This is a genomic window from Aneurinibacillus sp. Ricciae_BoGa-3, assembly GCF_028421645.1.
Classification (GTDB): domain Bacteria; phylum Bacillota; class Bacilli; order Aneurinibacillales; family Aneurinibacillaceae; genus Aneurinibacillus_B.
In genome coordinates this window covers 4,625,857-4,741,199 of sequence record NZ_CP116887.1, presented here as the reverse complement: position 1 = coordinate 4,741,199, position 115,343 = coordinate 4,625,857, and the positions used below count along the sequence as shown (strand labels likewise).

Sequence of the window (115,343 nt, the reverse complement as noted above, 5' to 3'; positions counted from 1 at the left end):
GACGCCAACGTCATGATTATTGGGGAAAGGGCGATAGGGGAAGAGCTCAGCGGGTTTCCTGTAAAGCAAACGCAAAACCCGTCGGAAGCGACACATCTGCTTGTTGGGATGGACCGCGCGTTTACCTACCATAAGCTGTATACAGGAATGAAAGCTGTGCGCAATGGTGCGCGGCTGATAGCGATGAACCCGGATCCTTACTGTCCGGTTGACGGCGATGTCATCCCGGATACGTGGTCGATTGCAAAGGCAATTGAAGCCGCGGGCACGACCCCTATCCATGCTATCATGGGTAAGCCGTCCACCTATTATGCAGAGAAGGTACTAGAGAGGTTAAATCTTCACAGTCAACGATGCTTAATGGTGGGAGATCGGTTAGAAACAGATATTCTTTTTGGCATTAACAGCGGTGTAAAAACAGCCCTTGTGCTTACTGGAGTCGCCGGGCCTGATGATGTTAAGAAACTAAGCATTATCCCCGACTATATCATTTCTACGATGGGCGATTTGTGCCCGGAAATCAAAGCTTAATAGGCGCATTACAAGAGTACCTCGAGCTCATAGCTTGCGGCATTCCGATATCAAGGGCTTCCTCCTAGGTGGGGAGCCCTTGTTTTTGTTCTCGTATAAGAAAGTGCTCTAGAGTATTAAACTTATTTTCTGTTGGGACCGATAGGTCCCTTTCTCTTTGTTATTATATAAAACTTATGTGCTTCACCGTGTTGAACTACCTTGAGCGTTTTTTAAATGGGACCTCCGGTCCCGAAACACTCAAGAAAAACATCGTGAGGCGCATGTCCGCACCTTTCTTTCCCCCTGGGGAGCGTGTGGAACAGAGGGCGAAAAGACCGGCAACCTGTCTCCATCACCCCGATACCCAGATGTTGCACCTAAACGGTATAAAGGAATCTAAGGCCATCGCCTGCGCTTACGCTTGCCGCTAGCCAAGATTCCCTACTGCCGGTCCGCCCGTCGTTCCACAAAGCGGCTGTAAAAACTTTAATAAGGGGAAAGGAGAGAGCGGCAGGGCCCACGATGTTTTTCTCAGCAGTCATATTTTTTTGTCCCGTTCATATGCTTAATTATGGGTTTGTCCATAGCAGCCAGAAGGGGGAAGAGATTTTGAAACAGAACAAGCATTCGCTCCAGTTGATCGTATATGGCATCCTTGCTATTGTTGTCGTCCTGCTCGCCGTTCCGTCCGTACTCGTTTCCCTCTCAGGAGGTCCGGCCCAAATACCGGTCACTTCTCCGGACATTCATCCGGACTCCCATTCCGTGCCCGCTGACACCGGGCAGCAAAAAACAACGGTAAAGACGGACTATCCAGTCCGGATTTTTCGTGTAGAATTCGGAAGAGTGGACACGGTTAACATGGAGAATTATGTGACGGGAGTAGTATCCGCCGAGATGCCCGCAGAATTCGAACCGGAAGCGTTGAAAGCGCAGGCTTTGGCCGCCAGAACCTTTATTGTTGGCCGAATGCTTGAAGGCAAATATAGCGATGTTCCCAAAGGCGCATATGTAACCGATACAGTCAAGCACCAGGTTTACTATGACGATGCCCAGCTTCACCAGAAGTGGGGGGCTTCCTATAGCTGGCGGATCCAGAAAATCCGCCAGGCGGTCACTGAGACAGCAGGTCAAGTCATCGCCTATCAGAACAAGCCGATTGACGCGACCTTCTTCTCAACGAGCAACGGTTACACCGAGAATTCCGAAGATTACTGGGGCAGCAAAATTCCTTACCTGAGGAGTGTGCCTGTCCCCTGGGACAAAAACGCGCCCCGTTTTGACGCAACGGTTACCCTTTCTATGACAGAGTTTGAAAAAAAGCTCGGCACGAAAATCACCATGACCGCTTCGACAGGCAATGGCGGATGGGCGCATGTGGATTCGCTCACTGCGGGAAAAAGAGTGAACAAGATACGCATTGGCGATAAAGAATATACCGGGCGGGAAGTAAGAGAGAAGCTTGGCCTCAATTCCTCTCAGTTCTCTTTTCAGACGGATCACGGCTCTGTCATCATCCACACGAAGGGATATGGCCATGGTGTGGGCATGAGCCAGTGGGGGGCCAATGGCATGGCGCAACAGGGGAAAAAAGCGGAGGAAATCGTGAAGTATTTTTATCAGGGGGTATCGATAGAGACTGAAGAGAAATGGTTGAAAAAAACTTCTTAACATATGCTAATTTCGTATGTTTATAACCTTACTATCCTGTCAACAATGGGATGTGAGGTGATAAATAATGAGTGACAATAAGAAACAAACAGCCCCGGGCCCCGTCCAAAAAATCAAGGTTGGCGGCTGGCGGCGTATATTTGGAAAGAAATGGGCTTTCCCTGCAATCTACATGGGCATCGCTGCTATTATTCTCGCATCTATCATGTGGTATCAGGGTAGCAAACAGTTTTCAATGAATAGGCAGGATGCCGGCATTCCGGCCAAGCAGCAGGATCAGACCGCACAGGTTGCGCATGATCAGCCTGCGGTTCCAGTAGTTTCCCAGGATAAACCTTTCATTTGGCCAGCTAAGAAAGAAGCGGACACCAAGACGGTGATGAACTTCTTTGACGAAACAGCCGATAAGCAAGCGCAGCAGGCTGCCCTCGTGAAGTATGATAACTCCTACTGGCCGAACACAGGCATTGATATTGCGGCAGGCGGCAAGAAATCTTTTGACGTTCTCGCCTGCGCCGACGGCAAAGTAACGAAAGCTGAACGCAACCCCATGATGGGCTTCCAGGTTGAGATTGAACATCCAGGCGGCTTGAAAACAGTGTATGCAAGCCTGGATGACGCCAAGGTAGCTGTAGGAGATACGGTATCTCAGGGTTCCGTTATCGGAACGGCAGGCCGCAACGTATTTGAGAAGGGCCTTGGCATTCACCTTCACTTCGAAGTGCAGAAGAACGGGGAGCCGGTACAGCCGGATAAATATGTTGAACCCGTATCTACCGCTTCTGCCGCCAAGTAAAAAGAATCGAAATTAGAAGAAAAACAAAGAAAAAAGGCTGATAGCATGTACCTATCAGCCTTTTTTCGCATATATGGACTTCTCCCTCAATATAATGTATCAGACTAATGAGCATTAGGGAGGCGAGGGGCGTGCACGATTACATCAAAGAGCGAACCATTAAGATAGGCCGCTATATTGTAGAAACCCGCAACACGGTTCGTAAGATTGCCAAAGAATTTGGCGTGTCCAAGAGTACGGTGCACAAGGATCTGACAGAGCGATTGCCTGAAATTAACCCGGAGCTAGCAAATGAAGTAAAAGAGATCCTCGAGTACCATAAGTCCGTCCGTCACCTGCGCGGCGGCGAAGCAACGAAAATCAAGTATAAAAGTAAGGGCGATGAACTGGCGGAAAAGGGCGTGGAGGAACTGGCATAGAGGAAAAAACTCCTTGTACCATGACAAAATGCATAGTAAAATATTCTGATGAATCATCTGTTGCAGGGAGGCTCTTAAATGTTAGGCAAAGATATCGGAATTGACTTAGGAACGGCCAACGTACTTATATTTATTAGGGGACAGGGTGTTGTACTGGATGAACCATCTGTTGTAGCGATCGACAACTACACGAACAAGGTGCTGGCTGTAGGGGAAGAAGCGCGCCGCATGGTTGGTCGCACGCCTGGTCACATTATCGCAATTCGTCCGATGCGTGACGGGGTTATCGCTGACTTTGATATAACAGAGGCTATGCTTACCTATTTTATAAAAAAATTAAATGTAAAAGGATTTATGTCCCGGCCGCGTATCTTGATCTGTACTCCGACAGGCATTACTTCCGTAGAGCAAAAAGCAATCCGGGAAGCTGCGATCCGATGCGGTGCGAAAGAAGTGTTCCTCGAAGAAGAACCGAAAGTGGCTGCTGTTGGCGCCGGTATGGACATTTTCCAGCCGTACGGCAACATGGTGGTCGATATGGGCGGTGGGACAACAGATGTAGCCGTGCTTTCCATGGGAGACATCGTCACCGCCTCTTCTATTAAAATGGCAGGGGACAAGTGTGATGCAGCGATTATGAAATATATTAAAGAAAAATACAAGCTGCTGATCGGAGAGCGCACCGCAGAAGATATCAAAATTCAAATTGGAACCGTATTTCCCGGATCCCGCAAAGACGAGATCAATATCCGCGGCCGTGACATGGTAACGGGACTTCCGCAAACCATTACGGTCACCTCCGCTGAAGTACAGGAAGCGCTGGAAGAAGTCGCGCAATCTATCGTGCTTGCTGCCAAGAGCGTACTTGAACGCACGCCGCCGGAGTTATCAGCCGATATTATTGATAGAGGCATAATGCTCACTGGAGGAGGCGCGCTAATGCATGGCATTGACAGGCTGCTGGCTGAGGAACTGAAGGTGCCCGTAATGGTAGCGGACAGCCCGATGGCATGTGTAGCAGTGGGAACCGGCATCATGCTGGAGAATTTGGACAAGTCACCGCAGAACCGCAACCGTAAAAAGTCCTTTACTTAGGACGTCCCTCCCAATCATTAATTTCCCAAGTCTGCTATACTTGAGTCAACTCTTATTCCGATAGCTTTGTGTACCATTTAAGAAAGATGGGTGAAAGAATATGCTGCGTGGAATCGATACAGCGGCTGCCGGCATGATAGCCAACCAGGCACGCCAGGAGGCCCTAACGAACAATCTGGCGAATGTGAACACGCCTGGTTATAAGGCGGACAATTCAGTTTATCGAACATTTCCGGAAGTTCTTCTTGATAGAATAAATGATACATCAACTGTGCAGGGCCGGCCTGCGATCCCTGGCCAGCCGCAGCGAGTCGGCGCCCTTGCGCAGGGGGTATATACCCAGGAACTCGTGCCGAGCTTTACGCAGGGAGACATCGTGGAAACGAACAAACCGCTGGATTTTTCACTGGCGGATCAAGGCCTGGCGCCGGCTTATGTGAATGCGGACGGAACGCCTGCGCAGGCGGTTAACGGACAACCGCCGCAGGGAGCCCATGCTGTCCAGCCGAAAGTTTTCTTTGCGGTTCGAAAACAGGGAGACAACGGGCAGGCTGAGATCTCCTACACCCGCAACGGGAACTTCACCATGAGCCCGAATGGACTGCTTACAACACCTGAAGGATACCCGGTGCTTGCCGCCAACGGCCAGCCGGTGAACATTCAGCAGCTGCTCGGTGGCCGCCCGCTTGACAGCCGAAATCTGCAGATGAGTGATACAGGCCAACTGTATGTACAGGGAAGCCCGGCAGCGCCGGTCCAACTGGCGCTCGTGCAGGTCACCAATCCTGATCAGTCCCTTGCCAAAGAGGCGGATACTACGTTTCGTTTTACCGGGCAAGGCCAGCCGCCGGCCCTCACTTCCGGGATTGTTCCGGGAATCTCGGTAAAGCAGGGATATATCGAGAAATCCAATGTCGATGCGGGGCGCACGATGATTGATATGATGTCCGTCATGCGCAGCTATGAAGCGAACCAGAAGGTACTTGCCGCGTATGATTCTACCCTGCAGAAGCTCAATGATGTCGGGCGCGTATAGGATGGAGTGAATAGATGAACAGTTCAATCATTAATGCATTAACCGGTATGCAGGCGATGCATGCCAAAGTCGATACGATCGCCAACAACATTGCGAATGCCGCCACCGATGGTTTTAAAAGCCGGGAGACGCAATTTACAACGCTATTAACAAGAGAGATCAATAACCAACCCAATCCCGCATTTGAACAGGGGCGCCTGACGCCTTATAATGTCCGGCCTGGTGTCGGGGTTAAAGACACGGCGCAGCAGATCGACTTTACGCAGGGAACTTTAAAGCAGACAGACGTTCCCACGGATCTAGCTCTGGAAGGCAGCGGATTCTTCCGGGTACAGCGGGCGGGGGAAACACAGCCGTCATACACACGGGACGGTAATTTTAAACTTATGCCGGCGGCCGGGGCTGCCGGGCAGGTAGAACTCGTTACAGCAACCGGTGACCCGGTAATGAGCGCGGCCGGGCAGCCTATTCGCATCGCCGCACCCTATACCGATCTGAAAATTGTAGCCGATGGGCAGATCACTTACAAAGACTCCATCGGCCGGCAGCGTAATGGCCCTAAAATTGGCGTATATACCATTCAGAATCCTAACATACTGGAGAATACGGGCAGCAATTATTACCGCATTCCCGCGACGGTACCGCCGCAGAATGGCGCGTTGTTAGTGAATGGCGGCGCAGCAAGAACAATGCCGGCTGGCATAGCCGTACACCAGGGAGCACTGGAGATGTCCAACGTGGACCTGCAGAAGGAAATGACCTCCCTCATTGAAGCGCAGCGGGCCCTGCAGTTCAACTCTAGGGCGCTTACGTATTCGGATCAAATGATGAGTGTCACCAATCAAATCTATAAGGGCTGATACAATGGCTGAACAGCGAAAAACGTCAGAAGCCGCAGCGGAGTCAGAGCTCGCGGATAACAGCCGCAACAAACCTGAAAAAAGAAAAAAACATACGCGGGATCCGCTTCCGCTCGTTCTCAAGCTGCTGCTTGTGCCGTTTCTTTTATTTGTATCCCTGCTTATCGGGATGCTGGTGGGCTATAGTTTGCTGGGCAAGGGAGCTGCGATTGACGTGTTCGATCTCCACACATGGACGCATATGTATGACCTGGTGTTCAAATAACCTTGAACATCTCTTTTTACAATACGAAGGCAGAATGCCCTATACTTTAGTGAGTGGATGAATGCTATTTTTGATCATCGAACATATGTTCGGTTTCTGGTAAAATAATGCACAAGGAGGTGAAATATTGGCAACCGTAACACACCTTGTGAAAATAAAGAAACCAACCAAAGCCAAACATAAAGAATGGATTCATGCCCAACAGAAATATGCAGCTTGTATTAATTTGTGTATTGCTCGTATTTTAAATGGAGATTCACTTTCTTCTTCCAATGTTGAAGCTGAACTCAATTCCTCTATTAAAAACGAAGCGATTCGCAAAGCGAAAAGGGCTGTGGCAGATTATAAACAAGGACCTGCTAAAAAGGTTCCAACCTTTAAATCGCGCGTCCCGATTAGCATCAATAACCAAAACTGGGACACGAAGTGTGTTAAAGGTAGATGGTATGTTGGTTTTGTGGTGGACAAAAAGAAAAAATACCTTCCTGTTGAAGAGAATGCGTTTGTTACTCGGTATTTTTCTTTTTTCCAACAAAACATTACATACGAGATGAAACAAGTTAAAAACAAAGCCACAAAAAAGTTGGTAAAAAAAGAAGTTCGGGTAGACAAGAATCGAGAAAATCGTTCAACTATTCAGCTTTTGCGAAAAGGATCCGATTGGTATTTTGCCATCCCTATTGAAATTTCTTGCGAAATTCGCACTTTCTCAATTGTTCCCCAAACTTTTATTGGGGTGGATGTTGGGCTACGTCATCTTGCGGTTATATCTGAACCAAAAAGTGGCAAAAGACAATATTTTTCAGGAAAAGAAGTGGGGTACATTCGTCGACATTTTCGTTCCCTACGGCGTTCTTTAGGTAAAAAGAAGGCACTGCGTGCCATTAAACGCCTGGGTCATAAAGAAAATAGATGGATGCAAGATTACAACCGAAAACTAGCCAAGAAAATTGTTGATTTTGCCCTGCAGTTTGATCGGCCTGTTATTAAAATGGAGAAATTGTATAACATTCGTCAAACATGTAAAACAATGAAAAAAGCAGATCGCACCATTCACTCGTGGGCATTTTATCAGCTACAGCGATTTATTATACAGAGAGCTGAAAAGTGCAATGTTCGGGTGATCTTTGTTAATCCAAAGTACACCTCTCAAGAATGCCCTAAATGCCATCATATTGAAAAGGCAAATCGCAACAAAGATGTATTCCACTGTATGAAATGTGGGCATCGCGATCATGCCGATCATAATGCTTCAAAAAATATCGCCTTGAGCACGAGCATAGCGGTGTAGAAAATTCCGAAAGGCATTTTTGATAGACTATGTGCCCGCAGAGCAAAGCCTTTGCAGGAGGGTAAGCGTGACATTACCTATGGTGTCTGCGATGAAGGCAGGTCAGAAATGGAACAACGGATCATGTCGTGAGATATTATCTCTGCCAGAGCAAGTCACTACCGAGCCTCCACAAGGAAGCCCATCACTTTAGTGTGGGGAGGAAGTCACCTATAATTGTCTGAAGATTATAAGAAATAGAATTATACTGGAGAGGTAGGAGAATTCCATGGAGAAAAGCAAAATCAAAGAGCTGCTGCATCTGCTGGAGGAGAACAGCAGAAGAACGACAGAAACGATGGCTACCATGCTGGATGTTCCGGTTAAGGAAGTCGAAGAGACAATCAACCGCCTGGAGAAAGAGAAGGTTATCATTAAATACCCGGCAATTGTGAACTGGGAAAAGGTCCAGGAGAATGATCTGGTCACCGCGATGATCGATGTCAAGGTAACGCCAAAAAGAGATGTTGGGTTTGATGATGTGGCGGAGCGCATCTACCGTTTCCCGGAAGTTCAATCCGTTTACCTGATGTCGGGCGCATATGATCTCTCGGTTGTCATCGAAGGAAAGACGATGCGCCAGGTTGCCCGCTTCGTATCCGAGAAGCTCTCGGCACTGGATTCTGTCATTTCGACAACGACTCACTTCATTTTAAAGAAATATAAACACGACGGTGTTATTCTGGAGCAGCCTGAAGACGACAAAAGGATGGTCGTATCACCATGAGCCCAATTTCCCAGCGCAAAGGCAGGCTGTCGCAGACGATACAGACGATTCCGCCGTCAGGCATACGCCGCTTTTTTGAACTGGCTTCCTCGATGGAAGGCGTTATTTCCCTCGGGGTCGGCGAGCCGGATTTTGTTACGCCGTGGGGCGTGAGGGAAGCGGCCATTAATTCATTGGAGCGGGGCTACACCTCGTATACTTCTAACAGTGGGCTTTACGAACTGCGCGAAGAGATCTGCCAGTACCTGGCTTCTTCGTTTCAGGCCGTGTATGAACCTGCAAAAGAGATACTCGTGACAGTAGGCGCCAGCGAAGGAATTGACCTGGCACTGCGGGCCATTCTCGACCCGGGCGATGAAGTGCTTGTGGTTGAACCGTGCTATGTTTCGTATGACCCGGTCATCCGGCTAGCCGGCGGGGTGCCTGTCCCGGTGGAGACCGAGCTTGAGCAGAATTTTAAAGTAACACCGCAGCAGCTAGAGGCAAAAATCACGGACAGGACGAAAGCAATTATTTTCTGCTTCCCGAATAACCCGACCGGATCCATTATGACGCGGGAAGAGCTGGCCGGCATCGCTTCGGTGATCGAGAAGCATGACCTGATCGCGATCTCGGATGAAATTTATGCCGAATTGACGTATGACACGCGTCACAGCAGCTTTGCAGCGCTTCCGGGAATGAAGGATCGCACCCTTCTCCTCTCCGGATTTTCGAAGGCGTTCGCCATGACGGGTTGGCGGCTTGGGTATGCAGCCGGGCCAGAGGACATTATCGCGGCCATGACGAAGATTCACCAGTATACGATGCTGTGCGCCCCCATTACCGCCCAGATCGCGGCGCTTGAAGCACTGCGCAGCGGGATGGAAGCGAAGGACCGCATGGTAGAAAGCTATCGCCAGCGCCGCAACTATATCGTGAAAGCATTCGAGCAGATAGGGCTTGCCTGCCACAAACCGGAGGGCGCGTTCTACGCATTCCCGCAGATCGATGCGACGGGCATGAGCGCGGACGAATTTGCGGAGCAGCTCATCCTCGAACAGAAGGTCGCCGTCGTACCGGGCCATGTGTTCGGGCCGGGATGCACTGGGCATATCCGCTGCTCCTATGCAACGTCGATGGAGAACCTCGAAATGGCGATAGAACGAATTGACGCCTTTCTACAAAATAGAAAATAGAAGATAGCAGTAGGATAATGCCAGTAGATCGTCATATCTGCTGGCATTTTTTATTATGTGGAAAGCGTATGTGCTTCACACTGTTGAAGTGCGTTGAATGATTTTTTAAATGGGACCTCCGGTCCCAAACACAGAAGAAAACATCGTGAGGCACATGTCCGCACCTTTCTTTCCCCCTGTGGAGCGTGTGGAACAAAGGGCGAAAAAGACCGGCAACTGTCTCCATCATTGAGATACCCAGATGTTGCACCTAAACGGTATAAAGGAATCTAAGGACATTGCCTGCGCTTACGCTTGCCACTGACCAAGATTCCCTAATGCCGGTCCGCCAGTTGTTACACAAAGCGGCCGTAAAAACTTCTATGAGGGGAGAGAAGAGAGCGGCATGGCCCACGATGTTTTAATTGCCCGGATGTTATAATGGATCCAGATAATTTTTAAGGGGGCATGCGGCATGAGTGAGGAAAGATTCAACCGCATCGAAGATATGCTTGGAACGTTAGCTGAAATGTTTGAGCAAATTGATGCGACGAGGGATCTGATACGAAAGTTCAAGAACCCGCAAATGATCTAAGGGATTATCGTGAAGAAGTAAACGGACGGCTTGATGAAATGGAACACAAGCTACGGAGATGGAAGTGGATGAAGCTGTATGTTGACTTCGCCTTTAAGAAACTGTTCGGTTCACGGGGAAATGAACGCATTCTAATAGCCTTCCTCAATGCAATGATCAAGCCGCCACCTGACAAACGAATAATGGGAATCACCTTGCTGGATAAGGAGATGGGCAGGGAATACCAGGATGACAAGAATGCGATTCTAGACATTCACGCTCAGCTTGATGATGGAAGCAAAGTCAACGTAAAGATTCAGCTTGCAAACGAACATAACCTGCCAAAGCGTACTTTGTATTACTGGAGCCGAATGTACATCGAGGACATTCAGAAAAATGAAAATAATAATACGCTTCCGCGAACGATTTGTATCATCATAACGGGTTTTTCACTGTTCAATGAGACTGAAGAACGCTATCATCTCATATTCGATGTAAAAGAACGTCAAGAAGGATTTCGCTGGGATGATACGCTTGAGATTCATTTGGTGGAGTTGCCAAAACTGGTCAAGCTATGGAGAGAAAAACGAATTGGTTTTGGCGATGACGAGCTGGTAGAATGGTTACTGCTACTTGAAGCAGGAGATAATGAGGGAATACGGAAAGAACTGGAGGTACGCGCCATGGATAATCCAGCGTTGCATGAGGCAATGGAGAAATGGGAGAACTTAAGCCGTGATCCGGACGCAAGACGGGAATATGAAGCGCGCCATAAGGCGATGATGGATAGATTATCTATCATCGCAGAGAATGAGCGAAGGCAGCAGGAGTACGATCGCATAAAACAGGAGTACGCGCGTAAAACGCAGGAAATGTATGAGGAAGGATTTCATGAGGGGCGAATAGAAGAGAAGCGGGCAATGGCCCGAACCTTGTTAGCTAAAGGTCTGGATGAAAAAATGCTAGCAGAAGTCACAAAGCTTACGCTTGAGCAGATTCAACAGTTGCATAGGGGGTAAAGGATCAATCTACAAATAACTACACAGCATGTCATGGATCATCTGACGTTAGATGGAGCGATGTAGAAGTAACAAACTTGACAAAAGGATTATCGATTGAAAAAGGTCTGTCAGGCATAAACCCGGCAGGCCTTTTTTGTATGCACCCGGCATGCGGCAGAACGAACAAAGGTGCAACGGAATTGAAACGATGCTTTACATGTTGATTCAAATGGTTGGCAATGTGAAGAAATGACTCGACTTTTGTACAGCTACCACAACAAATTGCGGAGCCAGTCTAACGGTTATTACTTGTCTAATCGTAGGAATAATAAGGATAGATTAGCATGATTCCGTGGATAGGAATCCCTTTCCAGCTTGCAGGTAGTAACCGGAAGGAGTCTTTAAAATGAGTGTAGCTGAAATAACAGTACGGGTTGTGTGCTCATTTTTTGCCCTGTTGATCCTGACAAGGCTCATGGGGAAAAAAGAAATCGGGCAGCTCACTTTTTTTAATTTTATATCCGCGATTGCGATTGGTGATATTGCTGCTGTTGTCACGCTAGAAAAGAGCATCGACCTCAAAGGAGGCCTCCTGGCATTATTGGGATGGGCACTGCTTACGCTTATCACGGGATTCATCAGCATCAAATCCAAAAACGCTCGGCGTTTGCTTAATGGACAGCCTATCATTTTAATTAAGCAGGGAAAAATTCTGGAGAAGCATTTGCGGGATGCACGGTTAGAAATCAATACGCTGCTTGCGATGCTGCGCCAAAAGGATGTGTTCTCCATTGAAGATGTCGAATATGCCATCTTTGAAATCGACGGCAAACTATCCGTCCTAAAGAAGGAAAGTGAGCAACCAGCGACCCGAAGCGATTTGAATATCCAGCAGAGTAAAATCAACCTTTTTCCCATTCCAACTGAACTCATTTCAGACGGAAAAATCAACCGGGAAAATTTGGCGAAGCTGCACCTCGATGAGAATTGGCTGCAGGAACAGATCAAACGGGCAGGAGCCAGTTCCACACTGGATGTGTTTTATGCTGAAATCCAGAGAGATGGCACCTTGTACGTTGATAAAAGAGAAGATAATTTGCATTGAGGGTAAGATTTTGCTGCAATAAGGATCAACCTTAAGTTGTCGATTGAGGTCTGCCAGGAATTTACCGGCAGGCCTTTTTGCTACGATTCTGCACGACAAAAAATCATTAAGTTTCATTTTGCGGTAGTAAAGACAATTGTTCTGTGTGCTTAAAGGTCTGTATAAAAGTTCTTGACGTACTTCTGACACATTTTGGGCTTATTATTTTTCATTAAGCATTTACACCTTTTTGAAGAGGAGTCTAAAAGTATGTCAATGGAACCTACATCAACACAAAATGAAGTGATTTTCACCCCCACAATAAAATTACAAAAGGAAATTTCGGACGTTATCTTTTTAGATGTAGAATTAGCTGGTGATGTGACCGGTAACGGTGTCTACCAGCACGAAGAAGTAGTAGGGCGAGCCAATTTGCAAATTTTTAATGAAAAATGGATTTCAGGGTCATTAACAGATTATGTAGAGTACGCTTTAAAAAACGCATCTGCTTTACGGTATAATGAACTTCAAATTCTAAAGAATTTATTAACTTCTGAAATGATTCATTTAGTTAAAGATAAAGGAACGATTGCTTATCTCCATCATTTTGAATTATTCCCGCAATACAGAGGAAGGGGGTTAACTAAACCATATTTGTGGTTATTATTAAAATGTCTCAAAGAAGAAATTCGCGCTGATTATGTGATGTTAATGGTGCATCCTGAAGGTGAATTTTATGCAGATGAAATAGCGAATGAGCAAAAGAGATTAATACAACTATATTCGCGTAATGGATTCAGTAAAATTAAAACGAAAAAACCAGTAATGAATAATTCAGGAATTCCTACTGTATATATGTGGAGTAATTTAGCCAATAAATCATTTGATAAGTTTAGTTAAATTAAAAGACATTTACTTCGTGTCGTTATAGCGTTAAACAACGCAAAAAACTCCTCGGTGATCACTTTCCGAGGAGTTTTTTTATGCTTAATAGAAAGGGATTTATTTATGATTTTGGATGCTGTTGATGAGCAGTGTGCCTTTATTGTTAGTTACCGTCATCTCCTCATCGATGTTTGAGCTTCCAAGATCTTTGTTTTGTTTGTCGCTGTGATAGGTCGTATGGGCAGTAACTTCAAAAACATACGCCCCATTCTTTTCTGCAAGAGGGGTAATCTTGACGTTTTCTTGTTTTACTGAGAGTTTATTGGCGGTAATAAACTTAAATTTTCCGCTCTCACTCTGCTGCTGGGACTTCGCCAGATTGGGCGTCAAATACTTATCGCCGGCATGGTAAGAAGACGGGTCCTTATAACTGATGTTGCCCTGGGCAGCCATGTATTGTTTCACAACTTCAGCTGCTTTCGTTTTATCGTTTCCATTAGAAGCTTGCTGCCCTGTGGCAGAAGCAGAAGATTGGCTGGCAGATAGGCTATCAGCAGACGAAGCCTGTGAAGCTGTATTTTTGCTGCTGCAGCCTACCGCCAGTGCGCCGGCTATGAACGTCGTTAATCCCAGGTACACAAATTTCTTGTCCACGTGAATACCTCCAGAATGATTTCATGCAGACATCATCTAGGATGTCTCCTACTCACTTTACCACAAAATAATGAACGAAATAGAAGCTAGAAATGGACACGAAGGAATTTAAAGGGCCTGAAATACAATGGAAAATCATCACCTGGGAGGGCGCACTTAGTGTTTGTCTTATAGGAAAAAGTTGGTGAAATATGAGCAATTTTCTCGACTTCTGTGATAATATTGAATAATGTGTAAGCACTTTGTTATAGGGAGAAGGAGGAGTAAAACAGTAAATAAAACATAATCAAATATTATGAAATGGGATATAATGCAATCATGGAAAAGATATACAAGCCAAAAGAGTTTGCTTCGATGCTTGGTGTCACGGTTTTAACGCTTCAACGATGAGATAACTAAGGTAAAATAATTGCTCACCGAAACACTTAAGGAAGGAGGATATTACACAGAAACGCAGTACCGAGAATACATGGGGATTTCGGAAGAAAATAAAGTAGGTCAAAACAATTATTTGCGCTAGAGTATCTAATCGAGGTCAAAAAGATTATTTAACCAATCAAATTGAGTTTTTAACACAGCATGCAAACGCAAAAGGAATCATCGTAGATGAAGTTTTTACTGATGTTGGCAGTGGGCTTAACTACAAACGTAAAAAATGGAATTAAGATTTAGCTCAAAAAAGAGAAATAAAGACAATCATCATTTCTCATAAAGATCGCTTTGTCGTTTTGGATATAAAACATTTGCAGAAGTTTTTACGCAAATGTGGGGTAGAAATTTTAATTGTGAATAATGAATCTCTCTCACCAGAAGAAGAACTCGTTCAAGACTTAATTTCAATCATTCATGTTTTTTCTTGTCGCATTTACGGTCTAAGAAAATATAAGAAAAAACTGAAAGAAGATGCTGATCTATGAAGAAAGCATACAAAACCGAAATCATCTTGAATGAAAAACAGTGTCAAAAAGCCCATCAAACTCTCGGTGTTTGTAGATACGTTTACAATTTATACCTTTCCACGAACAAAGCGTATTACGAAAAAGAAAAGAAATTCCTTAGCGGTATGGATTTCTCCAAGTGGTTAAACAATGAGTACACCAAAGAAAAGGACCAATGGATAAAACTTGTATCTAGTAAAGCAGTTAAGCAAGCTGTCATGAATGGTGAAAAAGCTTTTATTAGATTTTTTAAAGGCTGGAGCAAGTTTCCTAAATTTAAGAAAAAGAAAAATCAGGATGTAAAAGCCTACTTTCCGAAGAATAATCCTACGGATTGGACAGTGGAAAGGCATCGCATTAAAATACCCACACTAGGTTGGGTTCGTTTAAAAGAGTATGGATATATTCCAGACAATGCGAAGGTAAGCAGTGGAACAATTTCATATAAAGCAGGCAGGTTTTTCGTGTCCGTGCTATGTGAGGTTGAATTCGTTAACTCGCAAATTAATCCCCATGTTGGTGTAGGTGTGGATGTAGGAGTTAAACATTTTGCTGTGTGCAGTAATCATACCGTATTCAAAAATATCAACTACACTACCAAAATTAAAAAGGTAGAAAAATCATTAAAACGACAACAACGAAAACTTAGTCGAAAATACGAATATAAAAAGAAACGAGGTGAACCCTGCTATAAAAACATACAAAAACAGATAGCGATGATTCAAAAACTTCACGTTCGATTAGCTAATATTCGTGAAGAATATGTTAGATACGTCGTTAATGCCTTGGTAAAAGCCAAACCGAAGTATATAACGATTGAGGATTTGAATGTTAAAGGTCTGATGAAAAATCGCCACTTAGCTGATTCTATTCGCAAGCAAAAATTCTATCGTTTTAAAGAGTGGTTGACGTCCAAGTGTAATGAATATGGGATTGAACTACGCATGGTTAGTCGTTTTTATCCGAGTTCAAAAGCATGTTCATGTTGTGGGTACAAGAAAAACAAGCTAAGTTTATCTGAGCGAATTTTCAAGTGTGATTCTTGTGGAGTAGAATTAGACCGAGATTTTAACGCAAGTCTCAATCTAAAAAATGCAACAGAATATACATTTATCACCAGACGATAATGTATATATGTACGGTGGGCTACATCGGAATTAACGCCTGTGGAGTGCTATATCAACCAAAGTAGCGAGTAAGTGGTGAAATGGAGTACGAAGAAGCAGGAAACCGTCTAGCATAAACGGATTATATTTGTTTATGTTTTTAGTAGCAGTGACACGATAATGAAGCGGGTAAAACGTTCGATAATTCCGTTCACCTTTGCAGGACTTATGTCCGTAACCAGTTTAGGGTGGACGACAACAGCTTTTGGTGCAGTGAACTTTTCAGACGTACCGGACAACCACTGGGCCTCCCAATATATCACGAAAATGGGTTTGCGCGGCGTAGCGTCCGGGTATGAGGATGGAACCTTCCACCCCAACTTTACCGTTACACAGGCAGAGGCACTGTCGCTGGCCATGCGAAATATGGGATTGAAAAGTGCGGCTGAAAGCTACAAGGGAACATCAGGAAAGTCATACAACGCTCCAGCGTGGGCGAAAGGCTATATCGGCCTCGCCATTGATAAGGGGCTGATCAAACCGACGGAGAACCGTTTCACACCAGGCCAGCCTGCCACAAGAGCGTGGGTGGCACAGTTGATGGTCAGAATGATAAACAAAGACAGTGAAGCGGCAGCGAACACCGGGGCGAGCAATTTTCTCGACAGCAGTTCAATCCCTTCCTGGGCAAGCCGTTACGTAAAGACGGCTGTCGACTACGGCATTTTATCCGGTTACGCCGACAACGGAGGCTATGTGTTTAAACCGAATCAGGCCATTACCCGGGCGGAAATGCTGACGCTGTTAAGCAACGGGGAGAAGTATCTCGATATTGAATCGAACCAGACGCAGGTAGGTACACTGCAGGCGATTAATCATACAGCTTTAGCTATCAAAAGCAGCAACAACAATACCGTTCATACATATGCCATCACCGACCAAACCATTTTTTACGATCATAAGAAAAAGGTAACGGTGGATGACATTAAGCCGGCAAGCGAGGCCATTGTCATTGGCGATGGGACGAACGCTTCTTATGTAGAGCTTACAGGCGATACTGGAAATTCAGCGGGCACCGGGGGAGCGGGCAATACCGGCAGCAACGGAGACACTTCATCTGCCAACACAGTAATGAAGGTAACGGTGGAGAAAGTATATCCGGAAGCCAACACGTTGATTGTCAAAGACGACAATTCCAAGCTTACGACGTATGCGGTGGACAGTCAGGTTAAGCTGAACGGAAATGGCGGTACATTGACCAACATCAGCCAGCTTATGAGCGGAGATGTGATCCAGGCAACGGTTTCCCCGGATGGCAAGATTATTGAAATTGCCCGTACAGGTGAAAGCCAGGCCAGCCCGCTGCAAGGGACAGTGTATGATGTTGACGCATCCAGCAAGCTGATTACGATCAAAAGCGCTTCAGGCAAGCTGGCGGCATATCAATATAGTGATTCGACCACCGTAGACTATAAAAACCATCGTTTTCCGACCGTCGGTGACCTCAAGCAGGGGGACAGTGTCAAGCTTGTAGTGGATGGCCAGAACATTGTCTCATCCATCACGCTTCAGGCAGCACAAGATGCACCGGGTGTTACGGGCACAGTCAAGACGATTCTGCCGGACCAGAATTTTATCACCGTACAAAAGGATGATGGAACCCTCCAGGCTTATAAAGTAGATCCGAATGTAACGGTTACACTTAATGGGACGAGCAGTGCTGCCATCTCTGATGTCCAGAGCGGCGATCAGATTTCCTTAACAGCGGACAATGGTACGGTAACAGCCATTGCGGTAACAAACCGGACAAGCACCGACCAGCCAGGAATGATTAACGGAACGGTGTATGCCGTTGACCAGACGAACCGGATTGTTTCCCTTAAGATGGCAAGCGGCGATTTAAAAGCGTATGAGCTGGCAGCAACCGCTCCGCAAATTGTTGTGAACGGGATAACAAATCCAGCTCTTTCCGACTTAAAGAAGGATATGAACGTATCTGTCCAGCTGGATTCGGATAATAAAATTATTTATATTAATGCGGACAACCGGGTTAAAGCCCAGATTTCACGCATTGATATGGATAACCGCCTGCTGACCGTTAAGCTTACAACGGGTGAGTTAAAAGTCTACATAGTCAGCAACAATGTCACTATTGTCGCCCATGACCTGCGCACCATTGATATCGGCGATCTGCGTGTCGGTGATAATGTATCGATGACCTTGAGCGGCTCACAAGTTGGCAAGATTGAAGTGGAGCGTGCGATTGTTTACCGCATAACCAATGTCAACACGTCTGTGAACCTGTTAACCGGACAGGACGATGCCGGCAATATCCGAAACTTTGATCTCAGCAGCGGCATTACATTCACGGCACCTGGCAACCCGTACCCTAAAGCATCCGATGTCAAAGTAGGAGATGTTATAAAAGGCACGTACCTGGGTGACACCCTGAAATCTATTGCGCTCCTCCCAAGCATAACGGGTACCGTTGTCTCCGTAGATACCGACAACAACAAGTTCAGCGTAAGGGACTATAATGGCGTATTAACAGATGTTCCATTCAACACAGGAAGCATCATTAATTCCGGTGACCTGCAGTATGCGTCACTCAATGCCCTGCATAAAGGTGACCGCGTACAGGTAGCGGATGCAACCAATAACACCAAAACGGTTTCGGTGATGAAGGCGATTCAAACCACCTTTACATCCCTCGATCCGCTGGGAGACAGGGTTTATACCACAGTGGGCAGTTACTATCTGCCACAGTCGCTTTTCAACCGCCTGCCTAACCTGGACACCACACTCAGAGGGATCAATAAAAACGACAAAATCGTCATTTACCAATTCAATAACGAGGTTTATGACATCTCAACCGGCAATTAACAGAAAAGAGGCCTGCTTCCGTAATCGGACAGCAGGCTTTTTGTTTGTGAGAACGCTCAGTTTAAAGTGTTTGGATTGGAAAGGGTGGAAGGGGGCCTTAGGGTCCCAAAAATATCATAGGAAGACATCGTGAGACACATGCAAGCTCCTTACTTTCCCCATTTAACATTTTCATCGTTTTTTCATCTTTCTTGGTTAAAGTTACAGACATGGCGGAAACGTATAGAAAAGTACGCAATGTCAAACGATTAGGCTGTGGAATACTTCTTCTGGATCAGTTGGAAAAAATGCGTAACTTACTTTCTTTTGATTGTGATTTCCTAATGCTTGGTATAAAATGAATTCGGTATAGATTTACGGATAGAACAAAGCGTGAAGCTGGAATGGATGAAAAGGATTATGAATACATATAAGCGGGTAGAAATCCTCCAGGTTCCTTTTTTGCAAGCTGGCTTCAATGAGACCGTTGAGCTGCTCACCCGGAGCGTTACCAGCAATGCCAAGATTCAGGTGGTGACAGCGAACCCTGAGATTGTTATGATGGGCAGGCAGGATCCGGAGTATATGAAACTTCTTCAACAAGCTGGTATCATCACACCGGACGGGATTGGAATTGTACTGGCCTCCCGCTGGATAGGCCAGCCGGTGTCGGAACGCGTCTCCGGCTATGACCTGCTGCATGGACTGATGAAACAGGCCAACCGCTACGGTTGGAAATACATGCTTGTTGGGGCTTCCCCTTCTTCATCAGATGGAGCAGCCTTGAAGCTTAAGGAACTGTACCCGAATGCTGTTTATGCAGGGCATTACAGCGGGTATTTTACAGAGGAAGAAGAGCCCGACATAGTGAAACACATACAGCAAGAGAAGCCGCAGCTTTTATTTGTGGCGCTGGGTGCACCCAGACAGGAAAAGTGGATTGCCAGACATCTCCCGGATTTACCGGTTAATATAGTGATGGGTGTAGGAGGAAGCTTCGATGTGCTGTCCGGCACCGTGAAGCGGGCACCCGAGTTGTTCCAGAAACTCAATCTGGAATGGTTTTATCGGCTGGTGAGCCAGCCGAAGCGCTGGAAGCGGCAACTGTTGCTGCCTAAGTTTGCGATAAGCGTGCTATGGAACCAGGTATTGCTCCGCAGAAATTAGACCACAACCACTAAGGAGAGAAAACATGAACAGTTATATATACGGGTTTATCCTCTCACTTGTCGTAACCGTACTGGCTACACCTCTTGTGAAACGGTTGGCCATTGCCATTGGCGCCGTGGATAAGCCTAATCATAGAAAAGTACACCAGCGCGTTATGCCGCGTCTCGGCGGCCTTGCGATCTACATCGGTTTTTCTCTAGCGTATCTTCTGTTCTTTCCATCATCGAAGGAAGCAATGGGAATATTTCTGGGCGGAAGCATCATTGTACTGGTTGGTGCGCTTGATGACCGTTTTGAACTATCTCCAAAACTTAAACTGTTAGGCCAGATTGCAGCTGCGCTTGTCGTCGTCTTCAACGGCCTCCAAATAGAATTGATTAACCTTCCGTTTGAAGGGGTGCTCAGCCTGAACTGGGGTTGGGTAACGATTCCGGTTACGGTATTTTGGATTATCGGAATCACCAATGCCGTTAACCTGATTGACGGATTGGACGGACTGGCTGCTGGCGTATCCGGCATTGCGACAGCTGCCATGATGATCATCGCCCTTATTATGGGCAACATGGTTGTTGCCCTTTACTGTGTGATCCTGCTCGGCGGAATTATCGGATTCTTATTTTATAATTTTCACCCTGCGAAGATCTTCATGGGGGACACAGGTGCACTGTTCCTTGGGTTTAACCTGGCCGCACTGTCGGTTATGGGTTTTAAATTTGCAACGTTAATTATGTTCGTTATTCCGATTTTGATTCTCGGCGTTCCACTCTCTGATACAGTGTTTGCCATGCTGCGTCGCTTCTTAAACAAGCGGCCGATCTCTGTAGCGGATAAGGAACACCTGCATCACTGCCTGCTTACGATGGGTCTTTCCCACCGTGGTGCGGTGCTCGTGATTTACGGCATTAGTGCTGTGTTTGCCACAGCCGCTATTATTTTCTCGCAATCTACCCTGTGGGGTGCACTTGTGATTGTAGGACTTGTGATTATCATGCTTGAAGTTGTGGCCGAGTTGATTGGCTGGGTCGGCCAGAAGAAACCGCTATTGAATGCACTCCGGAGAATTAGACGGTTATCCCGGCAGGGAACGAAGTAAATATAGTTAAGTAGGAAAGAACCTCTGATTATTTCAGAGGTTCTGACTGTAGACAAAATCCAAAAGAAAACGGATTTGTCTGCAGTTTTTTTGTATAATTTAAGATACAAACTATTTATTGGGTGATGAAAATGCTAACGCAACATACTGGGACGAATCGTGAACAATTAGAGATGATTACATTAGAACAACTGGTACCTAAAAACCACCTTGTCCGAAAAGTCGAGGCTTCTATAGATTTTTCATTTATTTATCCACTTGAATCAATTTCATAACTCATAGTCCTTGAACCGTAAGGTTCAATAAGGATGAAAAAAAAGGAGTACCTCCCTAAATCTCGAATAGAGTAGTTGCTACCACAACTCAATGAGAAAGGTTTGTCTCCTCGTGTACTCTATTCGTCAAGGACATTTGTTTTCCCTGCAAGATTTGTTAGATTTAGAACCTACCGAACGTTACAAGGCGATTTTTGAAGGCATTAATATTATGCCGCTGCTTAAAATTACGTCTAAGAAAACATCTGCAGGTGCCCCTCAGTCACTTAATTATCCCGCGATGATTTATGCCATGTTGGCTCGTATTTTAGAGGGGGTCCCAACGATGGCACTTCTTGTTCGCCGTTTAAAACAGAATGTTCTTTTCCGTCTGGATTGTGGTTTTTCCTTTTCCGATCGGGTGCCATCTGAATCTTCTTTCTCACGTTTGATTCGAAAGATCAAAACCTCAAATGTGTTGGCTGAAATGAATGATCAACTTCTATCACAAGCGATGGAAGAAGGTTTTATTGATGGTATCCATATTGCCATTGACGCAACGCACATCGAAGCGCGAGATCAAGCTCCACAAAAAGATGAAGTGGAAGGGGAAACCGCTGTCAAAGAACCGAAAAAACGAGGCCGCAAAAAGAAAGAAGACTATGAGGCCTGGAAAAAAGAACAGGAAGAAATCCAAAACAACCTGCCTATTTTTGAGCAGAAAATCGAAAAACAATTGGATTACACCTTCGGTGAGCTTCAAAAAGAAATGACAAACGCTCCCAGGTGGGGAATTAAGAAGAACTCCGAAAATAAAACCTTTTTTGGTATGGCTACAAACTTCACTTAGCTGTAGAAACGAAAAGTCAGTACATTTTAGGACATTTGCTTTCGTCAGGAAACATGAACGATGCCAAAGCTGCGATTCCGCTATTAAAAGGTATAGCTGAACGTTTTCCTATTCTGAACATCACGAAAGTGATGGCGGACGCCGGATATGATTACAAACCGATTTATGAGCAGATTTACCGTATGAAAGCAGTTGGGATCATCGCTTATAATAAGCGGAATGAAGCGCCACCTATCGGTGTTGATAAGTATTTCGCACCGACCTGTGTCCGTGAGTATTCCTATCGTTATGATAGCTATGATAAAAAATACGAAACGCTCAAGTATACAAGACCGAAGGAATGTAAGGATTGTCCGCTCGCTCACGACACGCTCTGTCAAAGGAGCATGAAAATCAAAAAAACAGTGGATTTGCGCCGGTATCCAGCTCCCGCCCGTGGAAGCGAGTCGTGGAAAGAGCTTTATAAGGAACGTACTTCTGTTGAACGAGTGAACGCGTACTTAAAAGAATATTTCCAGTTGAACAATATCCGGTATCGTTCCGGAGAATTAGCGAAAGTCCATGTTGATTTACTGTGCCTATTGTTTAATGCTTCTAAATTAGCTGTTGATCGTATCAACACCAAATTGAGCGTTAAAGCCGCTTAACAGAACGCGACCTCCGGTCGTTTTTTAAATGAATACAAAAATTCTGTAGGTATTGAGATTTTTAAAAAGCAATTATGAAATTGATTCACTTGTAAAAGATATGTATTCTACGGAACGCGGTCGTCCAAGTATCGATCCTGTCATTCTAATTAAAATGACCTTCATTCAATATATGTTTGGTATTCGTTCAATGCGTAAAACAATCGAAGAAATCGAAACGAACTTAGCTTACAGATGGTTCCTCGGCTTTGGATTCCATGATAAAGTTCCGCATTTCTCTACCTTCGGTAAGAATTATGAACGTCGCTTCAAGGATACGGATTTATTTGAAAGGATTTTCCATCGGATTTTAAAGGAAGCGTCAGAGAAGAAATTGATCAGTAGCGAGCACGTTTTTATCGATTCAACGCATGTTAAAGCAAGTGCAAATAAGCGTAAATTTGAGAAGAAAGTGGTTCGAAAAGAAACGAAAGCCTATCAGTCCCGGTTAATAGAAGAAATCAATGGCGACCGTGAAGAACATTGTAAAAAGCCCTTCCCACCGGATAAATTTAAGAAGGATGAATATAAGGAGATTAAAGAAAGCACTACTGACCCAGAGAGTGGCTACTATGTAAAGGATGAACGAACGAAGCAGTTTGCCTATTCTTTTCATATAGCTGCTGATGAAAATGGCTTTATCTTAGGGACCATTGTGACGCCTGGTAATACTCATGATAGTACAATGTTTGAACCTTTACTTGAAAAAGTGATTGAGAAGTGCGGGAAACCTATTGCCGTCGCTGCGGACGCTGGATATAAAACACCTGCCATCGCTGAATACCTAATCACAAATGAAATTCAACCGGCATTGCCTTATACTCGCCTTCGTACGAAGGAAGGGTATTTGAAGAAACACGATTATGTTTATGATGAGCACTATGATTGTTATCTTTGTCCGCAAGGACAAGTTTTATCATACAGCACAACCACAATGGAAGGTTATCGACAGTACTTCTCCAATCCTAGTCAGTGTAAGGATTGTCCTCTGTTGTTAAAGTGTACTCAGAGCAAAAATCATCAAAAGCTTATTCAACGACATGTCTGGGAAAGTTATCTTGAAGAAGCTGATCACCTTCGCCATACAGAAGAGATAAAGAGCATCTATGCACGGCGCAAAGAAACGATTGAGCGTGTATTTGCAGATGCAAAATAAAAACATGGTATGCGCTGGACAACCCTTAGGGGGCTTAAAAAATTGTCCATGCAGGCGATGCTTACTTATGCTGCAATGAATTTAAAGAAGATGGCTAATTGGACATGGGTGAGTCCCAAAATGGCATAAACATAGACCTCTTCGAGGTCCATATAAAGAAAAATAAAGCTTGAAAATGAGCAAAGGCATCCGAATAGGGTTATTCGGATGCCTTTTGTCGACAAACTGAGAACCTCTGATTATTTCAGAGGTTCTTTTTGTTTTGCGCGAATGACTATTTAAAGTTCCACACTCTATTATCGGTTGCGGGAATAACATGATACATAAAGATATTTCTAACAGAAGGTCTATGTAATTCTATTAAAATGGTAAACATCACATATCGTATTAATTAATCACTACTAATTTACCGAGACCTTTAACTCATAAAAAAACGATTAATCCGACAAAAGTTATACACAAACAGCGCGAATGGTGGTAAAATTTAGATGCGACTTGATTTTTGTCCTAAATCTTGTAGATATATGTAAGCAAGATAGGGTCAAAAAGAGTTAGTGTCATTTAGTAGACTATCATGGTAGGAGGGGTAAGATGAAGTTTCGAAAGGGAGTTTATAAGGGACTATCTTCAGTTTTAATTAGTGGTTCTATGGTAATGGCTATCGCAGGCTCTGCATTAGCCGATGTTAAGGATGTTAGCGGGCATTGGGCACAGGCCCAGATTACAAAGTGGGTAGACAAAGGATACATAAGCGGGTATGCGGATGGAACGTTCAAACCGAACAACAGCATCACTCGTGCAGAATTTATGACGCTTGTTAATAAGTCCTTTGGGTTACTGAAGAAGCCTCAATAAACTACAAAGATGTATCGAGCAGCCAATGGTTTTATAAAGAAGTTGCTAAAGCCAAGGCAGCTGGTTATATTTCCGGTTATGCAGATGGCACAATAAAGCCAAACAATAAAATCACACGTCAAGAGGCAGCTGTAATAATTTCAAAATTGTTGAAATTAAGCCCAGTTTCGGAAGATAAACTAAGCAGTTTTGTAGATGCTAGTTCCATCGCGCCTTGGGGCAAGGAGTTTGTTGGGGAAGTTATGGGACAGGGAATCATGCACGGATACCCGGATAAAACGTTCAAGCCAAACAACAACATTACCCGGGCTGAATCCGTATTTACACTTGATGAAGCGTTAAATTCACAGTCCACAGACAATGGAAATACTTCCACGACCGGAGACAGCATTAGCACGACTACACCTTCAACGGGCTCCACAGGTGGTGGCGGTGGCTCCAGCAGCGGTGGATCCACTAGCGGTAGCTCCAGCAGCGGTAGCCTTATCCTAAATAATTCCTCTTCTTCGACTATAACCTACAATTCAGGTTCAATTAACCGAACTAGCTTTGCAGGTATAACAACTGTTCAGATCACAGGCCCTGTTAGCTTTGGTTCAACATCACTTATACCTTCGAATGTGACAGTTGTTATTAGAAAAGGTGCATCGTTAACAGGACCTGGCACCATTGCAGGTACTTTAAATATGGTAGATGATCCGACTACGTCGCTCAATAACGTTACTGTAACTGGACAAACAAATATTATTGCTCAATAGGGGAAGGAGACTTTAAATGGGGAAGCAAATAATTAATTTAAAAGCGGTTGCTGTCTTATCAACAGTTGCGTTAAGTACGATGTGTACATCGGCTTTTGCAACTACTATAACTAATTCGCAATTGTCCGGCGGCTTGACTATCAAAGCTTCTAATGCCACATTATCACTTGGGGACAATACTGCAGTAAATAATATTACGGTAGATTCTACGGCAACAGGGTCGCAAATTACTGCTACTGCTAGTGCGAGAGTCACTGGGAATGTCGTACTGAATGCTCCTGTAACAATCGGTGGTAACAGCAGTGCGTTTAATAGTGCCAATGTTACAGTGAATGCTTCACAAGTTACTGTTAATGTTCCTTTGAATAACGTTAAATTTAATAATAATAATACGACGATCGCTGGTACAAGTGCGCAGCAGGTAATAGACAATGCGGATCGCTCAGGCTATACTCCAACACGGACCAGTAGTAATCCACCATCAGCGACATCTATCACCGTAAATAATACAACATCAGTGGATACGGTAGTCGTAACAGGCTCGTCAACCGGAGACACGATCAAAGTTTATGCTACCGCAACCGATCAAACTCCAATTGGAACGGGTACGGCTGGAAGTAACGGTACAGCCAACGTGGTACTAACAGGTTTACTTGCCAACAGCGGTGAACTATATGTAACCCGTACAGAGGCAGGTAAAACTGAAAGTGCAAGAACAGCAGTGACATATGGTCAAGTAACAACAGCTCCAGCTGCACCAACAAGCGCAGCATTAACAACAGGAACTAATGCTGGTACAACCAAACTAACAGGTGTTAACAACACAATGGAGTATACAGTGAACTCTGGCTCTTACCAACCGATCATCAGTACTTCTGCAGATAATATCACAGTTAGTTCAGGTGATGTAATCTCTGTACGTGTTACAGCAAACGGGGCAACGCCGGCATCGAATGCTCAACAGCTGACAGTAGCTCTAGCCAACATTACCCCAGCGGCTGCACCAACAACAGGGACACTAACACAGGGAACTACCTCTGGTACAACCCAACTAACAGGTGTTGACAACACAATGGAGTATGTGGTGAACACTGGGTCTTACTTACCCATCACCGGTACGACAGTAGATAACATACAAGTAACTTCAACCGACACAATTTATGTACGTATAGCAGCGACCGCACAGAAACCAGCATCTAACGCACAAGTGATTCCTGTTCAACAAGCATATATTAAGCCTTTTGCAACACCAGCTGCACCAACAAACGGAGCATTAACAACAGGAACTAATGCTGGAACAACCAAACTAACAGGTGTTGACAATACAATGGAGTACACAGTGAACTCTGGCTCTTACCTACCGATCACCGGTACTTCTGTAGATAGCATACAAGTAAGTTCAGGTGATGTAATTTCTGTACGTGTAGCAGCAAATGGAGCAACACCAGCATCGAATGCTGAACAGCTGACAGTAGCTCTAGCCAACATTACTCCAGCGGCTGCACCCACAGCGACACTAACACAGGGAACTACCTCTGGTACAACCCAATTAACAGGCGTTGACAATACAATGGAGTATGTGGTGAACACTGGGTCTTACTTACCGATCACCGGTACTACTGTAGATAACATACAAGTAACTTCAACCGACACAATCTATGTACGTATAGCAGCGACTGCACAGAAACCCGCATCTAATGCACAAGCGATTCCTGTTCAACAAGCATATATTAAGCCTTAGGTTAAATGACTAAACGGTCCGGAGATTGCTTTCACTCGTCATCAAACAAGGCGACTGAACTCTGATGCGTTAAAATGATAAAATTAATGAAAAAGTCTTCCAGGAAAACTGAACTGCCCCCTGTCAAGTAGACAACGGGAATAAATAAACGAAGCTAGGCGGCTTTAACCCTGTATTCCAAGGGGCTAAGGCCGTTTAGTCTCTTTTGTAATCGTTCATGATTATAAAACTGTATGTATTCCTCAATGTCTTTCTTTAATTCTTCAAACGTGGTGTACTTGTTTAGATAATACTTCTCACACTTCAATGTTCCCCAAAATGCTTCCATCGGTCCATTATCAATGCACCTTCCCACCCTCGACATACTTTGCGCCATTTTTGCCTTTTCTATTTTCCTTTTAAATGCTGGGGAAGTATATTGAAATCCCCTGTCACTATGGAGAAGAGGAGTGGCTCCTGGATTGGCTTGTACTGCTAAATCTAGGGTTTTAAACACCAATGCATTATTATTGGAAGTACCTAATACATAGCTTACAATTGACCCATCGTGTAAATCTAATATCGCAGAGGAGATAAAGCAACTATATGAGAAGGTGGGCGGCATATATGGATACCGTAGAATGACAATGAACCTCAATCGTACCTTGTCCAAGCCTATTAACCATAAACGTGTGTATAGATTGATGAGGATCGTTGGAATCCAGTCGGTGATTCGACGCAAGCGCAAGAATTATAAGCGCAGCAACCCACAACATGTGGCCGAAAACGTATTGAACAGGGATTTCAACGCAGCAAAGCCAAATGAGAAATGGCTAACAGATGTGACCGAAATGAAGTACGGAGCCTCACAGAAGGCTTATTTAAGCTCCTCTAGAATTTCCTTATTCCACTCTTCATTCCCGGAGGGAATGTGATGAAGCCACTTATAATAGGCAGAACGTGCAATTTTAGCAACCTTGCACAATAGTACAATAGAGAAATTCTCTTCCTTATGAACTTCTTGAACGGCTACATATTTATCCGTTAATCGAATCTGGCTTAAAGACGCCTTTTGAAACGCCTCCTCTCCAATTCCTCCAACTTTTTTAAGAATGCATTTTCCGCTCGAAGACGCTCATTTTCTCGCTCCAATCGCTTTATTTCGCGCTGGGCCCTCTCTTCGGGGGTCAACTCTGGCTCCACCTTACGGTGGCCACGCTGATCTTTTAGACCGTCTTCTCCTTCTTTCTCATACTTCTTCACCCATTGATACACCTGTTGATAGGAGACATTGAATTGTTCAGATGCTTGATGATAATCTTTCCCGTTCTGTAAACAGTACCTAACGATTTCCAAACGTTCTTCTAGTGTGGTGGACCGCCCTTTAGTCATAGAGTTCTTCATCCTTTTTGTCTCTTTTAAATCTCTATGACCATTATAATTCTTTATCCACCTCCTCAACACAGATCTGCTGGATATTTCATACTTGCGTACAATCTCATACTGAGAATAGTTCTCTGAAAGGTAATCAAGAACGGCAGACATTTTTAGTTCTTTGGAGTACCCTTTCCACCCACTGGAACCATGAAGTCCATTCATTCCATACGCCTCAAATTGATAGACCCATTCTGTGATTGTTAGTTTGGATATATTATATTCAAGACAGAAGTCTGCAACCGTGGTTTGTCTGTTCTCATACGCGACAATTAATGCGTACTTTTCTTGAGCAGAATAAGCACTTTTTGCCATAGAAAAAGCCCCCAAACAAGCAAACAGATTTTTGTTATTTCATCTGTCTACTTTATTGGGAGCATATAAACCCTGGAGGGCTTTTTTTGCTACATAACCATTGCCGAACATACGATGGTAGACATCCATTATATACGACAGAAGGAACCAAAAAGATTAGGGCATGCCATTTTTGTCCGCGAGGAACTTTATCGAGGATGAATAGTTTGCTATTTACTGGGTGATGATATTGTCCAGGCTGAAAAAACATGCATGCGGCAGATGATAGAGTGCTATGAGCGCTATCGTTCCTCCATTTTCGGTGCGTTGAAGGTGCGGGATGATGAGGTCTCAGACTATGGAACCGTTAAAGCTAGAAAAATTATGAACGATTCTACACGGTTCAAGACTTAGTTGAAAAGCCTTCTAAAAAAACCGCTCCATCTAAGATAGCGATTGTGAGGAGTTACATTCTTATGCCGCGAATCTTTGAAATACTGGAGAATCAACAACCAGGGGCAGGCGGAGAAATTCAGTTGACAGATGCCATTGGTGTTACCCTGAATAAGTGGACTGTTTCTTAGACACTTCGTATAATCATCAATGAAGTGTGAAAGAGGGAGATTACCATGGCAAGAAAACAGTATGATATGAACTTTAAACAAATGATTGTGGAGCTAAATCAGAACGGGCAGACAACGGCTTCACTTTCCCGCGAATATGGCATAACCGAGTCTATGATTTACAAGTGGAAGAAGCAATTGACACCTACGGTGCAAGCAGACGGTTCAACGATGAATCCTACTGACGTTAAACGACTTCAAAAGCGAATTGATGAGTTGAAAATGGAAAATGAAATCTTAAAAAAGGCAGTCGCCATATTCGCCAGTCCACCCAATTCCATCAAGTAAAGCTGATTGTTGATTCTTTCAGGGGGACGTACTCTATTACACAAGTACTTCGCGTCCTGGGGATAGCTAAATCGAGCTATTATGCGGCGTTTAAACGCTCAGAGAGCAAACGATCCCAACAAAATAAAGAACTCTTGACCATGATTAGACAAATCTGGTTCGACTCAAGAAAGCTTTATGGGGCTCCAAAGATTCACGCTGAACTTCGGAAAAAGAGTAAGCGTGTTGGGATCAAACGTGTGCAACGCATCATGAAAGAGAACGGAATAAGGTCCATTGTTCAAAAGAAATACAGACCAGCTCATGGTGCTGCTTGCTCGAAAGAGCAACCTGAACGCCTCAATTTAGTGAACCAAAATTTCGATGTACGAACAGTTGGCAATGTCGTGTTTACCGATATCACCTACATCTACACCAAACGAGACCGTTGGGTCTACTTAGCCTCATTCTATGATGCGAAAACGAAGCGAATCGTGGGATGGAATATGAGCCGCACCATTGATACAGCACTTGTACTCGAAGCGTATAACCGTATGAAGGTGCAGCTATCTTCTACTAAGAATCTCATTATCCATAGCGATCAAGGCGTTCAATATACATCAACTGCATATATCGAAGCCTTAAAAAACGACGGCTACCGTGCCTCTTATTCACGAAAGGCCTACCCCTATGATAATGCGTGCATCGAATCCTTCCACTCTGTTCTAAAAAAAGAATTGGTGTATCGTATGCAATTTAACGATTTTGAGGACGCACATCTTCGCATCTTTCAGTACATAGAAGGCTGGTATAATAACCAACGAATCCACAGCGCCTTGGGCTATCGAACACCAAACGAATATGCCAAGCTGTTAGCTCAACAAAAGGTGTCTTAAAATCGGTCCATGATATTGACGTAACATCACATTGCGCAATTAAATAAATATGAATGGGTTTGTCCCTATGAATTCTGGAGACCGTTATGATGTGGGTGACAAGATAGGCTTTATCTAGACTACGATTGAATTTTCTTCACAAGAAGAAGAGTTAAGAGAAGAGTCGCTGGATTATTTAAGAAGGACAATCAGCCAATTGATATAAAACGGGTTAATTAACTTTTCATTTGAGTGATTTAGCTTGCCATTTGCTGACACTTTTATCGATTACTAGTTTGAACCCCTGACAATTTAGGGGGTTCTTTTTTGGCCTTAACTTGTCATGAGAAATTTGGTTGACCCTGTTAAGTTATTCGAGTAAAATTATTACTCGGAGAGCTAAGTATATTTAACTAGCTTTATAAATGCGTTAATGGAGTGAAGATATGCTAGATTACCTAATCACTTCAAAAACTCGTATAAAACTTATCCTTAAATTTTTTCTTAATACACAAATGAAAGGGTACTTGCGGTCTTTATCCGAGGAATTTGGGGAATCAACCAACGCTGTACGGGTTGAATTAAATCGACTTACGGAAGCGGGCCTTCTTGAATCAAAGAGTGAGGGACGTATGAAGGTCTACCAGGCTAACAGTAAGCACAGCCTCTTTCCCGATCTGCATAACATCGTAAAAAAGTACATAGGCATAGACCTCTTGATAGAAGATGTCATAAAGAAGCTGGGAAATGTAGATCTTGCTTTAATAACTGGCGACTATGCGAAAGGGATTGATTCGGGAATAATTGACCTGGTTATTATAGGTTCGGTGGATAAAAACTATCTGCAGGTGCTCGTGGAGAAGACGCAGACCATCGTTAAGCGGAAGATTCGAACTCTCGTTTTGGATAATGGGGAGTTTGAGCTGTGGAATCCAAAATTTAAACAAGAGAAAGCCCTGGTAGTATGGAATAATTCTGTACCTAGTAGGGAAAAGGAGCAGGCATGAGAGTACGAAAAGCTATTATTCCAGCAGCAGGGCTTGGCACCCGGTTTTTACCGGCAACCAAAGCTATGCCGAAAGAAATGTTACCTATTGTAGACAAGCCCACAATCCAATATATTGTGGAGGAAGCGATAGATTCCGGAATAGAAGATATCATCATTGTGACTGGTAAAGGTAAACGGGCCATTGAAGATCATTTTGATAACTCATTCGAACTTGAGAATATCCTGCGAGAAAAAGGAAAGTTAGACATTCTGGAAGAAGTACAGAAACCTTCTAAAATGGTAGACATACATTATATTCGCCAAAAGGAACCAAAAGGACTGGGACATGCCATCTGGTGTGCACGAAACTTTATTGGGGATGAACCGTTTGCTGTGTTGCTAGGCGATGACATTGTACAGGCGGAGAAACCTTGTATTAAGCAGATGATAGAATGTTATGACCGGTACCAGTCCTCCATCCTCGGTGTAATGAAGGTCCCGCATGATCAGGTATCCCGCTATGGAATCGTGCAGGCCAGGGAAAATGGCGAACGCTTCTATATGGTTGAGGATTTAGTTGAGAAACCGGCTAAGGAAACGGCTCCATCCAATATAGCGATTATGGGAAGATATATTCTCACCCCGAGAATCTTTGAAATACTGGAGAATCAAGAACCTGGAGCTGGCGAAGAAATTCAGTTGACGGATGCGATTGCCGAGTTAAATAAGTACGAAGCGGTGTATGCGTATGAATTTGATGGGCAGCGCTATGATGTCGGTGAGAAAATCGGATTCATTAAGACAACAATCGAACTGGCGTTACAGAGAGAAGAGTTGAAACAGGAATTGCTTAATTACTTGAGGAAAACTGTTGGTCGACAAAAATAGTGGTGTGCAGGTCAAAACAATATAGGTGATTTGAAACAAAAAATTAAAGAGGCAGGGTTAAGCTATAATGACAGCAGTAAAGTCGATCTTTATGTTTATATTAGACATCTTTGGAAGTCATCGATTAATTTATGAATTAGCCAAAAAAGATGTGAAGTCAAAATATCTTGGATCTTATCTAGGAGTTTTATGGGCGTTTGTCCAACCCACTGTTATGATTCTGATCTTTTGGGTTGTTTTTCAACTTGGATTTAGAAGTATGCCAGTGGATAACTTTCCATTTATCCTTTGGTTGCTGTGCGGAATGATTCCGTGGTTCTTTTTTAACGACAGTGTAATAAGTGCTGCTAATTCTATTATAGAAAATAGTTATCTCGTTAAAAAAGTGGTATTTCGGGTTAGTGTCCTCCCTCTTATAAAAATTGTATCTTCACTCTTTATTCACGCTTTCTTTATTGTAATACTCTTTCTTATTTTTTTCGTATATGGTTATATGCCATCTATATATAATATTCAAGTGGTATATTATTTAATTGCAACCATCTTTCTTGTATTAGGTATTTCATGGATTACTTCATCTTTAGTTGTATTCTTAAAGGATATCGGACAAATTATCGCAATGGTTCTGCAATTCGGATTCTGGTTAACCCCTATAATCTGGGCGTTTAATATTGTTCCTGCTAAGTATCAAATTTATTTTAAATTAAACCCAGTTTTTTATATTGTACAGGGCTACCGTGAAGCTTTTATCTATCATACGTGGTTTTGGAAACATACATTTTTATCGGTTTATTTTTGGACATTTACGTTTGTTTGTTTAATGATTGGTATTTTATTGTTTAAAAAATTACGTCCACATTTTGCTGATGTTTTATAAGGAGGTGCTTGGACGTGGATAACGTTTCTATTGATGTGGAAAGTTTAACAAAAGCTTATCGTCTGTATGATCGCCCTATTGACCGTTTAAAAGAGTCATTGAATCCAATGCGTAAAAGTTATCATAAGGAATTCTATGCGCTTAATAATATTTCGTTTACCATTAACAAAGGTGATACAGTCGGAATTATAGGAAAAAATGGATCAGGCAAATCAACGCTGCTTAAAATCATTACAGGTGTTTTAAATCCCTCATCTGGTAGTGTCAAGGTGAAGGGGAAAATCGCTGCGCTTCTGGAATTGGGTGCGGGTTTTAACCCGGAGATGACAGGGATGGAAAATATTTACCTTAATGGGACTATTATGGGATATAGTAAAGAAGAAATGGATGAGAAATTAGATGATATCTTATCCTTTGCAGACATTGGTGATTTTATATACCAACCGGTTAAAACATATTCAAGCGGTATGTTCGTCCGATTAGCCTTTTCTGTTAATGTTAATGTCGATCCTGATATTCTGATTGTTGATGAAGCCTTGGCTGTAGGTGATATGCAATTCCAATTAAAGTGCATCGAAAAAATGAAAAGCTTCAAGAAAATGGGAAAAACCATTTTGTTTGTTAGTCACGACACCTATTCCATCAGAAATTTCTGTACCGATTGTATATGGATGAAGGACGGACAGATTCATATGCGTGGCAATGCGAAGTTGGTTACTGATGAATACCAGGATTTTATGAAAGATGGGCATGGTAAAAAGACAGAGGTGACAATAGAGCAAAATGTAAGAAATGACATTCTCACAATAGATAGGATTTATACAACAGATATGGAAGGGAATGCACGTAGTTCATTTAATTATAAGGAAAATATAAAAGTTGTCATAGATTACTCTATTCATAACCCGATGAAAGGAATAGTCGGTGGGGTAGCGCTTTTTGATAGACAGGATACCTATGTCTGTGGATTAAATACCAAGTTAGATCAATACCCGCTACCTAGCGAACCGGGCAAATACCAACTGTCAGTTCGATATGAGGATGTTTCTTTACTCCCAGGAACTTATTTTATTGATGTCGGCTTCTTTGAAAGCTCTGGTTTGGTAAGATTAGATTATCAATCCAAAGCTGAACAATTTGTTATTACTTCGAGTGATTATCTTGCAGAAGGGATGGTTTGCCTTAAGCATCATTGGCATAATAATGGAGGTGATCGCTAAAGATGAAATATAATTTCAATATAGATATGACAGAGGAGAGTTCACTCTCTCTGATTCTACGGAATATAAAACCAAACTCGAATGTTCTTGAATTTGGCCCGGCAGCTGGTTATATGACAAAGTATATGCAGGAAGAATTGGGTTGTAGGGTTTATTGTGTTGAAATAGACGAACAAGCTGCACACATAGCAGAATCGTTTTGTCAAAAGATGATTATTGCAGACATTGATAAAATGGACTGGGTAGATGAATTGCCAGTTAACTTTTTCGACCATGTTATATTTGCTGATGTACTGGAGCATTTAAGAAAACCATTAGAAGTTTTAAAAAAAGCTAAAGGATTTCTTAAATATGGTGGCACCCTTTGTACGTCTATTCCTAATATAGGACACAATGCAGTGCTAATGGGGTTATTAAAAGGTGAGTTTGATTATCAGCCAACCGGATTATTAGACGAAACGCATATTCACTTTTTTACAAAAAAAAGCTTTTTGGAAATATTGAAAAGAAGTGGATTTTCTCCTGTTGAATGGTCTGCAGTTTACTTATCACCAGAAAATACAGAACTTAATCAAAGATATGAGGATTTTCCAAAAACCTTACAGAATGTGTTAAGACATCAGGATGATGGATATGTTTATCAGTATGTTGCGGTTTCTAAGAGGCAGGAGGATACGAATGAAGATGAGATAATAATGGATTATTCATTAACCTCCAGTCAATCTTATTCTAATTACTTGCAAATATACTGGAGTACCAATGTATCCGATTTTTCGGAGGAGAACTCAGTACGCGTTCCACTTTCTAAAACAGAGGAATTTATGACATATGATATAAATCTCCCTGCTGTGGTATCTGGAAGGTTTCGAATAGATCCTTTAAATGAAATGTCCATGATAGAAATAAGAAGCATAGCCATTGTAGATTCAAACTTTCAAAAGCGGGATGTCCCTTTTTCGCTTTTACAACCTGGCAGTGGACTTATTCATATTAGTAACGATCCGGATTATAAAGTTATTGCGACATCGGATGACCCCCAAATCCTGCTTGAAACGGGGAATATTCCAACAAATTTGCCATTCACATTAAAGATCACAATGAAATATTGTGTGGATTTTTTTAATATCTTTCAGTCGTTGGCCAGTCATGTAGATACTGCGCAACAGAAAGTGATTAGCCTACAAAGAGAGTTGCAGCAATTGAATTACAAGTTAAGTCATATCGAAGAGGAATTGAATATTAAAGAAAATGAGTTGAATAGTAAAGAAAATGAGTTGAATAGTAAAGAAAATGAGTTGAATAGTAAAAATGAAGAGTTGAGATTAAAAGCATCACAATTGTCACAAATTATTAATTCCAAATCATGGAAAGTCACAGCGCCCTTAAGAGCTCTCCGAAATAAAATGAACAAATAAAAATACTTCTAAGGAAAAGGTATGAATAATGGAAATGCTCGATATTGTTCTAGTCTCTTATAATTCACAAAAGTGGATAGCTGATTGTCTGCAAAGTATTGAGAGTGTGGATTACCCGTTGAAGAATATCCATCTTACCTTTGTAGACAATAGTTCCACCGACGAAACGGTTAAATTGCTCAATGAATATCCTAACAAAAATTTGTTTGGTAGTTTCGCTGTGCATGCACTGGATCGTAATGTTGGATTTGGCCCCGCCAATAATATCGGTGTAAAAATTACTTGCCAGCCTTACGTGTTATTCCTTAATATCGACACTGAATTAACGCCTAATAGTTTAGCCGAGTTAATGAAAGTTGTGAAAAGCAGCCAACAAGATGTTGCCTTGTGGGAACTTAGGCAATTTCCTTACGAACATCCAAAGTTATATGATCCGCTGACGATGGAAACCAGTTGGTCGAGTGCAGCAGCGTGTTTAGTGCGTCGTGATTATTTTCTAGAAGTCGGCATGTTTGATGAAAATATTTTTATGTATGCAGAAGATGTAGATTTAAGTTGGCGGTTTAGGGCCAATGGATATAAAAATTTATATGTCCCTCAAAGTGTGGTTTACCATTACACATACCAAAATGCGGGTGAGGTTAAACCAAACCAATTTTATAATAGTACATTTAACAATCTTATGCTTCGTTATAAATTTGGAACGGTTAAAGATATTATAGCAGGCTATACATTATTTCTATCGCTATTTGGTATACAAGGTCCATCCCCCGATCATAAAAAAATACTGAGAAAAAATATAATTAAAAGTTTTAAAAGGGGAATGCGATTTAGAAGGTGGTTTAAAAAGAACAGGCAAAAAAATTTTGTGCCGAATTTTAGAGGCTGGGATTATGAACTAATTCGGGATGGGGCTTTTTATGAGAATAAATTAGCAAAACAAGAACCTCTAGTTTCTATTATCGTAAGAACTTGTGGAAGGCCAAGCGTGTTGAAGGAAACGCTGCTAAGCTTAAACAACCAAACGTACAAAAATATTGAAATTGTAATTGTTGAGGACGGACCGGATGTTTCTCGTTGTATGATTGAACAGGAGTTTAGTCACCTGAATATTGTCTACCAAGCAACGACAGAGAATGTTGGAAGGTGTAAAGCAGGGAATATGGCGTTAGAATTAGCGAGTGGAGACTTTTTTAACATTTTGGATGATGATGATCTTTTTTATGCGGACCATATTGAAGTACTGGTCACATCAGTAGTAGAAAATCCTAAATATAAAGCTGCTTATTCCATTGCCTTTGAAACGCCAATAGAAGTTACGTCTGTTAATCCGGATTATCAATATAAGGAGCTATTCCACAATGTGGTGTACCGTGAAAAATTTAATAGATTAGTCTTGCTACACCACAATTACTTTCCTATTCAGACGGTATTGTTTTCTAGGGACATTTATGATGAATTAGGAGGATTTGATGAATCCTTAGAAGTTCTGGAAGATTGGGATTTATGGTTGAGATATGCTTTAAAATATGATTTTTTATATACGGAAAAGTTAACTTCGATCTATCGAGTTCCAGCTTCACCAGAAAAAACATATCAAAGGCAAGCTCTGTTTGATAAATACTTAAACATTGTTAGGCAAAAACACTTCAGTAATAATATCGTCTTATCTGTAGAAGAGATATTCAAAGACATTGAGGCAATCTTAACGCGACCGCAGCCAATTATTTATAGAGTTAGGGAAATGACCCCAAAAGAGTTCGTATTTAAGGCGAAAAATAAAATTTATACAAAAATGAAGAGCTTATTAACCAATAGATAGCTGAGTTGAAAGTAATTTTTATTAACTAGCCACAAGTTATATTTCTCGAGGCGAGTAATAAGGGATGGTGTGAATATGAAAGGAATTATACTTGCAGGAGGAAGTGGCACACGCCTCTACCCCCTAACAAAAACTGTATCAAAGCAACTCTTACCGGTTTATGACAAACCAATGATATACTATCCATTATCTATATTAATGCTTGCAGGTATTCAAGAAATCCTTATTATCTCAACTCCTGATGACACGCCGCGATTCGAACAACTACTGGGTGATGGCAGCAATTTAGGAGTTTCACTTTCGTATACAGTTCAACCATCTCCGGATGGACTTGCCCAAGCTTTTATCATCGGAGAGGATTTCATTGGTGATGACAGTGTCGCGCTTATCCTTGGTGACAACATTTTCTATGGTGGCGGACTTACCAAAATGCTGCAGCGAGTAGCTAAAAAGGAGTCTGGGGCGACTGTCTTCGGTTACAATGTTAAAGATCCTGAGCGGTTTGGTGTTGTTGAATTTAACGAAGCGGGTAAAGTTATTTCAATTGAGGAAAAACCTGAAGAACCTAAATCAAGCTTTGCAGTAACAGGGCTATATTTTTATGATAACCGTGTAGTAGATATTGCGAAAAATATTATGCCATCTTCCCGCGGTGAGCTTGAGATTACCGATGTTAACAAAGCCTATTTAGAGATGGGAGAACTTGAAGTGGAACTGCTTGGCCGCGGCTTCGCCTGGCTTGATACAGGGACGCATGAATCACTTTTACAGGCCTCTCATTTTATTGAAACGATTGAAAAACGTCAGAGTTTAAAGGTCGCTTGCCTTGAAGAAATCGCTTATCGTATGGAATACATCTCGCGTGAAGATTTACTGCGGCTAGCCGAACCGTTGATGAAAAACGAATATGGTCAGTATCTGCTTTCTCTTGCTAACCGGCCTAAAGAGTTAATAACAAAGGGGTGATAGGCGATGAATGTAATAGAAACAAAACTAAACGATGTGATTCTTCTAGAACCTAAGATTTTTGGAGATGCGCGTGGTTACTTTATGGAAAGCTACAACAAGCAAGTTTTCTCTGAAATAGGGCTCGATTTTGAATTTGTGCAGGACAATCAATCGCTTTCAGCTGAAGTTGGGGTGATTCGGGGATTGCACTATCAATTAAATCCCAAAGCACAAACAAAGCTTGTACGTGTACTGCAGGGAGCGATTTATGATGTGATTGTTGATATTCGTAAAAGCTCCTCCACTTTCGGACAGTGGCAGGGTTTTATTTTGAACGAGCATAACAAAAGACAGCTTCTTGTACCAAAAGGTTTTGCACATGGTTTTTGTACGCTTGCACCTAACACGGTTGTGGCTTATAAAGTCGATGAATACTATTCGCCAGAGAATGACAGGGGGATACTGTGGAATGATCCCACATTAAATATCGATTGGCCAACCTCAAACCCTGTACTCTCAGCAAAAGATAAGATTCATCCTTTGCTAAAAGACGCAGAAATCAACTTTAAATAGGAGTATATACAACCATGAAAATATTAATTACAGGTGGAGCCGGATTTATCGGAAGTAACTTTGTGAACTATATGGTAGATAAATACCCCGATTATGAATTTGTAATCCTTGATGCGCTTACCTATGCGGGTAATTTGGAGAATTTGAAAAAGGTTGAAACCAAGTCAAATTATACTTTTATAAAAGGCGATATAACTGATCGGGCATTCGTTGATTCTGTTGTATCCGATAAAGTAGATGTGATTGTGAATTTTGCAGCTGAGTCCCACGTTGACCGAAGCATTACCGATCCAGAAGCCTTTGTGAAAACGAATATTCTGGGCACTCAGGTATTGCTGGACGCAGCCAAAAAATATAAAGTTAAAAAATATCTGCAAGTATCCACGGATGAAGTGTATGGAACGCTGGGGGAGACAGGCTTGTTTACGGAAGAAACGCCGCTAGCCCCGAACAGTCCCTATTCATCCAGCAAAGCTGGTGCGGATTTGCTTGTCCGCGCTTACCACGAGACATACGGCCTTCCGATTAATATCACGCGCTGTTCCAATAATTATGGACCCTTTCATTTTCCTGAAAAATTAATTCCACTTATGATTATCAATGCTTTACATGATAAGGAGCTGCCTGTATATGGCGACGGTCTTAATGTAAGGGATTGGTTATATGTAGAGGATCACTGCGCGGCTATTGATCTCGTTATTCATAAAGGCGAACCCGGTGAAGTATACAATGTAGGCGGTAATAACGAGCGGACCAATTTGGAAATTGTAAAGCGGGTTTTATCCGAATTAGGGAAACCGGAAAGCTTGATTCGATTTGTAACCGACCGTCCAGGACATGATCGGCGCTATGCGATCGATGCCACAAAGATTAAAATAGAATTAGGATGGGAACCCAAGTATGACTTTGAATCGGGGATTGTCAAAACCATTCAATGGTACTTAGACAATCAAGAATGGTGGCAACGTATTATTACAGGTGATTACGTAGACTATTATGCCAAGCAGTATGACACACGTGTAAACGGGGTTGAGTAGATGAAAGTTCTTATTACGGGTGGGAAAGGACAGCTTGGGACAGATGTCGCTCGGATTCTACAGGAACAGGGCCATGAGGTTTATGCACTCGGAAGAGATCAACTAGACATTACGCTTTTAAAAGAAACTATTTCTACCATAAGTGAAATGAAGCCAGACGTGATCGTGCACACGGCTGCCTATACGAAAGTAGATGCAGCAGAAGAACAAGTGGACCAGGCTTATCTTGTGAATGCTATAGGCACACGAAACATCGCGATAGCGGCGGATAAAGTGAAGGCCAAGCTGGTTCATATTAGCACTGATTATGTGTTTAGAGGTGATGTCGAAACCCCATATCGTGAATTTGATTCTACGGATCCTCTAACGATGTATGGCAAATCGAAGTTGGCAGGTGAAGTATTCGTCCGCGACTTCTGTAAGCACTATTTTATTCTGCGGACATCATGGGTGTATGGAAAACACGGCCAGAATTTCGTGAAGACCATGCTTAAGCTAGCGGAAACGAGGTCGGAGTTAAATGTTGTCTTTGATCAGGTTGGATCCCCTACATATACGGTGGATTTAGCTCGCTTTATTCTGCAAATAATGGAGACGGAATGCTATGGGACATACCATGTTTCAGATAGTGGTCATTGTTCATGGTATGAGTTTGCCCGTGAAATCTTTGAATTAGCTGGGAAAGATATTAAAGTAAATCCAGTCACAACGGCGGAATTTCCCCGTCCAGCACCACGCCCGGCATATTCTGTGATGGACCATATGATGATTCGGTTAAATAGGCTGCCGGATCTTCCTTCCTGGCAGGCTGGACTGCGTTCTTTTATGGAAGAAATCCGGGAAGACTAGGACTCTTTCAATCGTTTATGGGAGAGGTCTAATGAAAAAAGTTCAAATTTTACTCTCTACTTATAATGGCGAGAAGTATGTTGCGGAACAGATAGACAGCCTATTATCACAAAGTTACCCTGAAAGTGAAATATTGATACGGGATGATGGCTCAACTGATAAGACGCTACCCATTTTACAGAACTATACGTGGGGAAATAACAGGATAGGTATTATGCCTGAAAACAATATCGGAGTAGTGGCCAGTTTTCTTGAACTGCTGATGAAATCGTCCGCTGAAGCGAGTTATTTTGCTTTCTGTGATCAAGACGATGTTTGGTTCAAGGATAAGCTTTTGAACGGTATTGCAATGATAGACTCGCTACCTGAAGATATGCCCGTGATGTACTGTTCGCAGCTGGAAATCGTGGATGTAAAGCTTTCCACTTTAGGGCAAATGCCTGTACCTCATCGTGGACCATCTTTTGCAAATGCTTTGGTACAAAATATTGCGACAGGCTGCACGATTATAGTCAACCGGGCAGCGAGGGATTTTTTGCTGAAGCAGCTACCCCATCCCTCAAGCATTATTATGCATGATTGGTGGGTGTATCTCGTAGTATCGGCTTTTGGAAAGGTTGTATACGATAAAAGGCCCCAGCTGTACTACCGTCAGCACGGTTCCAACTCAGTCGGAGCCAAGGTGGATTTTCTGCAGAGGTGGGTTGCGAGAATCAAGGGCTTCTATAGAAGAGGAAGACGGCTGCGACTATCACAACAGGCTAAAGAATTTCAGCGTATATTTGCTCAGCAGCTTCCTCAGAATAAGGCAGAATTCCTAGATCGATTTGTAAATAATAGGCGGACTTTTATACAGCGTTTATGGTATGCCTGTGAACGTAATGTCTACAGGCAATCAAAGGTAGATACGTTTGTCTTAAAGATACTTATCCTTTTCAATAGAATTTAGCCAGAAATTATGTTAGCAGGGAATGTACACGCTATGAAAATTGCCTATATCATCACACGTTCTGATTGGGGGGGAGCGCAGGCTCACCTCTACGATATTATGAAATTTATTAAGAGCCATACCCGGCATGAGTGCTGTCTTATCATCGGTGAACAAGGGTTGCTTGCTGATAAAACCAGGCAAATTGATATTCCGGTAACAATTGTATCAAATCTGGTTCAGCCGATTGATCCTTTTAAAGATGTAGCGGCAATAAAGGATACGGTTGCGATATTAAAAAAAATAAAACCGGATATTATCCATCTCCACTCTTCTAAAGCAGGGATCGTAGGAAGAATAGCAGGCAGATTAACTGGAATACCCGCTATTTTTACTGCACACGGGTGGGCTTTTACAGAAGGGGTATCAGTTTCCCGGCAACGGATTTTCCTCCCCATTGAGCGCTTCATGGCCCGTTATACAAGTAAGATAATATGTGTATCAGAATACGACAGGCATATTGCTTTAGAAAAAAACGTTGGAGATCCAAATAAATTAATTGCCATCCATAACGGAATTCCCGATGCTTATCCCCATCAATCGGTTAAGGATGCATCTAAAATCAAGTGCATTATGGTAGCTAGGTTTTCCACACAGAAAGATTATGGCACTCTATTGCAGGCTGTTCATAAGATGCTGCCTGGTTCAGATTTGAAGTTCGATTTGGTCGGTCAAGGTGAGCTACTTGAATCAACTAAGCAACTAGCCAGCCAATTAAATGTAAATGAAATGGTATCCTTTCTGGGGCCTAGAAGAGACGTTCCTGATTTATTGGTGAAAAGCGACATCTTTTTGCTGATCTCCAATTATGAAGGGTTTCCGATCAGTATTCTTGAAGCGATGCGGGCGAGTCTACCTGTAATTGCTTCTGATGTAGGGGGAGTAAAAGAAGCTGTAATTGATGGTGTTACTGGTTTTTTAATTCCCAGGGGCGATAGTGAGAAACTAAAAAGTAAGTTAGAACTGCTCACAGGCAATCCGCAGCTTCGCATGAACATGGGAATGGCTGGACGAGAACGCTACCTAAAGTATTTTACCGATACAACTATGCTTAAAAAAACGGTGGCTGTGTATGAATCAGTAGAAGAGAACATTTATCTTTAGGATTAGCATATAATTCGATAATTTTCGCTTGAATTTAATGAAATTTTTACAAAGGTAAAGTAATATTGTAGGTGGACTAAGAACGAACAAGTAACAGGCAGGGGGAATCAGCACATGCCAGGTGATTATCGCATGCGCTTTTATAAGGTTATACTGGCGCTTTTTGATATATTTTTAGTGAATATAGGATTTATTGTTTCATTTTGGGTGAAATTCGTCTGGAGCGAAGAAGAGAACTCTGCTCCTTTTAAGGTTAAACTTTTTGGTACTCTTATTCCACAGAATAATTTAGACCCCTATATTCATCTGATTCCTTGGATTTCTGCTGTTGCTTTTATCATTTTTTATATGTTTGATCTCTATTCGAACTGGCGTCGTAAAAGCTTAACCCACCTGCTGTCAGCAATTTTCCTTTCAATTATAAGCCTTTCTCTCATCACCATGGCAATTACTTTCTGGTATCGTGGATTTGCTTTTCCACGAAGCGTATTAATTGTAGCAGCTGCGGTGCAAGTTTTTGCGTTTGCAATTAGCCGGACATCGATTTGGTATTTTGCCAAAAGATTTTATGGGAAAAGACAAGTAGTGATTATCGATGCAGAACTGGAAAACGGTCTTAATCTTGTGGAAAAGTTTCTCAGGCATGCTGTAGGTTGGTTCATTGTGAAGGATTTTATTTTGCTTAATGATTGGAAGACTAGCAAAAGTAGAATAGATAGCGCAGATGTTGTACTTATAGGGGCAAATGTTCATCGGCAAGAAAAAGCTGAAATCATCAGCTTTTGTGCGAAATATGGCAAAGAAGTATTGGTAGTGCCTGAACTTTATGAGTTATTTATTCTAGGAGCTGAGTCACAGCAGATTGATGATTTGCTTGTATTGTCAATTCAACCACCTAAGTTAACGCCTGCGCAGTTATTTACAAAAAGGATTTTTGATTTGGTCTTTTCAGGGTTGCTTCTGGTTTTACTGAGTCCTGTAATGTTATTGGTAGGATTGGGCGTTCGGTATACCTCACCTGGACCTGTGATTTTCAAACAAGAACGCCTGGGGAGAAATGGTGTTCCTTATACAATCTATAAGTTTAGAAGTATGGTAAATAATGCTGAAAAAATATCAGGCCCTGTGCTCGCAACAAGTAAAGACCCGCGTATAACCCGTTTTGGCAGTTGGATCAGGGCAACGCGATTGGATGAAATTCCTCAGCTATTTAATGTGTTTAAGGGAGACATGAGTCTGGTGGGGCCCAGGCCAGAGCGCTCTTTCTTTATCCAGCAATTCCAAAAAACGCTGGCCGACTACTCTTACCGGATGTCTGTGAAACCAGGCATTACAGGTCTTGCTCAGGTGATGGCAAAATACAGCACAACAGCCGAGGATAAATTGCGCTTTGACCTTATGTATGTAAGAGGCTATTCCTTTGGACTGGATATTAAAATTTTGTTGCAAACCCTTTTTGTTGTTTTTCGTGGAGAGCAGGCTGCAGGTGTTACAAAAAAGGATGCAAAACAAAGAGAAGAGCTTGTAAAAAGTTTTAATTATGGATATTTAACTGATATAAAATATAAAAAGTAATAGTTATCAGGGGCTAGACATCAAAAATCTAGTCTTTTTTATATAATATTAGTTTGTAATCTTACTTATATGTTTAACGGAGGAGATTGACGTGGGTAAAGAATGGACCGGGGAGAGACGCAACCTTGTTGTTTACGCGTTACTTGGTATCGCGATTGTGTTGATTGTTATTACCATCGTAGTGAGCCAAAATCAAAATCAGCAGTTTAGCCAGGATTCACAGGATCATCAAACTGCGCAAAATTTGTTGAAGCAAAACAAGTTTGGAGAAGCGGAAAAATTGTATAAAAGCTTGCTTGACACTCACCCTGATAGTTACCTTTTGCAATGGGAATATAGCCTGAGTCTATACATGCAGGGAAAGTATAAGGAAGCGGATGATAATTATGGACGGGTGAGGGAGTTACGTCCAGCTATTATTCAAGATGCTCGATACCTTATCCAATATGCAGAAGTGCTGAAACGAGAAGGTAAAGTGGATAAAGCGACAGCATATGCAGTGCAAGCGAAAAAAATCAATAATGATCCGGCATTGAATAATGAAATTGCTCAATTTTTTAAAAAGAAATCATAGTACCAAATTGAATTAGAGAGCTAGGAGTGAGAAAATGACAAAAATGAATTTGAACGTCGATCAAAGGCTTATGCTTGACCAGCAAAAAGCGGTCGATAAAAATATCACGAATATATTTATAGCAATGTTACTGATTATCCCCTTGATCACGAGAACTGCAATAGTGTCTCATGTTAGCCCGGTTATCGGAGACCCAATACTGCAGACTGCAATGAAGGCAGATGTGTTTACTTACTATAAGTTTATTTTTTTAGTAATAGGGACTCTGCTGCTCATCGGATTTTTTCTATATAAAACACTTGCAAAAGACTATATAGTTTCCGCAGGATATATGAATCTTCCGTTGGCCCTGTTGTTTCTCCTTATAGCATGTTCTGCTGTTGTGGCTCCGTATAAATCGCTTGGTTTATTCGGACAGTATAATCGGCATGAGGGTACTATCGCGTATCTTTGCTATTTTGCGATGTTCTTTATCGCGGCAAATGTGGCGTACACAGAAAAAAAACTAAGGGCATTATTTTACGCGCTGTACCCTGTCATTATTATAAATACTGTACTTGGGTTGTTGTATTTTTATGGTGTTAACCTGCTTAAGTATTCCTTTATACAGTCCTTAATTCTTCCTCCGGAAATCAAAGCTAGTGCAATTAAAGGTGGGTCGGCTTTTAATAGCACACTGAACAATCCAAACTATGTAAGCGGAATTGCTTCCGTCTTTCTGGTTCTTACCTTGGTGAAATCATTATTTGAATCTTCTTTATTACATAAAACGATCGCACTTGCAATGTCCATACTATCGTTTGCGTTATTGTTAACTTCTTTGTCCACAAGTGGCTTTTTAACATTTATTGTATTACTACCGATAGTCGTCATCTTAATTATTGCGGGGATGACACCCGGTCACTCATTTGCAACCCTTCTTGTCGCATTAGTCCTGTATGGTGGTGTCTACATACAGATGGAACAACACAATCCCGCTGTCTGGACCAATACATTTGGTTTTTTTGCTGGCCAGAAGGCGGACGGTACACCTACATCCAGCCAGGTAGTCTCAACCTCCGAGTTAGCCGCTGAGATTTCACCATTTGCCCTCTCAAAAGTTTATGCAGCGGATGCTACGTCGCCACAAGACGATTTTAATCTGCCGCAGCCTGGCTGGTCTGCAGGTACTGGACGTACTTATATATGGAAAAATACAATTGAATTGATAAAGCACAGGCCATTATTAGGCTACGGGTTGGATACGTTAGCTTATCAATTTCCTCAGAACGATGTTAACAAGATATCGAATTTACATGATGCCACTACGATTGTTGACAAGCCCCATAATATGTACCTTGGGCTTGCCTTTGGTTCTGGAGTTATTGCACTGTTGGCCTTTCTGTGGCTATTGGTCAGACATATGTGGGCATACCTTTCGGTTCTGCGTTATCGTATTACGAATGAGAAAGAAAAAATACTCGCTGCACTGTTTGCCGGCTGGTGTGCATATTTGATTCAGGGACTCTTTAATGATTCTATTAACGGAACCTCACTGATATTCTGGATTCTTTTCGGGGTCAGTGTTTCTCTAATAAAGGAACTTAACACGGGTTATGAAGAGGAGCTTTAGCCTTTAAAAAAATTTTTTAGAAGCACGCAACCTTTTTCAAAAAACGTCGTCTATATATGTGTAAATCAAATGCACTGGGTTATACAGGGTGCAGAGAGAAAGTCTGCAAAAAAGTTTTAAACACAGTGCAACCTTTTCAAAAGATTTACGTCTAATAGTATGCAAGGTGTACAAAAGAAGGAAGTTTGAACGATTTTTTCAAAATCTAGTATTTACTTCTTATGTAATGCTTTGTATACTAGCCTATGTAGCAAATAATAACAAAAAAATTGCTGCATCTTCCCTCTTTAATGATATATACCTAAATAGAGATAAAGAGTAACTCTCCAAACCGAGGGGAGAGACAGGTACATACCAGGAGAGGGGCTCAAGGCACAAGCGTAAGACAACACTCTCAACCAGAAGTTAATGCGGAAAGTTATCGCGTAGAGAAGTTTTGCTTCTATACAAAAGAAACGACCGCAAAAATTATATTTTAGGAGGAAAAGACATTGAAAAGCAACAAAACGCTTAAAGTTCTTGCAACATCTGCTTTAGCTGTATCTATGGCTGTTCCAGCAGCATCTGCTTTTGCAGCAACTTACAGCACTCCGAACGTACTGTCTGTAAGCAATGGCCAAACAAATGCAAACCTCGGAAGAATACAAGTACAATTTAATGGTTCTGAATTATCTTCTGCTGCAAGTGGGGACTTCCTGATTGTTACACTTCCTAGTGATTATGATTTACATCTACCTGCTCAACACTATACATTTGATGCTAGCGGGAATTTAGTAGGAACTGGCGTAACAGCTGATCATGCTAATCATTTAAGTTTAGATTTAGGTGTGGGTGATAACTACCTTACTTCCACCTCTTATAGCAGCATGAGTGCAGACGTACTTGCTAACAATCAAATCAAAATCAACTTTTCATCAAAAACAGCTTTAGATGCTGCAAATACAAACAATAAAGCAGTTGGTGTGTTCTACATTAATCTTAACAACATTGCAATTAACGGTGCATCTAACGGCCCTGTTAATGCAAGTGTTGAAGGTTTATCTGGTGGAGCATTCAATAGTGGCAGCGTTACTGTTGCTAACATCGGAACTGGTAGTGTATCTACATCGATTGACAGTGTAAAAACGATTACTAGTGGAACATCTACAATTGATTCCATCCGTATCAAAGAAGACCGCCCTGGTATTTTAACTACTAATAGTGGCGACAAGATGAAGTATAAGTTGCCTGATGGATTTAAATGGGCTGTTATTAATAGTGATGGTACCGCTTCTGCATTAAGCAACACAACGGTTCAAGATTTCAACACTGCTGGGGCTCCTAAAGCAGTAGATCTTGCAGGAAATCCTTCTACAGTAAAGCTTGGCTACAGCATTGATGATGACGGACGTACATTATATGTAAAGAACACCGGAACAACTAATACTCAACAAGCTGGCTACTGGATGCTTGAAAACCTCGGCGTAGTTGTTAACGATGAAACGGTGGCAAAACAAGGCGATGTTGACGTAGCGGTTTCCGGCAAAGGAAATGTTAGCACGACCAACTCCGATTTGATAGTTGCTAAATACGGTGACTATTCAACAAAAGTTTACGCTGTTGGCGACCCTAAATCTGTATACGCAGGTGCTAAAGCTGTTAAAGTTGGTGAGTTCGCTATTGAAGAATCAGCTCCAAACAGCCTGATTGCTGGACGTACTATTACTTTAACACTTGATGGGAATGCAAAATGGAGTCAAGTATCCTCTACTGATGCACTGTCAGTTAAGGATTTGACAACTGACAATGCTCAATCATCTTATCCGAATTCTGCTGTTATTAACACTAGCAGTAGCAACAACGGAGCACAAGCCTACGTTGTAGGAAGTGATAGAAAAACGATTAAGTTTGTCATTGGTTCAAATGCTAACCGTTCTAATGCCATTAAACAAGTGTTGAAAAACGCTAACATCGATGTTGCTCCAAGCGCTTCTGGTGACATTAAAGTTAACGTGGGCGGAACAGAAGGTGTTACAGGTTCCTTCACAGTAGCAAAAGTTGTCGCTCCTGTGTCAGCAACACTTGCTACTGACCCTTCAAATGTTACAATTGGTACTCAAGGACAATCAATTCCTGATGTTACGATCAAAGAAGCCGGTGCTGGTGCAATCGACTACTCTTCCGGTCAATCTAATAACATTCAATTGATCTTCCCTCAAGGTGTAATTCCAACAGTACCAACTAGCGTTTCTGTTACTGATGGTGATTTATCCTTAGATACAACTTCTATCTCTCGTTCAACAAATCCGAATGATGGTCGTTGGGTTATCACAATTCCTGTTAAATCTGGCAGCACAAAAGCAAGCACTATTAAGGTATCTGGCTTGACAATTACTGCAGACCGCACAGTTCCTGTAGGTAACATTGATGTTCAGGTTGGCGGTACTGACTTGAATGAAACAGGATCTATCTTTGGAAACTATGATGGAGTTACTTCTTTTACAGCAGCAAAAATTGCTACTCCAGCTCCAACAGATTCTACAAGCTCTAACATCGTATTTAAACTTAACAGCAAAACATTTACGATTGATGGAAAAGAAACTACAATGGACGCAGCTCCACTTGTAAAATGGGATCGTGCATTCCTTCCAGTTCGTTTTGCAGCTAATGCCTTAAACGTATCTGATAGCAACATCATCTGGGATGATGCTACTAACACAGCTACAATTTTCAAAGGTGCTACTGTGATTACCGCTCGCGTTGGTGATAAGTTCCTCACTGTTAACGGTACTAAAGTATCTATGCCTGTACCGGTATACCGCGATAAAGCAGCAACTAACAACCGTGTAATGATTCCTATCCGTTACCTGTCTAATGCACTTGGTGCAGACATTCAGTGGAACACTACTACTGGTGAAATCACTATCAACGCTGCGAAGTAATTTTTGATAACTTAATTAAAGGACTCCCAATGGGAGTCCTTTTTTAAAAACTGGATATGAAAGCTTGTTCATATACCAACCTTTATAAAGAAGAAGGTATGCAAATGAGAAAAACAAGTGGTATTTTATTAACTTCTATGCTTCTTATTCCTGCTGCCGTCCCTGCATATGCGGATTCGGTGCCTGCACAATCAACAGGTGTGCAATCCACACAAACTCAGAGCACGCAGAAAACTCCGCAGGGATTAACGTTGCAGCAAGCCATTGATACTGCATTAGGTTACAGTTATTCATTAAAAGAGGCCGCAACCAATATCGACCGGGCTGCAGATGTAAGAGATCAAGCTGCAGATAATGTCAAATATAATGGTGTCGTTCCAGTAGTTCAACCAGGTGGAAATTTTACGTATTCCACGTCTACGGTAGCGAGTAATTCGGTGTTTTCAGGTGCAATCCAGGCCGGAATTGGCTATCAAATGGCTAAACGCACATACACGGCTCAACAGGATGGGGTTGTGTATTCAGTTAGAAAAGCATATAATGCAATTTTGCAAGCTCAGGCAAAATTAAGTGTGGATCAGTTGGCAGTCAAGAATGCCCAGGTTCAAAATGATGTTGCCCGTGCTAAATATAGTGTGGGAACGGCAAGCAACTTTGACAGTGTGAACGCTGAAACTAGTATGAATGCTGCGACTAAAACAATAACAGTGGATGAAACTGCGCTTTCCAGTGCCTATCAGGCGTTAAATCAATTGATGGGATATAAATCGGGTGATCGTCCACAATTGGCCGAACAGCCGAAGTTTGAACCATTACAGGAATCTGATCTTGAAGGTCATGTAAGTCGTGTACTTTCAGATAGTCCAACAGTATGGAATGCGCAGCAAAACATTGATGTAAAGAAACTCAATTTGGATTTGTATGTCTTTAACAATCATACAAGTACAACGCCTTATGAAGCGGTTCAAAAAGATGTTACAAACGCAGTAAATGAATATGCAAATGTAAAGGACCAAATGGCTGGGGCAGTCCGCTCACTCTATTACAACATTCGACAATTAGAGGACCAATATACGGCTGCGGAAGCACAGCTTCCTGCTCTTGAAGAGGCGGCACGAATTGCTAAAGTTCAATTTGATGCTGGTGTGGGAACGCAGGCTGACATGGTCGCTGCAAATTTGAAAGTTGAACAATTGCAGGAAAAGCTGTATGAACTTAATATCGCACATGATAATGCGATTGCAGCCTACAATAAACCTTGGGCTGCTGCTTCAGGCGGAAGCAGTTCCAGCAGTCAGTCATCCGGCAGCTAAGCTGTAAACACATCTATAGTTTAATAGTTTTATATACAAAACCATCGTTTTTAGGAGTGATTCTATAAACGATGGTTTTTTTAAGCATATTTATAGGCACATTATAATATATTTTCTATTGCCAATTTGCCAATACCTGATATAATTTTCTCGTATGCCATTATTTATCAGGCGAATTATTTTTATCCAAATTAATATATTTGAAAGAGAGGAGAGAGGCATGGAAGGGGCGTCGAAACAAATACGCATGCTGATCCGGCAAATAAACCATAACATCTTTGAACTTCTGGCATGTGAGCTTTCAGCTGTAGGCATTACGGTTCCTCAGCTGTTGGTTCTGCGGACATTGAAAGAGGAGCGCCGCAAAATTTCGGAAATTGCACAGCAGGTTAACCTATCCAGCAGTACCATTTCAGGAATCGTCGACAGACTGGAAGCAGAAGGGTATGTACAGCGTGTCCGCGACACAGAAGATCGACGCATTGTTTGGGTGTATCAGACAGATAAAGCCAAAGAACTTAAGAATCTTGTGCCTGTATTGGGAGACAGTTATTTTGACTCGTTTCTTGAAGGGATATCCGATGAGGAAACAAAAGCAATTCTACATTCTCTAGATTTGCTGTCTACCCATCTCAAAGAAAAGCTGTGTGAGCGAAAAAGTCAGAAATAATTTTTGATACATATTTCGCTTTCAAATTATTTTTAGATAAAACGTTTGGAAGAAAGACGAGGAGAGTAGGAAGCATGAAACGTAAACCGGTTCTATATTTAATCTTGGCAGTTCTCATAATCGGTGCAGCGGCTATCGGTTATTATTTCTGGTACCAGAGTACGCATTATGTGAAGTCAGATGATGCGCGCATTACCGGAGACCAGTATAAAGTCATGCCGCAAATCGCAGGTGCTTATACCCATATTTTTGCCAATGAAGGCGATCAGGTGCAGCAGAATGAAGCCATCGCCCAGCAGGACACTTCTAATCTGGACCCTAGCATGGTTCCGAAAGCTGTCGTTCGCGCCCCGATCACAGGAACGGTTATTAAAGTGTTTAACAAGGTCAATGAAATTGGTTCGCCAGGGCAGCCTGTCGCATTGATGATGGATATGAACAATTTGTATGTGTCAGCGAACATTGAAGAAACGTACATTGGAAGCCTGCAACTCGGGCAACCGGTGGATATTACAATCGATACGCAAAATGGACTTACGCTAACCGGTAAAGTTAGAAAAATAGGGGATGCATCAAACTCAACCTTCTCGCTGGTTCCAGCTGTGAATACAAGCGGCAATTTCAACAAAGTAACGCAGCGCATTCCAATTGAGATCTCGCTTAAGCGCCCGGCAAACCTTAAGTTGATCCCAGGTACTAACGTAGAGATTAAGATTCACATTCGATAAGAAAGGAGGATGCTCTAGTGGAAGCTACAACGACTCCTCCAGCCGCGGAAAGTTCTAACAGTGAGAGATGGCTAGCACTTATTGCCATCATCATTGGAGCTTTCGTGGCGATACTGAACAACAGCTTGATTAACGTAGCCATTCCGAAGCTGATGAATGTATTTGGTTCAACACAGGACAAAATCCAGTGGGTTCTGACCGGCTACATGCTGGCATCCGGTATTATTATCCCGATTAGCGGATTTATGGGTGACCGGCTCGGCTATAAACGGTTTTTTATTGTAGCCATTTCTGTATTTACCGTAGGATCGCTGTTATGCGCAGTTGCCTGGAGCGATATAACGCTTATCTTCTTCCGGGTCATCCAGGGGCTTGGCGGTGGTGTCATCATGCCGCTAAGTATGGCGATTATTTACAAAGTTATGCCGCGCGAACAGATCGGTACGGCGCTTGGCCTGTGGGGGATTTCGGCAATGGTAGCACCCGCAGTAGGGCCAACACTGAGCGGTTATTTGATTGAATGGTTTAACTGGCGGATGCTGTTTATTGTCAGCATTCCGGTTTCGTTATTCGCAATCCTTATGGCAGCCGTCCTGCTTAAGGAAACCGAGGTTATTAAAGATAAGAAATTTGACACTTGGGGATTTATTCTAACGGCCATTTCTGCGGGAACCCTGCTTTATGCGCTGAGCCAAGGCCAATCTAAAGGATGGACTTCTTTTGAGATTGTCATTCTGATGTTTATCTCGCTTATGGCAGCCTTGCTGCTGATATGGGTAGAGACAGGGCGGCCCGACCCGCTTCTCAATCTGTCTTTGCTTAAGAATTTTACCTATTCGTTAAGCGTAGCGTCCGCAAGCCTGGTGACGATTGGTTTGTTTGGCGGGGTATTCTTGACGCCGATTTACCTGCAGAACATTCAGGGAATGTCTGCTATCGATACGGGGCTACTCTTGATGCCCCAGGCTATTGCAATGGCGATCATGATGCCGATTGCCGGGAAACTGTTTGATAAAATAGGCGTAATTCCACTGGGACTTGTTGGGTTAACGATTCTTAGCGTGATGACGTATGAGCTCCATACGTTAACCGTTCAGACGCCGCAAGCGTGGCTCAAAACCGTGCTGATGATTCGGGGGATTGGCATTGGGCTGTGTATGATGCCACTATCGACCGCAGGCATGAATGCAGTGGATCCGCGTCAGGTAGGGAATGCTTCTGCCCTCTCCAACCTAATTCGCCAGGTGGCCGCATCTATGGGAATTGCAGTTCTTACGAGTATCATGCAGAACCGGACGGCGATGCATGTGCAGCATATTTCAGATACGATTACCCAGGAGACGATCGGGCTAAACCAGGTGTTTCCCGGCAGCAGCGGCATGAGCAGCTTAATGGGGCTCATTCAGCTTGATGCCCTTTCCCGTGGAATCGCGGACACCTTTCTTTTGTCCGCCGTTCCAGTGTTTATCTGCATACCGCTTGTCCTGTTGTTTAAGAAACGTAAAGCGCCGGCTAAACCGGCGGAACAATGATATTGAAGAAAGAAAGGAAAGAATAGCATGCGGAAAGTATCTCTTTTGCTGGCTCTTAGTTTATGTGCAAGCACGGCTGCTATTGCGGGGTGCAGTACAAACGCCGCAGTGACCCAGGACATTCCTACCCAGGTCACAACAGCGATAGCGGCAAACGGATCCATAACCATGGGACCGGTTTATACCGGAACCATTCAGGCCTCTGATGAGGTGCGCATCCTCCCTAAGATAGGCGGAAAAGTTGTCTCCCTGCCAGTGGATGTCGGTACATCAGTAAAAAGCGGCCAGACTCTTTTTACAATTGATAATAAGGATTATCGCAACAATGTAGCCAAGGCCGAGGCAGCCGTTCAGTCAGCTGTGGCAGGCGTGCAGGGGGCAGAAACCCAGCAGCAGGCCAGCCTTGTGCAGGCCAAAGGAGCTGCAACTGCAGCACAGGGTAGTATGGTGCAGGCGAAAACCGGCATTATTTCCTCTCAGGCGGCTATCAATCAGGCGCAAAGCTCGGTTGACACCCTGACACATAATCTTGGCACGCTCGATAATGCAGTGAAAACAGCCCAGCAGGCGGAGAAAGATGCCCAAACAGCGCTGACCCGGGCTCAATCGCTATTCAATGCGGGGGCAGCTCCGCAGTCAGCCCTTGACCAGGCGCAGACAGGTTACGTCAATGCTCAGGCAGCTGTGAAGACGGCGATGATTAACCGTCAGAATTGGCAGGTCGCACTCGATGCAGCCAAGAAGGCGCTTGTTACCGCACAGAACAGTTTGCAAAATGCGGGCAGCGGCTATAGCACAGCTGCTAGCGGCTACCAGAATGCGGAAAGCGGAATTGGTGTAGCCGGCAGCAACGCAGGCATTGAAGCGATGCAGTCTAATGTAAATGCGGCTCAGGTGAACTTGAAAATTGCGCAGGACGCACTCGGTGATACGGTTGTATACTCACCAATTAACGGAATTGTTAGTGCCAAGAACATTCAGGCTGGAGAGATGGTATCACCACAGTCTCCAGTGGCGCCGCTTGTGATTACCAATATCGATACCGTTAAGGTGCTTGTGTACATTCCGGCAAACCAGATTAATGGCATTAAGACAGGGGATAAAGTACAGGTGAAGGCTGTAGCACTTAACACGGTTGCAACCGGAACTGTAACGAATATCAGCCCATCTGACAGCCAAGGTAAAGGTTACCCGGTAATGGTAACTGTACAGAATCCTACCCACATCTTGAAAGCGGGTATGGTTGCGGATGTCACGTTGGTTGACCCGGCAGCCAAACAGGGCATTATCGTACCAAGCAGCGCGATTGTCAATGAAGGCGGCAAAATGTATGTGATTGCTGTGGAGAATGGGATAGCTAAACGCAAAGCTGTAACGGTAGGACAGCAACAAGGCTCACAGGCGCTTGTTACGGCTGGCATATCTCCAGGCACACGGGTTGTAACCGACAATGCGGCAGGTTTATCTGATGGAGATAAAGTTGTGATTGATAATCAGGGACAGTAGGAAAACAAACGAATCAGTCATTATACAAGAAGCCGATGCTCACCTGTATGCATCGGCTTCACTAATTAACTCCAGAGTTTTTTTACAAGCTTATTGTTCCCCTGCTTATATTTACTCTATTAAGATGGATATAAAACCTACTAAAGGGGTATCCAGAAATAAAAGCGGTTCTCAAATTTTAATATCTTTGAAAATAGATGCAGAAGGGCATGTTGTAATTAAGACCAGGTTTGTATGATAGTATATCTATGAGGAATTTCTTTTTCCTCGTCATGTAACAAGGTAGGAAAATAATAGTAAAAACGTTGCGGAGCCGATTATGGCTCCTTTTTATTTTTCCAAATAAGAAGGTTGAGGGGATGTATCAATTCTTCGCCGTTTTTCAGAATTCAACAGAAGCGATTTTTAGAAAGCGCTACTGAACGGTAGGGTTGATGATACGCGAATACGTACCAACTCCTTGGATTTCCAGTGTGTGTACACCAGTGACATCAAACGTAAATTTCTTCAGCCCTTCCAGGGGACGGATGCCAGATGTCGCTCCAATGATTTTAAATTCCTTTGTATCTGGTTCGGCTATTATCTCTACCCCCTGATTGTAACTTTGTTCATCTTTAGATACCAGATAAACCGTCAGGGTCTTATATTTACCGTCTAGATTCCAAAGTGCAATTTTGTTTTGTCCGAGGAAAAGGGTATTTTGATAAGCTGTATCCTGTACTTGAAGTGCTTCCTTCTTACCTTCTGATTTCACAGCCTTTAACTCATTTAGTAAATCCACCTTTTTCGCCACGCTCGACATAATATCGACGGTTTTTGTTTTGGCATCATATTTTACCTGACTGTCAAATGTCTCGGTTATGAAACGCAAAGGAACATATGTCTTGCCATTAACCATTAATGTTGGTGTATCCAACATTTTTAAAGCGCCGTTAATGTACGCTACGCTTCTCCCGATTGGAAGTTGTATGGTTATGTTGTTCTTTGAAGCAATTGCCATTCTTTTCTGCTCGTCAAAGTTAACTTGAATATTCATCTTCTCCAAAACGCCACGCAGCGGAACCATTGTTCTGCCATGGTACTGAATCGCATCGTTAGACACAGTTTCCCCATCAATCTTTACAGGTGATGCAGTTACATAGGATGGCACTGCCAAACAGCTAGATAAAACGAGGGAAATAATACACTTTTTTATATTTATCTTTTTCTGATCCATATTTTTCTCCCTTTATAAGTATTTAATTTATGCTATTTTGGGTGAGCAAATTTTAATCATTTAAATTTTTTATTGAGAATTACACATTTCGATTATTAGTTGAATCAATTTCATAATTGCTTTTTAAAAATCTCAATACCTACAGAATTTTTGTATTCATTTAAAAAACGACCGGAGGTCGCGTTCTGTTAAGCGGCTTTGACGCTCAATTGGGTGTTGATACGATCAACAGCTAATTTAGAAGCATTAAACAATAGGCACAGTAAATCAACATGGACTTTCGCTAATTCTCCAGAACGATATCGGATATTGTTCAGCTGAAAATATTCCTTCAAGTACGCGTTCACTCGTTCTACAGAAGTACGTTCCTTATAAAGCTCTTTCCATGACTTACTTCCACGAGCGGGAGCTGGATACCGGCGCAAATCTGCTGTTTTTTTGATTTTCATGCTCTTTTGACATAGCGTGTCGTGAACGAGCGGGCAGTCCTTACATTCCTTCGGTCTTGTATACTTTAGTGTTTCGTATTTTTTATCATAGCTGTCATAACGGTAGGAATACTCGCGGACACAGGTCGGTGCAAAATACTTATCGACACCGATAGGTGGCGCTTCGTTCCGCTTATTATAGGCAATGATACCGTCCGCTTTCATGCGATAAACCTGCTCATAAATCGGGTTGTAATCATAACCAGCGTCTGCCATCACTTTCGTGATGTTCAGAATAGGAAAACGCTCAGCTATCCCTTTTAATAGTGGAATCGCAGCTTTGGCATCGTTCATGTTTCCTGAAGAAAGCAAATGCCCTAAAATGTACTGACTTTTCGTTTCTACAGCTAAGTGAAGTTTGTAGCCATACCAAAAAACGTTTTTATTTTCGGAGTTCTTCTTAATTCCCCACCTGGGAGCGTTTGGCATTTGTTTTTGAAGCTCATCGAAGGTGTAATCCAATTGTTTTTCGATTTTCTGCTCAAAAATAGGCAGGTTGTTTTGGATTTCTTCCTGCTCTTTTTTCCAGGCTTCATAGTCTTCTTTCTTTTTGCGGCCTCGTTTTTTCGGTTCTTTGACATCGGGTTTCTTTTCCACTTCATCCTTTTGTGGAGCTTGATCTCGGGCCTCTATATGCGTAGCATCAATGGCAATATGGCTACCATCAATAAAACCTTCTTCCATCGTTTGGGAAAGAAGTTGATGGTTCATCTCGGCCAACACGTTTGAGGTTTTAATTTTTCGAATCAAACGTGAGAAAGAAGATTCAGATGGCACCCGATCGGAAAGGGAAAAACCGCAATCCAGAAGGAAAAGAACATCTTGTTTTAAACGGCGAACAAGAAGTTTTATGGTTGGGATCCCTTCTAAAATACGAGCCAGCATAGAATAAACCATTGCTGGATAGTTAAGCGACTGAGGGGCACCTTCACATGTGTTCTTTGACGTGATTTTAAGCAGTGGCATAATATTAATGCCTTCAAAAATCGCTGTGTAACGTTCGGTGGGTTCTAAATCTAACAAATCTTGCAGGGAAAACAAATGACCTTGACGAATAGAGTACATGAGGAGACCACCTTTCTCATTGAGTTGTCTGAGCAACTACTCTATTCGAGATTTGGGGAGGTACTCCTTTTTTTCATGCCCATTGAACCTTACGGTTCAAAGGATTTGAGTTATGAAATTGATTCAGTTATAAAATGAAGTATCCGTATGGGTCACCATTTTAGACCAGGGATTAAATTTTTAAAACACATGTTGCGTTAATTATATCTCGGTATTAAAAATTATCACAATACGTCAACTCGCAACGAAAGGTATTATATAACGCATTGGCTATGGTCTTACCACAGGGATATTTTTTATGGCATATTGACAAAGGGGTGTACGCATTAATGCTTGCAAAGCTTGACCCAAAGTAAAGCATGAATACTTTACTTAGATTTAGTGCAGTATTGCAAAGGTAACAAGTTGGCAGATAAACGTGTTTAGTAGTGAAAATTAGAGCAGCCATCCTAGATATAGGATGGTTGCTCATTTAAACTGATTGGGTTCTATTTCTGAACGGTTGTTGTCTGCATATTCGTATGTTGTTGGATATCCATCGAATCAGTTGTGGTGGTGTGCTGCATATTCATGGGTAGTTGGATATCCATTGAATCATTTGTGGTCATGCTTGGGGCGTTGCCTGGTTGTGCTGCTGGGTCAGGCACTATTTTACTTTGCTCATCCTTTGAGATGAAGTAGAGGTGGACATCATAATGAGGCACTTCATAACCCGCGTGTCCGTGGGGATTCCAATTTACTTCCGCATGATCAATACGGCTAGGTGTTGGCGCTCCCTGGTTGCCACCCAGCACTAAATCTCGCTCCGTATCTTTCGCGAACATATATTCAAAAAATACTAATTTTCCTTTATAAGCGCCCCAGATTGGCCCATATGGCATATCATCGAGTTTTGCCCAGTGTTCACCCATATTTGGGACGGCCGGACTAATCTGCACGGTACCTTTTGGAAAAATCGCGACATTTTCTGTTTGCGTGGCAGAATCAAACCCAGTTTCATAATGTTTCTGATTGTTATCTGTACCAACAGCTGCAGCCATTGCTTCAATAGGTGCTATTAGCGTTCCTTGACTATTATTTGACAGACCATAGACGTTCGATATCACTGTATTATTCAAAGTCAACTGATGTTTTGCCGCGTTCCAAGAATATTTTACTCCGTAATAATTAGCAAAAATATCTACAGATCCAAAGGCTCGATTATTTAATTGAAAAGCTAAAGGATCTTGAACATCCACCCCGTTATAATTTAGATGTATACCCCTTATCGGCATTTGCTTATCTTTAACTACGTTATTATCAGCAAAGACTGAAGAAGAGATCCCTAAACTCGCTATCATAGCTCCCAAAACTAATCCACAAATTTTCTTTTTCATGAACATTTCTCCTTATTTTATTCGTTATAAAGAACAATTTGAGTTTAACACATGGTAATAAAATGATCAAAATAATTTTAATAAACGAAATAAAGTGACTTTTATTCGATGAGAGGTGAATAGCAAGTAACTTCTAAGTAAATTCGCCAACGGATTGGAAGATAAACAAAACCCACCAACATAGGCCGGTGGGTTTGCTTTTTATTTCTTCGGAATTCCAATGTAATAGGTGTAACCATCCCAAACATAAACTTGGTTTTTCCGTTTGTCTATTCCAATTTTCCAGTTTTTATGTTCTTGGGCATTGAGCAAGATTACAGGATAATCAGCGTCGCCTTTTTTCCATTTTCCTTTGATTACTTTTTTATCCCACGAACTATTCCATACATACGTTCCGTTAGCATTAATGGTTAGCCATGATTTTAATTTACCACTGCCGGGTGAAATTGTAGTGGTTCTTGTATGATTAACGTAATCGTCGGTAGTAGAGACAGCACCAGGTACGTAGAGATTGAATGTTCCATAACAGGAGGAAGGATCGACTTTTTTCGCCTGCCCCTTTTGGCTACTGGGTGGTTGCGTTGGTTTAACTTCCTGGGCTTTATGGACTGGAATTTCCGTTGATTGGTAGAGTGGAACTTCTGTTGAGTGATACGGCTGAAGCTCTGAAGCAGTGTATGGCTGTATTTCTGTGGCTTTGTGTACTTCAATAGCAGCAAAAGCAGGTGAAGCACCGGTAAAAAGTAAACCAAGAGATACCAATGGGACAAAGGCTTTACCATTAAAACTCATTAAAAATCCCCCTTGTTTTTATAGAAATTGGATAATTTTAGTAGTGCAGCACTAGTTAACTGTATATATTTACTATTCTATCTTGGATAATTTGCTCAAGTAAAGAAATAGTATTTGCAAAAATTGCACGAAAACCTTCACAAGAAAGGTGCATGCGGTCCCATGGCAAGTGATCTTGATTCTTTGGACGTTCTACTTTTGATCTAGAAAAAACAGGCCGGATGGAGTGGGTTAAAAATGTAAGTTAAGCCTATTGGTTTCCTACATATCTGTCGATAACACTAGTAGGGATAGAGGAGGGATTATAACTAAAATAAAAGATTCATTTCGCTTGTCGGTTGTCTTGTGCGATTGTATAGGGGAGAGATGAGATAGTGAGAAAATGGTTTTCTTTTTTTCTAGTGTTGCTAATGTTTATGGCTACGATTCCTTTTCATGCAGAAGCGGCGCCTTCTTCTATGGGAAGATATATCGTACATTTTAAAAATAAAGCAGATAAAAATTTAATTACAAATGCAAAGGGAAATATTCATTATCAATTCGCGTCCATTCCGGCGCTGGCTGTGTCCGTTCCGCAAGAGGCGATTCAAGGGCTCTTGCATAATCCCAATGTCGCGGATGTGGAACCGGATCAGATCGTTCACGTGAATGGGCAGGTAACGGATTGGGGAATGGATAAAGTGGCAGCTCCGTATGCATGGAACTCAGCCTACACAGGTAAAGGAGTTAAAGTTGCGGTTGTCGACACTGGTGTCGCAGCTCATGAAGACCTAACGGTGGCTGGCGGTACTTCGTTTGTGTCCTACACAACTTCTTATGCGGATGATAACGGTCACGGTACACATGTTGCCGGTATTATCGGTGCTAAACGAAATACGCTTGGTGTAGCGGGAGTGGCTCCGGATGCAAGTGTTTATGCAGTAAAAGTAATGGATAACACCGGTTCGGGCTATTTATCGGATATTGTATCAGGGATTGATTGGTCTATTACGAACCATATGGACATTATCAACCTAAGCTTGGGAACTTCAACAGATTCGCTTGCCTTTCACCAGGTTATCGACAAGGCCTACAACAATAACATTCTTGTGGTAGCAGCCGCAGGTAATAACGGCACAGCGGACGGAAGCGGGGATACGGTCCAATATCCAGCGCGTTATGACTCCGCGATAGCGGTAGCAGCCGTTGACTCAAACAACCAGCGTGCTTCTTTTTCGGCAACTGGCAGCAAAGTCGAAGTGGCGGCACCAGGCGTGAATGTTCTGAGCACATATTTAAATAACAGCTATGCTCCTTTAAATGGTACGTCGATGGCCACGCCTTTCGTAGCTGGGGACCTGGCTTTATTGAAGCAGGCGAATCCTACTCTTTCCGCTACAAGCTTGCGGACTAAGCTCCAGCAAACAGCAACCGATCTAGGGACACCGGGAAGAGATACATTCTATGGTTTTGGTTTGATTAAAGCCCCGTATGGATCGGTACCCGCGCAGACCGGTACAACCATATCGACTTCTGTGTTAACGAATCAACATACGTATGTTGCAGGCAATGAAGTAGATATGTATGTGAAAGCTCAGGGTCCAGGGCTCCTTCCGTTAAACGCAGCAAGTGCTAAGGTAACCATCACCACACCAACTGGTGCGGTATACACCGGCACAGCGGTAACAGATGCGACAGGTGAAACAGTATTCAGCCTGGGAACAGATGCTACAAGCGCTAAGGGAACCTACTATGTGAAAGCCACTGCAAGCAAAAGCGGGTATACCGCGGGTACGGATACAATTTCTTTTACCCTGCAATAAAGGATACACAGCTAACCGATTAAGCGGTTAGCTGTTTTTTTGTGCGTTTTGGGCTGGAATTGAGTAAGTAGAAGCTCGTGTGGATTTACACGATTGGTGAGAGCGGAAATTTAAAAAAACAGCATCTTCCGTTCGTTCAATATAATGAACATTTCGTTCTTTATAAAGCTATAAAACAATAGAAAACGTTAGAAAATTCATTTAAAAGAACATTTAAGTCGTTAAATTGGCTATTTTCGTTCGTTATAAGCTAATTTCCCGCCTTTAAATTTTCGCTACGTTCGTTGTATACTGTGTTTGTGGTTCTTAAAAACGAATTTGGAGGGATTGTTTAAATGAAAAAGAAAATTGTTTTAACGACGGTAGTAGCAGCTTCTATGGTTCTCGGTGCAAGTTCAGTTTTTGCAGCCGACCCCACACAAACTCAATCAGCTGGCTTTAATACAACAAGCACACAAAGCAGCTTGTTTAGTGAATTGGTTGTACAGGGACAAGGAAATACAGGCACAGTAGGGCAAGCTCAGACAGGCGGATCCGCAAGTGCAACAAATCAAGGGCAAACTTTTGGTGGAAATGTTAACCAAGGACAAACTGCTGTTGTTGATGGAGTTTCACAACAAGGCCAAACAGCTGGCACGACATCTCAACAAACGCAAAATGCAGGAACACTTAGCGGTTTCTTCGGTCTTCCAGGGGGCACTCAAACCCAAAATGGATCAGCTGCTACAACTCAAAATCAAGGAGCTACTGGTGTTGCTATTGGTCAGGCTCAAAACTCTAACAATAGTTCAGCTCAAAATCAAAGCGCATCTGGTGTAGGCGGATTTTCTGGTGTGGCAATTACGCAAACTCAAGGGTCAGCTGCAGCTGCAAACCAAGATGCTAATGCAGTTGGAGGCGACTTATCTCAAACACAAAACTCAGCTAAGAATGGCTCTCAATCATCCGATGCAACTGGATTTGCCATCGGTCAAGTGCAAGGCTCAACTGCAGGTACAACTCAAAGTGCAACTGCAGGCGGAACGGGAGTAACGCAAACTCAGGGTTCTACTAACACTGGTTCTCAATCATCGAATTCAGTAGGAGGTTTCATTCTTCAAGGGCAAGGTTCAACGGCAGGCACAACTCAAAGTGCAACTGGAACTGGAAGCAACATCACTCAAAAACAAAATTCTAATAACGTTGGTTCTCAATCATCCACGGCAGTAGGAGGTTTCATCGGTCAAGGGCAAGACTCAACTGTAGGTACAACTCAAAGTGCAACTGCTAATGGAAGCAATATCATTCAAACTCAAGGGTCAGCTACGAACACATCTCAAACACAATCATCTGGTGCTGTGTTTACAGGTCAAACTCAAAGCTCTGGAGTTACAATTACACAAACCCAAAAGGCTACCAACTAATTTTTAAATCTCCTACATAACTCCATCTGGTCCTTACTGGATGGAGTTACTTTTCTCTTACTTGCCGTTGTATTTTTGGATACATATTCTTGGTAATTTCGAAAGCAAAAAATATAACAAATAGGTTTTAAGTTTTGTTAACCAGACCATAATAGACTAATGTTCGTTTTACAGAACAACTAGTAATTCAGATAATTTAACGGATAAAAATCGGTAATTTAATTAAATCAAAGGGGTAACCAAATGATGAACAAAAATATCGTGATTACTCTGGCTTTTGTTTTAGGTATTGGTGGGTTATTTATTAACACGGATAATACGTTGGCGGAAGCGGTTGATACATCCTCTCCCGGTGCTAGTCCAAGTGCCAGTCCAAGTGCTAGTCCAAGTACCGGTTCAAGTGCCAGTGCCAGTGCCAGTCCAAGTACTGCTTCAGGTACTGGTTCTGCTAGCAGCCAGAGTGCTTCTGCTACTAGCAGCCAGGCATCAACAACCGGGGTAAGCTCATCTTCTTCAGTGTCCCAGGGTGGTCAATCATCTAGTCCGGCCCAATCAGCAAGCCAGGGTACTCAGACACAAACTACAAGTAATGCCAGCCCGGCAACGCATGACACCTCTAATTCTTCATCTGGAAATGATTCAACCAACTCCGCGACCCAAAGCCAAACAACTAAATCTGACACTACCGAAACCACGTCAGTTGTAACAGGGGGGGGAGGGCAAAGTCAACAGGGTCAAGTGATGGGTGTGGAGGTTTCCCAAAAACAAGGTCTAAGTACTGTGCCCCAGTCTGAACAAACGAATACAAGTTCAAACCAAACACACAATTCTAGCGCACAGGAACCTTCGACCTCTGTCCCAACACAACAGGCAGGAAGCAATACGAATTTAAACCAGACTAAACAAACAACTGCAGGTAGCCCTCCAAAACAGGATACAACTATCACGACTGGTCAAGTCCAAGATTCAACATCAACTGCAAGTGGCTCGCAGGGCCAAAATACAGTAGTAATCGCTGGTCAATCACAAGCGGCAACAACATCCGGTGCGTCCACAGCCTATGAGAAACAAGGGAGTAATGTTACTGCTGTTCAAGGGCAAACAGTGAATGCGGCGTCACAAACACAGGGTACTGAGGCTAACATCACTCAGGTGCAGGGGGTTAAGATAACGGACGCTGGTACAATTAGCCAAGAGCAGTACACCGCAATTGATACCCAGCAAAATCAGACAACTAGCACTTCACCTTCAACTGACCTGTTGAAGCAATCACAGGGTACCAATGTCATCGCTACCCAATCCCAGAGTGTAGTGACTGCAGGTTCGGCCGTGATGGTTCAGAAACAGGTCGCAGACATTGCCGCTGCTCAAAATCAAAATACACCGGCATCACCATCGAACCCGACTCATTTTGATGCGGAAAATTTTGTGAAAATTATTAAAAATGCAGCAAACAATTTTGTGTTAAATATTACACAGTCTGCAAAAGTAAGCCAACCAGGTGCTAAGCCAATTGAGTGGACACCCGGGCCCCTACAGGTTACAGTCGGAGCGGATCCTGTGCACCAAACAAATGAAATTCAACAAGATTTTGACTGGGGAAGTATCAAAGCCTCCATAGAAGTATTTGCATCCAAACAATTGGATGCAATTAAAACCGACATGAAAAGTGCCTTTTCATTTATTTTTTCAACTAAACAAAATACGCAAGTTACGAGAGGTCCGGGTCAAGGGCCGCTCCTGCCATCTGTGCCTGAACAGCAGCCTACAACTTTTAGTAAGGATGCATACCAAACACTAAAAATGCAAGTTACGGATAAGTTCGGCAACCCTATTCAAGGTTTTGATTCATTGGATGGAAAGATTATGAAAGCGGTTATGGTTAGCAGAGATTTGTTGTATTACAAAAATCTGGAGCCTACATATCTCGGAAATGGTGTGTTTGAGATCGATCCGCAGTTCTCTCAACTTTTAAAAGATGGGGACTATCAGATTAACTACTTCTTCACCCCGGCGGGTGGGAAAGTGGAATCCAGGAGTCAATGGATCCATGTGGTGGGAAGCCAACGAACACCATCCCAAACGGAGACGAAATTGGTTCAAACTGTAAATGGAAAGCAGTTTAACCTGAATTTTATCAACAAGGATCATGACATCTATTTTACCGATTCTAACATCACATCAGCTACCTATGTGCCTGCCACCAATTCCTATCAAGTGTGGGCCCGTTACGCGGTAGACAACGGTCAATCTGTTCAAGTTCCCTTTATTGTGAAGAATCCCTAAAGGTTGAACCCCCAACACCAATGAACGTTGGGGGTTTTTCAGTTAACAAGAGAGCAATTATAATTTCCTAATGAACCTATTTTTGTTATACTTAAATAAAATCAGGTTAAAGGAGTTATCCATGATCGGTAAACGTATTCAACAACTCCGCAAAGATAATGGTTTAACCCTCACCCAATTGGCAGAAAGGGCAGGAATTGCTAAATCATATTTAAGTTCGATTGAACGAGACATTCAAAAGAATCCCTCGATTCATTTTCTTGAAAAAATAGCTGATGTACTAAATATAGATGTGAAAGAATTATTAAACGATGAGGAGCCAAAAGAGAATAAAACAACATTAGATAAAGAGTGGATAGATTTGGCATTAGAAGCAATGGAATCTGGAATAAGCAAAGAACAATTTAGGGAATTCCTCGAGTTCAATAAGTGGCGTCTACAAAAACCAAAACAGTAACCTCCCTTAGGCGAAACTACTCATTTTTTCCTGCGCCTATCCCATCGGATTTGTTCATTTTACTCGTATGAAAGAAATGGCGAATTTCTTCAGGTGTCAATCCGAGTTCGCGTGCACGGCAAAGGAGAGTCACCCATTCATTATCAAGTTGTTTTTTTGATTCATCTTCAATTTTAGCAACCATCGATTTCCCCCTGAGAGTGTTCCGTTAGGTAACCCAGCCACCATTGTACTAATACGTTAGGTCTGTAGTTTTGCGCACCTTCTTTTCAGAGAGGGTTGCCCTTTTCTAAACGTTATATTTGTACTGTTACGATAGAAATTATAGTCTAATCTTATGGCTAAGTCTGTCGATTAATCGGATTTATATTGGTGAGTTGTTTGAAATGTTTCGACGTATTTTTGCTCTCAGTTAAGGCCCTCATCTATTGATACGTGAACTTAGACTTTATATTCTGGTCTTTTTTTATCTTCGTATTCGTAATTATAGTTCTATCGTATGGTTTGCTTGTGGCTAATATGATACTCCTCACCAAAGAATAAATTCGTGTATCATGTAGAGGCAGCTTTGTGTTTATTGCATAAGTATTTTGAACTGGTCTAAACTGCACTATTGCAAACATACTAACATACATAAGTTAGAAAAGTGTGTCATAATTTGCTTTGACAGATGAAATTTCATTACTTTTCTAAAGTTAAAAATTGTGGCAATTTTTCTGTTTGTGTGATATAAATTTACTACGATTGAAACAATCTAATTTACTACTTAATGTAATGTTGACTAACTATTTGCCTATCGCTTGGTAATACGCAGCAATGATAGTCCAAAAAATCCCCATCACAACTAACCGTTTATAATGCCTTCGCTCAGCAAGTTGAGAAATGATAAAATATTACCATTATTACTGCCCCTGCTGGGTATGGTAAAACGACGGCGCTAAGCCAGTGGGTGAAACAATGTGATTTTGTTGTGGCATGGGTTTCGTTGGACAAACAGGATAATAGTTTTACTCAATTCTGGAATTATGTACTCGTCGCAACCACGAATGCGCATCCTGATTTGGAAATTGGCAATTGGCCTAAAAAAGACAGCTTTCACGAATCATTTTATTCACCTATGATTACCGCGTTGATTAATGGCCTAAACGCACTCCCGCATGAACTGGTACTAATCCTTGATGATTTTCACGTGATTCAACAGCCCTCCATCCACACATCTTTGTCGTATCTGCTTGAAGTTTTGCCTCCTCATATTCACCTGTATATTGCAAGTCGTTCCCACACCCTTCCTGCCAACAGCTCGGCTTCAAGCAAGAGGCGAGCTTCATACCATTAGCATTGATGACTTACGATTTGAACAGTATGAAGCCAGTATCTATTTTGAAAACTGTATGGATCTGACTCTATCGAAAGACGATGTCTACCGGTTAACCTTGCAGACAGAAGGCTGGATCAGTGGACTGCATTTAGCCGCACTATCTCTAAAAAGAAGTCCAAATCCGTTAGATTTGATTCGTAAATTCAACGGACAACAGCGGGATATTGCATCTTATTTGCTGGAAGAGGTGTTTCTTCATCAGTCGGAACATGTGCGGACATTTTTAATGAAAACTTCTATTTTAAAGAGAATGAATAGTTCGTTATGCGAAGCAGTAACAGGTGTGGCTCAATCTCAAGAGACATTGGAGATGTTGGAGCTGCAGAATTTGTTTATAGTCCCCCTGGATGAGCAGAGGGACTGGTATCGCTATCACCATCTTTTTGCGGATTTCCTGCAGCGTTATTTGCAGCAGAAACATCTGAAAGAATGGATGATTGCGCATGAAAATGCCGCCAGATGGTTCGAACTCCATGGATTATAGAGGAAGCGGTCGATCATTTTATAGTGGGAAATTATTATGTCGAAGCAGTTGGATTGATAGAGAAGCTTCTTCCAACAATGGTGCAAGCGAATTGGGCGGTTTTACATAGATGGATAGCTGTCTTACCAGAAGCCTGTATTTCTGAAAAGCCGATGATAGAAATTTATTATATAAGCGTGTTAATAGGATTTGGAGAATGGGAATTGGCGAAAATGAGGGCGGAGCAAGTGGGGATACGGCTGGCTGGCATGAAACATACGCTGACAGATGAGGATTGGGGGAAGGCCATAGGCAATCTGTACTGGGGGTATGCAATGATCGCGTATACCCAGCGTGATCTTCAACGAGCTATCGACTGTTTAGATATAATCGAACAGCACATGCCGGAAGGAAGTTATCTGCAAACGCTTGGCGGCAATGCAGCTGTCGGCAGTAAATATGATGATATGATCGCACACATCAATGATCTTCATTTAGCGGAATCATTTATTAAGCGATGGGTAAAAACGTGGGAGAATAAAAAGAATTACCGGTTCGGAGGTTATTTTTATGTTGCTTACAGTGAATTGTTGTACGAATGGAACCTGTTGGAGGAGGCCGAGTTATACGCTGAACGAGTGCTTCAACAAAAGGATATGCAGCAGCTCTCAAGAAACCTGGTTCGTGCTGTTGCAGTAGCATCCAGGATTCAATATATTACAGGATGCCCTGATATGGCACACGAAATGCTGGAGCAGGTAAAGTCAAAAATCAATTCTCCTGATTACCTGATTTTCTCCATGAGAATTGAGGCACTTAAAGCGAATTTATGGATTCGGCAGGGCTCCAATGATGATTTGGCCCATTGGCTGCAAACATGCGGGTTCAGCTATAAAGATGACATCCCGCTTTACCATGTCGGGGAATACATGACACTGGCAAGAACGTTGGCACACTGTGGACATCTGGTAGAGTGCGAGTACCTCCTGGAGCGGTTACATCGTCTTGTTTCAAGGGAAGACCGATTGCGAGACAGAATCAGGGTGCTGATCGGGCAATGTATCATGCTTTACTTGGGGGGCAGAGAACAGATCGCTTTAATAAAGCTTGAAGAAGCGCTGTATCTGGCGGAACCTCATGGATATATCCGAAGTTTTATTGATGAGGGTGAGAGCATGGCGAATATGCTGACACGGTATTTAAACCTTAGGCAACTAAAACACATTCGTTCATCCTTTCCGGTATCCTTGGCTTACGTAGGAAAATTGCTGCTGCTAATGAATGTAAGTGTAAAAGGGAACGTGACGAGTACTTCTCTATTAACCGAGCAAGAAACAAAGATTTTTGCGCCTGATTGAGAAGGATATGTCAAATAAACAAATAGCCGAACATACTCACGTAACTGTTGGAACCGTAAAAACACATATAAAAAATATGTATAAGAAGCTTGATGTTAACAGCAGACTTAAAGCTTTGCAGCGTGCAAAAGAGTTAAATATAATCTAAATGGAAATACACGGATGTTAGATCCCCCCTTATCTCCCCCCTTTGGGAGATTTTTTTTTATAAAGACAGGGTTTATAGTTATAAAGGTGGAAAAAGAGTATTTCAAATTTTTCTTGTAACCATCTATGAAATATAACCAATTAAAGTTGCTGGTCAATTGTGTTAAATGAAAAACATTTTATAAATTCTATGGTATTGGGGTGTGTTTTTTATTGAAACCTTATACGAATGAGGAAGAGCAAGAATGGGTCGAATTAATAATGGAAGCCCGAAGAATAGGTTTATCAGTTGGAGAAATAAGATTATTTCTGACAAACACAATACAGCTGAAACAAAATCTAGGATTGTGTGAAAAAATACTATATTTTGAAGAAGAAAACAATATAGATGAACGGTTGAGAAAGGTGCTTATGCTGAGAAGGTATAACGCTATGTTGAAGTAAGATTAATCCAAAGTTTATAACCGATTTTCAAAAAAATACGCTGATAAAAGGTAACTACTTAGGTATCTCAAATGTTTTAATAATCTTTAAAAAGGGTATAGTCATCTAATTTCATTGAACGGAAAATGTTAATGACGTAGTATATAGTCCCGAAGGTGACGGCGTTAGTTGTCCGCAAATTGACGAATTTATTGTCCAAGTGTCATTTGAAAAAAGGGAGAATCATGATAATTCTCCCTCAATCACCCGTTTGACCATGTGATCATCAATAATTCGATGTCCGTGCTGTGCTCCATAAAGTAAACCCCTTTCGGCCCCTTTTTAAAGGAGCATCAGGTGCAGGAGGAGGGGTTTTCCATTCCTCTGCGCCTCGAAAAAGAATTTCAAAAGCAAAGCAGCTAACCTTGGCGAGCGATTCATTCTGCACAAAACCGCCATACTGCGGTTTCTTCGAGATGATCGAGTGCCTTTTGACAACAGTCAAGCAGAACGTGACATTCGAATGATGAAAATCAAGCAGAAAATTTCTGGATCCTTCCGTACAGAAGAGGGAGCCAAGCAATTTGCGCGCATCCGCGGCTTCATTTCCACGCTTCGAAAACAAAAACTGGATGTACTCGCTTCTATTATTTCTGTCATACGCGGTCAGTTTTCATTCGGCTCACTGACCTAAGTAGTTACGATAAAAGTATAAATGCACCAAACGACATAAAATTTAACTGATGTGCGCTATAATTTACTGTGAAGATCTAAAGCTTATCGATTATTAGTTCAATAAGCTTTTGGATAATAATCTAAATTAATGGCTTACAAAGTAGGGTTGAATCACAAGAAATCTAAGATAAGCTCAAAGAAAGGAAACTAAATGCTAAGGATAACAATTTCCTTTAGCAAAAGGGGATGAGGCACTTGCTAGAGAAAAAGTGTATATACTGTTTACAGGTTTCATTCGGTAGTACAGAAAGGGGTTCCTGGATTTGTCCCTATTGCAAAAAAGATATCAGTTTAGTTCACTGTAAAAAACCAGATTCTAATCTTAAACTTATTTCTCCTCACCCCAAACAGTAATATCATCCCCGATCTATTCTTTTAAGACTTTTAGAACCAAGAGATTCATGCAAGTCCGTTTCTGATCCTTTCTCAACACATCATCCGTTGCCACGGGCAAGCTGGAGTTCGTTGGTGCCGGATTGGGCGATTTATTTACAAGTAGAGAGTATCGAAAATCTTTAAGGCCAAAACCGATCCCGACCGTCTGGCCGAAGGCAGGAAGTGGTGCGCGTTTCCACTTCACAGGTGAACGAAACAAAGTACTTACCGATCAGTGTAGGACTGTTCGTTTTATTGCGCTGTAAAGCGAGGGAAGCCTTTCTTCTCAAGAAAAAACTTCTGATAGGCGGCATTGCAGCACGATGGAGTCACATTTTGAAGCCAGCTCACGGATTTCTTCAGCAACGTGAGTGAAATCTCTTTATTGGAAAGAGTCTTTCCGGTTTCGTTATAGACTCGCTTCTTTTCCACAAGGAAATCCGCTGAACACATTACAGCAAATTCAACTCTTTTGCACGCTGCAACGCCTGCAATCTGCTGTTTACTTCAAGCTTCCTGTATATATTTTTCAAGTGCGTCTTCACGGTTCCCACGGTCACATAGATGTTGTCGGCAATTTGCTGGTTCTTGAACCCTTGCTCAATCATTCGCAAAATCTTCATTTCCTGCTGCGTTAGTAGAGAGGGGAGAGGCAAAGATCCTTCCGTTTGACCATTCATCAGTTGCAGCAATTTCTTTACGTAACGCAACGGTACGGGTAGAGAATTTCGGAGTGAGCTATGCTGCCTATGGTCTAAATATTGGGCAAGCAGATTCGCCAGTTCCACGCCTTCATCAACGAAGCTGCGGATGTATCCTTGTGGCTGCGCGAGGTGCAGAACGGATTCCAGCTTCATAAGTGCATCCGTTGTATCTCCCTTTCGATGAAGAGCGATGCTTTGTAAAATGCACACTTTTATCTTATATCTGAGTCGATCTTCATTATCGACGAGCCGATGTAAATGCTCCAGCAGTTGTAAAGCTTCGTTAACCGACCCACATTGCATAAGCGCTCTGGCCAACTGAAGATATTCGCTGAAAAGATACAGTGGGACCGTATCGCTATGCTTTAATCCACAAATCCCCAGCCAAGCGGTCACATCTTTGAAAGAACCGTTTGCAAGTGACAAATACGCCTTCTCCGCATCCAATTTTTTCAGGGCTATAGCTCTATCCGGTGAATCGATGTTAGGCTTAATCTGCTCAAGCAGATCAAATGCTTTTGCCGAATTCCCCTTAGCTAGAGAAACCCGTGCAGCGTAGATAGCAGCACGTCCAAAAATAAGGAAGTATGGCTGCATGCACTTTTCCCGCAGTGCCCTTTCCAAATAGACTTCAGCCTCTTCCAAGCGATTCCATTCATATAAAAGCTCACTATATGCGACATAAAAGAAACCAACGTAAGGGTAATTTTTCTTGTTTTCCCAAACCTTAATCCATTTATAAAAGAATTTCTCTGCTTCATGCAGATCATCGAAAAAAACCAATAGCGAATCAAAATTTACAGTAAATGTATTAGCCTCAATCATCTGTATATAGCTGCCTTCCGGCATATGCTGCTCAAATAGTTCCAAATATTCCGTCGCACGCTGAAACTCTTTCCGGTAAAAAGAAACGGCCGCATATAAATAAAAAAACGTACCAACAAACGGTTTCCACTCAGGATCGGACAGATTGTCTTCCATCAGGCGAAGTCTTGATCCAGCCAGTTCCAGTCCTTCGGATTCGGCCAGTATTTTTACATAAAGAAGTTGAACTTCTGGTGTTGCCAGAAGGGAAGACTCTGGCAGTGCGCTAAACCATCGATACAGCACCCCTCTCTTTAATTGTAGGCCGTGTAGATGCTTTCCAATCAAGGAAACAACTTCGGGGTAATGCCCTCCCATAAGGAAATGCTCTACCGCCTCTTCAAAAAAGCCATGCTCTTCCAACCAATTAGCCGCCCGAACATACAATTGTTTGGCCTGTTCCGGATGCTTTTGCTGGTATTGCCTTTGCAAAAACTCAGAAAACAAATGATGATAGCGATACCATTGTCGTTCATCGTCCAAAGGAATGATGAACAAATTCTGTTGATCCAGCAACTCCAAGCGTTCCTGACAATTGGTTTGTCCGGTAACAGCCTCACAAAGTGCGTCGTTCATTCTGTTTAATATCGATGTCTCCAGGAGAAAAGACCGCATCTCATCGGACTGGTGGCTGAACACTTCCTGAAAAAGATAATCTGCTACACTGCGATGTACACCGCTAAAAGCATTGATAAAATTGGAAGAATGATCGCTTTTTTTCAGTGAAATCGCCGCAAGATGCAGTCCACTAATCCATCCCTCCGTACGACTGACAAGTATAGATACATCATCTTTAGACAGCGAAAACCCCATGCAATCACGGAAGTAACGAATTCCTTCATCGAGTTGAAATCGTAAATCCCGAATTGTAATTTTAACCACCTGGCCCATCGTCTGCAATCGAGCCGTTGGAATGGGCAATTCAAAACGACTTGCTATATATAAATGAATATGAGCGGGCAAATGCTCAAGTAAAAACACCACCGATGCGTGAATTGAAGATAGATGAATTGAGTGATAATCGTCAAAAATAAGTACCAATTCATCGGAATGGCTGCTAAACTCATCTATCATTGCTGTGATAAATGTCGCAAATGCCCCAGATTTAAGCGTTGGTAGATATGTATTCATTGCCTCAGCAAAACCCGAGTTCTTACTGTCGACAGCAGCAATCACATAACTCCAAAACTGGATCAAATCATTATCTTGTGGGTCAAAGGAAACCCATACGGAAGGTATCCCGCTCTGCTTCAGCCAATGACTCAGCGCTGTTGTCTTGCCATAACCACCAGGAGCCGTCACGGAGGTTAGTTTTGTTTTTAGCCCTTTATTCAACAGCTCGGTTATCGTTGGACGCTCAACAAGTATATCCCCTCGCAATTGCGGAATATGTAGTTTTGTACTTAGAATCACGGCTTAACACCTCTATTTTGCTGTCAGTATCGTTTCTTAAAATTATATTTTATTTTTCTGAATTGAGGTAGAATTTGTCTAAGAAAAAAATAATAATTCTTTTCTCTAAGGCTCCGAGCAAACGGCTTTTCAATCACATTATCTCATGTCACCACATAATGATCGAAAGGCCTATTGTAATTCACTCAAGTTGTAAACTTATGGACGACTGATATTTCTTACTCTTTGTCGCAGTAATTTGGGGAACCAACTATAATGCGGTAAAAGAAAGTTATTTGCTACCTGTTATGCAATCTCTATTTATCCTTTTACCGTTTAACTCGATTCCGTTTACGCTACGTTTGGCAGACCGAGTAAATGCTAAACACAATTACTTTCATAGCTCTATTTACATTAGAAACCTTTGGAGTAGCGAATACAACAGCCTAACTAAAATGGACCCTATCGTGAAGACGCCGTTTTTACCAATTTAGGCTGGGCAGAACGAGGAGGTTGACAGTGAGTGGAAATTTAGATTTTGGTTGCGGGGAACGGTTCCTAGCATGTGATGTCCTTACCGTGTCTTGTCAAGAAAACTCTAGGGTTGAAAGGTGAGCCTGTGAGAAAGATTGACAAGAACAAAGTTAGCTTCTTTACAAAAGGAAGGGAGCAGTGGGTGTTTTGTATGTCTGACATTGATGCGGATCCTCATCATTATAGAACGTCAGAAAATTCGTCAGTTCTGATCGAGATTCATTTCCGTCGTCTTTCAAGTATAACGTCTTTATATTTCACTGTACGTTCAAGCCTGCAGTACAGGGAATTACTGAAAGAAATATACATTAGTATGAAAGGCACGTTTCGCGGTTGCCTGAACAAAATCCATTTCAAAAGAGTGGTCTAATTCAGAACCTATTACGCGTCCATATCCCACTAACTATATCTCATATGTATTATTGAAAGCCATTTCTTTCGTGATGTGTGGCAATAATAGGGGACAGAGATACGGTGAAAGTACGAGATGAGTGAAACGACTGTAAAACACCGAAAAGACCGAAAAGACCTTCAATTATAAAGAATGGGCAGCAAAATTAATTAAAATATATCAATGCGCGTCAGCGCCAGATAAACTTAAATTTCGTACCGTCAGGTCACTGCACCTTTGCAAGCCACCACTAGTAAGCAAGTGACGGGTAGTTTATCTCCCTATGTTGTACGTTCTCCTTTATTCTTCGATTTCTTTATTCGTTAACATTGTTAATTGTAGCTGTTTCCAAAGAAAAAACGAATTTCATCACAGGTGACACCAATTGTTCGTGCGTAGGAAAGCGTACCAGTCATTCGTAATCTACATCCTTTTTTACTCTATACACATTACTGTCCTCCTAATAACCTGTCACCGTAGCTACTCCGGCTTTAGGTCTGTGGTTTTGCCTACCTTCTTTTCAGAAAGGGATGCGATTTTCTCGATATGTATTTTGTTTTTACTATTACTACAGGCATTATAGAACATCTGTTTGGGAAAGTCTGTCGAAAACAGGAATTCGTATAGAATATAATTTCCGAAATTTAGACTTAATATTTTAAGCAGCAAGCCTTCATTTGTTGCTTTATGATCAATTCGCTATATCTAGCTGGTAGTCTTGTTAGTTAAAAACGGCTGAGTAATTGTGGAAAACATTTCAATATGAATTATAATGTATTTAACGGTGTGGTAAAATTAGCTGTGCACCTGAAATCTCTTGTATTTCGCTCCCTCGGTTTAAATAGTTTTTCTCACGCAAGCTCGTAAATTCGCAGGATTTCAACCCTTTTAGAAGTGGTAATTAGCACGAGGGCATAGAAATGATTAGACTCGGCTGTTAGAAGGCATGCTGAAATAGAGGTGAGGAAGTAAATCGCCAAATTATTCCATATACTGCACGTATTCTCCACACAGCCCTTAGAGATTTTCACTCCCATGACTCAACGGTCTTTGCCCTTTCATTCCTTCGTTACATCTATCTAAAGGGTGGAGGTCGGTCTTTCTAACGGAACGGGTCTGAGCCCTTTTGCGAAATACTTCCGATACTCCGTGCTTTCTTTGTCATCCTGCGAATCAACCAACTTGCGTGAGCTGTAGATAATTTTAAGCGGCTAGTGGCAAAATTTTATGACAGTTGTAAGGTTCTCCACTGCGTGCCATGCCAACTAGAATACGAGCTAATTTCCCACATAGTTTCATAACCGATTTCATTTTCTTGAGCTTCTTATCGTAGACATTTTGATGGTGCATGTTCTTGAATTCCTGGTTATTTATTATTAGACTCATAGTCGTAATAAATATGAAGCGTCGGAGACGCGGACGTCCTCTTTTGCTAAGCGCAATCTGTCCTTTCCATTTACCAGAACTGGCTTCTGAGAGATTGAGTCCTGCGTGTCGTAATAGTGAATTTCCATGAGAAAAGGCACTTAGATCACCAGACTCTCCTAGAATTCCTGCGATTGAAATGGTACTCATGCCTTTTATAGCGAGCATTTTCTTGGCGTAAGGAATTCGGTCGAGAACGGATTCAATCTCTATTTCTACTTTTTCAAGCTGCTTTTGGGCAAGGTCGTGCTCCTCAAGAAGCTGCTCTAAGTGTAGTCTGTATGCCCGAAGGGCTTTCTTGGGACCGACAGTTCTTTTGGCTACATCGATTAAAAGTTGTGCCTTACGTACACCAGCATGTCTTTTAACATGTGATTTCCAACCCTTGATGATGTCCGTAACCTTCATGGTTTTTACATCTTCAGGTAAGGGGAACAACCGAAGTGTTGCCAGGGAGCTGATACATGTCACGTCCTTAAAGACTTGTCTTAATTCAGGAAAAACAATATCCACCCATCGGATAATTTGGTTCACTGCACTAACCAAACGTTTCACGATGGTATCGCGGTTAGCTATAAGAACGCGAAGTTCTTCGAAAGCCTCTGCAGTTGAACGGACGGGAGAGTAGTAGCCGTTTTTGACCATATCTGCGATGACCAAAGCATCTTTTTTGTCACTTTTCGAACGGGTATTGTCGCGGTTTTCTTTGTTCTTTTTCACCAGGTGTGGGTTTACTAGCACTGTTTCTATTTGCATTTCATCAAGCCAACGAGCTAAGCTAAACCAATAATGACCCGTAGGCTCCATTCCAACAATGGTCGTGGTCAGTCTATGAGAAGTATGTAAGTCTTGAATCCAACGTTTCAAAGATTTAAAGCCAATCTCATCGTTACTGAATTCCAATGGATGACCAAGAGCGATTCCACGAAAATTAACCGCTCTAGCGACATGGGTTTCTTGAGCTATGTCTACTCCGACAACAAGATGGTTAGCGGTAATATTTTCAATCCGTTGATTTTGTTTGTCTTGCGCTTTAAACTTCATAGTAGAGTGTCCTCCTGATGTGAATTTAAGGGCTTTTGACCCGTTGCGTATTCCCATCGTATAGGGACACTCTTTTTTATTCAAAGTCCAAATTATTCAACCTACAGGAATCTAACGATGTGCTGTATGCTTCCTATACCATCCTATCTCTTCAGGATTACTATGGTTTAATCAAAAGTTTAACGTATATTTGTTCTAGAGATATCCCCATCCCTTGCTTTAATTTTGATTGTTATTGATACCCGAAAATAACCCAAAGTTGATGGGATTGCCTGTCCGGAAGTTGACGAGTATAATGTCCTCGTATCATTCTGGAGAAAGGAAAAAGACGTCCCCCATTTCGTATAACTGCACCAACAGTTACACAGGAGACGTCCCACAAAAACAATATGATTATTGTATCAGATTACAAACTGGTTGAAAACACCCTTTTGGGCGTTTTTAGTTAGGGGTGCGGCGGAAATTCCTTCTCCCTGTTGTGCAAAAAACATGAGAGTCATCGGAACGAGAGACCGAAAATCTAAAGAAAGATCGGGGGAGATAAAGGTTTATAATATCCGCCGTCTTAGCTGTAATCATTGTGGGAGAATTCATCATGAATTACCAGACTTTCTGGTGCCTTACAAGCGATATGAATCAGCGTGCATTGAAAGGGTTCTATCGAAACCTTCTCATCATGATATTCCTGCCGATGAATCTACTTTATATCGGTGGTTTGACTGGTTTAAAAATTTCGTAGATTACTGGGTTGGTTGTCTAAGATCCATTATGCTTCGCACTAAACAGGAAAATATCCCTTTGAATTTGACGTCCGCAGATTCACAGACCGCACTCCAAAGAATAGGACGTTTAGTGGGCGATGCCCCTAGATGGCTGGAGAGAATTGTCCGGCCGATCGTAAATATAAATTTATGGGTACATACCCGTTCTGCATTTTTGTCCGAAGGAGGCTGATTTACACTCATGATGAACACATGGAGAGGAGTGTTAATTCATGAGGGATCAGAAAAAAGCAGAAGAAATAGCTGCAGGGCGCTTCCAGCTTATTGCACCTCTACTAACCGAGGGCCTTGATGCTGGAAGAGTGAAGCAACTCAAGGATCAAATCTGTAAGACCAGCGGTCTGTCTGAAAGAACGATTAGACGCTATCTATCCCAGTATCGTACCGAAGGTTTTTCAGGATTAAAGCCGAAGGGGAAATCAACACAAATTAAATCAGAGGCGTTGCAGGCACACCTATTGGAGCAGGCTATTCTCCTTCGAAGGGAAGCACCCAGTCGAAGCGTGGCACAGATCATTCAAATACTTGAGTGGGAGGGCCTGGCAGAACCGGGTCAGCTTAAACGTTCCACCCTTCAGGAAAAATTGACGGAAAAAGGATATAGCACGCGCCAAATGAGACTCTATGCTGACTCAGGCGTTGCAGCCAGACGGTTTCAAAAGAGGCATCGCAATCAGCTCTGGCAATCAGACATTAAATATGGCCCATATTTGCCTATCGGTCCAAATGGAACGAAAAAGCAAGTCTATCTGGTAGCTATATTGGATGATGCAACTCGATTTGTTTTGCATGGTGCTTTCTATCCAACGCTCGATTCTAGGATTGTGGAAGATGCCTTTCAGCAGGCCATACAAAAATATGGCGTGCCCGAAGCGGTTTATTTTGACAACGGCAAGCAGTACCGAACCAAGTGGATGGCGCGAACATGTTCAAAGCTCAGCACCCGTCTTGTATTCGCAAAACCCTATTCGCCTGAATCAAAGGGTAAAGTTGAACGCTTTAATAGAATCGTAGATTCTTTTCTGGGCGAAGCTGCACTCGAGAAGCCGAATACATTGGATCGGTTGAATGAACTCTTCCAAGTATGGCTCGCCGAATGTTACCAAGGAAAGCCTCATTCCGCACTCGGTGAGAAAACAAGTCCGGAATCCGCCTTCCGAAGTGACAGGAAAGCTCTTCGTTTTATCAATCCGGATGCATTGGCAAATGCTTTCCTCCATTGTGAGACACGGAAGGTAGATAAATCTGGATGCATCAGCTTTATGGACCAAAAATATGAAGTTGGACTGCCATTCATTGGCCGTCAAGTGGACGTTGTATATGATCCTTCGGATCTAGAGGAGCTTACCATTGAGTTTGAGGGGCAATCCCAGCGCGGAAGCTCGTCATCGGTGAAAGAGCTGGCAAACGACCCACAATGCCCACACATCTTCAAGCACAAGCGGCTGATTCATCCCGACTATTAAAAGCAGCAGAACAGAAACACCAAGAGCGTCAGGTGGAACAGGCGCCTGCTGTTGCCTTCCGTGCGATATGGAAGGAGGATGGCCAGGATGTTTGAGGCTTTTTATGGCATGCAACACACTCCTTTTTCAAGGGATGTCCCTACGGAAAAGCTGTACGATTCCCCTCCGATGCGTGAAATTTTGGGCAGGCTTAAGTATGCGGCGGAACGCCAGCTATTTGCAGTATTGACTGGTGATTGCGGTACGGGGAAAACCACCACCATTCGAAGGTTTGTGGATCGGCTGGATCGCGGGAAATTTCAAGTGCTCTATTTGTCGGATTCTAAATTAACCCCTCGTCATTTTTATAAGGGAATGTTGGAACAGTTGGGCTCTGAAGCAAAGTTTTATAGAGGGGATGCCAAACGGCAACTACATCGGGAGATTGAGTTGATGAAGGGAATCCATGATATTCAGCCCGTCGTAGTCGTAGATGAGGCTCACCTTTTAGATCGTGAGATGCTTGAGGAAGTTAGGTTCTTACTCAACTTCAAAATGGATGCCCAAAGTCCAATGGCCCTCATTCTTGTAGGTCAGAGTGAATTATGGGATCGCCTACGTCTTCAATCATTTGCGGCGATACGCCAAAGAATCGACCTTCAATGCAGACTGGGTCATTATGATCGTGCACAGGTTGATGAGTATGTGGCACGCCATCTTCACTATGCAGGAGTGGACCAACAAATCTTTTCTGACGGTGCATTAGATGAAATCCACCGCTATTCCGGAGGGGCCGCAAGGCTCATCAACAAGGTGTGTACGCACTGTTTACTTTATGGGGCACAGAACGGACATCGAATTATTGATGATCACATGGTCAAACGGGTGATTGAGGGAGAATTATCATGATTCTCCCTTTTTTCAAATGACACTTGGACAATAAATTCGTCAATTTGCGGACAACTAACGCCGTCACCTTCGGGACTATATACTGCGTCATTAACATTTGATATCTTGCCAATAAAACCTTGTTACACTACCGTCAGTTTCTTCCTTTTTATCCTCCATAAGTTAATACTTAGAGCCTGCGTATATGCAAGGTAAAAAATGATTGCTATTATGTAAAACTGTATCTAGTAATCTAAAAGTGGGCCACCGTAGTCACCGAAAATTCCCCCATTATATAATTAAACCCTACAGATATTATTTCATAATGTGGGGAGCCTGGAGTGTTGATTACGTTGAGAAAGAAACAGGAAGTCTTACTGATGTACTTAAGGGAGGCAAAGTCGCAAAGGGAGATTGCAAGAGAGACAGGGATTGACCGCAAGACGGTAAGCAAATATATAAAAGAATATGAGAATAAAAAGATTGAAGTGGAACAATGTGGTGATTCTGTACATACAGGAGAATTGATCCAGGAACTTGTGGAGGCCCCAAAGTATAAGGTGGGCATTCGTCAAAAGCGAGTGATGACGAAGGAAATAGAACAAAAGATAATACGATACCTTGAAGAAAATGAACAAAAGCGGAAGAAAGGGCTGCGAAAACAACTAAAAAAACCTATTGATATTTTTGAAGCGCTAGAGGCAGAAGATATCGGAGTCAGTTACAGTACCGTCCTTCGGACCATCAGGCAGCTGGAGAAAAAAACAAAGGAAGCATTTATAAAAGGCACTTATCTACCCGGTGATATATGTGAATTCGACTGGGGCGAAGTGAAGGTCAAAATAGCGGGAAAATGGCGTAAGCTGCAGATGGCTGTTTTCACTTCGGCTTTTGGAAATTATCGCATGGCCTACCTGTTCATGACCCAGAAGATGGAGTGTTTCCAGGAAGCACATGCCCTCTTCTTCCAGAACACCGGCGGTGTTTACCAAACCATGGTCTACGACAATATGAGAGTCGCCGTCAAACGGTTTGTCGGAACTGAAAAGGAACCTACCGATGGGCTAATGAAGCTATCCCTGTATTATGGATTCAGACATCGCTTTTGTAATGTAAGGAAAGGAAATGAAAAAGGACACGTTGAGCGGAGCGTTGAGGTCGTTCGAAGAAAGGCGTTTGCTTTTCAGGATAGCTTTGCATCTTTGGAAGAAGCAAATGAATACTTAATGAAAGTCTGTGAGCGGCGAAACCGAAAATCCCAGCCATCCCAACAAAACCATACTGCCGAAGAGTGTCTGGAAATCGAGCAAGATGAATTCCTCCCCCTTCCCCCTCCATTCGATGCCGCACGAATCCAAAACGTGCGTGTCGACAAGTATTCGACGGTAGTAATTGATCAAAGCCATTATTCGGTCCCCGATCATTTGGTTGGCGAAATTGTAAAGGTGAAAGCCTACTCAAACCGGATTATTTTTTTCCACGAAGAAAAAAGAATAGCTGAGCATCTTCGCCTGACAGGATGCCATGAATGGAGTGTGCACTTGGAGCATTATCTTGAAACACTAAAGAAAAAGCCTGGTGCATTAGCTGGTAGCACAGCATTACAACAGGCAGACAAAAAGATAAAATCAATTTATACGACTTATTATAGCAGTCGGGAGAAGGAATTTATAGAGTTGATGCAGTTTTTGAAGGAAGAATCAAGCATAGCCGAGATTGAACAGAGCATCACGAAACTCAAAAAGATCAATGCAAGCCATGTGACGACGGATAAGATAAAGATTCTTTGTGCCAAAAACAGAGAGATAAAGCCTCTTGACTCTGCCCTTTCAAAGGAAACAAAGGACATCAGTGAACAATCGAAAGCACATTTGAAAATGTACGATGCCCTGTTCAAGACGGAAGAAGTAGGGAACAAGGAGGCCATCGCATGAGCAAACAGAAGGAATGGGCGGAAGAAATCTTCAATTACAGCAAGGATCTTAGGCTCCCCATCGTCCGCCAGTGCTTCCAGGAACTGATCAAAGAGGCGAATCAAAAGGATGCGAGCTATGAGGAATTCCTGGCAGCCTTATTGCAAAAAGAGTGGGACTCCCGACAGGATTCCGCGCAATACAACAGGATCCGGAGGGCTGAGTTCCCTTATAAGAAGCATTTGGAGGATCTATCGGTGTATGATTTGCCGGAAGATGCCCAAAAGAAATACAAGCGTTTGAAGACCCTTGAATTCATCAAGGAAGGCAGGAACCTCATCCTAGCCGGAAACCCCGGAACCGGAAAGACACATATGGCAATAGGCTTAGGGATGAAGGCGTGTGTAGAGGGTTATAAGGTTTGGTTCACGACCGTCCCACTATTGATCAACCAAATCAAGGAGTGCCGGTCCGAGAGGACCCTTCGGGCTTTCCAGAAACGCTTTGAGAAATACGACTTGGTCATCGCTGACGAGATGGGATATATCTCCTTCGACAAGGAAGGGGCGGAATTATTGTTCACGCACCTCTCTCTCCGTGCGGGGCAGAAATCCACCATCATCACAACAAACCTATCATTTGAGAGATGGGAGGAAATATTCCAGGATCCCGTGATGACGGCAGCCATGATTGACCGGCTTACCCACCAGGCTTATCTTGTCAATATGAACGGGAATTCCTATCGAATGAAACAAACCAAGGAATGGCTGGAAAAGCAGCAACTGGTGTAGCGGAAACCGAAAGTTGATGAATGAATTACTAACCAAGTTGGAATACTTCCCTTTCTAATGGAAAAATAGACATTCCTGCGCCTAAACGGAAAACTTAGGCGGGGGAATTTTAAATGATTAAGTGGGGGAATTTTGAGTTGACAAATACATGTAAAACTTTGTGTTTTTTACATAAGTATCTTGAACTGATATGAATTACACTATTGCAAACATACCACCATACATAAGTTACAAATATGTGTCATAATTTGTTTCGAAAGATTAATTTTTGCGTTTTTCTAAATTTGAAAATTATGGCAATTCTTTTGTTTTTGTGATAAAAATTTACTGCGATTTAAACAATCTAATTTACTATTAAAGTAAAGTTGACTAACTATTTCTCTATCACTTGGTGAGGTTAATCTAGAATAAAGAGTAGTATTTAACTCTTGGGAGAGTAGAGGAGTGTGAATATGTCAGTTATTAACGCGATGGAAAGCGTAGTCAATATGATTTTTCTCAGTTTGAAGAGAGGCAACATTTGAAATGTAACTGTGAGTACTGTAAGAATGAATTTATTGCTATTGTCTTGAATCAATTCCTTCCAGGTATGTATCGGCTGATATAGGAAAAGTATATATGTAAACGCTGATAATGGATAAACAAATAGAATCGGATGTTCTAAAAGAAATTACGAGTGCGGCAATCACGGTGGAAAAAAATCCTCATCATAATTAGTAACGGTTAACACGAGTAGCTATGGTTGAAAGATATGATACGTTTAAATAAATAGCCACCAAATGTAGGCTAGTAGCTAATGGAACGGATTTTATTGTACTTGTTCAATGCTTTGTTCACCTCCCATCGTCTGCCCACTTGATTGCTAATTATTTGAAGTGTCTAACCCAAACAGTCCACTTATTCAGGGTAACGGCGAATTACTGTTGACGTCTATTTAAATTAGTTGACAGGAATTATAAAAGAGCTGTCAATCTAGCTGTTAGTATAATGATTTTACGTTCCCATTAATTTTTTTGTTGTTTTATTGTTGATGAAAGGGTAATATCAAATTAATCAAGTTTATTTTATTTTTCTTCGCTTTGCGGTTTCTCGCTCTGGGTGGAGTAGTGACAGGAGAAACGGCAGAGGAGCTTATAAAGTTGCGGTAAATCAAGCTTTATTTGCGAAAAGTGGAAGAGACCATGAACATCCGGAGTCGCCGCGAGGCTCCATGTAGGTGAAGATGGTATTGAGGAGACCGAAAAAGTATCCGGTGAAGGTATGTAATGCATGCACGCCATCTTTGTTCGGCAACTACTCTTAAAAGTATTTACCCCGTTTTTTTCTAAAAATGACGTGCTTGAATAGTGACACGCGATAAAAACTAGCAAGTTGTGTAGTATTTACACATTAGATGCTATTTGTAATCGGAATTTATTCTAAATGTGTTAAAAAGGGTTATGATGTAAAAAGGATTTTACTAATAATAGAGAATGCAATAATGTCTTTGTTTGTGTAGATGAATTTGATCATCAAACATATATCTATCAACAGTTTAGTTACTTTCACTAGAGTAAACGAAAAATACATATATCTCGTTTCTTATCGAGAAATCCAAAACGTACCTAAAGATGGTGCGTTTTTTTTGTTGCCATTTTTCGCGGTCCATGTTAACCCGGGCATGATGGATTATTGTATTACAACGGGAGTCTGTGTAAACAAAGGAGGGTTGCCATAAATCGTAACATGTTTTGTTTTCGGTTCTGTAGTTCCATTGGAGTTGTGGAAAACATGTAGTGAATTTTTGTAAGGTCACCCCGCCGGCACCACTGGGGTACTCTTTAAGACAGTCGTGAGTCACCAAACACGAGGTGCGAAATGTACCTGCCGATGCTGTAAAGCAAAGGCACACGTAACATAAACCGAGCCGGCAGAGTTGTGCTGGCCAGTAAGTCTCGGTTGTGGATTATTGTTTCCTATGCAACTCCTGGAACTTGTTTTTTATTTTTAGAATCTAAATACTAGTGTTTTCTATTAACGAACATTAAAGAAATTGGAGGATATTAAAATGAATAAACAAGAACAATATGAACGAAATTTACACAAAATCGACCGTGTGTGTGAAGAGGCAAAGAAAAAGGGAGTCACCGTTTCCAAGAAAAAAGGACGCCTTGCGGGAAAAACATACAGGAGATATAAAATTGGAATCAAGCAATATGCTCGGTATTTGTACACAAATTACGGAATAACAGATATTAGCCGGGCAAAGCCAAGGCATGCAGAGGAATATATTAGGGAAAAGGTGGAAGGGTATAAAAACACCGCCGAGTCGGTTTGGACGATCAAAACGTTTTTTCATTCGATTGAGTTTTTTCGTGTCGCAACCCGGGTGACATCTGTGTACAAAGGAGAAGTGCGCTTAGGTGATAAACGAAAGTTTCTAACAATGCTAAAGGAAGAGAAAATATTTAGAAAAAGTAAAGAAAGCACCGTGCTAAAAGCGACACGATCTGAATGCGAACTGGTGATTCAAGGAATTCTCAAGACAAGATCTCCGATTAAAACCATTGTCGCGGATCTTTTATTTGCCATACTTTATACTGGTTCGAGATTAAGTGCTTGCCTACGATTGAAAGTTGAAGATATTGATCTAATTAATGGCACAATCACATTTCATAATGATAAAGGTGGATTGACGCATTCGCATCGGTTGAATAGTGAAGCCATACAACTTTTCACGGAAATTATTAAAGGAAAGAAGCAAGGTGCTCCAGTGTTCAAGATAACATATCGAAACGGACAACAGAAGTCAATAGATGCTGCTGCTAAACAAATTCAATCACTGATCGCGCCAGCTGCAAGACGGGCTGGTGTGAACCACACAGATGAGAGGGGGAGAGAAATAACTCTTAGTGCGCACAGTTTCAGAAAAGCGTATGCCTCCGGCCAATATGAAATTTATTTAAAAAAGAGTGAGCGTGACTTGAAAAAGGAAATTGCAAGCAGGATAAGGGAACGGCCCTGTATTAGAGGAAAGTATAAAAAGATGGTGCGGAAAATCAACAAAAATACTAAGAAAGGCAAAAAAAGATGGCCTAACAAAGGAGAACTGGCTAAGTTTTTGACAAGTTTAGATATCGCCCATTCTCGAGTTGATGTGGTGAGATATTACATTTCACCTAGCAAAGCAAAGTATCCAAAGCGAATAATAAAGAGACGTATTCCTCACAAATAACACAAATATTAATGTTTACTATAGCAAGATAATGATTTACTGGGTCAAAAGTCTGGAAAGATGAAATGAACTGCCTCCTGTGAGTAGACATTGGAAATAATAAACGAAACTAGGCGGCTTTTGCCCTGAATATTAAGGGTCTAAAGGTCGCTAGTCTTTTTTGTATCATGAACGATGACAAAATTGTATTTATTCCTCAATGTTTTTCTTTAATTTTTGAAACGTACTGTACTTGTTCATCCCAAAATGCTTCCATTGCTCCATTATCAATGCACCTTCCCACCCTGGAAATAGTTTGCACCATGATTGCTTTCTCAATTTTCCTTTTAAATGCAGGGGAAGTGTATTTAATCCCCGGCCACTGTGGAAAAGGGGAGTGGAACCCAGATTGGCTTCTGCTAAATTCAGGGTTTTAAACATCAACGCATTAGTATTATTGATGTACCTAATGCATTCTTACAATTGACCCATCGTCACTAGTGTTGCATTAATTATTTTTTAGTATTAACTCAACTTTCGCAGCATACATTCGGCAGGTAAGCCTTGATGTAGCTGGGCAAACCAGAAATCCATTGTTGGAGTTGATTTTGAATGAATTTTGGTAACTACTTAGGTCAGTGAGCCGAATGAAAACTGACCGCGTATGACAGAAATAATAGAAGCGAGTACATCCAGTTTTTGTTTTCGAAGCGTGGAAATGAAGCCGCGGATGCGCGCAAATTGCTTGGCTCCCTCTTCTGTACGGAAGGATCCAGAAATATTCTGCTTGATTTTCATCATTCGAATGTCACGTTCTGCTTGACTGTTGTCAAAAGGCACTCGATCATCTCGAAGAAACCGCAGTATGGCGGTTTTGTGCAGAATGAATCGCTCGCCAAGGTTAGCTGCTTTGCTTTTGGCCTTTCGGCCCCTTTTTAAAGGAGCATCAGGTGCAGGAGGAGGGGTTTTCCATTCCTCTGCGCCTCGAAAAAGAATTTGATCGTAGCGAGTTTCCAGATCAGCTATTACCTTTGCTTCAACTGGTCTCTCAGCCCTCCGTGTTTTTTTGTTTGCTGCCAGGCTTCCCGGAGCAGCGCTTGGATGTCGGCTGCCCATTGATGTTTATCATAATCGATAATTCCCTGGCATTCGCGGAGAAGATGAGCGCCACAAAGTGCATGCTCGAATCGAAATTCGTCAGAGAAGTACGGTGCCCAACAATCGTGGACTAGGATGCCGGTGTAATTCGGTAAAACACCGTTGGTGTTAAGGGCTTCTTTACCTCGTTTTTTATGGACATTATACAATGTCCAGTCGATATTGCTCACAGTATGCAGCCACTGCGTTTTGTTTTCGATACGCATCCCGGTTTCATCCGCATGCACCAAATCACTGCTAACCAGTTGTTGACGAATTACTTTCTCGATAGGTTCCAATTGAACGGAGAGCGCTTCAAGATGACTGAGCAAGGTAGCTTCGCTTGGACGGTGTCCGGTCATGTCTTCGAACAATTGGCAGATGCGTTCAAGAGGCAGGTGTTGATAGTTGTTTAGGTATGCACACCACGCCTTCCAGCTATCTCCATACTGAACCGGTGCCTGCACGTTCTCTGGGAATGCAGAGTGCTGTTTGGTTCCGCAATTTGGGCAACATTTTGAAACTGATCGGTGCTCTGTAATAACTAGGCGGGGAAGCGGTAGATCGACCACTTGCCGACGTGTATAAGCCTCCACTGGCAAATCGACAAGGGAAGTGGCACAGCGGGAACAGGATTCGATGGTATGCCATTTAATTTCATCAGGTTGGCTTACCATTTTGAGAGTATGCCCATCATGCCCCTTCGGGGCACCTTTCTTCCCACCAGAAGGCCGAAGGCTCTTTGGTTTTCGCAATCCATCGCTCGATGGTGGTTTACTACTATTACTGCTATTGCTTCCAAGCTGGCGTTCCAGCTCTTGGACACGGGATTCGAGTTGAACAATACGTTTCGCCTGTTGTTCAACGGTTTTTTTCAACTGTCGGTTCTGTTCAAGCAATGCAGTAATGAAATCGGCGATCTCTTTGTCACCTTTGCTTATTTGCATGACTTGTACCGGGGTAAATTCCATCATCATCATCCTCTTTCTTTTCCGTTCAATGAAATTAGATGACTATACCCTTTTTAAAGATTATTAAAACATTTGAGATACCTAAGTAGTTACGAATTTTGAGAGTTTCTTGCTGGTTTTTTTGGCAATATCCGTGATCAACTCGAAGAGTTGATGTAATGCAATCGCCCAATCCAGTTCGCTAACTTCATCGCAAAGCGCAAGAAATAAACCGCCCAACGAACGCTCGTCCGTACTTTGCCGATGCTGCCAGGCCAATACAATATAGCGAGAAAACACAATGGTCGTATGACTAATAAGCAGGTCGTAAGAACGACCCTGGAACTCTTTTTGCAGACGAAGCAAGGATTTTGCGCATTTAAAGAAAACCTCAATATCCCAGCGGATCCCATAAGTTTGAATAATCTCTTCTTCCGTTAAGGATAAATCGGTGCACAAAATGGCCAACCATTCCTTTTTCTTCGAACGGTGACGCACAAAGACCATGGTAATGGGAATGCCTGCTAAGGTGGCGCGAATGGAACGTAAAACGCCTTTGTTTCTCCTCTTAACTGGCGCTGCGGCGTAGTAAAGTTCCTGCAATGACAAACGTTGCACTCCTACCTGGTAACGTTTATTATCTGCTTTGACCATGCCGACGGCATGGAGTCCTCTTTCGACGATTTCCTTGACGAGGGGGGCATGCGTAAACCAACTGTCCATGAGTACATAGGAAGCCGTCACGCCTGCATCCATAGCACGATCCAGCATCTCAGGGATCAATTGCGGGGCGGGCCGCAAGGCTTCTATTCGCCGCTTATAGCCGGATGTCCGCTTATCCATCCCTTCGGTGATGCCATTGATTTGCGATTTGAGGGAGCTAAGCAAAGAGAAATCCACAGGAATGAAGGTATGACCGTCAGACCAACCGAGTGTGAGCATCCGGTATCCCTTGTAATAACAGCCTGTCGCATGATCTTTGAACCGCCCAAGCAGTTCGACCGCCTTGCTTCGATTCCGTTCAAACATGGAATCATCGACAATAAAAGCCGTTACGCGCCGGGTTGAAGTTAAAGGGCGAACCTTCTCGAGCGTAGTGGTACTTAACAAGGTCAGAAAACGGCGCCATGGATGTCCGGCATGATTCAAAAATCGATAGACGGCATCCTTGCCAGGGAAGGATTCTCCCCGGTCACTTTCCAGCATTCGAAACCAGTTTTTATGATGAAACAAGAGCACAAAGACAAGTTGAAATAGATAGGAGTAAGAAAAGCCAAATCGCTTTTTAAAACCTACGGTTTTCAAGTGTTGTAGTACTTTCAACTGCGTAAAAGCGGACTGAATTTCTTTAGGAAGTTGATTCTTCTGTTGTTTTTGTTCTATCATATAGAGGACACCTCTTCCGTATGGTAGTTATTGCTCGCACAATTACTTTACCAAACGGAGTGGTGTTTTTCTATTTTTAGTACATATTTTAGTGATGTTGTCTACTTGTGTTTCTGAATCGCTATCAAGCCTTATATAATAAGAATCTTTATAGCCTATCTCTCTGCGAAAGTTGAGGTATTAAGAATCATCCTTATATTTAAATTTATTGTTTTTGACAATAAAAAAATCCTTTACAATGGAAAGTACAGGTGGTTCCTGTCCAAATCCAATATAAAGGATCAACACCATGGACAAGAATACACGAAATTCTTCATTTGGTAAATGGATTTCACCCATAAATTTTCAAGATCTAGATGAACAGATTGAAATCCACAAGCAAGATTATTATACAAAAAAACTGACGACTGAATCTTATATCAAGCTTCTTCTTTTTTCACACTTACAAGAGACGGAAAGCCTACACGCTTTAAGCGATGCTTTACTCAATACTGACCTTCAAAAAACCGTAGGTTTTGATTCGATTAGTGTTTCGCAGTTATCCCGAAAAAATAATAGCGTAGAACCCGCCATACTTTCCCGTGTGTTCTTAGATCTCGTGCAAAAAATCCAAGTGTTCCATCAAAAAAGCGTAAAGCCCATGCCATTAAAGGTCATTGATTCCAGCACCTTACCCTTGAACCTCACTCACTATAAATGGGCGAAGTTCCGGAAAACAAAGGCAGGCGTGAAACTTCACCTTCGGTTAGTTTTCATGGATGAAAAGACGGCCTACCCGGATAAAGCGATCATTACAACAGCCAGGGAGCATGATCGAGGCCAGCTGGAAGTGCTGGTCGATGATAAAGAAGCCATGTACGTGTTTGACCGTGGCTATGTAGATTACGAACGCTTTGACCGGATGACCGATGATGGATACTTTTTTGTCTCGCGTCTCAAGAAGAATGCCTTCATCCGTGAGATCTATTCCTTCTCTCTTCCGAAGGAAAGTACCGTTTTATCAGACCGAATGGTGTGTATCGGTACGACGCAGAATCGGACAGAAAACGTCTTTCGACTTTTGGAAGTCGTGGATACCAAAGGAAACCAGCTTCGCCTGATCACGAATCGTTTCGATATAAGTGCTGAGGAAATCAGTGAAATCTACCGATCTAGATGGGCCATTGAATTGTTTTTCAAATGGCTAAAGCAGCACGTAATGATCAAGCAATTTTATGGGATGAGTGAAAAAGCCATACAAAATCAAATTTTTTCAGCACTCATTGTATATTGTTTGCATGTATTGGTTCAACTTGAGACAAACAGCAAAAAGAATGTCCTTCAGATTAGTCGATGGCTCAAAGCTGCTTTATGGAAAACATCTACCGTTTGGATTCGTCGATTTTCTAATCAAACCATTCCGTAGGAATGAAGCAGTCGTTGTTGCACAGGTTTAACTGTATAAAAATACCAAATGGACAGAGCGACCTTTACAATAGTCTTTACCTTTTTGGCTTATAATTAAGGGAAATATTAATCTGATAATTCTGTATTTATTTATGCAACATTAGTGACCCATCGTGTAAATCCTAAAATCGTACTTAAATAAGCCTTCCGTGAGCTCCGTGCTTCGTTTCGGTCACATCTGTTAGCCATTTCTCATTTGTCTTTTCTGCGTTAAAATCTCTGTTCAATAGGTTCTCGTCCCAATGTTGTGTTATTCTGCGCTTATATTTTTTCATGCGCTTGTGTCCAATAACCGACTGGATTCCGACATCCTCATCGTCACGCTGCCATCGTTTTAATCATCGAGTGAATATCCTTTGAGTCTCTTTTATAGAAAAATTGTTTACTTATATCACCCTCACCCTCACCGATTTCTCCCCATTTATATATATGAGGGCCTCCTAGAGTTTTTAAGAAATTTCGAAGTATCAGATGAAGAGATGAGAAGAATAACGTGGATTTGCAATCGTATTACGAAAAGGTAATGGAACATCCCCTTTTAAAGGGATGGCATCCACTCGTTCCGGTATAAGTATTACAAAATTTCTCCTGGTCATGATGCAGAGTTTTGGGAAGAATGCATTCAAAATCGATAGATTCCCAAATGTTGGGGTGAGATTGGGATATTCGTTAATTTGGTGAATATACGGATTTTAAAGCTGCCTTTCAGACCTAGAATCCTGAGAAAACCCCGGGGAGAAATAAGGGAAAGGAAAACGAACTTCGGCAGTTTTACCCATTAGTGGCCGGTGATAAGGTGTTATGCGATTCTGAGTCTTTTGGTCCCCTGTGTGGATTTTATCTCTTTTGTTACTACATTTCCGCAAACCTAAGGTGGACTATGTGTAAACTCTCTTTCACCTTACATCTCATATTTTTATCTCTTACTCCTGAGTGTTATGGTATTTTTTTAAGTTACAATGGATAAAAAATACCATAATGCAAACATTAATGATAACGGAGGTAAAAAATGAAAATTATAAAGGAGATGCGATATCAGATCGTTAAACCAATCGATTCAGACTGGAAGACATTTGAACAGGTGTTACGGGTTTTACAGCAAGAAACCAGAACCGCATTAAATCGTACAATTCAATTGGCGTGGGAGTATCATGGGTTCAGTGCATCTTATAAAGACACACATGGGGTGTATCCAAACAATAAAGACATTTTGAATTATCAGCGCGTCCATGGATATGCCTATAAAAGAATCAGAACAGAATGCCCAAACATGTATAGCAAAAATTTATCCCAAACTATTAAGCGCGCTGCGGACAAGTGGAAAAGTTGTTCGAAAGATGTACTGCGAGGAGATAGTTCAATCCCCAGCTATGGAAAGGACCAACCTCTAGATCTGGTGAATACATCACTTAAGGTATTTAAAAATTACCAGCATTACATTGTTGAAATAGGTCTAACCTCAACAAAGTTTCGTGAGGAACTCGGTAGGGCAAATAACAGGTTTCAAGTCTTAATTCACTCCGGGGAAAAAGCAAAACGGATCATTCTTGACCGCATTATTGATAACACTTATAAATTGGGCGTTGGAAAAATTATAAAACGACATGGCAATTGGTTTCTCCATCTTAATTATCAATTTGAAAAGAAAGAAGCAACGCCGCTTGATCCCGATTCGATAATGGGCATTGATTTGGGACTCAACAATGCTGTTTATATGGCTTTTAATCACGGGTTGCAGCGATATAAAATTGTTGGTAGCGAAATTGAAAATTTTCGAAAACAAATACAACAGCGAAGAAAGCAGTTGCTTGTTGAATCAAAGTACGCTGGTCCAGGACGAAGTGGTCATGGTATAAAAACCAAAATAGCACCTTTGGATGTTTTAGCAAATAAAGTTGAAAATTTCAGAAATTACATGAATCATAAGTATGCCAGATATATTGTTAAAATGGCCTTAAAACACCGGTGTGCTACCATTCAAATGGAGGATCTGACAGGAATAAATAAAACTTCTGCCTTTCTTAAAAACTGGTCTTATTATGACCTTCAGAAAAAAATTGAATATAAAGCCAATGAAGTAGGAATTCAAGTAATTAAGATGAATCCACAATATACATCACAGCGTTGCAATCGATGCGGATACATCAATAAAGAGAATAGAGATAAGCAAATTTTTGAATGCTTGGACTGCGGACTCAAAATAAATGCTGATTTTAATGCCGCCAAAAATATCGCAACAGCAAATATTGAAAAAATTATAGCGGAAACTATAATAAAGCAAACTTCCTGGGGCGATTCAGACCGTCCTAAAATCGATGAAGTATCGCAGAACGTGGGCGATAACACTCGGTTAAGGTATCCGCAGTAGCGGTGAAACCCTATCCACAAAGACCGGATAGGCACTCCACGTCACCTGACGAACAAGTTGTCGATGTGCAATAATGCGTAAAACAGGGAGATCGACGACAAGAGAAAGTGTATGATTTCAGCATCCCATGAGCCTTTTGCATTAGTTACGCCAATGAGGACTCTTTAAAAGTTAATCTTGGTGGGCTTTCAATGGGTTTGTGCATGGAACATATAGGAGTGTGAGCTTCCAATCCTGGCTAGAACCAACTGGTGGTGTATCAGTTTGCATGGAACATATAGGAGTGCGAACAAGTTAGCATAGTGCAAACAGAGGCAATACATGTTTATAAAATAAGTAATGCCTGTCATTTTTGACAGGCTTTTTATTATGCTTTTGCAAATGCTAGCATATACTAGCATTAATAAAAGTATTTTGCTTTAATATCACTGTCACTATGCTAGCACATGCTTTTATACTGAAAGTATGTGCTGATACGGAGGCGAGGATATGCTGGTTAAAGAACTAATTAACCGATTAATCAACGGAGAAGCTATGCCGAACATAGCCAGCGAGCTAGGTGTAAGTAAAGATACATCAGAAGACGGCTCGAAAGTATCGGCTATAAGTTCAATAATTCCAAGAAAATGTTTGAGTTCATAAGAGAAGGTGAACAACCTTTAGAGGCTGATTTTACCGAACTGGTGAAACCAAAGAGACCGGGCTTTGGCACAAATCAAAGAGAAAGAAAGCCAAGTGACAGCGTAATGAAAGCATATGCTAGTGTGAATGAAAATTCACAAGAGCATACTGAAAGTATAAGAAAGAAATTATAATGCTAGCATAACTGCTAGTACAAACGAAAGCAAAGGCGATTATATTGACCTTCTTTTAAACAACAAGAAAAAGAATAAGAAGAGAACATATCGAGGGTTTTATTTTGATCCTGAGATATTGGAGATAATCGACAGCGTTCCAGAAGGTAATAAATCTGAGCTCATTAACCAAACTCTAAAAGTTTTTAATCAGGTGTGGCATAATTTTAAAGTGGACCCCATCGTCAAGACTCGGTTTTTAAGAATTTAAGGTGGGGTAGAACGAGGAGGTTCTACTAGGTGATAGCCAGTGGAAATTAGCTTTTGGCTCCAGGGGAAGGTTCCCACCGTGTCCTGTTCTTACCGTGTATTTTCTTTCTTAGCGACTAGCCTGTCAAGCAATTTTTAGGGCTTGAAAGGTGAGCCCGTGAGAAAGATTGAGAACAAGAAATTAAGCTGTTCTACATAAGGAAGAGAGAAGCGGGTGTTTGGTACCTGAGAGATTGGTGCGGACGCTCGTGATTATAGAACGTCAGAAAGTTTGTCAGTTCGCGGCGAGCTTCTTTTGGACTTCCGTAGTCCTTCAAGTAAACCCCTTCATATTTGACTGTACGCCAGAGGCGCTCGGTGATGATGTTATCCAATGCTCGACCCTTGCCGTCCATACTAATCTGAACACCTTTTTCTTTCAGTAATTCCGTGTACTGAGGGCTTGTGAAATGGCTCCCCTGGTCGCTATTGAAGATAACAGGTTGATGCTGATGCAAGGCTCGTTTTACGGCTGCCAGAACAAAATCCATTTCAAGAGATTGGTCCAATTCCCAACTTATGACGTAGCGAGAATACCAGTCAATAATTGCCACTAAGTAAAGCCAGCTCCGCTGCAAGCGAATGTACGTAATGTCAATCCCCCACCCATGGTTGGGACGGTCAATGGTGAGACCCCGCAACAGATACGGATAAATCCGGTGCTGGTGGTTTTTTCTGCTTAGGTTTGGTCCTGGTGCAATGCCGGCGAGACCCATTTCTCTCATGTGGCGTTGTACGGCTTTTCGATTGACTGTGAAGCCATCTGTTTGTAATTGAATCGTGATGCGTCGAGAACCGTAAAAAGGATATTTCGCATAAATCTCGTCAATCCGGTGTTTGAGTGCGACCTCTTCTAGTGAAGGCCCTACGGGCCTATAGTAGAGACTTGAGCGATTAAGACTCAACAGTTCGGCCTGCGCCTTGATGGAGAGTTTAGCATTTTGCCATTCAATCATGGCGATGCGCTCATCTCTCGTCTTTAATGCCAGATTTTTTTTTAAGCCACGACAATTGCGTGGTTAATCTTCCGACCTCGGCATATAGGTTTTCGATCTGTTCTTCATACTGTGTTTTAACCTGTTCTACCTTTTTGTTTTCGTTAGAAAATAGTTGTGGCATCTGTTCAACGGCTGCTTTTTTCCACTGCCGAAGTTGATTCGCATGGATCCCATGGCTGGAGGCAATTTCGTTTATGGTCTTTTCCTCCCGCAAGATTTCTAGCACGATTTGAGATTTAAATTCAGCTGTATAGCTTTTTCTTGTCTTCATAAATCTACTTTAACATCTCCTTATTTCGTGTCTAGATTCTTGGGTCCATTATATTTATTAAGCATCTGCAACCGAGATAGAGATACAAGCAATTTATCAATTTATTTTTCTTAATATTTAGCATACTATTTTGTGCTTGGACGTTATATTAATAGAGAACTTGTAATCCTGCGATAAACGGCAGGAGTACTCTCGTATAAGGAACGTAACAATGAAAATTATTGATGTCATTCCTCATGTGTTGACTATCCCTTTATCCGAACCATTTGCTTTTTCACAAGGCTGGGTGGAGAAGCGAAGTTCTATGATTGTTGAGATTGTAACGGATGAAGGGATCACAGGCTGGGGAGAATCTTTATGCCACGGATTACAGCCACCGGAGATTGCGGCTTCATTTGTCCAGTTCTGCTTCAAGGACATGTTAATCGGACGGGATCCGTTCGACGTGGAAGTGCTATGGGAGGAAATGTACAACCGCACACGCCCATTTGGCCAGTATGGTGCCGCGGTGAATGCAATCAGCGGTGTAGACATTGCCTTGTGGGATGCCATCGGGCGTTTCTTGAACAAGCCGATACATAAGCTGTTGGGCGGGGCTTTCCGTACAGATGTTGTTCCTTATGCAACCGGGTTTTACCGTGTGAAGGGAAAACAGTATCCCCAAGCAGGGGTGGAAGAGGCCAGGCAGCATGTATCCAATGGTTTTAAGGCACTGAAATTAAAAACCGGGTTCGGTGTGGATGAAGACATTGAGTATGTGCATTCCATCCGTGAAGCAGTGGGTCCGGATACCATCATTATGATGGATGCGAACTGCGGATATAATGCGGCAACTGCCAGACGGATCTTGTTGGAGTGTCAGCAGGCAAACGTACATTTCTTCGAAGAGCCCCTGGCTCCTGAGGACATGGAAGGGTATAAGAGCCTGCGGAATCTAACAGGCACTTACATCGCCTCTGGAGAAAATATATTTGGCAAGACTGGCTACCGCCAATGGATTTCTGGCGGAGTCTTGGATATTCTGCAGCCAGATTTGATGTCTGCAGGTGGATTTACTGAATGTAAAAAGATTGCAGCAATGGCACAGGCTTGGAATACAATGCTTGTTCCTCATGTATGGGGGTCTGGAATTGGATTAGCCGCTTCCCTACAATTTATCGCCAGCCTTCCGCCAACGCCGCTTTCGTTGAACCCGCAGGAGCCCATGTTAGAATACGATCAGTCGGCCCATCCATTTCGAGAGGATCTGATTTTTCACGCGATCCGTATGACCGAAGGAAGGGTGAAAATCCCGCAAAAGCCTGGCATCGGGGTAGAGGTTAATCGAGATGTCATTGAGGCTTATGGGAAAAATATATTTAAATAGCATATCGCATGCGAAAAATTCAAAGCAGTTATATTGAAAACTACCCGACAAATATGCTCTGGATACATAATGCCTCCTTCCAAAAATTATGATTAAGGGAAAACCGTTTCGATATGGACTGACGGATGCGTATTTAAATCGACAAATTCATCTCCGGTTTTGATTATGGGAGTAGTCGGATAAAAAGGATGAATAAATGTTATTATTCCTTCTCTTCCATCAGATAAAAGGGCTGATTTTCCGACAAGTGAGTTCATAATCTGATTCATAAATGTATGCAGGATGTGGGGATTCAATTTACCAAACCGCTCAGCATGCATTTGATTGATAACCTCGTGAAATGGTGGGGGATCCCGGTATACTCTTTTAGATGTAATCGCATGGAAGACATCAGCAATGGCCACAATTTTGCTAAATGGGTGAATTTGTTGCGCTTTTAAATGATAGGGATATCCACTGCCGTCTTCTCTCTCATGATGCTGTAGCGCAACAGTAGAATAAACATCTTCACATCTTTTCGTGTTCCGTAAGAGTTCATGACCAAAGTGTGTATGCCTTTTCATTATTTCAAACTCTGTGTCTGTTAATTTTCCAGGTTTATTTAAAATATGATTGGGGATCCCGACCTTACCAATGTCATGAAGAAGGGCCGCAGTACAAAGACAAGATAATTGTTCAGTGCTAAGGTTTATCCATTTGCCTATTAAGGTAGAGAGTATGGCAACGCCGATGTTATGTTTGTAAATATAATCATCCTTTGATTGCAGCAGGGATAGAATGGAAAAAACATCCTGATTCTCCGATAACTCATAAATGGCCGGGGTCAGTACACGTTCAACTTCTGTTAAAGGAATTTGGTAGTTTTGCTTTGCAAACTGAAAAATCTCTTTTATTTGTCCAGCGGTGTCCTGGATGATGGCTTCTTCTGGATGTGCTACATCCTCTTTTTCGAGGAAAATTTGGTGTTTAATCAGAAGTTTAACGTCTACGTGTTGCAGAGAGATGTTCTTAGGAAGCAGGAATCTCCCATCCCTTGTGATAATATCCCGTTTCAATCTCTTGCCAATAAAGGCTTGTTGTATTGCCATCATCTTCCCCCCATTGACCACGATAAGTATTATTTAGACCGAAATGTGTTTAATATCTATGAATAAGTAAAGCAATGCTATGCTGTAAAACTTTGTACTTAATTCATAAGTATTTTGAACCGGGATAATTTACACTATTTCAAACATACTAACATACAATTGTTAGAAAATTATGTCACAATTTGTTTGGGAGAATAAAATTTTTCATTGGTCTAATGTTAAAAACTGTGGTAATTTTTGTGTTTGTATGGTATTAATTTACTACGTTAAATACGATCAGAATTTACTGGTGAAAGTAAAGTTAACGAACTATTTGCCTATCGCTTGGTAGGGTTTATCTAGCAGCAGGAGTAGTATTCTACATCTGGGAGATTAGGGGAGTGTGAATATGTCAGTAATTAACGCTATGGAAAACGTAGTTAAACATTATTTTTCTGAGTTTGAAGAGAGGCAATATCTGAAATGTAACTGTGAGCACTGTAAGAATGATATTCTTGCGATTGCCTTGAATCAATTGCCATCCAAATATGTGTCTACTGCTATAGGAGAGGTATATATGAAAACGCTGATGATGGACAAACAAGTAGAATCAGATGTGCTAAAAGAAATTACGAATGCAGCAATGATAGTGGAAAAAAATCCTCATCATAACTAATAGTTTAGAGACTGGGTGGGATGTTTAAATGAAAACCCACCGGCTGTATGCTGGTGGGTGAAGGAACGGAATTTATTGTGCTTGTTCAATGATTTGTTCTTTATAGCACTCTATACAAAAACGTTGTGTTTCTTGAATTTCGTATTCAGTAAGTTTGACTCCACAACTCTGGCATGTTTTATCTGTTAGTATAATATTCATTTTTTTTGCTCCTAATTTTCGTATTATTATTTATAATAACACTTTTATGTAAGTTAAGCTTGTATTTTATGTGAAAAAATGATGAATTTTGTCGAAATTATGGCGGAGGAAATAAAAATTTCTTATAACAGAGGGGGATTAAACGGCTGTCAGCCAGTGCGGCTACTGGGAATCATACGCAGGTGGTGGAATTTTCTGCTCCCCAATAGGTATGAGTTGATCCCTTGTATGTGTATTTTTCAGTTATTTACAGCAGGGGATAAACACTACATAATGGTATCAGAATATTTAAATTAATGATGGAAGGAATGAAGAATATGTCATTTGCGAATTTTGACGATATTAACAGGATTTGTATCGAAATGGGTGAGGACAAAGAAGTGATTGGTACGATGGAAAGAATGGTTGTTAAGCTTCAGCCCGGCCAGGAGGAGCAACCATTTAGCAAACGTTGGCCTCTTTTTGAAGATGAAGAGATGTTCCCCTGACATATAGAAAGGGATATTATCAAATGAATATCATGATTTGGTGGGGTACTCTTTTTTATGGATTAAGACAATTTGGGAGTACCCTACATTTTTCATCTTTGTAGAACTTACAGAATACCATACTCAACCACCAACTTCGGTTCAGCGGACGTTTTAAAACCGTTGACCCAGTCAATTAAAAATTGCTCACACTCGCAAACAAAACTCTCATGGTTTTTTAGCCGCAACCCTGACATGAAAATCAGGTTTAGCGGCTCTTCTTTTCACCTACACTGGTAGTAACTCAGAGGTTGACGAATACGTGGTTTTTTATGGTGGCTTGACCCTGGAAACAAAACTGTTTGGAAAGACGTGGAGCACAGCCCTTTGTTAACATCCCTTCGGGATGATTACGGACAGAAAAATATCATTCGTTCCGTCTCTCCAACAACCTCTGGAATTTTCTAATAGGAGTAAAATAGATGGAAGCCATTGTTACTCATTGTGCAGGCTTAGATGTTCACCAAAAAAACATTGTGGTAGCTGTCATGGCTGGAAAAGAAGATGAAACCCCAGAAACGGAAGTCCGTTCTTTTCCTACAATGACAAGAAATCTTTATGAGATGCTTCGTTGGCTTGAAGAAAAAGGCGTGACGCATATCGCCATGGAAAGCACAGGTATCTATTGGAAACCAGTGTATAACATCCTTGAAGGATACTTCGATATTACACTCGCGAATGCACAGCGTATCAAAAATGTTCCCGGTCGCAAGACCGATGTCTCCGATGCCGAATGGATTGCGAAATTGTTACGTCATGGCTTAATCGAAAAAAGCTTTGTTTCTTCGGCCGATATACGTGAACTGCGCGACTTAACAAGACTTCGCAAAAAATGGATCGGTAACCTGACAGCGGAGAAAAATAGGATTCAAAAAGTATTAGAGACTTCCAATATTAAATTGTCCAATGTGATCTCTGACATTTTCGGTGTTTCAGGTCGCAATCTTTTAGCCCGACTGGTTGAACAGGGATTTCTCGAATTACAGGAGATCGAATCTTGTGTAAAGGGCCAGGTAAAGAAGAAAGTGGACGCGATCTCCGACTCCTTGTTTGGAACCATTGATACCCATCAAATGTTTATGATTCGCCATTCATGGAACCACATTGAATTCCTTGAGGAATCCATTCGTCAGCTTGATGTAGAAATCGATAAACACCTTGAACCTTACCGTAAAGAAGTAGAAATTATCCAAAGTCTTCCGGGTGTGAACAAAATTACTGCTGCTTGCGTTATTGCCGAAGTCGGAGTAGATATGAATCAGTTTCCTACCGCACATCACTTAGCTTCCTGGGCAGGAGTGGCGCCTGGAAACCATGAGAGTGCGGGTAAAAAAAAAGCACACGGACCACAAAAGGGAACCCGCATATAAAGGCGGCTCTCTGCGAATCTGCTTGGGCGGCTTCAAAGACAAGGAACACACAGTTTTCTGCAATGTTTTGGCGATTGGCTTCCAAACGTGGGAAGAAAAAAGCTCTAGTTGCATTAGCTCATAAGATGTTGCGGATTCTTTATTTCATGCTTTCTAATCAAGCATTGTACATGGAGATGTTACCCACGGCATAACGGATCATCTTTTCCAAAAAAGATAGTGATTAATCAAGGGAATTTAAAAAAGATCACCCTTGCTTTCCCATTGTCTTTTCTCAAAATGTGTATGTGCAATCATACTTTATCACTTCGTGATTTTCACAGAAAAAGACACAGACTTCTGTCTGTGTCCATTAAACTATGCAAACATTATTTAATATTAAATTTGGCAACTTCACTTTGTAACTCTTGCGCAAGCTTACTTAATGATTCTGATGAAGCTGCGATTTCTTCCATAGAAGCTAGTTGTTGTTGAGAAGCTGCAGCAACTCCCTGTGTGTTGGTTGATATGTCAGCGGATATTCCGGTAAGTTGCTCGACGGAAGCCGTTAATTGCTCAGTACTTGCTGATATTTCTTCGGTTGCCGCCGATACTTCCTGTACCTGTCCAGTGACTCGTTGAACCGAATTCAAGATATGATGGAATGCTTGTCCTGCCTGAGCAACAATCTCAGATCCAGACTCCACTTCTTTTGTTCCTTTATGCATCACCGTTATCGCATGGGTTGTATTCTGTTGAATTTCCTGGATTAAGGATGCAATCTGTTCAGAAGATTGCTTGGTTTGTTCCGCCAGCTTTCGTACTTCATCCGCAACGACAGCAAATCCCTTGCCATGCTCGCCTGCTCGAGCCGCTTCTATAGCGGCATTCAGTGCGAGGAGATTCGTTTGGTTTGCGATATCACTAATGACTTCAATAATTTGCCCGATTTGCTTTGAGTTTTCACCTAAATCTTCAATAACAGCAGCAGCACTCTCTACTGACTGTGTGATTTCTTCCATTTGATTTACCGTTTGACTAATAACCTGATTTCCTTCCTCTGCCTCACGTAATACCTCAATCGATGACTCGGACACGTTAGAAGCTGATTCAGCAATCCGCTGTAACCCAACTGCACTTTCTTCCATTGCTCTTTTGTTCTCTTCCATGCTTTTCATCTGAACATCCGCGGAGTTGGAAATATCCTGAATAGATGCAGCCACCTGATTTGCCGCATGGGCAGATTGTTCAGAGCCGGCATATAGCTGTTCGGAAGAAGCGGCTACCTGTTCTGCGCTTTCAATCACTTTTCGAATGAGTTCATGGAGATTATGTTTCATTTGATTGAAGGAATCAGCCAACTGCCCAATCTCATCCCGGTTTTTTACAGCGATATCAGCCACGGAAAGATTTCCATCAGCAATTTCTTTTGCAGCGTTGGATACTGCTGTGATAGGTCTAGAAATGAGACGGCTAATATAGAAAGCAATCACTGCTCCTAACAATAAAGCAATAATCGCGACGCTCCATACTGTGGTTTTAACTTGGAAGACTTGATCCTGTGTTTTTTTTGTTTCCGAATCGAGTAGATCTTGTATCGATTTTTCCAGTTGTATACTCTTACCAGTGAACTGATTGCTCAGTGGAGTTCCTTTTTCAGTAAGTAGTTTTGTAAATGCCTGTACATTATTTTGTTTTTTGTATTCGATAACCTGGTCCATCACTTGTACATAATCGCTATGAAGTTGATCCATCTCCTGATGAAGTTTTATACCGCCTGGTGTATACAGGAGTTTTCCAAGTTGATTGGATGTTGTTTTGTAGTCATCTTTTGCCTTATTGTACTGCTGGATAAATACATCATTTCCATAGATTAAGTAACCTCGTGCATCTCTTGATTCTAAGGTTGCTAAATACTTAAGGTCCTTGGTTAGGAGGGCTTTTTTTGCTTGCTCGTTAATTAATTTGCTATAAGTCGTATCTACAGAAGATAATTCCGTCAAACTAATTACTGCAATAGCAATCAATAATACAAGAATGATTCCAAAACCACTAAATAATTTTTTACTGATATTCATCTGAAACCTCACATTCCAATTGTTTTTTGCGTTCCTTCTTTTAAATGAGTTTGTCCTATAACTATGTTTTAGGCAAATTTATTAATGATAATATATGTTTCGTCATAATTCGACAATAATTCTAGTCTAAAGTATTACGGTTATGTGACAATTTAACGACATACAGTCAATTGTTTTGTTACAAATTTCTGGGTGGGCAGTGCTGACCTGTATCTCGTAAGGGTCCTAACATACGTTGAGAAGGATCTAGCAAACCATTTGTAAACGTATTAACAAACACCGTTTCACAAGCGTATGGTGTTTCATAGAAGGGATTGTATTACGCCATATCAGAGCATATAAATAATTTGGAGAGAAAAGATGGTGATTAAATCCTGATGGAGGAAGAACGATATGCCTTCAAAAATTTACAAAGTACACAGTGACAAAGAAAATGGTCGGCTTGTTTGGTTGGTCACAAGAATAGGGCATATGTCTAAAGGAAATTATGTGATGGCTAAGTTCTATGATAGGGCTGCTGTTCAAATTTTTCTTCAGGCACTTGAAGATACAGGATATAAACAACAATCGTAGTTTGTTTTTTATAAAAACCTGCCCTTTTGATGAGCAGGTTTTTCGTTCCCTCTAAACGAGTATTTAAAGCTGCGTTAAATCATAGATACGACTTCCATTAGAATTTGATACTATGGGAATATACGCAACAAAATGGGGGGAACACCATGTCCTTTTGGCAAAAGTTAAAACTAACAATAAAAAAATGGCTGCCTGCAAGACAGGAGGAACTAGAGAAACAGAAGGAACAGAAGGACATTGCATCCGACCGGTTGGACTCTGATGTTCCTATTCCTGATCTTATCAAGAATGAAGCTGTACAAGTTCCCCCTCCGATGCGGCCGATTCCAACAGGCCGTGCCTATCAGGTGCTGGAAAGGTTCTATGACAGTAAATACTGGGGATGGACAGAACGGATTAGAGGGTATCAGGATCGGTTAACGCAGGAAAAGTTTATTCCGGAAAATGAATGTAAAGATGAAGAAATCACTCGTTATTTTGGATCGCCGCAACCTTCTTCCTATCATGTACTTCTGCATTACTTGCCTGCACCAAAGAAATTACATCAAAATCCGGTTTTGCTTGTGCATGGTGCGTCACACAATGCGAATCTATCCTGGTGCCAATCTTTACAGCAGGAAAAAGGCCTTGTTTATTCGCTATCAGCGTCAGGAAGAGAGGTATTCGCGGTGACGTTTGCCCATTCCCATGGCGATAACTGGCAGCAAGCAATTCAACTATCAAACGTTATTAGACGAATCAAGGAAGTCGTCCATGCGGATAAGATCGATTTGATTGCCCACAGTAAAGGTGGTGTGCCTGTGTGGATGTACCTGGCAGACCTCTGCCGTCCCTGGGATGCGGGATATGGAGGCGAAGTGGAAAAGTATATGATGCTGGGCACCCCGAACCGGGGGCTGGATTTTCCGTTCCGTCATGTCTCCCCGAACTGGTCCGTGATTAGGATGGGGATCAATGCGCCGATTGCTTGTGATTCAATGATGTATTATGGCCTTTACATAGATACGACGGAGCGAAGCATTTATCGTGATGGTGCGTTTCCGGGTTCCAGTCAACTTCTGTATCGCTGGGACGATAAATACCCCGTTCAGGTTCCGTCTAAAACTTTGTACTACGGTGGACAAAATCTTTTTCTTCATTCCCGGGGTATCGATGCAGCGATTGATGACGGCGGCCATCTAATGGACAAACTACTGTCTTCACCGATTGATAGCGACATCGAAGTACAGATACTAGCGGGCAATCAACCTTTTTTTAATGGCATACCTGGGGAGCAAGATGGCCTAAGCGATGGGCTTGTATTTGTGGACAGTGTCCAATTTGCCGATGGAATTGCACGTTCACCTGATCAAGTCAAACGAAAAGATGTCCTGCCTCTTAATCATTTGGAACTGCTTTATCATCCCGATGCGCATCAATGGGTGCTGGATGGATTCTTACCTTGATAGAAATCAAATCAATGTTTTTAATACTAGAACATACGCAAATTAGCCTTTACACAACTTTAACAATAAATTTTATAGATTCTCATTTTTCTCCTATATGGTTATAAACGTGATAAAAGCAGGGCCATCACAAATCTTTTTTTGGTAGCGTACATATTTTACTATAGGAGATGAATAACTGTGAAACTAGCAAAAATATTACTGCCTAGTGTAATCATTATAGGTGCAATTGTTCCATCAGTGGTTCAAGCGGCATCCAATACGGCATCAGCTGCTGAACACAACTACATACAGTACAACGGCCATTATTTCACTCTGGTAGAAAAAGCAGGTTATGATGCAAAGGCCTGGTACTTTCAGAACAATGCAGCGTTTATGTCATCTATTAAGAATGGTACGAAGCTGTGGTGGAATAACTATCATACGAAGTTAAACGCTTGGAACGCTGTTACAGGGAATGCGTACCGCCTTGTTGATGTTCCCGCTAAATTTTCGATCGCTAATAAATACTTTCAGCGCGCTGTAGCTGCAATGAATGACGAAAAGATGACTTACAATGAGTATGTCAATACTGCCGCTTCTAATGAAAAATACGCGCAAAAATGGAATGCCAAAACGAAGAAGGTTCAGGCAGCTAAACTTAAAGCCTTGTATAATCGTTTACACAACGATGAACTGGTCTATATGGCTAATAAAGAGAAATACACTGAACAGCTTAACCAAGTAAACAAAGTAACTGCAGCCCCGATTATAAAATCCCTTGTGGGCACTGGAACGGTTACAACGATTAATGGTTTTAAAGCCAGCCTATTTGCTCAAGGTACACCCGCAAATAGCAGTGCTGATGATATCACAGTTTTAAACTCTCATATATTTGTGGTCTATCAAAATGGTGTTGGATCCAAAGGTGAAGCTAGCAAGTCTGGAGCCACGCAAAGCACAATTGTAGAATATGATAATAGCGGAAAAAAGATTAATAGTTGGAATGTAACGGGGAAAGTAGATGGAATGACAGCGGATGCTTCGAATGATCGTGTGCTGGCCACTGTTAACGAAGATGCAAATTCAAGTATGTATATCATTCGGCCTCATGCCGCACAAAACCAGCAAGTACAGCATATCACCTATTCTGCACCTCTTGCTCATGGTGGAGGGACAGACAGTATTGCCATACAAAATGGAGCCATCTATGTTTCGGCATCTGCGCCTGCTGCTGACGCAAGCGGCAACTATACAAAGGCTGCTTTATATCAGGTAACCATAACCGGAAGTACTGCGTCTTTAGACCCTGTACTAATGGGTAATGCAGCAGCGACAGATGTAACAACAGGAAAGCCGGTAACCTTAAATCTATCAGACCCCGATTCAAGTACGGTCGTTCCAACTACGGATACCCAATATGGCGGAGATGTTATGCTCGACAGCCAGGGAGATTCAGAGCTCGTGTTTATCAAAAATCCAGGAAAAAGCGATCAAGCGCAAACGCGGCTTTCTCTTGGTACCCAAGTCGATGATGTAGCGTGGGCAACCAGTTCTAGGGGAAATCTATATGTAACAGACGGCAGTGACAACAAAGTATATACAATAACCGGGAACTTTACACCAGGCACTGTATTTGTAGCATGTCCGAGTGATTCGGGAGTTGCTGGGTTTATAGGCACTTTAGATTTAAGTACAGGTACGATTCATCCATTTGCATTGGGCATTAAATCCCCAAAAGGTTTACACTTTGTTCCTCAAACTAATTAGCGCGCAAAACAGCCTGGGTCCAGATGAATTTGGACTCAGGCTTTTTTTTAATAGTCGAAGTGATTTGATGAAAAGGGTTAGAGATGGACGCTGAGAGAATCAGCTGTCGTAGGTTGGGAAACTGGTGTCGGAGCTGGATCTGGAGTGTTAGAACCACTAATGATTACATTTAAGGCTGCCGTTACACTTTGCTTGGTTGCTAGAATTTGCTGCTTAGTCATGAGGATTTGTTGTTTTAATTCAACGATTTGTTCAAGCGCATTGGCGGCGGCTGCATAGTTTTTTCCTTTCATTGCTTGACGAAACGTATCCCATTGGGCTTTCTTTTGAACTTCTAACGGTTTAATAGAAGCCCATTGAGTTTTTTCCTGTGCCCATAGGGTATGTACGGAGCCAAAGGATTGTTTGTTATCGCTCACCCTATCTTTTCGAGAAGCTAGAACTTGTTTATATTGGATTCGTAAAGCATTTAAGCGGGTGTTGTCTTCCTTGATTTTGTTGGTAATGGCTGCAAGAGCTACTTTATCTTTTCCTTTTTTAGCTGCCTTTGCTAAGTCATGTTGAGCTTTTAAATCATCACGAATGCTTTTTCCTTGCTGAGCTAAAGATTGAAGTTTTACTTTAATAGAAGTATTATCGTCTTTGCGAGCACCTGATAGTCCTTTGAGTAAACTTTCATTTTTTGCTGTTTGGTCTTTTAATTGAGCATCGATTTGTTTGTCCTGCTGACGGAGCTGAACAATTTGGGCATAAATTTGCTTTATGGCTTGTACCTGGGGGTTAACTGCTTTACCGGTTTTGGGAACCGATACTGTAAATGGAGCAGCCGTAGGCGTTGCTGGACCGCCGGTAGTAGATGCATCAGAAGTTATGACTGTAGAGGAGTTCGTAACCGCCGACCCATTTGTTGAATCAGCAAAAACAGAAGAAGATACCATCGATAAAGACGCAAATACAGCAAAAGCAACTACTTTCTTTTTCATTCCATTTTCCCTCCCATAATTTACATTTCAATTTAAATCTTTTAGTTCATTTACTTTATAGTTGTTACAACTAAACTATAAGTCGAAACGATTAATACATTGTTAGAATTTGGTTTACTTTTAACGAAAGATCTATGAAAATTGTCCTTATAACGTGTAACAACTAGCAGGTTACTAATGGACATGTAATAATTGTCGCGAAGAGCACAAAATAAAGAGCCGTGTTCACACACAGCTCTTAATACTAGATAGGGTTCGATTATTTTGTTTTCTGCTCTTGAGGAATAGGAGAAGCGGGAAGTGCGGCCATGTTGTAGCCTTTGCTTCGGAGGTATTGGATGACCTTTGGCAGCATCTTAACGGTCTGCTTGCGTTCATGCATGAGAATAATGGAACCAGGTTTTACGCCGCCACGCTGGATATTCACAAGAATTTTGTCTGGGTTACGCGCTAAACTCCAGTCTAAACTATCAATCTGCCAGAAAATAATGTATTCGCCAATGGCCTTGCTGACTTTGCCTGTCTCCTTGTTTACCGAGCCATAAGGCGGGCGCATGTAAACAATTTTATGGCCAATTTTTTTCTCAAGGAGTGCGGCTGTTGCGGTTAAGTCCTGTGACTGTTTACTGGCACTTTCTTTACCGAGTGCGTCGTGATGCATCGTATGCGAACCGATCACATTGCCTTGCTGGATCAGTTGGTGGCCAATCTGGCCGAATTGATTCGTCACCTGGTCGCCGATCCAAAAGAACGAACCATGGATGCCATATTGCTGCAGAATGGAAGCAATACTCCTGGTGTATGTTCCGGGGCCATCATCAAATGTCAGGTAGATGGTTTTATGGTCTTTGGTCGGGATATTCTCAATTAGCGTACCTAACGGCGGTACTACGTTTCCTTGCGCGGGTGGTGTCACTGCCACAGAGGCTCCTGTGGGCGCGTTCTCTTTGTCAGGAAGCGTCTGCTGCTTGTTAGTTGTGTTCACCTGTAATGACGCTACAGTTTGTGCATTTGTGCTAGTTGGCTCAATTTTGTGGGCCTCACTTGCTGATGAGATAGATGCATGGTTAAAAATAAGATTTATGACGGCAATAATGGCTAAGCAGGCAAGTGCCAACCAAATCACGACGGATTTTCTTTGCCGTTCCATCTCGATGTTTCCCTCCCCCGACAAACCTGTATATCGATGTAAAAACGCTTTGCATAAAAATAGAATAAAAAGATTGGCACCTGGGCGCTGTAGTTTTCATATCGTATGCAGGCGTTCCGTCTTTGGTGACTGGGGAAAACAAAAGCCCATGGCATTTAAACCATCTTATCTAAAGAATAAAATTAGAGAGTTTCTTTCTAGACATCAAACAAAAATTTTCCTATACTGATGAATGTTATAAAAAGCATTATTAAATGGATTGACGAGTATGTAAGACAAATGCCTACTTATTACTCCATCGTGCAAAGGATTCATCTTACTATTAAGAGATGGCTCCTTTCATCGATGGAGTTTTATTTTTTTTTTTTTTTTTTTTGAGGTATGAAACAAAAAAGGAGCATTCCTGTTAAGGGAAAATTTGAGGTTCGATAAAAAAAGTACCTCCTGTTAACATACGAGGTGTCAGCCTGCAGGCGACCTTTAAATAACAGAGGAGGTACACACCATGAATTATAAGCAAAATCAGCGTATCGAGCAAATGAATGAGTTTACATTAGTGGTAGGGGTTGACATCGCCAAGCACAAACATGTTGCGAGGGCGCAGGATTATCGAGGCATCGAAATTGGGAAACCTTGTACGTTTGACAACTCACGGTCTGGATTTACTCATTTGTGGAAATGGACACGTTCGCTTATGGAAGCCCATTGTAAAACTCACGTTTTATTTGGAATGGAACCGACGGGGCACTACTGGATGCCTCTAGCTCAGTTTTTACGTCACGAAGGCGTTCCCGTTGTTCTGGTTAATCCGCTGCACGTTAAGCGTAGTAAAGAACTTGATGATAACTCACCAACCAAAAATGATGTGAAAGATGCCCGTGTCATTGCACAACTTATGAAAGATGGTCGTTACTCTGAACCCCAGATTCCGCAAGGAATCTATGCCGAACTTCGTGTCGGAATGAACATACGAGAACAGCTATCTAAAGACTTATTGCAAGTTAAAGGGCGAATTCACAACTGGCTAGATCGCTATTTCCCTGAGTTTTTAACAGTCTTTAAAGATTGGGAGGGAAAAGCAGCGCAATCTACACTTCGTCATTTTCCTTTACCAGAGGATATTGTACAGCGAGATGCAGAAGGTATTGTCCAAGTGTGGAGAGTTGAGGTTAAACGTGCTGTTGGGATAAAAAAAGCCTCTCAGCTTATTGAAGTGGCTCAGAAGTCTATCGGGCTTCAGTCTGGAGTAAGAATGGCCCGACAAGGACTCCAAGCTCTGTTGAGCCAACACAAGTTGCTTTGTGAACAGCTTGAAGCGTGTATGGAACAAATCAAGTGTCTGATTCAAGAGATTCCTGGATCCGCTCAGATGATGACGATCCCTGGTGTAGGACTGGTTACAGTGGCAGGCTTCCTTGCGGAAGTCGGGGATCTTATGGGTTACTCTCACCCTCGTCAGATTCAAAAATTAGCTGGCTTTAATTTAAAAGAAAACAGTTCAGGCAAGCATAAAGGCAGAACCCGTATTACGAAAAGAGGTCGTCCGAAACTGCGTGCCCTCCTGTTTAAATGTGTGATGCCACTTGTCGCTAAAAACCAGCAGTTTAAAGCCCTACACCATGAGTTTACTACCCGAGCTGTGAACCCGCTTCGTAAGAAGCAGTCGCTTATTGCTTTATGTTGTAAATTGATTCGTATTTTCTTTGCATTAGGGCGCAAACAACAGCCATATGACGCTACGCTTGTGAGTAATCCATCTCAACATGCACTTAAAATAAACGTTGCGTAATCTATTTTTTCTTGAACATACTTAGTTTTTCTCATTCATCATTGTAAAAAAGTAAGCACGGAGAAGCTGAGCGTTATTTTTTACCATTCGGGCATTTGACCCTGCAAAGGAGCTTTTTCAGCCTCCACCCCACGGATAGGTAGAACGAAGGAATGTAAGGGCCGTAAGGACCCCGTGAGACATGGGAGGGTACACCACCTGGGCTATTGTGGAGATCCATTGTGCTACCATAATTTTTATTTTTTATAAGAAAATTCGGTCACCCCGTTTTTGCCCTTTTCTTCTATCCATATAAAACCACTTCTTATTATTTTTGGTTTTATAACGTTTGCTGACTTGCAAGAAATACTGAGAAAATAAGAGTATTCAAGAGAAAAACTTATTTTATAGAGGGAGGATATTATGCAAAGTCGGTTTTCGGTAGTAACGAGCATTGTTATCGCTATGCTCATCGCTTCATTAGATACAACGATTATGAACACAACATTGCCTGTAATCGTTAAAGAATTAGGTGATTTTAAACTTTACGCGTGGGTGTTTGCTTCCTATATGATAATTAGCACAGTTACCTCACCTATTTATGGAAGGCTGGCGGATATTTATGGGCGTAAGCGAATTTTTGCGATAAGTGTCGTTCTTTTCATGATTGGTTCTCTTTTATCTGGATGGTCTAGGTCAATGGTGCAACTCATTTTATTTCGCGCGATTCAGGGAATAGGAGCTGGAGGTATTCTTCCGCTCGCTGTTATCATTGCGGGGGATTTGTATTCTGTGGAGCAAAGAGGGAAAATCCAGGCCTTGTTTACTGGCATGTGGGGATTGGCAGCTGTTTTAGGACCGATGCTAGGTTCAGTGCTCGTTGAATATGCTACCTGGCGTTGGATTTTTTATATCAACATCCCTCTCGGAATTATTGTGTTACTGTTATTAATTCGATTTAAAGAGGAGTTTAAAGGCCATAAAACGCCAGTTGATTATTGGGGAGCTCTTATATTCACCATATCCATCAGTTTATTGCTGCTTGTTACAATCGTTACAACCAATCAAATGATGTGGTTCATAGCTGGTTTAGTATTATTGTTTCTATTCATTCGTTTTGAACAGAAGCAGAAGGATCCATTGATTCCATTAAGTTTATTTAAGAACCGCACTGTTTCGGCAATTATTATTAATACCTTTCTGGCCTGTACCGCTTTATTTGGGACAAGCAGTTATGTTCCTTTATTTTTACAAAAAGTAGCAGGGGAATCCATATATCAAAGCGGTCTTGTGCTAGTAGGCACGGCCATAGGGTGGATGGCAGCGGCTGTACCTGCTGGTAAGTGGATCATTCGTATGGGTGGAAGGCTTCCGTTAATCATTGGTAATGCAAGTCTAGTGCTATCAGGTATTATGCTTTTGTTTCTTAATAATGGCACGGGTTTTTGGTATGTGTTTCTCATCATGATAGTCCAGGGGTATGCGTTTGGTTTATTGCTAACCGTTTCGATTATCTTATGCCAACAACTTGTGAGGCCAGAGGAAAAGGGGGTTTCAACCTCTCTGCAAATGTTTGCAAGAAACATGGGCACTGCCATAGGTGTTACCATCATGGGCTCGCTCTTAAACCATGGAGCTTCCATTTTGATTGGCATTCAACATTTGTTTGAATACGGCTGTATTCTCAGTGTAATCGCGTTTATTTCTGCGCTCCTTATTCAGGAGAGAAAAAAGTTAATCATGTGAGCTACAAAATAAAGAGCCGTTTGCGAAGACGGCTCTTTATCTTTAATAGATTGGAATTTATTTGCCCTTTTCCACTTTAGGAATAGGAGAAGCGGGAAGTGCGGCCATATTGTAGCCTTTGCTTCGTATATATTCGATAACCTTCGGCAGCATTTCAACGGTCTGCTTCCGTTCATGCATGAGAATAATAGCGCCCGGTGTTAGGTGGTCTTTTTCGATATTGGTAAGTATTTTTTGTGGGTCATGAGCCAGGCTCCAGTCTAAACTATCAACCTGCCAGAATATAATGTATTCGCCAATCTCTTTGCCGACTTTTTTGGTGTCTCTGTTTACCGAGCCATAAGGCGGGCGGATGTAGTCAATTTTATGGCCGATTTTCTTTTCGAGCAGGGTGGCTGTGGCGGTTAAATCCTCTTTTTGTTGTGCGGCATTTTCCTTGCCAAGTGCATCATGGTGCATCGTATGCGAGCCGATGACATCGCCTTGTTCAATCATTTGATGGCCAAACTGGCCCAGCTCATTGGTGACCTGGTCTCCAATCCAGAAGAACGAACCATGGATGCCATAATGCTGAAGGATGGAGGCGATATCCTTCGTATAGTTTCCAGGGCCATCATCAAATGTTAGGTATACTGTTTTGTTGTCTTTGGCCGGGATATTTGCAATTAATTTTCCCAATGGGAGGGCTGTATTGCCTTCCTGAATTAAAGCCGACGCTGTTGGAGTATGCTTCTCCTGTATCTTCTGCTGCAGCTTCTTATTTGTGTCCCCCGGCAGTGTATCTGTATTTTTTACATTGGCCTGGTTCGCTTGATCGGTTTGGGCTGGACTTGCAGATAACGGTGATGCGTGGTTAAAAATAAAGTTTACAATAATAATAATAGCGAGGCAGCCTAGTGCTGACCAAATGATGATTGCCTTTCTTTGCTGTTTCAATTTTATATCTCCCTCTCCTAATAATCTTGCACTCTATCATAAAGGCCTTTTCTTAGAATAGAACAAGAGATTCGATAAATTTACAAAAAAACAACAAACCCCTTGTGCCATGAACGGCACAAGGGGTGTAAACTATCGACAGCTGCTAGGATTCCACCGCGCTTTTATTCATGTTCAGTTTGCGATTACCAGCACCGAACGAACTCTGGTTCGCAATGAAGACCCCGAATAACACGAGAATACCGCCAATGATTTGGGTTGTATGTATGGCATCGCCCAGTACATAGTGCCCCACGATAAGCGCGATGAATGGTGGGATATTCATGAACATCGAAGCGGTTCCTGCACCGACTACAGCCACGCCCCGATTCCACCAAAAACCCGCCATGCCCTGCGCAACAATGCCGGCGATACCCATAAGGATCCAGGCCAGTAGACTATGGCTGATTTGGATATGGGAAAACAAGTCTTCCCCGATAGCGGCAGGCGCCATCAGCACACTACCAAGAATCGTAGAGAAAATCGTGACTGCGTAGGATGACATGCTATTGGTAAGTCCTCTGATAAACAACAGGCTGATTGATAGGCCTAGCATCGCGAACAGCAGATACAAGTCTCCCATTGTAATGCCCAACGACTGGCCTGCAAATGCGACGATGATAAACACCCCAGCCAGGCAACATACGGTTCCAGCCATTTTTGCCAGCGTCATCGGGACTTTTAGAAAGATACGTTCCAAAATGGTTGTAGCTACAGGAGACATGGCTATGATCAATGCCGCGTTGGATGCCGTTG

The 115,343-nt window shown here is 42.2% G+C and carries 89 protein-coding genes, 8 pseudogenes and 1 riboswitch (2 of these 98 only partly in view); of the genes and pseudogenes, 76 read left to right on the top strand and 21 right to left on the bottom strand.

The genetic code is table 11. The features are described from left to right. From PP175_RS24055 to PP175_RS23985, 15 genes are all read left to right on the top strand, one after another. A protein-coding gene (locus tag PP175_RS24055) for an HAD-IIA family hydrolase (RefSeq protein ID WP_272440713.1) crosses the window boundary here: on the top strand, positions 1–531 show its 3' portion. Its footprint begins 264 nt before the window's first position; 531 of the gene's 795 nt are visible here — the last part of the coding sequence; its start codon lies off the left edge, out of view; its stop codon occupies positions 529–531. Positions 532–1,122: 591 nt separating this feature from the next. Next, complete coding sequence (spoIID, locus tag PP175_RS24050; RefSeq protein ID WP_272440712.1) at positions 1,123–2,184, top strand: stage II sporulation protein D; 1,062 nt, start codon at positions 1,123–1,125, stop codon at positions 2,182–2,184. Positions 2,185–2,251: 67 nt separating this feature from the next. Continuing rightward, complete coding sequence (locus PP175_RS24045) at positions 2,252–2,980, top strand: M23 family metallopeptidase (RefSeq protein ID WP_272440711.1); 729 nt, start codon at positions 2,252–2,254, stop codon at positions 2,978–2,980. Positions 2,981–3,111: 131 nt separating this feature from the next. Then, a complete protein-coding gene (gene spoIIID / locus PP175_RS24040; protein WP_272440710.1) occupies positions 3,112–3,399 on the top strand; it encodes a sporulation transcriptional regulator SpoIIID in 288 nt (95 codons plus the stop codon). A 78-nt stretch (positions 3,400–3,477) separates the two neighbouring features. Further along, positions 3,478–4,494: a rod shape-determining protein gene (locus PP175_RS24035; RefSeq protein WP_272440709.1), complete on the top strand. Its 1,017-nt coding sequence runs from the start codon at positions 3,478–3,480 to the stop codon at positions 4,492–4,494. Between the two features lie 100 nt (positions 4,495–4,594). Then, on the top strand, positions 4,595–5,530 hold the full coding sequence (locus PP175_RS24030) for a flagellar hook-basal body protein (protein WP_272440708.1): 936 nt from the start codon (positions 4,595–4,597) through the stop codon (positions 5,528–5,530). 14 nt (positions 5,531–5,544) lie between these two features. Continuing rightward, positions 5,545–6,390, top strand: coding sequence for a flagellar hook-basal body protein (locus tag PP175_RS24025; RefSeq protein WP_272440707.1), 846 nt, complete (start codon positions 5,545–5,547; stop codon positions 6,388–6,390). A gap of 4 nt (positions 6,391–6,394) precedes the next feature. Then, positions 6,395–6,655 carry a DNA-directed RNA polymerase subunit beta gene (locus PP175_RS24020; protein ID WP_272440706.1) on the top strand — a complete coding sequence of 87 codons (261 nt, stop codon included), beginning with the start codon at positions 6,395–6,397 and terminating at the stop codon, positions 6,653–6,655. 127 nt (positions 6,656–6,782) lie between these two features. Beyond that, positions 6,783–7,946: an RNA-guided endonuclease InsQ/TnpB family protein gene (locus PP175_RS24015; RefSeq protein ID WP_272440705.1), complete on the top strand. Its 1,164-nt coding sequence runs from the start codon at positions 6,783–6,785 to the stop codon at positions 7,944–7,946. A 67-nt stretch (positions 7,947–8,013) separates the two neighbouring features. Then, on the top strand, positions 8,014–8,139 hold the full coding sequence (locus tag PP175_RS24010) for a hypothetical protein (protein WP_272440704.1): 126 nt from the start codon (positions 8,014–8,016) through the stop codon (positions 8,137–8,139). A 75-nt stretch (positions 8,140–8,214) separates the two neighbouring features. Continuing rightward, the gene (locus PP175_RS24005) at positions 8,215–8,712 is read left to right on the top strand and encodes an Lrp/AsnC family transcriptional regulator (protein WP_272440703.1); all 498 of its coding nucleotides are present in this window, start codon (positions 8,215–8,217) and stop codon (positions 8,710–8,712) included. Further along, positions 8,709–9,887, top strand: coding sequence for an aminotransferase (locus PP175_RS24000; RefSeq protein ID WP_272440702.1), 1,179 nt, complete (start codon positions 8,709–8,711; stop codon positions 9,885–9,887). Before PP175_RS24005 ends, PP175_RS24000 begins: the two co-directional genes overlap by 4 nt. A gap of 642 nt (positions 9,888–10,529) precedes the next feature. Continuing rightward, positions 10,530–11,459: an Rpn family recombination-promoting nuclease/putative transposase gene (locus PP175_RS23995; RefSeq protein ID WP_272440701.1), complete on the top strand. Its 930-nt coding sequence runs from the start codon at positions 10,530–10,532 to the stop codon at positions 11,457–11,459. 388 nt (positions 11,460–11,847) lie between these two features. Continuing rightward, positions 11,848–12,546, top strand: coding sequence for a YetF domain-containing protein (locus tag PP175_RS23990; protein ID WP_272440700.1), 699 nt, complete (start codon positions 11,848–11,850; stop codon positions 12,544–12,546). Between the two features lie 249 nt (positions 12,547–12,795). Beyond that, positions 12,796–13,425 carry an N-acetyltransferase gene (locus PP175_RS23985; RefSeq protein ID WP_272440699.1) on the top strand — a complete coding sequence of 210 codons (630 nt, stop codon included), beginning with the start codon at positions 12,796–12,798 and terminating at the stop codon, positions 13,423–13,425. 102 nt (positions 13,426–13,527) lie between these two features. Here the strand turns inward: PP175_RS23985 and PP175_RS23980 are convergent, their stop codons facing one another. Further along, the gene (locus PP175_RS23980; protein WP_272440698.1) at positions 13,528–14,064 is read right to left on the bottom strand and encodes a hypothetical protein; all 537 of its coding nucleotides are present in this window, start codon (positions 14,062–14,064) and stop codon (positions 13,528–13,530) included. A 318-nt stretch (positions 14,065–14,382) separates the two neighbouring features. Here PP175_RS23980 and PP175_RS23975 point away from each other — a divergent pair. The 10 genes and pseudogenes from PP175_RS23975 (at position 14,383) to PP175_RS23930 (ending at position 27,533) form a co-directional block, all read left to right on the top strand. Continuing rightward, positions 14,383–14,981 (top strand): annotated as a pseudogene (locus PP175_RS23975) (IS607 family transposase). Further along, complete coding sequence (locus tag PP175_RS23970; protein ID WP_272440697.1) at positions 14,978–16,129, top strand: RNA-guided endonuclease InsQ/TnpB family protein; 1,152 nt, start codon at positions 14,978–14,980, stop codon at positions 16,127–16,129. Before PP175_RS23975 ends, PP175_RS23970 begins: the two are co-directional and overlap by 4 nt. Positions 16,130–16,288: 159 nt before the next feature. Then, positions 16,289–18,991, top strand: coding sequence for an S-layer homology domain-containing protein (locus PP175_RS23965; RefSeq protein ID WP_272440696.1), 2,703 nt, complete (start codon positions 16,289–16,291; stop codon positions 18,989–18,991). Between the two features lie 399 nt (positions 18,992–19,390). After that, positions 19,391–20,137: a WecB/TagA/CpsF family glycosyltransferase gene (locus tag PP175_RS23960; protein WP_272440695.1), complete on the top strand. Its 747-nt coding sequence runs from the start codon at positions 19,391–19,393 to the stop codon at positions 20,135–20,137. A 25-nt stretch (positions 20,138–20,162) separates the two neighbouring features. Beyond that, on the top strand, positions 20,163–21,233 hold the full coding sequence (locus tag PP175_RS23955) for a glycosyltransferase family 4 protein (RefSeq protein ID WP_272440694.1): 1,071 nt from the start codon (positions 20,163–20,165) through the stop codon (positions 21,231–21,233). Positions 21,234–21,620: 387 nt separating this feature from the next. Next, positions 21,621–22,984 (top strand): annotated as a pseudogene (locus PP175_RS23950) (transposase). Between the two features lie 79 nt (positions 22,985–23,063). Beyond that, positions 23,064–24,308: pseudogene (locus tag PP175_RS23945) on the top strand (IS1182 family transposase); the annotation flags it as partial. A 462-nt stretch (positions 24,309–24,770) separates the two neighbouring features. Then, positions 24,771–25,034, top strand: a complete 264-nt coding sequence (locus PP175_RS23940; protein WP_272440693.1) for an S-layer homology domain-containing protein — start codon at positions 24,771–24,773, stop codon at positions 25,032–25,034. Beyond that, the gene (locus PP175_RS23935) at positions 25,031–25,792 is read left to right on the top strand and encodes an S-layer homology domain-containing protein (RefSeq protein WP_442870497.1); all 762 of its coding nucleotides are present in this window, start codon (positions 25,031–25,033) and stop codon (positions 25,790–25,792) included. Before PP175_RS23940 ends, PP175_RS23935 begins: the two co-directional genes overlap by 4 nt. Positions 25,793–25,925: 133 nt before the next feature. After that, complete coding sequence (locus PP175_RS23930) at positions 25,926–27,533, top strand: hypothetical protein (RefSeq protein ID WP_272440692.1); 1,608 nt, start codon at positions 25,926–25,928, stop codon at positions 27,531–27,533. 154 nt (positions 27,534–27,687) lie between these two features. Here PP175_RS23930 and PP175_RS23925 read toward each other — a convergent pair whose 3' ends face one another. Continuing rightward, on the bottom strand, positions 27,688–28,137 hold the full coding sequence (locus PP175_RS23925; RefSeq protein WP_442870403.1) for an IS3 family transposase: 450 nt from the start codon (positions 28,135–28,137) through the stop codon (positions 27,688–27,690). On the opposite strand from PP175_RS23925, the pseudogene PP175_RS23920 reads away from it, so the two are divergent. Then, a pseudogene (locus PP175_RS23920) lies at positions 28,094–28,402 on the top strand (IS3 family transposase); the annotation flags it as partial. The gene PP175_RS23925 and the pseudogene PP175_RS23920 sit on opposite strands and share 44 nt — an antisense overlap. A 169-nt stretch (positions 28,403–28,571) precedes the next feature. On the opposite strand, the gene PP175_RS23915 reads toward PP175_RS23920, so the two are convergent. Beyond that, positions 28,572–29,261 (bottom strand): helix-turn-helix domain-containing protein, encoded by a 690-nt coding sequence (locus tag PP175_RS23915; RefSeq protein WP_272440691.1) that lies wholly within the window; start codon positions 29,259–29,261, stop codon positions 28,572–28,574. 608 nt (positions 29,262–29,869) lie between these two features. On the opposite strand from PP175_RS23915, the gene PP175_RS23910 reads away from it, so the two are divergent. From PP175_RS23910 to PP175_RS23800, 23 genes are all read left to right on the top strand, one after another. Further along, entirely contained in the window at positions 29,870–30,151 is a 282-nt protein-coding gene (locus PP175_RS23910; protein WP_272439342.1) for a transposase, read from the top strand. Further along, positions 30,121–31,026, top strand: a complete 906-nt coding sequence (locus PP175_RS23905) for an IS3 family transposase (protein WP_334314215.1) — start codon at positions 30,121–30,123, stop codon at positions 31,024–31,026. The genes PP175_RS23910 and PP175_RS23905 overlap by 31 nt, the downstream gene beginning before the upstream one ends. Positions 31,027–31,451: 425 nt before the next feature. Further along, entirely contained in the window at positions 31,452–32,012 is a 561-nt protein-coding gene (locus PP175_RS23900; RefSeq protein ID WP_272440690.1) for a winged helix-turn-helix domain-containing protein, read from the top strand. Further along, positions 32,009–32,881 carry a UTP--glucose-1-phosphate uridylyltransferase GalU gene (gene galU / locus PP175_RS23895; protein WP_272440689.1) on the top strand — a complete coding sequence of 291 codons (873 nt, stop codon included), beginning with the start codon at positions 32,009–32,011 and terminating at the stop codon, positions 32,879–32,881. The genes PP175_RS23900 and galU overlap by 4 nt, the downstream gene beginning before the upstream one ends. Before the next feature lie 67 nt (positions 32,882–32,948). After that, on the top strand, positions 32,949–33,758 hold the full coding sequence (locus PP175_RS23890) for an ABC transporter permease (protein WP_272440688.1): 810 nt from the start codon (positions 32,949–32,951) through the stop codon (positions 33,756–33,758). Between the two features lie 14 nt (positions 33,759–33,772). After that, positions 33,773–34,978, top strand: a complete 1,206-nt coding sequence (locus tag PP175_RS23885; RefSeq protein WP_272440687.1) for an ABC transporter ATP-binding protein — start codon at positions 33,773–33,775, stop codon at positions 34,976–34,978. A 2-nt stretch (positions 34,979–34,980) separates the two neighbouring features. Continuing rightward, positions 34,981–36,393 (top strand): methyltransferase domain-containing protein, encoded by a 1,413-nt coding sequence (locus PP175_RS23880; RefSeq protein WP_272440686.1) that lies wholly within the window; start codon positions 34,981–34,983, stop codon positions 36,391–36,393. Between the two features lie 28 nt (positions 36,394–36,421). Then, positions 36,422–38,215, top strand: coding sequence for a glycosyltransferase family 2 protein (locus tag PP175_RS23875; RefSeq protein ID WP_272440685.1), 1,794 nt, complete (start codon positions 36,422–36,424; stop codon positions 38,213–38,215). Between the two features lie 75 nt (positions 38,216–38,290). Further along, positions 38,291–39,181 carry a glucose-1-phosphate thymidyltransferase RmlA gene (gene rmlA / locus PP175_RS23870; protein ID WP_272440684.1) on the top strand — a complete coding sequence of 297 codons (891 nt, stop codon included), beginning with the start codon at positions 38,291–38,293 and terminating at the stop codon, positions 39,179–39,181. Positions 39,182–39,187: 6 nt separating this feature from the next. Beyond that, on the top strand, positions 39,188–39,736 hold the full coding sequence (gene rfbC / locus PP175_RS23865; RefSeq protein WP_272440683.1) for a dTDP-4-dehydrorhamnose 3,5-epimerase: 549 nt from the start codon (positions 39,188–39,190) through the stop codon (positions 39,734–39,736). Between the two features lie 14 nt (positions 39,737–39,750). After that, on the top strand, positions 39,751–40,773 hold the full coding sequence (gene rmlB / locus PP175_RS23860) for a dTDP-D-glucose-4,6-dehydratase RmlB (protein WP_272440682.1): 1,023 nt from the start codon (positions 39,751–39,753) through the stop codon (positions 40,771–40,773). Beyond that, positions 40,774–41,622 carry a dTDP-4-dehydrorhamnose reductase gene (gene rfbD, locus PP175_RS23855; protein WP_272440681.1) on the top strand — a complete coding sequence of 283 codons (849 nt, stop codon included), beginning with the start codon at positions 40,774–40,776 and terminating at the stop codon, positions 41,620–41,622. A gap of 31 nt (positions 41,623–41,653) precedes the next feature. Beyond that, on the top strand, positions 41,654–42,571 hold the full coding sequence (locus tag PP175_RS23850; RefSeq protein ID WP_272440680.1) for a glycosyltransferase family 2 protein: 918 nt from the start codon (positions 41,654–41,656) through the stop codon (positions 42,569–42,571). Between the two features lie 33 nt (positions 42,572–42,604). Then, positions 42,605–43,714: a glycosyltransferase family 4 protein gene (locus PP175_RS23845; RefSeq protein ID WP_272440679.1), complete on the top strand. Its 1,110-nt coding sequence runs from the start codon at positions 42,605–42,607 to the stop codon at positions 43,712–43,714. A gap of 114 nt (positions 43,715–43,828) precedes the next feature. Then, a complete protein-coding gene (locus tag PP175_RS23840) occupies positions 43,829–45,289 on the top strand; it encodes a sugar transferase (RefSeq protein WP_272440678.1) in 1,461 nt (486 codons plus the stop codon). A gap of 91 nt (positions 45,290–45,380) precedes the next feature. Beyond that, complete coding sequence (locus PP175_RS23835; RefSeq protein WP_272440677.1) at positions 45,381–45,863, top strand: hypothetical protein; 483 nt, start codon at positions 45,381–45,383, stop codon at positions 45,861–45,863. Positions 45,864–45,897: 34 nt separating this feature from the next. Next, a complete protein-coding gene (locus PP175_RS23830; protein ID WP_272440676.1) occupies positions 45,898–47,475 on the top strand; it encodes an O-antigen ligase family protein in 1,578 nt (525 codons plus the stop codon). A 491-nt stretch (positions 47,476–47,966) separates the two neighbouring features. Then, positions 47,967–50,396 carry a copper amine oxidase N-terminal domain-containing protein gene (locus PP175_RS23825; protein WP_272440675.1) on the top strand — a complete coding sequence of 810 codons (2,430 nt, stop codon included), beginning with the start codon at positions 47,967–47,969 and terminating at the stop codon, positions 50,394–50,396. Positions 50,397–50,500: 104 nt separating this feature from the next. Next, entirely contained in the window at positions 50,501–51,709 is a 1,209-nt protein-coding gene (locus PP175_RS23820; RefSeq protein ID WP_272440674.1) for a TolC family protein, read from the top strand. Between the two features lie 220 nt (positions 51,710–51,929). After that, positions 51,930–52,379: a MarR family winged helix-turn-helix transcriptional regulator gene (locus PP175_RS23815; protein ID WP_272440673.1), complete on the top strand. Its 450-nt coding sequence runs from the start codon at positions 51,930–51,932 to the stop codon at positions 52,377–52,379. 74 nt (positions 52,380–52,453) lie between these two features. Continuing rightward, positions 52,454–53,107 carry an HlyD family secretion protein gene (locus PP175_RS23810; RefSeq protein WP_272440672.1) on the top strand — a complete coding sequence of 218 codons (654 nt, stop codon included), beginning with the start codon at positions 52,454–52,456 and terminating at the stop codon, positions 53,105–53,107. Between the two features lie 17 nt (positions 53,108–53,124). Beyond that, entirely contained in the window at positions 53,125–54,639 is a 1,515-nt protein-coding gene (locus PP175_RS23805) for a DHA2 family efflux MFS transporter permease subunit (RefSeq protein WP_272440671.1), read from the top strand. Positions 54,640–54,666: 27 nt separating this feature from the next. Further along, positions 54,667–56,145, top strand: a complete 1,479-nt coding sequence (locus PP175_RS23800) for an efflux RND transporter periplasmic adaptor subunit (protein WP_272440670.1) — start codon at positions 54,667–54,669, stop codon at positions 56,143–56,145. A 415-nt stretch (positions 56,146–56,560) separates the two neighbouring features. Here the strand turns inward: PP175_RS23800 and PP175_RS23795 are convergent, their stop codons facing one another. The 4 genes from PP175_RS23795 to PP175_RS23780 form a co-directional block, all read right to left on the bottom strand. Continuing rightward, a complete protein-coding gene (locus tag PP175_RS23795) occupies positions 56,561–57,361 on the bottom strand; it encodes a copper amine oxidase N-terminal domain-containing protein (protein WP_272440669.1) in 801 nt (266 codons plus the stop codon). Between the two features lie 188 nt (positions 57,362–57,549). Then, positions 57,550–58,914, bottom strand: coding sequence for a transposase (locus PP175_RS23790; RefSeq protein ID WP_272438915.1), 1,365 nt, complete (start codon positions 58,912–58,914; stop codon positions 57,550–57,552). A 488-nt stretch (positions 58,915–59,402) separates the two neighbouring features. Beyond that, complete coding sequence (locus PP175_RS23785; protein ID WP_272440668.1) at positions 59,403–60,290, bottom strand: hypothetical protein; 888 nt, start codon at positions 60,288–60,290, stop codon at positions 59,403–59,405. Between the two features lie 201 nt (positions 60,291–60,491). Beyond that, the gene (locus PP175_RS23780) at positions 60,492–61,082 is read right to left on the bottom strand and encodes a hypothetical protein (protein WP_272440667.1); all 591 of its coding nucleotides are present in this window, start codon (positions 61,080–61,082) and stop codon (positions 60,492–60,494) included. A 374-nt stretch (positions 61,083–61,456) separates the two neighbouring features. Here PP175_RS23780 and PP175_RS23775 point away from each other — a divergent pair, with 374 nt between their 5' ends. The 4 genes from PP175_RS23775 (at position 61,457) to PP175_RS23760 (ending at position 67,030) form a co-directional block, all read left to right on the top strand. Then, positions 61,457–62,884 carry a S8 family peptidase gene (locus PP175_RS23775; RefSeq protein WP_272440666.1) on the top strand — a complete coding sequence of 476 codons (1,428 nt, stop codon included), beginning with the start codon at positions 61,457–61,459 and terminating at the stop codon, positions 62,882–62,884. A gap of 335 nt (positions 62,885–63,219) precedes the next feature. After that, positions 63,220–64,287 (top strand): serine-rich family protein, encoded by a 1,068-nt coding sequence (locus PP175_RS23770; RefSeq protein WP_272440665.1) that lies wholly within the window; start codon positions 63,220–63,222, stop codon positions 64,285–64,287. Positions 64,288–64,530: 243 nt separating this feature from the next. Next, positions 64,531–66,573 (top strand): hypothetical protein, encoded by a 2,043-nt coding sequence (locus PP175_RS23765; RefSeq protein ID WP_272440664.1) that lies wholly within the window; start codon positions 64,531–64,533, stop codon positions 66,571–66,573. 121 nt (positions 66,574–66,694) lie between these two features. Then, entirely contained in the window at positions 66,695–67,030 is a 336-nt protein-coding gene (locus PP175_RS23760; RefSeq protein ID WP_272440663.1) for a helix-turn-helix domain-containing protein, read from the top strand. Positions 67,031–67,046: 16 nt separating this feature from the next. Here PP175_RS23760 and PP175_RS23755 read toward each other — a convergent pair whose 3' ends face one another. Beyond that, on the bottom strand, positions 67,047–67,214 hold the full coding sequence (locus PP175_RS23755) for an anti-repressor SinI family protein (RefSeq protein WP_272440662.1): 168 nt from the start codon (positions 67,212–67,214) through the stop codon (positions 67,047–67,049). 24 nt (positions 67,215–67,238) lie between these two features. Further along, a riboswitch (cyclic di-GMP riboswitch) is annotated at positions 67,239–67,324 on the bottom strand. Positions 67,325–67,922: 598 nt separating this feature from the next. Here PP175_RS23755 and PP175_RS23750 point away from each other — a divergent pair. The 6 genes and pseudogenes from PP175_RS23750 to PP175_RS23730 all read left to right on the top strand — a co-directional run. Then, a complete protein-coding gene (locus PP175_RS23750) occupies positions 67,923–68,366 on the top strand; it encodes a hypothetical protein (protein WP_334314226.1) in 444 nt (147 codons plus the stop codon). A gap of 55 nt (positions 68,367–68,421) precedes the next feature. Beyond that, positions 68,422–68,892 carry a winged helix-turn-helix domain-containing protein gene (locus PP175_RS23745; RefSeq protein ID WP_272440660.1) on the top strand — a complete coding sequence of 157 codons (471 nt, stop codon included), beginning with the start codon at positions 68,422–68,424 and terminating at the stop codon, positions 68,890–68,892. Beyond that, positions 68,868–70,229, top strand: a complete 1,362-nt coding sequence (locus PP175_RS23740) for a tetratricopeptide repeat protein (RefSeq protein WP_272440659.1) — start codon at positions 68,868–68,870, stop codon at positions 70,227–70,229. Before PP175_RS23745 ends, PP175_RS23740 begins: the two co-directional genes overlap by 25 nt. Positions 70,230–70,236: 7 nt before the next feature. After that, on the top strand, positions 70,237–70,377 hold the full coding sequence (locus PP175_RS30165; RefSeq protein ID WP_442870402.1) for a helix-turn-helix transcriptional regulator: 141 nt from the start codon (positions 70,237–70,239) through the stop codon (positions 70,375–70,377). A 200-nt stretch (positions 70,378–70,577) separates the two neighbouring features. Then, positions 70,578–70,820: an anti-repressor SinI family protein gene (locus tag PP175_RS23735; protein WP_272440658.1), complete on the top strand. Its 243-nt coding sequence runs from the start codon at positions 70,578–70,580 to the stop codon at positions 70,818–70,820. 376 nt (positions 70,821–71,196) lie between these two features. Then, positions 71,197–71,493: pseudogene (locus PP175_RS23730) on the top strand (IS66 family transposase); the annotation flags it as partial. 668 nt (positions 71,494–72,161) lie between these two features. Here the strand turns inward: PP175_RS23730 and PP175_RS23725 are convergent. The 3 genes from PP175_RS23725 to PP175_RS23715 form a co-directional block, all read right to left on the bottom strand. Then, on the bottom strand, positions 72,162–72,341 hold the full coding sequence (locus PP175_RS23725; protein ID WP_272440657.1) for a hypothetical protein: 180 nt from the start codon (positions 72,339–72,341) through the stop codon (positions 72,162–72,164). 20 nt (positions 72,342–72,361) lie between these two features. Then, entirely contained in the window at positions 72,362–74,890 is a 2,529-nt protein-coding gene (locus tag PP175_RS23720; protein WP_272440656.1) for a winged helix-turn-helix domain-containing protein, read from the bottom strand. Between the two features lie 2,107 nt (positions 74,891–76,997). Further along, complete coding sequence (locus PP175_RS23715) at positions 76,998–78,263, bottom strand: IS110 family RNA-guided transposase (protein ID WP_272440655.1); 1,266 nt, start codon at positions 78,261–78,263, stop codon at positions 76,998–77,000. A gap of 489 nt (positions 78,264–78,752) precedes the next feature. Between PP175_RS23715 and PP175_RS23710 the strand changes: the two genes are divergently transcribed. From PP175_RS23710 to PP175_RS23685, 6 genes and pseudogenes are all read left to right on the top strand, one after another. Next, positions 78,753–79,217, top strand: coding sequence for a DUF6431 domain-containing protein (locus tag PP175_RS23710; protein ID WP_272440654.1), 465 nt, complete (start codon positions 78,753–78,755; stop codon positions 79,215–79,217). A 40-nt stretch (positions 79,218–79,257) separates the two neighbouring features. Beyond that, positions 79,258–80,606, top strand: a pseudogene (locus PP175_RS23705) (DDE-type integrase/transposase/recombinase). Further along, positions 80,599–81,399 (top strand): ExeA family protein, encoded by an 801-nt coding sequence (locus tag PP175_RS23700; RefSeq protein ID WP_272440652.1) that lies wholly within the window; start codon positions 80,599–80,601, stop codon positions 81,397–81,399. The pseudogene PP175_RS23705 and the gene PP175_RS23700 overlap by 8 nt, the downstream one beginning before the upstream one ends. A gap of 323 nt (positions 81,400–81,722) precedes the next feature. Further along, positions 81,723–83,312, top strand: coding sequence for an IS21 family transposase (gene istA / locus PP175_RS23695; protein WP_272440506.1), 1,590 nt, complete (start codon positions 81,723–81,725; stop codon positions 83,310–83,312). Then, complete coding sequence (istB, locus tag PP175_RS23690) at positions 83,309–84,082, top strand: IS21-like element helper ATPase IstB (RefSeq protein WP_272439675.1); 774 nt, start codon at positions 83,309–83,311, stop codon at positions 84,080–84,082. Before istA ends, istB begins: the two co-directional genes overlap by 4 nt. 2,047 nt (positions 84,083–86,129) lie before the next feature. Next, positions 86,130–87,296: a tyrosine-type recombinase/integrase gene (locus tag PP175_RS23685; RefSeq protein WP_272440651.1), complete on the top strand. Its 1,167-nt coding sequence runs from the start codon at positions 86,130–86,132 to the stop codon at positions 87,294–87,296. A gap of 609 nt (positions 87,297–87,905) precedes the next feature. Here PP175_RS23685 and PP175_RS23680 read toward each other — a convergent pair. From PP175_RS23680 to PP175_RS23670, 3 genes and pseudogenes are all read right to left on the bottom strand, one after another. Then, the gene (locus PP175_RS23680) at positions 87,906–88,391 is read right to left on the bottom strand and encodes an IS66 family transposase (protein WP_272440650.1); all 486 of its coding nucleotides are present in this window, start codon (positions 88,389–88,391) and stop codon (positions 87,906–87,908) included. Beyond that, positions 88,301–89,392 carry an IS66 family transposase gene (tnpC, locus tag PP175_RS23675; RefSeq protein ID WP_272440649.1) on the bottom strand — a complete coding sequence of 364 codons (1,092 nt, stop codon included), beginning with the start codon at positions 89,390–89,392 and terminating at the stop codon, positions 88,301–88,303. The genes PP175_RS23680 and tnpC overlap by 91 nt, the downstream gene beginning before the upstream one ends. A gap of 81 nt (positions 89,393–89,473) precedes the next feature. After that, positions 89,474–90,748: pseudogene (locus PP175_RS23670) on the bottom strand (IS4 family transposase); the annotation flags it as partial. Positions 90,749–91,037: 289 nt separating this feature from the next. Between PP175_RS23670 and PP175_RS23665 the strand changes: the two are divergent. Then, on the top strand, positions 91,038–92,153 hold the full coding sequence (locus tag PP175_RS23665) for an IS4 family transposase (RefSeq protein WP_272440647.1): 1,116 nt from the start codon (positions 91,038–91,040) through the stop codon (positions 92,151–92,153). 1,050 nt (positions 92,154–93,203) lie between these two features. After that, on the top strand, positions 93,204–94,562 hold the full coding sequence (locus tag PP175_RS23660) for an RNA-guided endonuclease InsQ/TnpB family protein (protein ID WP_272440646.1): 1,359 nt from the start codon (positions 93,204–93,206) through the stop codon (positions 94,560–94,562). 1,255 nt (positions 94,563–95,817) lie between these two features. On the opposite strand, the gene PP175_RS23655 is transcribed toward PP175_RS23660, so the two are convergent. After that, positions 95,818–96,934, bottom strand: a protein-coding gene (locus PP175_RS23655; protein ID WP_442870401.1) for an IS3 family transposase whose coding sequence is annotated in 2 segments (ribosomal slippage) — positions 95,818–96,654 and positions 96,656–96,934 — 1,116 coding nt in all. Because the reading frame shifts where the segments join, the coding sequence is not laid out codon by codon here. Positions 96,935–97,145: 211 nt separating this feature from the next. Here PP175_RS23655 and PP175_RS23650 point away from each other — a divergent pair. Beyond that, positions 97,146–98,300, top strand: coding sequence for a mandelate racemase/muconate lactonizing enzyme family protein (locus tag PP175_RS23650; RefSeq protein WP_272440644.1), 1,155 nt, complete (start codon positions 97,146–97,148; stop codon positions 98,298–98,300). A gap of 92 nt (positions 98,301–98,392) precedes the next feature. Here PP175_RS23650 and PP175_RS23645 read toward each other — a convergent pair whose 3' ends face one another. Beyond that, positions 98,393–99,391 (bottom strand): HD-GYP domain-containing protein, encoded by a 999-nt coding sequence (locus PP175_RS23645; RefSeq protein WP_272440643.1) that lies wholly within the window; start codon positions 99,389–99,391, stop codon positions 98,393–98,395. Between the two features lie 385 nt (positions 99,392–99,776). On the opposite strand from PP175_RS23645, the gene PP175_RS23640 reads away from it, so the two are divergent. From PP175_RS23640 to PP175_RS23630, 3 genes and pseudogenes are all read left to right on the top strand, one after another. Beyond that, entirely contained in the window at positions 99,777–100,043 is a 267-nt protein-coding gene (locus PP175_RS23640) for a late competence development ComFB family protein (protein WP_272440642.1), read from the top strand. 518 nt (positions 100,044–100,561) lie between these two features. Then, a complete protein-coding gene (locus tag PP175_RS23635; RefSeq protein WP_272440641.1) occupies positions 100,562–100,732 on the top strand; it encodes a hypothetical protein in 171 nt (56 codons plus the stop codon). A gap of 461 nt (positions 100,733–101,193) precedes the next feature. Continuing rightward, positions 101,194–102,335, top strand: a pseudogene (locus PP175_RS23630) (IS110 family transposase). A 174-nt stretch (positions 102,336–102,509) separates the two neighbouring features. Here PP175_RS23630 and PP175_RS23625 read toward each other — a convergent pair. Next, positions 102,510–104,198, bottom strand: coding sequence for a methyl-accepting chemotaxis protein (locus PP175_RS23625; RefSeq protein WP_272440640.1), 1,689 nt, complete (start codon positions 104,196–104,198; stop codon positions 102,510–102,512). Between the two features lie 393 nt (positions 104,199–104,591). Between PP175_RS23625 and PP175_RS23620 the strand changes: the two genes are divergently transcribed. The 3 genes from PP175_RS23620 to PP175_RS23610 all read left to right on the top strand — a co-directional run bounded on the left by PP175_RS23620 (position 104,592) and on the right by PP175_RS23610 (position 107,965). Then, positions 104,592–104,771 (top strand): hypothetical protein, encoded by a 180-nt coding sequence (locus PP175_RS23620; RefSeq protein ID WP_272440639.1) that lies wholly within the window; start codon positions 104,592–104,594, stop codon positions 104,769–104,771. A gap of 146 nt (positions 104,772–104,917) precedes the next feature. Then, positions 104,918–106,216, top strand: a complete 1,299-nt coding sequence (locus tag PP175_RS23615; protein WP_272440638.1) for an esterase/lipase family protein — start codon at positions 104,918–104,920, stop codon at positions 106,214–106,216. 180 nt (positions 106,217–106,396) lie between these two features. After that, complete coding sequence (locus PP175_RS23610) at positions 106,397–107,965, top strand: hypothetical protein (protein WP_272440637.1); 1,569 nt, start codon at positions 106,397–106,399, stop codon at positions 107,963–107,965. A 77-nt stretch (positions 107,966–108,042) separates the two neighbouring features. Here PP175_RS23610 and PP175_RS23605 read toward each other — a convergent pair whose 3' ends face one another. Together PP175_RS23605 and PP175_RS23600 are read right to left on the bottom strand one after the other, a co-directional pair. Then, positions 108,043–108,948, bottom strand: a complete 906-nt coding sequence (locus PP175_RS23605) for a hypothetical protein (protein WP_272440636.1) — start codon at positions 108,946–108,948, stop codon at positions 108,043–108,045. A 259-nt stretch (positions 108,949–109,207) separates the two neighbouring features. After that, positions 109,208–110,098, bottom strand: a complete 891-nt coding sequence (locus tag PP175_RS23600) for a polysaccharide deacetylase family protein (protein ID WP_272440635.1) — start codon at positions 110,096–110,098, stop codon at positions 109,208–109,210. 505 nt (positions 110,099–110,603) lie between these two features. Between PP175_RS23600 and PP175_RS23595 the strand changes: the two genes are divergently transcribed. Continuing rightward, entirely contained in the window at positions 110,604–111,887 is a 1,284-nt protein-coding gene (locus PP175_RS23595) for an IS110 family RNA-guided transposase (protein ID WP_272440634.1), read from the top strand. Between the two features lie 402 nt (positions 111,888–112,289). Then, a complete protein-coding gene (locus tag PP175_RS23590; protein ID WP_272440633.1) occupies positions 112,290–113,612 on the top strand; it encodes an MDR family MFS transporter in 1,323 nt (440 codons plus the stop codon). Between the two features lie 57 nt (positions 113,613–113,669). Here the strand turns inward: PP175_RS23590 and PP175_RS23585 are convergent, their stop codons facing one another. Both PP175_RS23585 and PP175_RS23580 read right to left on the bottom strand, forming a co-directional pair. Further along, positions 113,670–114,548: a polysaccharide deacetylase family protein gene (locus tag PP175_RS23585; protein WP_272440632.1), complete on the bottom strand. Its 879-nt coding sequence runs from the start codon at positions 114,546–114,548 to the stop codon at positions 113,670–113,672. A gap of 145 nt (positions 114,549–114,693) precedes the next feature. Next, a protein-coding gene (locus PP175_RS23580; protein WP_272440631.1) for a DMT family transporter crosses the window boundary here: on the bottom strand, positions 114,694–115,343 show its 3' portion. The gene runs 274 nt beyond the window's last position; 650 of the gene's 924 nt are visible here — the last part of the coding sequence; the start codon falls outside the window, past its right edge; it ends in the stop codon at positions 114,694–114,696.

Bases quoted from the DNA above. Each gene is read 5' to 3' on its own strand.
- istB (WP_272439675.1), top strand. From the start codon at position 83,309: ATGAGCAAACAGAAGGAATGGGCGGAAGAAATCTTCAATTACAGCAAG.
- PP175_RS23900 (WP_272440690.1), top strand. From the start codon at position 31,452: ATGCTAGATTACCTAATCACTTCAAAAACTCGTATAAAACTTATCCTT.
- PP175_RS23645 (WP_272440643.1), bottom strand. From the start codon at position 99,391: ATGATGGCAATACAACAAGCCTTTATTGGCAAGAGATTGAAACGGGAT.
- PP175_RS23955 (WP_272440694.1), top strand. From the start codon at position 20,163: ATGAACAGTTATATATACGGGTTTATCCTCTCACTTGTCGTAACCGTA.
- PP175_RS23890 (WP_272440688.1), top strand. From the start codon at position 32,949: ATGACAGCAGTAAAGTCGATCTTTATGTTTATATTAGACATCTTTGGA.
- PP175_RS23915 (WP_272440691.1), bottom strand. From the start codon at position 29,261: ATGGCAAAAAGTGCTTATTCTGCTCAAGAAAAGTACGCATTAATTGTC.
- PP175_RS23760 (WP_272440663.1), top strand. From the start codon at position 66,695: ATGATCGGTAAACGTATTCAACAACTCCGCAAAGATAATGGTTTAACC.
- PP175_RS23815 (WP_272440673.1), top strand. From the start codon at position 51,930: ATGGAAGGGGCGTCGAAACAAATACGCATGCTGATCCGGCAAATAAAC.
- PP175_RS24020 (WP_272440706.1), top strand. From the start codon at position 6,395: ATGGCTGAACAGCGAAAAACGTCAGAAGCCGCAGCGGAGTCAGAGCTC.
- PP175_RS23785 (WP_272440668.1), bottom strand. From the start codon at position 60,290: ATGAAAAAGAAAATTTGTGGATTAGTTTTGGGAGCTATGATAGCGAGT.
- PP175_RS23665 (WP_272440647.1), top strand. From the start codon at position 91,038: ATGGACAAGAATACACGAAATTCTTCATTTGGTAAATGGATTTCACCC.
- PP175_RS23925 (WP_442870403.1), bottom strand. From the start codon at position 28,137: ATGCCGCCCACCTTCTCATATAGTTGCTTTATCTCCTCTGCGATATTA.
- PP175_RS23790 (WP_272438915.1), bottom strand. From the start codon at position 58,914: ATGTACTCTATTCGTCAAGGTCATTTGTTTTCCCTGCAAGATTTGTTA.
- PP175_RS23990 (WP_272440700.1), top strand. From the start codon at position 11,848: ATGAGTGTAGCTGAAATAACAGTACGGGTTGTGTGCTCATTTTTTGCC.
- PP175_RS23910 (WP_272439342.1), top strand. From the start codon at position 29,870: ATGGCAAGAAAACAGTATGATATGAACTTTAAACAAATGATTGTGGAG.
- PP175_RS24000 (WP_272440702.1), top strand. From the start codon at position 8,709: ATGAGCCCAATTTCCCAGCGCAAAGGCAGGCTGTCGCAGACGATACAG.
- PP175_RS23715 (WP_272440655.1), bottom strand. From the start codon at position 78,263: ATGAAGTTTAAAGCGCAAGACAAACAAAATCAACGGATTGAAAATATT.
- PP175_RS23800 (WP_272440670.1), top strand. From the start codon at position 54,667: ATGCGGAAAGTATCTCTTTTGCTGGCTCTTAGTTTATGTGCAAGCACG.
- PP175_RS23995 (WP_272440701.1), top strand. From the start codon at position 10,530: ATGAAGCTGTATGTTGACTTCGCCTTTAAGAAACTGTTCGGTTCACGG.
- PP175_RS23840 (WP_272440678.1), top strand. From the start codon at position 43,829: ATGCCAGGTGATTATCGCATGCGCTTTTATAAGGTTATACTGGCGCTT.
- PP175_RS23680 (WP_272440650.1), bottom strand. From the start codon at position 88,391: ATGGGCAGCCGACATCCAAGCGCTGCTCCGGGAAGCCTGGCAGCAAAC.
- PP175_RS23845 (WP_272440679.1), top strand. From the start codon at position 42,605: ATGAAAATTGCCTATATCATCACACGTTCTGATTGGGGGGGAGCGCAG.
- PP175_RS23880 (WP_272440686.1), top strand. From the start codon at position 34,981: ATGAAATATAATTTCAATATAGATATGACAGAGGAGAGTTCACTCTCT.
- PP175_RS23740 (WP_272440659.1), top strand. From the start codon at position 68,868: ATGGTTCGAACTCCATGGATTATAGAGGAAGCGGTCGATCATTTTATA.
- PP175_RS23780 (WP_272440667.1), bottom strand. From the start codon at position 61,082: ATGAGTTTTAATGGTAAAGCCTTTGTCCCATTGGTATCTCTTGGTTTA.
- PP175_RS23710 (WP_272440654.1), top strand. From the start codon at position 78,753: ATGAGAGTCATCGGAACGAGAGACCGAAAATCTAAAGAAAGATCGGGG.
- PP175_RS24025 (WP_272440707.1), top strand. From the start codon at position 5,545: ATGAACAGTTCAATCATTAATGCATTAACCGGTATGCAGGCGATGCAT.
- rfbC (WP_272440683.1), top strand. From the start codon at position 39,188: ATGAATGTAATAGAAACAAAACTAAACGATGTGATTCTTCTAGAACCT.
- PP175_RS23685 (WP_272440651.1), top strand. From the start codon at position 86,130: ATGAATAAACAAGAACAATATGAACGAAATTTACACAAAATCGACCGT.
- rmlB (WP_272440682.1), top strand. From the start codon at position 39,751: ATGAAAATATTAATTACAGGTGGAGCCGGATTTATCGGAAGTAACTTT.
- PP175_RS23615 (WP_272440638.1), top strand. From the start codon at position 104,918: ATGTCCTTTTGGCAAAAGTTAAAACTAACAATAAAAAAATGGCTGCCT.
- PP175_RS24035 (WP_272440709.1), top strand. From the start codon at position 3,478: ATGTTAGGCAAAGATATCGGAATTGACTTAGGAACGGCCAACGTACTT.
- PP175_RS23605 (WP_272440636.1), bottom strand. From the start codon at position 108,948: ATGAAAAAGAAAGTAGTTGCTTTTGCTGTATTTGCGTCTTTATCGATG.
- galU (WP_272440689.1), top strand. From the start codon at position 32,009: ATGAGAGTACGAAAAGCTATTATTCCAGCAGCAGGGCTTGGCACCCGG.
- PP175_RS24005 (WP_272440703.1), top strand. From the start codon at position 8,215: ATGGAGAAAAGCAAAATCAAAGAGCTGCTGCATCTGCTGGAGGAGAAC.
- PP175_RS23770 (WP_272440665.1), top strand. From the start codon at position 63,220: ATGAAAAAGAAAATTGTTTTAACGACGGTAGTAGCAGCTTCTATGGTT.
- PP175_RS23795 (WP_272440669.1), bottom strand. From the start codon at position 57,361: ATGGATCAGAAAAAGATAAATATAAAAAAGTGTATTATTTCCCTCGTT.
- PP175_RS23590 (WP_272440633.1), top strand. From the start codon at position 112,290: ATGCAAAGTCGGTTTTCGGTAGTAACGAGCATTGTTATCGCTATGCTC.
- PP175_RS23660 (WP_272440646.1), top strand. From the start codon at position 93,204: ATGAAAATTATAAAGGAGATGCGATATCAGATCGTTAAACCAATCGAT.
- tnpC (WP_272440649.1), bottom strand. From the start codon at position 89,392: ATGATGATGATGGAATTTACCCCGGTACAAGTCATGCAAATAAGCAAA.
- PP175_RS23985 (WP_272440699.1), top strand. From the start codon at position 12,796: ATGTCAATGGAACCTACATCAACACAAAATGAAGTGATTTTCACCCCC.
- PP175_RS23635 (WP_272440641.1), top strand. From the start codon at position 100,562: ATGTCATTTGCGAATTTTGACGATATTAACAGGATTTGTATCGAAATG.
- PP175_RS23820 (WP_272440674.1), top strand. From the start codon at position 50,501: ATGAGAAAAACAAGTGGTATTTTATTAACTTCTATGCTTCTTATTCCT.
- PP175_RS23600 (WP_272440635.1), bottom strand. From the start codon at position 110,098: ATGGAACGGCAAAGAAAATCCGTCGTGATTTGGTTGGCACTTGCCTGC.
- PP175_RS23960 (WP_272440695.1), top strand. From the start codon at position 19,391: ATGAATACATATAAGCGGGTAGAAATCCTCCAGGTTCCTTTTTTGCAA.
- PP175_RS23625 (WP_272440640.1), bottom strand. From the start codon at position 104,198: ATGAATATCAGTAAAAAATTATTTAGTGGTTTTGGAATCATTCTTGTA.
- PP175_RS23970 (WP_272440697.1), top strand. From the start codon at position 14,978: ATGAAGAAAGCATACAAAACCGAAATCATCTTGAATGAAAAACAGTGT.
- PP175_RS23830 (WP_272440676.1), top strand. From the start codon at position 45,898: ATGACAAAAATGAATTTGAACGTCGATCAAAGGCTTATGCTTGACCAG.
- PP175_RS23765 (WP_272440664.1), top strand. From the start codon at position 64,531: ATGATGAACAAAAATATCGTGATTACTCTGGCTTTTGTTTTAGGTATT.
- PP175_RS23700 (WP_272440652.1), top strand. From the start codon at position 80,599: ATGTTTGAGGCTTTTTATGGCATGCAACACACTCCTTTTTCAAGGGAT.
- rfbD (WP_272440681.1), top strand. From the start codon at position 40,774: ATGAAAGTTCTTATTACGGGTGGGAAAGGACAGCTTGGGACAGATGTC.
- rmlA (WP_272440684.1), top strand. From the start codon at position 38,291: ATGAAAGGAATTATACTTGCAGGAGGAAGTGGCACACGCCTCTACCCC.
- PP175_RS23620 (WP_272440639.1), top strand. From the start codon at position 104,592: ATGCCTTCAAAAATTTACAAAGTACACAGTGACAAAGAAAATGGTCGG.
- PP175_RS24045 (WP_272440711.1), top strand. From the start codon at position 2,252: ATGAGTGACAATAAGAAACAAACAGCCCCGGGCCCCGTCCAAAAAATC.
- PP175_RS24030 (WP_272440708.1), top strand. From the start codon at position 4,595: ATGCTGCGTGGAATCGATACAGCGGCTGCCGGCATGATAGCCAACCAG.
- PP175_RS23640 (WP_272440642.1), top strand. From the start codon at position 99,777: ATGTCAGTAATTAACGCTATGGAAAACGTAGTTAAACATTATTTTTCT.
- PP175_RS23875 (WP_272440685.1), top strand. From the start codon at position 36,422: ATGGAAATGCTCGATATTGTTCTAGTCTCTTATAATTCACAAAAGTGG.
- PP175_RS23650 (WP_272440644.1), top strand. From the start codon at position 97,146: ATGAAAATTATTGATGTCATTCCTCATGTGTTGACTATCCCTTTATCC.
- PP175_RS23755 (WP_272440662.1), bottom strand. From the start codon at position 67,214: ATGGTTGCTAAAATTGAAGATGAATCAAAAAAACAACTTGATAATGAA.
- PP175_RS23965 (WP_272440696.1), top strand. From the start codon at position 16,289: ATGAAGCGGGTAAAACGTTCGATAATTCCGTTCACCTTTGCAGGACTT.
- PP175_RS23940 (WP_272440693.1), top strand. From the start codon at position 24,771: ATGAAGTTTCGAAAGGGAGTTTATAAGGGACTATCTTCAGTTTTAATT.
- PP175_RS23595 (WP_272440634.1), top strand. From the start codon at position 110,604: ATGAATTATAAGCAAAATCAGCGTATCGAGCAAATGAATGAGTTTACA.
- PP175_RS23745 (WP_272440660.1), top strand. From the start codon at position 68,422: ATGGATCTGACTCTATCGAAAGACGATGTCTACCGGTTAACCTTGCAG.
- PP175_RS23850 (WP_272440680.1), top strand. From the start codon at position 41,654: ATGAAAAAAGTTCAAATTTTACTCTCTACTTATAATGGCGAGAAGTAT.
- PP175_RS30165 (WP_442870402.1), top strand. From the start codon at position 70,237: ATGTCAAATAAACAAATAGCCGAACATACTCACGTAACTGTTGGAACC.
- PP175_RS23810 (WP_272440672.1), top strand. From the start codon at position 52,454: ATGAAACGTAAACCGGTTCTATATTTAATCTTGGCAGTTCTCATAATC.